Here is a 92,279-nt window from a genome sequence, read left to right on the forward strand (position 1 = left end):
CGCACCGGTGGGTGCGTCGTGGACGATAGACCCCCGGGGCCGGGTCCTCTCAGATTGCGGGGGACGAGCCCGGGGGTGATGGGCGGCGTGCTCCCAGTTCTGGGGGGAGGGGCGTCGAGGGAACCGGTTCCCTGCTGCGTGCGCGGGTGATAGTTTCTCGATAGCGGACGAGTCGATACCCGTCGGCATCGGACGACATCGATGGGCCCGCGGAGTCGGGTCGGTCAGGCCTTGAGGGGGGCGCATGGTTGCGAGGACGACGGTCACGGCCGCGGAGTCGACGGAGATCGTCCGACTGCGGCGCGAGATCGAGAGCGCCTGGGGCGCCTTCGACGACATCGAGCTGATGGAGTGGGACCACCGCGTGCTGGTCGTGCGGAGCATCGTCGGGTCGCTGCCCGACGCCGCGAGCGCTGCCGCCCGGGCCGGGCACGGCGACTTCGCGCTGCAGCTGCTGCACGACGCCGCGCTCTTCCCGCCGCCGTGGGCGAGCATCTGCAGCAAATGGGACGCCGCCCTGGCCATGTCGGTCGAGATCGTCGAAAGCCTCGCCTGCTCCGAGAGCGAACTGCTCGGCCAGCTCTGAGGCACGGACCCACCGCCGCGCCTAGCCTGAGGTCATGACGAACGCCCCCTCCCGCGAACGGCCGGGGCGACGCCGGGTCGGTCTCCGCCGGTTCGTCCGGTGCCTCGTGCTCGACTACGCCTTCGTCTGGCGGGTCCATCTCGACCCGCCGTCGAAGCGATCCGTCCCCCGGGCCTACCGCGAGGGCGATCGCGCCCCCGTGCTGCTGCTGCCGGGCGTCTACGAGACGTGGCGGTTCCTCCGGCCGATCGCCGATCGGCTGAACGCCCTGGGGCATCCGGTGGTGGTCGTGCCGGGGATGCGCCACAACCGGCGCCCGATCGCGACGACCGCCGAGGCGGCCCAGGCGGTGCTCGATGCGCACGACCTCCGCGACGTCATCGTGCTCGGACACAGCAAGGGCGGTCTCATCGGCAAGACCATGATGGTCTCGACCGACGTCGACCGGCGCATCGCCCGCATGGTGACGGTCAACAGCCCGTTCTCGGGCACGCGGTGGTCGACGGTGCTGCCGAACCCGGCGCTGCGGGCGTTCTCGCCGCGCGACGCGGCCCTCCTCCGCCTGGCCGACCAGGTCGACGCGAACGCGCGGATCACCTCGATGGCGTCGCGGTTCGACGCGCACGTCACCGAGGGCAGCGTGCTGCCCGGTGCGACCAATCTCGAGTTCCCGGTCGACGGGCACTTCCGTCCGCTCGGGAACGCGCGCTGCCAGGCGCTCCTCATCCGAGCTGTGCAGGGCGGGCCCGGAGGAGGCGCGGGGCCGGTCAGCCGATGATCTCCTCGCGCACACGGCGGAGGTCCTCGAGCAGCGACCCGACCAGCACCCAGTTGTCGGGGTCGGGGCGGAGCACCTGCACCGGCGAGGTCAGCGCCGGGGTGTCGTCGGGCGACGGCGTCGACGAGGCGGGCCGGCCCGTGTCGGCCGGGCGCGCCTCCTCGGTGGTCCGGGCCAGGAGGCGGACGTCGTGCGCCGCACGACGGAGGTCCTCGGCGATGCTCTGCACCACGGGGTCGTCCGCCAGCCCCGGGTCGTAGTTGTCGTGCACCGAGCGGACCATGCCGACCACGCGGTTCACCAGCACGGTCAGGCGGTCGAGCAGCGCCCCGTCGGCCTCGAGCACCGAGCGGTTGCGGCTGGCCCGGGGGTTCAGCTGCAGACTCTCGACACCGGCCGTGACCGCCGAGGAGGCGCGGGCCTGGGCTGCGCGCAGCGCACGGGCGTCGTCGAGTCCCGCCCGCAGCCGCGCCGCGTCGACCGGCTCGGAGAGCACGGCGGCGGTCTCGTCGAGCACCGACGCGATGTCGCGGGCGAGACGGCCCACCGCGAGATGCGCGGGCGCGAGCAGCACCGGCGGCACGATCAGGGCGTTCACCGCGAGGGCGATCGCCGCGCCGATGATCGTCTCGAGCACCCGGTCGAGCGCGTAGTCGGGGGTCTGCGCGCCGATGGCGAGCACGAGCATGGCCGAGATCGGCACCTGGTTCGCCGAGCTCGGCGTGAGCCGGAACGCCCACGCGACCAGCAGGCTGACGACGACGATCACGAGCACGATCCAGGTCGCGTCGCCGAAGACGAGACCGGCGGCGAAGGCGATCAGCACCCCCGCGATGACGCCCACGCTCCGTTCGAGACCGCGGACGAACGACTGGTTGACGCTCGGCAGCACCACGAGCAGCGCGGCGATGGCGGCGAAGATCGGCAGCGGCTGCTGCAGCAGGGCCACCGAGGCGAACCAGGCGGCGATGACCGCCGCCGAGGTCTTGACGACCTGCAGCAGGGGCGTCCGCTTCGACTGGCGGATGCGCGACGCCACTCCCATGCGCGGCAACCCCCTCGGCAGGGGTCTCACGCGACGGGACGGCACGGGCCCAGACTACCGATCGCCGTGAGCGGTCCATCACGATTCGGTCACCCCGCGGCCCTGCGCGCACGGTGCCCGTCGCGCGGGCTGGTTCACTGACGGGGTGTGGCCCAACTCGGCTGAGATCCTCCCTGCAGCGTTCGCGAACTCCGGTGTGACCGTCGTCTCGTTCCGACCGCACTCCGTCGAGCCCTCCGGCGCCGGGTTCCTCTACGGCTACGAGGTCGACACCGTCGACGCCCTCGGTGCGACGGCCACCGTGCTGACCTTCATCGACACCGACGCACGCGCCGCCGACGGCTCGTCGGTGATCGCCACCGACCCCGGCACCGGGCGGCCCCTCGCCGTCTGGGCCTACCCGGCCGACCCGATGCTGCCCGCGCTCGCCGGCGTCACGTTCCCCGACCGCGTGGTCGAGTCGCTCGCCGCCCTCGACATCGTCGTGACGTCGCCGACGCTGACGGTCGCGGCCTACCGACCGGGCAAGCGCGCCGTCATCCGGCTCGACTCCGCCGAGACGACGCTGTTCCTCAAGGTGATCCGCCCCGATCGCGTGGCCCCGATCGTCGACCTGCACACGGCGTTCCGCAGCAGCGGCGTCCCGGTGCCGGCCGTGCTCGCGTCACGCGCCGACGGGCTGCTCGTGCTCGAGCGGGTGCCCGGCGAGCCGGCGGGGCGGCACGTGCTCGCCCTCGCCGACGACCCGCGCTTCGTCGACCAGCTCGTCGAGATCGGGCGCCTGACGGCGACCGTGCCGGTGGTGGCGCCCGCGCAGTCCGACGCGCTCGACCACGGCGGGTGGCACCGCGCCACGCTGCTCGGGCAGCTGCCGCGGCGGGCGGCCGAGATCGACGCGGTCTACGCCGAGATCGACCGGCGCCGCGCCAGCTGGGTCGGCGACCCGCTGACCGTCATCCACGGCGACCTCCATCTCGAGCAGCTCTTCGTCGACCCGGCCGAGCCGTGGCGCGTCACCGGCGTGCTCGACATCGACACGGCGGGGGTGGGTCACCCGGCCCGCGACGCGGCGGCCCTCGTCGCGCATCTCGTCGTCACCGGCCAGTGGCACCGCGGCAACGGCGACGAACCCGAGGCGCGCGCCTGCGAGCGCCTGGCCGACGAGGTCGCCCGTGTCTGGAGCGACCGCGTGCCGCAGTGGGCCGAGCGCCTGGCGCCGGCCGTCGCCTCGCAGCTGCTCGCCCACGCCGGCGGACAGGCGACCCTCGGAACCGAGACCGGTCGCCGCAAGGCCGTGCAGCTGATCGCCGCCGCCGTCGGCGCTCTGCGGCTGCCGGTCGGCCAGTCGGACGCCGGCGATTGACCGTCGCGACACACGAGGAGGCGCGGGTGGCGTCGGTCGCCCGCGTGCGCGTAAACTGACCGCAGCATCACCGCCCGCGTCGTCGACCGACCCGGCCCGCCACGAGGCCCCGCCCTCGTCCGGTCCGCTCGTGCCCGTCGGTCCCGTCGGGGCGTGGTGACCCGTCTCTCTACGGACACCACAGCTGCATCCACGTCCAGCCCCACCGCGGGCACGGTCGCGCGCATCGGGCGCCGACCTGCTCGCACCGTCGTCGCCACGACGACACAGCACCGTCGACGCCCGCGTCGACCACGAGGAGGAGCCTTGGCTCGACCAGGCCAACGTCAATCGGGCGGAACACGCACCGCCACCCGTTCGAACCGTCGCCGCGAGGTCGACAACGACGGGCTGATCCCCGTCCTGGCCCGCGCCGTGCGCGAGGTCGAGGCCGCGGCCCAGCGGGGCCAGGTGAAGCCCTCGTCGCGCACCAAGTTCCAGGTCGTCGCGCTGCTCATGCGAGAGGAGCGCGCGCGTGTCAAGGTCGACAAGGCGATCAGCGACTCCGAGCGCGCCGAGCAGATGAAGCGCCTCGACGGCGTCGCGCAGATCCTCGCCAAGACCGCGGCCCGCGACACGTCGCTGATCGCGCTCCTCGCCGAGGAGGCCGTCGTCTCCGAGGCCGCGAAGGCGCTGAAGCGCGACCTGCAGATGTCGGCCGGTCTCGAGCTCGCGCCCGAAGAGCTCGTCATCGTCACCGAGAAGGCCCCGGCCCCCGTCGCCTCCGAGCGTCAGGTCGTTCCGCAGTCGGTCATCTCGCGTCAGCTGGCCAACCCGTTCCTGCCGCCCGACTTCTCGCTGGCCGAGGTGGCCCGCGAGGCGCACCCCGTGCGACTCGCCAACTGGGAGCTCTTCGGCCCCCTCTTCAAGTCGTTCGAGTACGGCGCCGGCGGCGGGCCCGCCTGCATGCCGCTGCCCGACCCCACCACCGTCGACGCCCCGGCCGGCGCCACGCTGATGCAGCACCAGGCGCAGCTCGTCGAGTCGGCCCGACAGGGTCACCGCACCTACCTGCTCGCCGACGAGCCGGGTCTCGGCAAGACCGCCCAGGCCCTCCTCGCCGCCCAGGCGGCGGACGCCTATCCGCTGCTGGTCGTCGTCCCCAACGTCGTGAAGACGAACTGGGCCCGTGAGGTCCAGCTGTGGACCCCGACGCGCAGCGCCACCGTCATCCACGGCGACGGCGAGAACCTCGACGCGTTCGCCGACGTCGTCATCGTCAACTACGAGGTGCTCGACCGCCACGTCGGCTGGCTCGGCGAGCTCGGCTTCAAGGGCATGATCGTCGACGAGGCCCACTTCATCAAGAACAAGGAGTCGCAGCGGTCCCGCCACGTGATGCAGCTGTCGCAGCGCATCCGTCAGCGCACGGCCCACCCGCTGCTGATGGCCCTCACCGGCACGCCGCTGATCAACGACATCGAAGACTTCAGAGCCATCTGGGAGTTCCTCGGCTGGATCGGCGAGAAGAAGCCGAACGCCGAGCTGCTCGAACGCCTCGAAGACGCCGGTCTCACCCCGGCCGACCCCGGCTTCTTCTCGTCGGCCCGCGAGATCGTCATCGACATGGGCATCGTCCGCCGCCGCAAGGTCGACGTCGCCGCCGACATCCCGGCCCGCCGCGTCGCCGACCTGCCCGTCGAGCTCGACGACGAGGTCGGCCGCTCGATCCGCGAGGCGGAGCGCGAGCTGGCCCGCCGCCTCGTCGAGCGGTACCGGTCCGCCCTGTCGACCCGCACCTCCGGCGTCCGCGTCGACGGCGTCGACCACGACCTCGTCCGCCAGGTCGCCCGATGGGAGCTCGAAGACAGCCGCTCGTCGTCGTCGGGCGAGAACGTCTTCAGCATGGTGCGCCGCATCGGGCAGGCGAAGGCCGGGCTCGCCGCCGACTACACCGCGCAGCTGGCACGGAACGTCGGCAAGGTCGTCTTCTTCGCCAAGCACATCGACGTCATGGACACCGCCGAGGCGACCTTCGCCAAGCGCGGGATCAAGTACGCGTCGATCCGCGGCGACCAGACGCCGGCGGTGCGCCAGCGCCAGATCGACGCCTTCGTGAACGACCCCGAGGTCGCCGTCGTGGTCTGCTCGCTGACCGCGGCCGGCGTCGGGCTCAACCTGCAGGTCGCCTCGAACGTCGTGCTCGCCGAGCTGTCGTGGACGGACGCCGAGCAGACGCAGGCCATCGACCGCGTGCACCGCATCGGCCAAGAGGAGCCGGTCACCGCGTGGCGCGTCATCGCCGCCCAGACGATCGACACCAAGATCGCGGAGCTGATCGACAGCAAGGCGGGGCTCGCCGCCCGGGCACTCGACGGCGACGACAGCGAGCTCGCGGCGTCGACCGACGTGCAGCTCGACGCCCTGATCGCGCTGCTGACCGAGGCCCTCGGCGGCTGACGCGCGGCGCGACCGGCAGCGAGCCGGCCGCTGTCCCCTGCGCGCAGTGCGGGGGTCGCCTCCCAGAGAGCGCGGGTTCAGTGGATCCTGAACCCGCACTCGACCCCTAGGAGCACACCATGCCCGAGATCCAGGGCTACGCCCACGTCGCCATCACCGTGTCCGACCTCGACGCGAGCCTGCCGTTCTACGAGAAGCTGCTCGGCGCCGAGCCCGTCGGCCGCATCCAGCTCGACGGCCTCGACCGCCACCTGTTCCCGGTGGGCAACGGGCAGATCCTCGGCGTGACCGCCTACACGCACGGGTCTGCCGACGTGTCGAACCCGACCACCCCCGGGCTCGACCACATCGGTCTCGCCGTCGCCGACCGCGACGGCGTCGTCGCCTGGCAGGAGCAGGCCACGGCGGCCGGCATCGAGTCCGACCTGCAGGACGCCGACTTCGGTCACGCCCTCATGGTGAAGGACCCGGACGGCAACCAGATCGAGTTCTTCGCCCCGCGCGCGCAGAGCTGATCCGCAGGGCCCGCACCGCGCCTCCTCGGCTCCGGTCGGGTCCGCCCGCCGAACGACGGACGGCTGCCACGCATCGATGCGAGGCAGCCGTCGGTTCGTCGGGATGGCGAAGGAGGCGCGGTTACAGTCCGAGCTTCGCCTGCACGTCGGCGAGCGACGGGTTCGTGGCCGTCGAGCCGTCGGGGTAGATGATCGTCGGCACGGTCTGGTTGCCGTCGTTGACGCTCTGGACGATCTCGGCGGTGCCGGGGACCTCCTCGATGTTCACCTCGGTGTAGGCGATGCCCTGCTTGCCGAGCTGCTGCTTGAGGCGGGCGCAGTAGCCGCACCACGAGGTGCTGAACATCGTGATCGATCCGGCGGCGGGGACGTAGGCGGTGGCGGTGTCACTCATGACCCGAGCCTAAGCCTGGTCGGCGGTGAGCGGCGGGGGAGTTGGCTGGGAGCCGCATCAGGCACACCACGAGGAGGAACCCCATGGCCGACACGGTCGCCGATCAGATCATCGCCCAGCTCGTCTCCGCCGGGGTCCGGCGCATCTACGGCATCGTCGGTGACAGCCTCAACCCGATCGTCGACGCCGTCCGGCGGACCGGGGGGTCGGCGAAGGGCGGCATCGACTGGGTGCACGTCCGCAACGAGGAGGCCGCCGCGTTCATGGCCTCCGGCGACGCGCAGATGAGCGGCGAGCTGGCCGTCTGCGCGGGGTCGTGCGGCCCCGGCAACCTGCACCTGATCAACGGCCTCTACGACGCCCATCGCAGTCGGGCGAAGGTCCTGGCGATCGCGAGTCACATCCCGAGCACGATGATCGGCTCGGGGTACTTCCAGGAGACCCACCCCGACCGGCTCTTCGTCGAGTGCTCGGGCTACAGCGAGATGATCTCGACGGCGCCGCAGTCGCCCGGCGTCGTCGCGTCGGCGATCCGCCACACCCTGGCGGGCGAGGGAGTCAGCGTCATCACGCTGCCCGGCGACATCGCCGAGCTGGACGCCGCCGGTCGCGTGCCCGCCCCCGTGACCGTCGGGGCCGCCGAGCTCGTCCCCGCCGCTGCGGACGTCGAGGCTCTGGCGGATGCCATCAACCGGGCGAAGACGGTGGCGCTGTTCGTCGGCGAGGGCGGTCGGGGCTCGCACGACGAGATCGTCGAGCTCGCCGACCTGATCGGCGCGCCGATCGGGCACAGTCTGCGCGGCAAGGACGTCATCCAGTACGACAACCCGTTCGACGTCGGCATGACCGGGCTGCTCGGCTACGGGGCGGCCCACGCGGGCATCCACGACGCCGACCTGCTCGTGCTGCTCGGCACGGACTTCCCGTACCCGCAGTTCCTGCCGGACGGCGAGAAGGTGACGATCGCGCAGGTCGACGTCAAGGCCGAGGTGATCGGTCGTCGGGCCGACGTGCACGTGCCCGTCCACGGGGCGATCGCGCCGACCCTCCGTGCGCTGATGCCCCTCGTCCGCCGCAAGAGGAACCGGAGGTTCCTCGAGAAGACCCTCAAGAAGCACGACCGGCTGATGTCGGGCGTCGTCGGCGCCTACACGAAGGACGTCGAGGGGATGCGGCCGATCCACCCCGAGTACGCGGCCTCGCTGCTCGACGAGGTCGCGGCCGACGACGCGATCTTCACCGCGGACACCGGCATGGGCAACGTCTGGGCCGCCCGGTACATCACTCCGACGCCCGAGCGACGCATCTTCGGCTCGTACCTGCACGGGTCGATGGCGAACGCGCTGCCGCATGCGCTCGGAGCGCAGATGGCGTTCCCGGAGCGGCAGGTGGTGTCGATCTCGGGCGACGGCGGGCTGTCGATGCTGATGGGCGAGCTGGTCACGGCGCAGATGTACCGGCTGCCGGTGAAGATCGTCGTGTTCAACAACAGCACGCTGGGGCTCGTCAAGCTCGAGATGCTCGTCGACGGGCTGCCCGACTTCGGCGTCGACGTGCCGTACACCGACTACGCGGCCGTCGCGAGGGCGATCGGCATCCACGCGGTGCACGTCGACGACCCGCGCGATCTCCGCACGGCGTTGGAGGCGGCGTTCGAGCACGACGGACCCGCCCTCGTCGACATCGCCACCGACCCGAAGGCGCTGTCTCTGCCGCCGACGATCAGCGGCTCTCAGGTCAAGGGGTTCTCGCTCGCCCTGTCGAAGATCGTCATGAACGGCGGCGCGGGGGAGGCCGTGGCGATGGCCCGGTCGAACCTGCGGAACATCCCCCGGCCGTAGGCGCCGCGCCGCGCCGCGCGCCGCGGAGCGTCGAGGTGACTCGAAACGACCCCTCCGGGGCGTCGAGGCGCCGTTTCGAGTCACCTCGTTTCGGGGGCGGTGGCCCGAGCGCATCGAGGTGGCTCGAACGGGCGCTCTGGCGAGCCCAGGCGCCGCGCCGCCCCGCGCCCCGCGTCCGCCCCCCATCGATGTGACTCGAAACGGCCCTTTCGGGACTCAAAGGCGCCTCTTCGCGTCACTTCGTTGCAGGGGCCGCGGCCCCCTGTGCATCGAGGTGACTCGAAGGGCCCCTTCGGGTGAGCCGAGGCGCCGCTTCGCGTCACTTCGTCGAGTGCGTCAGGAGGCGCGGTGCCGGTCCTCGAAGGCCGGCACCGCGCCTCCTCGGCTCGGCCCGGCAGGCCCGGCAGACGCGACCGTCAGCCGGCGGCGGGCGTGCTCCGCGCGGCCAGGCGGGCGACCGCGGTCAGCGGGATGCTGATCCAGTCGGGCCGGTTGCGGCTCTCGTAGATCGCCTCGTACACGGCCTTGTCGATCTCGAAGGCGTCGAGCAGTGCGCGGGCCGCGCGGATGTCGACACCCGACGATGCGATGTAGCCGTCGACGAAGGCCTTGCGGGCGTCGTGGGCCCACTCGCGGGCGTCGACCGGCGTCGACTCGTGGGCGAGCGACCCGGCGACGTAGTCGAACGAGCGCAGCATCCCGGCGATGTCGCGGATCGGCAGGTCGGGGCGCGAGCGCTCGGGCATGGGGCGCAGCGGCTCGCCCTCGAAGTCGATCAGCATCCAGCCGCGCTCGGGCGACAGCAGCGCCTGTCCGAGGTGCAGGTCGCCGTGGATGCGCTGCAGGTCCGGCCAGGCGAGATGACCGGCCGCGTCGTAGACGCGCGAGATGGCGGCTTCGTGCTCGGCGATCTCGGGCACCTCGCGGGCCGCCGTGGCGATGCGCCGGCGCATGCTGACGAGGGCGCCGTCGATCTCGTCGGGCCCCGCCGCGACGCTGCCGAGCTCGACGGCGAGGGTGGCGTGCATCTCGGCGACGGCCACGCCGAGGTCGTGCGCCTCGGCGGTGAAGTCGGTTCCGGCCGCCGCGGCCGCGAGGGCCACGCGCCAGGCGTCGTCGAGCCCGGGCAGGAACTCCTGCGAGAACGCGAGGTGCCCGGTGGCGGTCCCGCCGTCGCGGCCCGGGTCGGTCCAGGTGGCGCGCAGCGAGCCGAACGACGACGGCACGTGCGTCGAGCCGCCGCGGGTCAGCGACGCCTGGGTGGTGACGTCGGGGTTGTCACCGTGGTGCAGCACGCGGAAGACCTTGGCGATCACGTGCTCGACCGGCCCGCCCTCGACGTCGTAGATGATCGAGGTGTTCGACTGCTCGCCCGAGAGCACGCGCGAGCGCCGCACCGTGCCGGGGTCGACGATGCGGGTGCCCTCGACGGAGACGTCGGCGCCGTCGATGCGCGCCTCGTCCGTCATCGTGCGGAGCAGCTCGCGGGCGTAGGCGGGGTCGTGCGGCCCGTCGTAGAGGTAGCGGCCGTCGGCCGAGCCGATGAAGGCCGCGTCGCCGCCGGGAAGCGGGGCGTCGCGGCTCACCAGCGGCACCTGGTACAGCACGGGGGTGTCGCCGGCCTCGTCGATGATCAGCAGAGTCAGGGCGAGCGCGTCGCCGAGATCGGACTCGTACGACCCGATGACCCGCAACGCGGGCGTCCGCCCCTTCGTCGCGTACCAGCGCTGTCGCGCCATCCATCCGGCCAGACTCGGTGCCACGTCGCTCATGCGACGACCCTACGCCCGCCCGGCCGAGGAGGCGCGGCGCGAGCCCCGAGGAGGCGCGCGCGGCTCGACGCCGTCGCCGCGCCTCCCTCACGGGGCGGGCCGCTCGCCCCGCACCCGGCGACCGGCTACAACTGGAGGCATGAGCCGCACCGAGCAGACCGAGATCGAGCGCAAGTACGACGTCGACCAGACGGCCGTCGTCCCCGACCTGGGCGGGGTCGCCGGGGGAGGGCTCGTCGTCGGGCGCACCGAGCCGCGACCCGCCGTCGAGCTGGTGGCGACCTACTGGGACACCGACGACCACGCGCTCGTCGCCGCCCGGACGACCCTGAGGAGGCGAGAGGGCGGAGGCGACGAGGGCTGGCACCTCAAGCTGCCGCCGCAGGCCGGCACGACGGGCCGTCGTGAGGTGCACTGGCCGCTCGGATCCGCCGACGAGCCGGTGCCCGCTGACCTGCTGGCACTCGTCGCCGGCGTGCTCGACGGGCGCTCGGTGCGCCCCGTGCTCCGGCTGGCGACGAACCGCTCGGTGCTGATGCTGCTGGCAGACGACGACTCGGCCCTCGCCGAGGTCGCCGACGATGTGGTCACCGCGACGCGACTCGCGTCGGGCGCCGAGCGTCGCTGGCGCGAGTGGGAGGTCGAGCTCGCGCCGGGTGTCGACGGCGAGCCGGGCGAGGGTCTGCTCGACGCGGTCGAGCAGCGTGTCCTCGCCGCCGGGGCCGTCGTCTCGTCGTCGCGGTCGAAGCTGGCGAGGGGCCTCGGGGCCGAGGGCTGACCTGCCGACGGCCGCCCGCCCGGCCGACCCGCGCCTCCTCGGAGTCCGCGGGTCGGGCCGGCCCGCTCGGGTCGGCCGCCTAGGCGCGACCGAGCACGTCGAGGATCCACGCGATCTCGACGGCGCGCTCGCGCCACGACTCGTAGCGCCCGCTCACGCCACCGTGCCCGGCCGACATCTCGGTCTTCAGCAGCACGGGCGCGCCGACGTCGCGCAGCCGGGCGACCCACTTGGCGGGTTCGACGTAGAGCACGCGGGTGTCGTTGAGCGAGGTCACGGCGAGGATGCGCGGGTAGGCGACGCCCTCGCGCACGTTCTCGTAGGGGCTGTAGCCGCGCATGTACTCGTAGACCTCGGCGTCGTGCAGCGGGTCGCCCCATTCGTCCCACTCGATCACCGTGAGGGGCAGATCGGGGTCGAGGATGCTCGTGAGCGCGTCGACGAAGGGCACGGCGGCGACGATCCCCGCGAAGCGGTCGGGCGCGAGGTTGGCGACCGCGCCCATCAGCAGGCCGCCCGCGCTGCCGCCCTCAGCGACGAGCAGCTCGGGCGTGGTGCGGCCCTCGGCGATGAGGTGGTCGGCGACGTCCACGAAGTCGGTGAACGAGTTCTTCTTCGTCAGCGTCTTGCCCCCTTCGTACCAGGCGCGACCCAGCTCGCCGCCGCCGCGCACGTGCGCCACGGCGAAGACGACGCCACGGTCGAGCAGCGACAGACGGGCGACGCTGAAGCCGGGGTCGATGCTGTGCTCGTACGAGCCGTAGCCGTAGAGGTGGACGGGCGAGGGGCCCGAGGTCGGCACGGCGTCGCGGCGCCAGACCAGCGACACGGGCACGCGCGTGCCGTCGGCCGCGGTGGCCCATTCGCGCGACTGCTCGTAGTCGGCGGGGTCGTAGCCGCCGAGCACGTTCTGCCGCTTGAGCAGGCGACGCTCGCCGGTGCGCACGTCGAGGTCGTACACGGTCGACGGGGTGACGAACGAGGTGTAGCCGAATCGGACGGTGGGCTGGGCGAACTCGGGGTTGCCGCCGACGCCCGCGGCGAAGAGCGGCTCGTCGAACGCGACCTCGGTCACGTCGCCGTAGCCGTCGGCGTCGAGCGGGACGACCGCGAAGCGGGGCAGCGCGTCGCGACGGTACTCGACGACCAGGTGGCCGGCGAACGCGTCGACCGATTCGAGCCGGACGGAGGCGCGGTGCGGCATGATCACGCGGCGGTCGGTGGTCGAGGTGGGGTCGTCGGCCGGCACGTCGACCAGCTCGAAGTTCTCGGCGTCGTCGTTGTGGACGACGAGGAGGCGGTCGCTGCCCGCGACGATCGCGTGCTCGACCTCGTACTCGACGCCCTCGCGGCGCGGCCACACGACGCGGAACTCGCCCGTCGGGTCGCTCGAGTCGAGCAGCCAGGTCTCGCTGGTGATCTTGGAGCCGATGTCGATCACGAGGTACTGGCGGCTGCGGGTCAGGCCCACGCCGATCCAGTAGCGGTCGTCGGGCTCGGTGAAGACGGTGACGTCGTCGGCCGCCCGGCCGACCTCGTGACGCCAGATGGTGTCGGGGCGCCACGACTCGTCGACCGTGGGGTAGAAGACGTAGCGACCGGTGGCGTCGAAGAGGGCGCCCGGGGCGGTGTCGGGGATCTCGTCGTCCAGGTCGGAGCCGGACTCGAGGTCGCGGATCCGCAGGGTGTAGCGCTCGTCGCCCTCGGTGTCGACCGCGTAGGCCAGCAGTCGGCCGTCGGGGGAGACGTCGAAGCTGCCGAGCGAGAAGAAGTCGTGTCCGTCGGCCTCGACGTTGCCGTCGAGGAGGACCTGCTCGCCCTCGGCGGGGCGGTCGGCGCCGAAGACCGGGGGAGTCCAGTCGTCGGGGCCCGCGATGGGCGCCCGGCAGTGGATGCCGTACTGCGAGCCCTCGGCCGTCCGCGAGTAGTACCACCACGAGCCCTCACGGACGGGGACGCCGAGGTCCGTCTCTTGGACGCGGCTCCTGATCTCGTCGAACACGGTCTCGCGGAGACCCGCGAGATGCGCGGTCTCGGCGGTCGTGTGGGCGTTCTCGGCCTCGAGATGCGCGAGGACCTCCGGGTCCTCCTTCGCCCTCAGCCATTCGTAGTCGTCGACGAAGTCGTGGCCGTGGTGGCTGCGAGTGACGGGTCTCTTCGGAGCGCGGGGCGCGGGGACGGAAGCCATCCGCCAACCCTACTGAAGGCCGCGGTGGGCGCTCAGTGCGAAGCGGCGTCGATCCGGCCCATCAGCGACCACACGGCGCGCGACAGCTCGGGGTGCCAGAGCGCGACCGTCCGGAGGAACCTCAGCTCGTCGGTCGTGCCCAGCCCGCCCGCGACGGGCACCCCGTCGACGCCTCGCGCCGCGGCGCGGATCGAGATGACGACCTGCTCGTCGACGGTGGGCAGACCGGGGATGACGTCCCACGGGTCCTCGCCGTTGCGGCACCGGAGCTCGATCAGGGCCGCGAGCTCGTCGTGCGCCTCGGCCCGCAGCACCTCGAGGCTGCGACCGGCCCCACGGAACTCGGGCACGCCCCCTCGGGGCGCGTCGGGTGTCTCGGGCATGCGGACGAGCCTACGCGCGAGCGCCTCGACGGTCGCGGGGCCGCTAGCCTCGGCGCATGGTCTACCGAGTGTGCGTCGCCTACCTCCTCCGCAGGGTCGAGGGGCGGACGGAGGTGCTGCTCGGTCGCAAGAAGCGCGGTCTCGGCACGGGGCGGTACGTCGGTCTCGGCGGCAAGCTCGAGGCGGGGGAGTCGGCGCTCGACGCGATCGTCCGCGAGATCGCGGAGGAGGCGGGCGTGGTCGTGCAGCCGGGCGACCTCGACCGCCGCGGGGATCTGCTCTATCTGTTCCCGCACCGCGAGTCGTGGAGCCAGCGCTCGACGGTGTTCGTCACGACGCGCTGGTCGGGCGAGCCCGTCGAGAGCGACGAGCTCGCCCCCGCCTGGTTCGCGCTCGACGATCTGCCGCTCGACGAGATGTGGAGCGACGCGCGCGCGTGGCTCCCGGCCGTGCTCGCCGGCGGCGCCGTCTCGCACGAGTTCACCTTCGGCGAGGACCTCGCGAGCGTCGCCTCCGATCGGCCTCTGCCCGACGGCATGCCGCCCGTCGGCGCTCCGTCCGCCTGATCGGCCGGGGTCAGCGCTCGCCGCGGTGCGACCGGGAGCCGCTCGAGCGGACGAAGAAGTCGACCACGCCGACCAGCACGGCCAGCACGACCGCGCCCCACGCGTAGCCCACGAAGAGACCGGCGACGTCACGGCCGCCCGGTGCGAGCGTGACGCTCAGGACGTAGAGGGCGGCGGCGGCGACCAGCAGGACGACGACGACCGCGACGAGCAGGCGGTGCAGGGCGGATCGGTTCACGACCGGTCAGCCTACCGGCGGGGTCTCGTCGGGATCGGCCGCGTGTCGAGGGTGTCGTCTTCGAGGCCGCCGGGCGAACCGAGGAACATGTCGCCCGATGTGCCGTCGTCCAGGTCGCCGCGCTCGTCGATGTCGACGGTGTTGATCGTGCCGGTGTCGGTCGAGACGAGCCCGTGGCGTCGCAGCACCTCGTCGCGCTCGGCGACCAGGAAGTCGCGGTTCGCGTTCTGGGCGTCCGCGAACATGGTCGTGCGACCCGTCACGATGCGGCGGATCCGACGTCGCTCCCACCACTTCTTGCCGGTGACCATCAGCACGACCCCCGCGACCGCGTAGGCCAGCATCATCGTGAGTCCGCGACCGTAGCCGGGGCCGACGTCGTAGAGGGCCCGCTTCAGCATCTCGGTGATGCCGCTGCCCACCACGACGTTGTTCAGCCAGGCGAACGGCTGGGGCATGAACCACGACGGGTAGGCCCCGCCCGAGGCCGGCATCGACAGGAAGACGAAGACGATCATCGCGGGCAGGGCGACGAACCGACCGACGAAGTAGCTGATGCCGTTGACAGCGAGGCCGATCGCGATGATCCATCCCCAGCCCAGCAGGAAGAGCTCGAGGAAGTGACCCTGCACGGCGCCGACCACCGGCCCGGCCAGGACGTTCGTGATCAGCGAGATGACCGCCCCGCCGACGACGATCACGGTCGTGCGGGTGCGGTGACGCAGCGGCGCGCCCATCAGCCCGATGAACATGGCGACCATGTACCCGCCGATGCACCAGGCGAGCATCAGGTAGAGCGAGACCGTGCCGTACTCGTCGTAGGCGGGCAGCGGGGCGAGGTCGGTCACCGCGGGCGCCGCTGCCCCCTCCGCCTCGATCACCGGCGTCAGCATGGCCGGGATCAGGGCCGCGACCTGGTACTGGTGCGCGCTCGCCGTGTAGAGGGCGTCGTCGCCCGGGTCGTAGGCGACCGCCACGCGACCGCTCGTGACGGCCGACCGCGCCTCCGCCACGTCGTCGTACGAGCGCAGCTCGATCGCGCCGGGCAGCCGCTCGTCGAGGGTCGTCTGCAGCTCGGACGACGAGCCGACGATCGCCACCGGCACGTCGTGCGGATGCGGCGCATGGAACGCCGCGATGTAGCAGAGGCAGAAGCCGACGATGAAGAACAGCGGCAGCCAGAGCTGCAGCCCGATCAGCTGCAGCGACGGGTGGAGGGTCGAGTACCACCGACGGAAGCGGCCGGGCCCGGTCCGACCGGCTCGATCCGCGCCGCCCGCGCCGTCGTCCGCCGCGCCTCCCGCCGATCCGCCCGTCGTCGATCCCGCCGTCGTGTCCGTCACTGCCGCCTGCTCTCGCCTCGTCCGCCGTCCTCCAGGGTACGCCGCGGTCTCCGCCCGTCGACCCCCTCAGGACCTCGTGCTGGCGAGCGCCGAGGTGTCCATGGCGAGCTCCTCCGCGTCGAGCCCGAGCAGCACCCGCCGCATGACCTCCTCGTCGAGGTTGCCCGCGTCGCGTTCGCGGAGCACGACCTCGCGACGCTTGGCCAGCAGCTCCCGACGGATGGTGCCGATCGCGTGCGGTGCCTCGCGCCTCCTGCGGGCCTGGTCGTCCGTCGGGCCGTTCGCCTCGCGTTCGTCGGCGTCGTCGACCGCGGTGCGCTGCAGGGCCTCGTTCTGACGCAGCAGACGCGTGGTGGTCGAGCGGACGGCGCGGTCGGTGAGCTCCGCGCCCCAGCGCTCCTCCCACACGGGTCGGCGGCGTTCGACGTACGCCATCGTCTCCTCCGTGCTGGTCGCGAAGATCTCGAGCTCGGCGGCGAGGTCGCGGTCGCGCTGGGTCTCGTCGCGGACCCCGAGGGCGCGGATCACGACGGGCAGGGTCAGCCCCTGGATCAGCAGGGTCCCCACGGTCACGATGAACGCGATCAGGAACATCGTGTCGCGGGCCGGCACCGCGATGCTCGACTGGGTGACGGCGGGGATCGACACGGCCGCGGCCAGCGTCACGACGCCGCGCATGCCCGTCCACGAGATGACCGTGAGCTGCCGCCAGTCCATGCGAGGCTGCGGCCGGTAGCGGACCGCGCGGAGAGCGGGCGCAGCCCGGGCCCTCCGCAGCGCGGGCACCCTGCGGAGCCTCCGCAGCAGAGGCGACAGGAACACGTAGCGGGCGGCGCGCGCGGCGTAGTGGCTGCCGAAGACGAACACGGGGCGGACGAGCACGACGACCGCGAGCACGGCGAGCGCCACCCCGACGCTCTGCCCGAGACCCCTTTCGCTGTCGGCCACGTCGAGCACCACGGCCCGCAGCTGCAGCCCGATGAGGGCGAAGACGAAGCCCTCGAGGACGACGTCCGCCGCCGACCAGAACGGGCGCTCCTGCAGTCGGGTCGCGTAGCCCGTCCGTGGCGAGTTGAAGCCGACGTAGAGCCCGGCGGCGACGACGCCGAGCACGCCCGACCCGCCGAGCTCCTCCGCCGTGATGTAGGCGACGAACGGCAGCAGCAGTCCGATGACGTTCTCGATGACCGGGTCGTCGATGCGCATCCGCACCCGGTGCGCGACGAAGCCGAGCACGAGACCGACGGCCACCCCGACCCCGATCGCCAGCGCGAAGATGCCGAGGTCGTCCCACACCGTGAGGCTGGCCCCGCCGACGATGGCGAGGAACACCTTCACGAGCGTCAGCGACGCGGCGTCGTTGATGAGGCTCTCGCCCGACAGCACGGTCATCACCTTGCGGGGCAGACCGAGCCTCCGCCCGATGGCGGCGGCCGACACCGCGTCAGGAGGCGCGACCACGGCCCCGACGAGCAGTGCGGCCGGCAGGGTCATGTCGGGGATCATCAGGTAGGCCACGCCGCCCACGGCGAAGGCGGTGACGACGACGGCGCCGACGCCCAGCCGGGCGATCTGGGCCCGGCTCTCGCGGAAGTTGAGCAGCGAGACGTCTAGGGCGGCGGAGTAGAGCAGCGGCGGCAGCACCACGGTCAGGATCAGCTCCGAGTCGATCTCGACGTCGGGCACACCGGGGATCAACGAGACGAGCAGTGCGACGCCGACGGTCAGCAACGGGGCCGGCAGGCCGCGCCAGCGGGCGAAGGCGGTGACGATCAGAGAGCCCGTGAGGATGATCAGCAGCTCGGCGAGTTCCATGCGGAGGCGACCGTCCCGTCGTGTCGGGCAGCCGCGTCGGATGCAGCGACTGCAAGGAGATGCCTCCATCCTGTCAGCGCGCCGCTAAGAGAACGTCGGATGAACGCGGCCGAGCCGGCGCCTCCGCCCTCGTAGCATCGTCGGGTGAGCGCCCTCGCCGACGACCTCGTCCGAACGACCCCGCAGGGGTCCGTCCGCGGACTCCGCGAGCGCGGCGTCGTCGCGTGGCGCGGGATCCCCTACGCCGCGCCTCCTGTCGGGCCCCTCCGGTTCCGAGCCCCCGAGCCCGCCCCGGGCTGGGCGGGCGTCCGCGACGCGACCCGGTTCGGGCCCGCGGCCCCGCAGGACAGGGTGCAGTTCGTCGGCGTCGACGCGACGACGCCGCTCAGCGAGGACTGCCTGACGATCAACGTGATCGCGCCCGAGGGCAGCGCCGCGGGAGACGACCTGCCCGTGCTGGTCTTCGTGCACGGCGGCGCGTACAGCGTCGGTTCGTCGCGCGAGCACCCGAGGCAGGGCGAGACGCTGGTCCGCGAGGGCGGCATCGTCTACGTGAGCTTCAACTACCGGCTGGGCGCGTTCGGCTACCTCGACTTCACGCACTGGGCCACCCCCGAGCGCCCGCTCGAGTCCAATCTCGGGCTGCGCGACCAGGTGGCCGCCCTCGAGTGGATCCGCGACACGATCCGGTCGTTCGGCGGCGACCCCGATCGCGTGACGCTGTCCGGCGAGAGCTCGGGCGGCAACGCCGTCACGACCCTCATGACGGTGCCGCGCGCTCGCGGGCTGTTCGCCGGGGTGATCGCTCAGAGCTCGCCGCCGAACGCCGTCTACCCGCCCGAGGTCACCCGGCGCTGGGCGGGGGAGTTCCTCGAGATCCTCACCCACGCCCTGCGGGACGACGACCTCGAGTCGACCTCGGTCGACGACGCGGCCGAGCTGCTCGCCGTCGCGCCGACGGGGGCGATCGTCCGGGCCGCGAGTCAGCTGCAGCTGAGGATCCCCGACGAGGACCCGGGCACGATCTGCTTCAGCCCCGTCATCGACGGCGGGTTCCTGCCCGAACGCCCGCTCGACGCGTTCAAGGCGGGGCGGGCGCATCCCGTGCCGCTGATCATCGGGACGAACGACCGCGAGGGCTCGGTCTTCACGGGGCGACGCGACATCCTCGCCACGACCAAGCCGCGCATCCGGGCGATCTTCGCGGCGACGAAGAAGAAGTCGCGACGCGAGATCAAGAAGCACTACCCGGGGCTCCCGTCGCGCCCCGCCGCCCTCGACTTCGGCGGGGACTTCGCGTTCTGGTTCCCGAGCGTCAAGGTGGCCGAGCGGCACGCGGTGCACCAGCCCGTCCGCTTCTACCGGTTCGACGCGACCACGCGGATCCTGCGGGTCGCGGGTCTCGACGCGTTCCACGGGCTCGAGCTCTGGGGCGTGTACGACCGGATGCGCTCCCCGTTCGGCTGGGCGCTCAGCCTGCTCGGCGGGCGTCGTGCGTTCGTGCGGGCCTCGGCCCGGACCCGCGCACGGTGGCTCGAGTTCGTCCGCACGGGGTCGGTCGAGGGCTGGCCCACCTACGACCCGTTCCGGCGTCGGACCCTGATCATCGACGTGCGCGACCGCGTCGAGCACGATCCCCGGGGCGAGCGCCGCCGTGCCTGGCAGGAGTTCGTGCCGCACGTCTGACGACCGACGACCACCGCTCGGCAGCGCGCGCGAGACACCTCCCGGCCACCTCCGAGTTGACCGCCGTTCACCCAGCTGTGACACTCAGCCGGTGGATATCACGCTCATCGTCGTCCTGGTCATCGCGGTGGCCCTCTTCTTCGACTTCACCAACGGGTTCCACGACACCGCGAACGCGATGGCGACGCCGATCGCCACCGGGGCGATGAAGCCCCGGGTCGCGGTCACCGTGGCCGCGGTGCTGAACCTCGTCGGCGCGTTCCTCAGCACCGAGGTCGCCAAGACCGTCTCGGGCGGCATCATCCGGGAGGGCGACGGGGGAGTCCTGATCACCCCCGAGATGATCTTCGCCGGGCTGATCGGCGCCGTGGTCTGGAACATGTTCACCTGGCTGCGCGGTCTGCCGTCCAGCTCGTCGCACGCGCTCTTCGGCGGCCTGATCGGAGCCGCGCTGGTCGGCGCCGGGCTCGGCTCGGTCGACTTCGGCGTCGTCCTGTCGAAGGTCGTGCTGCCGGCGCTGCTCGCTCCGCTCATCGCCGGGGTGGTCGGGTACACGGCGACGCGCCTGGCGTACACGATCACCCGACGGCGCGACGACAAGAGCGAGCGGGGCGGGTTCCGCTACGGCCAGATCTTCACCTCGTCGCTTGTCGCTCTGGCGCACGGCACGAACGACGCGCAGAAGACGATGGGCGTCATCACCCTGACGCTGATCGCGGGCGGCCTGCTCGCCCCCGACTCCGGCCCGCCGTTCTGGGTCGTCGTGGTCTGCGCGTTCGCCATCGCGCTCGGCACCTACACCGGGGGCTGGCGCATCATCCAGACCATGGGAGGCGGTCTCACCGAGGTCAAGCCCACCCAGGGCTTCTCGGCCGAGGCGTCCACGACGGCCACCGTGCTCGCGTCGAGCCACCTCGGCTTCGCCCTGTCCACGACGCAGGTCGCCAGCGGCTCCATCATCGGCGCCGGTCTCGGCCGCCGCGGCTCGAAGATCCAGTGGGGCACGGCCGGCAAGATCGTCGTCGCCTGGTTCATCACGCTCCCGGCGTCCGCCGCCGTGGGCGCCGTCGCCGCGTTCATCGCGTCGTGGGGTCTCCCCGGCCTCGTGATCGACGCCGTCGTGGGTGCCACGGTCATCGCCGGCATCTTCGTCGTCTCGCGCCGTCGGCCGCACGACCAGGGCTCGGCCATCGAGGTCGACGTCGCCGCGACGTCCGTCCTCTCGCGGCGTCGGGCCCGCCGGGCCGACCGCCGCGGACGCGTCGACACGCCGGCGGCCGGTGTCGAGGCGCCGTTCGTCCGGATGGACGATCCACCGGCCCCCGCCGCGACGCGCAGCGGCTCCACCACCGACGACGAGGTGCGCTGATGATCGACTGGTCCGCATTCGTCGTGGTCGCGCTCGTCGCGCTCTTCTCCGCCGCCGCCCTGGTCTCGCTCTACTCTTTCGGGTTGCGCCTGCTCGCCGTCGACGACCGCGCGCGGGTGCGCACGATCGCCGGCTACGCCTGCTTCGTGGTCTGCGCGCTCGGCGTCCTGTTCGGCATCTACCTGATCGTGCCCGCCCTCCACAGCTGAACCGGCGCGGGTCGAGCCGACCCGCGCCTCCTCGGCCCGCCGCCCCGCGAGGGCCCGCGCCGGTACAGTCGTGGTCACCGCCCGATCGACGACGACCGGGCCCGACTGACGACCGGAGGCGCACCACCCGTGACGCACGAGACAGCAGCAGCCACCCGCACCGAGACCGATTCGCTGGGCAGTCGGGAGGTCCCCGCAGACGCCTACTGGGGCATCCACACATCTCGCGCGCTCGAGAACTTCCCGATCTCGCAACGGCCGATCTCGGTCTACCCCGACCTCGTCATCGCCCTCGCGCTCGTCAAGCAGGCGGCGGCCCGCGCCAACGTCGAGATCGGCGTGCTCGACCGCACCAAGGCCGAGGCCATCGAACGCGCGTGCGTCGAGATCCGCGGCGGGGCGCTGCACGACCAGTTCGCGGTCGGGGTCATCCAGGGCGGCGCCGGCACGTCGACCAACATGAACAGCAACGAGGTCATCGCGAACCGGGCGCTCGAGCTGCTCGGTCACGCGAAGGGCGACTACGCGCGGCTGCACCCGATCGACGACGTCAATCGCAGCCAGAGCACGAACGACACGTACCCGACGTCGATCAAGATCGGCATGGTGCTGACGCTCCGCCGCCTGCTCGACGAGCTCGACCTGCTGGCGACGTCGTTCGCGACGAAGGGCGCCGAGTTCCACGACGTGCTGAAGGTCGGTCGCACCCAGCTGCAGGACGCCGTGCCGATGACCCTCGGCCAGGAGTTCGTCGGCTTCGCCCACACCCTCGGCGAAGACGTGCAGCGGCTGCGCGACGTCGTGCCGCTGCTCGGCGAGATCAACCTGGGCGCGACCGCCATCGGCACCGGGATCACCGCCGACCCGCAGTACGCCGAAGCCGTCCGCCGCCACCTCGGCGAGCTGTCGGGCATGGACCTCGTCACCGCACCCGACCTCATCGAGGCGACGAGCGACACGGGCGTCTTCATGACGCTGATGGGCGCCCTCAAGCGCAGCGCCATCAAGCTCTCGAAGATCTGCAACGACCTGCGGCTGCTGTCGTCCGGGCCGCAGGCGGGCCTCGGCGAGATCACCCTGCCGCCCCGCCAGGCGGGCTCGTCGATCATGCCCGGCAAGGTCAACCCCGTGATCCCCGAGGTCGTCAACCAGGTCGCGTTCTCGGTGGCCGGGGCCGACCTCACCGTCACGATGGCGGCCGAGGCCGGTCAGCTGCAGCTGAACGCCTTCGAACCGGTCATCACGCACTCGGTGATGCAGAGCCTGCAGTGGATGACCTACGCCTGCCGCACGCTCCGGGTCAACTGCGTCGACGGCATCGAGGCCAACCGCGCGCGGCTCAGCCAGCAGGTCGACACCAACGTCGGCAGCGTCACGGCGCTCACGCCCTACATCGGCTACGCGGCCGCCGCGGCGATCGCCCACACGGCGCTGACCACGAACGGCTCCATCTCGGCGCTCGTCGTCGCCGCGGGCCTCATGAGCGAGGCGCAGGTGCAGAAGGTCCTGTCGCCCGCGCGCCTCTCGGGGCTCGAGGCCGTCACGAGCTCGATCCCGATCATCGACGTCGACGACCCCGCCGCGGCGGTGGCCCGGGCGGCCAACTCGGCCGGGGCGCGCAACCCCGCCGACGAGACCGCCGGCTGAGGCGGGCGCGGCAGGCCGGAGGCGACGGCGGCGAAGGAGGCGCGGTGCCGGTCGGACCGGCACCGCGCCTCCTGCAGGTCGCAGCCCTCCGACGGAGGCCTCGCGACCGGAGCCTCCTGATCAGGGGGTCGAGGGCGCGTGGCTGGTCGTGTCGGTCTGCTCGGAGCGCTCCGCCGCGTGCTCCCGCTCGGCGTCGGCCGCCGCCTGCTCGTGCTCGGAGCGCAGGTGCAGCCGCCGCAGCTCGTCGGGGTCGAGCACCCCGCCGTTCTCGCGCAGCGACCGTTCGCGGATGGCGCGGCCGACCCGGATGTCCCAGGCGAGGTTGCGCGCCAGGATGTGATTGCGCGCCGTGTCGCGCATCGGCAGCGGGATGACCTCCTCGGCCTTCACCCCGCGCCGCAGCTGACGCATGCGGAGGATCTCGCTGTCGAGCTCGCCCCCGATGATCAGCACGAAGTTGCTGATGTACGCGTAGAGCAGCACGACGACGACGCCGCCGACCCAGCCGTAGAAGCGGTCGTAGTTGGAGACCGTCAGCACGTAGGTCGCGAAGCCCGCGGTCGCGAGCGCCCAGCCGCCGAGCGCCACCATGGCGCCGTACGACACCCAGCGCAGGCGAGGCGGTCGGACGTTCGGCGTGAAGAAGTAGAGGACGGCCACAGACAGCACGGCGAGGGCGACCAGCACCGGCCACTTGAGCACGTTGTAGAGGTCCGTCCAGGGGCGGCCGATGCCGAGACGACCGGCGACCGCGTCGCTGAGGGTCGGGGTCACCAGCAGGATCACCGCGATCAGCGCGAGCGAGACCATCAGCACGAGCGTCACGATCATCATGTGGCCGCGGAACTTCCAGATGCGTCGCCCCTCCTCGACCTCGTAGGCGGTGTTCATCGCCCGACCGAACGCCGTGGCGTAGGCCGACAGCGACCAGAGGGTCAGCCACAGGCCGATGGCGAACGCGAGCCCCGGGCTCGACAGGCTCAGCATCTGCTCGAGCGGGCTGCGCAGCGACTCGACCGCGTTCGGCGTGAGGATGTACCTCGCGACCACGAGGATCTCCTCGACCGCGTCACGCCCGTCGTCGACGAACAGGGCGACGCCCGACACGAGCGCCAGGGCCGTGGGCACCAGGGCGAGCAGGGCGAAGAACGTCAGCGAGGCCGCCGCATCGATCGTGCGATGCCGGAGGAAGTCGTGCCAGACCCGCATGACGACGTAGCGGAGCATCGTCGGGTCCTCGGGCAGGGACCGGGTCGACGACATCCCCCGAGGATACCGCCGGCCCGTCGCCCGCCCCGGCCGCTCGGCCGATCCCGGCTGCCCCTAAGGTCGAGGCATGACCTGGAACGATCCCCGCGGCCACGACCACCCCAGGTCGTCGACCGTCACGCCGAACCCGCAGCCGGTGTGGTACCCGGTGCAGCCGGTGTTCAGCCGACCCGCGCCTCCTCGGCCCCGCGTCGCGAGCACGGTGGCGCTCGCGGTCGGGTTCACCGTCATCGGGGTGTTCGCGCTCGCCGTGGTCGTGTACTTCCTGATCTTCCTCCGCCCGTCGCTGATCGCGGCCGGCGCGCTGCTCGCCTTCGTGCCGCTCGCGATCGTGCTGGTCGGCATCTGGCTCGTCGACCGATGGGAGCCCGAGCCCCGGGTCGCGCTGCTGTTCGCGTTCCTCTGGGGTGCAGCCGTCGCCGTGAGCACCGCGCTCGTGGTCGACATCGTCGTCGGCAACGTCCGGGCCGTCTTCGGTCTCGCCGACGGCGACTCCGCCGATCTCTTCGGGGCGGTCGTGCAGGCGCCCGTCGTCGAGGAGGCCGCCAAGGGCTTCGGGGTGCTGCTGGTGCTCTGGATCTTCCGCCGCCACTTCGACGGCCCGGTCGACGGCATCGTCTACGCCGCCACGGTCGCGGCCGGCTTCGCCTTCGTCGAGAACATCCAGTACTTCGCCGTGCAGGTCGCCGACGACCTCGCGACCGGCAGCCAGGGGCTCGTGTTCACGTTCCTGGTGCGGGCGATCATGTCGCCCTTCGCCCACGTCATGTACACGGCCTGCACCGGCGTCGCCCTCGGCTACGCCGTCCGTCGCACGGGCCCGTTCGGCGCCATCGGCTTCTTCTTCGCGGGTCTCGTCCCGGCCATCGCGCTGCACGCCCTCTGGAACGGCGCGCTCGTCGTCGTCGGCGGGGCGTTCTTCGCCTACTACCTGCTGGTGCAGGTGCCGATCTTCGCGGCGATGGTGGGGCTCGTCATCTTCCTGCGCCGCAGCGAGCGCCGCACCACGCACGCCCGCCTCGCCGAGTACGCCGCCGTCGGCTGGTTCAGCGCCGACGAGGTCGCCATGCTCTCGACCTCCGCCGGGCGTCGCCGAGCACGCCGCTGGGCCGCGGCGAACGGCCTCGGCCCCGCCATGAAGCGCTTCGTGTCGGACGCCACCCGGCTGGCGTCGACCCGGCAGCGGATGCTCAAGGGGCGCCGAGAGCTCGACGCGGTCGCCGGCCGCGACGAGGCCGAGCTGCTGCAGGCGCTCGGCGCCAGCCGGGCCGCGTTGCAGGCGCCCGCCACCGCGTTCGCCGATCACGCGCCGCGGCCCGACGGCACGCCCTGGGTCGACGGATCGGGGCGCCCGATGGGCAGCGGCTACGACGGCGCGGACCGGGGGCGGCAGCCGGTGTACTACGACCAGTGGGGGCGTCCGCTGCCTCCGCAGTGGTGACGGCCGCGCACCTCCCTCGCCGACCGCGCCCGTCGTCCCTCCGGGCGTCCTGCCCGTCGTCCGGCCGGGCGCGCGATCAGGGCGTCGGCGCGGTCGCGTCGTAACGGCGGAACGACGGCGTCAGCCGGGCCACCACCCCGAGCAGGACGACGACGAGCGCTCCGCCGAGCAGCGGCGGCCAGGCGACGCCGACCGCGGCGACGAGTCCGACGAACAGGTCGCCGAGGCGGGGCCCGCCGGTGACGACGACGATGAAGATCCCCTGCAGGCGTCCGTGCATCGAGTCGGGCGCCGCGGCCTGCAGGATCGTCGAGCGGAAGATCGAGCTGACGTTGTCGGCCGCACCCGCCCCGGCCAAGGCGATCGCGGCCGCGACGAGGGCGACCGGTCGGGCGTCGGCCAGACCGTCGCCGAGAGCGCCGCCCGCTCGCATCGGCGTCAGCGCCAGGACGACCCCGAAGGCCGCTATGAAAGCGCCGTAGACCGCGATGGAGCGGTTGACCGCCCGGCCCTGCAGCCGCACCTGCCCCAGACGGCCGGAGAACACGCTGCTGAGCAGCGAGCCGACGGCGTAGGAGGCGGTGAGGGCTCCGACGGTCACCGCGCCTCCTCCGATCACCAGGGTGCCGACGACCGGGTACAGCACCCGCGGCTGTCCGAAGGTCATGGCGATCAGGTCGACGACGAACGTGGTGCGGATGTTCGGCGAGCTCCGCAGGAACCGCAGGCCCTGGGCGAGCGACGACAGGCCGGGTCGGCTGGTCTCGCCCTCGGGTCGGATGGGCGGCAGCGTGAGGATGCCGACGAATGCGAAGGAGAAGAGCACGACGTCGACGCTGTACGTGAGCGGGAACCCCACCCCCGCGACCAGCACCCCGGCCAGAGCGGGGCCGACGGTCAGCATCAGGCCGGTGCCGATGCCGCCGAGGGCCACGGCGAAGGTCGAGCGGGTGATGTCGTAGACCTCGAGGCCGACGGCGACGACGGTGAGCTGCGTGCCGATGCCGCTGACGGTGTTGCCGACGAAGAGCCGGGCGAAGGCGGGGCTCGCGCGGAGGGCGTCAGGTCGACGAAGAGCGGTCGTCGCGGTGCGCCGGGAGGAGTGGACAAGACTCCATCATCGTCGATTTTGCGCGGCCCGGGAGCGGAGGTATCGTCCATTCGTTCGCATCGATGAGCAGATCTCGGTGCGAACGGACGGTGGGTCGACCACTCGAGCCTCGCAGGGAGGACACGAGCGGTCGACCCTCCTTCGTCTGGTCGGGTCCGTCGGTGGTTGGATGGTCGGTATGACTCACGACCCCAGCATCAAGCCCGAGATCGACGCCCCCGAGGGCCCCGCCCCCACCGAGCTGCAGATCGTCGACATCACCGTCGGCGACGGCGACGAGGCGACGGCCGGTTCGACCGTCAACGTGCACTACCTCGGCGTCGAGTACGACTCCGGCGAGGAGTTCGACTCGTCGTGGAGCCGCGGCGAGCCGATCAACTTCCCGCTCGCGGCGCTCGTGCTCGGCTGGCAGGAGGGCATCCCCGGCATGAAGGTCGGCGGACGTCGCAAGCTCGTCCTCCCCCCGCACCTCGCCTACGGCCCCGCCGGCGGCGGTCACTCGCTCTCGGGCAAGACCCTCATCTTCGTGATCGACCTGCTCGGCGTCAGCTGATGACGGCGGCCTCGGCACCCTCCGTCGGGTTGAACGACGGTCGCACCCTCCCGAGCATCGGGCTCGGCACGTACGGGATGAACGGCGCCGAGGGTGCCGGGCAGATCGCCACGGCCATCGAGTCGGGCTACCGCCTGATCGACACGGCGCTGAACTACGGCAACGAAGACGCCGTGGCCGAGGCCGTCCGACGGGTCGACGTGCCCCGCGACGAGCTCGTGATCACGACCAAGCTGCCCGGTCGGCACCACGGTTACGACGAGACCATCTCGAGCTTCCACGAGAGCCTGGGCACCCTCGGTCTCGAGCGGGTCGATCTCTACCTGATCCACTGGCCGCTGCCGCGGGTGGACAAGTACGTCGACTCGTTCCGTGCGTTCGTGAAGCTGCAGGAGGACGGCCTCGTCTCGTCCGTCGGCGTCTCGAACTTCACCGAGGCTCACCTCCAGCGGCTGGCCGACGAGACCGGCGTCGTGCCGGCGGTCAACCAGATCGAGCTGCACCCGTACTTCCCGCAGGCCGGCCTCCGGGCCGTCCACGAGCGCATGGGCATCGTGACCGAGAGCTGGAGCCCCCTCGCGAAGCAGAGCGAGCTGCTCAGCGAGACGGTGATCACGGACATCGCGGCCGCGCACGGGAAGACCCCGACGCAGGTCGTGCTCCGCTGGCACGTCCAGCTCGGCGCCGTCCCGGTGCCGAAGTCGGCCGATCCCGGTCGCCAGCGCGAGAACCTCGACGTCTTCGACTTCGAGCTGTCGGCGGCCGAGGTCGAGGCCATCAGCGGCCTCGAGCGCGGTCGGCTGTGGGACGGCGACCCCGAGACCCACGAGGAGTTCTGACCGGCACAACGCCGCGTCGACCGAGCGCCCCCAGCCACCCGGCGGGGGCGTTCGGTCGTCCGGCGGCAGGTAGACTGACACGCCGACTTTCCCGAAGGGTTGAGTGACTGTTGTCTTCTGAGCTGGACCGCGAACGCGCCTACGTGGGCACGCTCTACTCGCGACTCGACGAGTTGAAAGCCGACGCCCGAGGGCGTCTCGAGACCGTACGGCGCGAGGCCGTCGGGGGCAATCACCAGAGCCGCAGCGAGCGCGACTCGTACGCGCGGCTCTACGAGGACACGATCGCGCAGCTCGGCGCCGTGGACGAGCGGCTCGCCTTCGGGCGCCTCGAATTGGAGGAGCCCGACGAGCTCGGTCAGAGCGGCGACGTCGACGCCCCGGCCGAAGCCGGCGAAGGCGGTCGGTACCGCTACATCGGCCGCATCGGCCTCCGCGACCGGTCGCACCACCCGATCCTGCTCGACTGGCGCGTGCCGGGTGCGGCCGCCTTCTACCAGGCGACCGCGGCGACTCCGCAGGGCGTGCGGGCCCGGCGTCACCTGACCCTCGACGGGCGCACCGTCACCCGGCTCGAGGACGAGGTCTTCGACCCCGACCTGCTCGACCGCGACGACGTGCAGCTGCAGGGCGAGGGCGCGCTCATGGCCGCCCTCACCGCGCAGCGCACCGGGCGCATGACCGACATCGTGGCGACCATCCAGGCCGAGCAGGACCGCATCATCCGCGCACCGCTCGACGGCGTGCTCGTCGTCCAGGGCGGACCGGGCACGGGCAAGACCGCCGTCGCGCTGCACCGCGCCGCGTACCTCCTCTACTCGCACCGCGAGCGGCTCCGCGGCTCGGGTGTGCTCGTGGTCGGCCCGTCGCGGTCGTTCCTCCGGTACATCGAGCAGGTGCTGCCGTCGCTCGGCGAGAGCGGCGTCGTGCTGTCGAGCCTCGGCGGTCTCTACCCGGGCCTCGAGACCCAGCTCGACGACGCGCCCGAGACGGCGGCCGTCAAGGGTCGCGCCGAGATGGCCGACCTGATCCGCCGTGCGGTCCGGTCGCGGCAGGTGCGCCCGACCGAGTCGACGACGATCGACATCAACGGGGAGCGCCTCGTCGTCCAGCCCGACCTCGTGGGCGACGCGATGCGTCGTGCCCAAGAACGGGGCAAGCCGCACAACGAGGCTCGCGTCACGTTCAACAAGGGCGCCCTGTCGGCCCTCACCCGGTTGCTCGTCGCTCAGATGCGCGAGCACGGCACGACCGTCGACGAATCGGACGAGGCGGTGCTCCGCGAGGACATCCGCCAGTCGTACGACGTGCGGGTGCTGTTGAACACGGCGTGGATGCCGCTCTCGGCCGAGAAGCTCGTCGAAGACCTCTACGCCCGGCCGAACTGGCTGGCGTCGTTGACCCCGCGCTGGAGCCCCGCCGAGCGCGCCCTGCTGCAGCGCCCCCGGGGTTCGGAGTTCACGATCTCCGACGTCCCCCTCCTCGACGAGGCGGCCGAGCTGCTCGGCGAGTTCCAGGCCGGCGTGGACCCCGACAAGCTGGCGCGCAAGCAGCAGCGCAAGCGCGACATCGAGAACGCCGAGCGCGCGATCGAGAACATGGGCGTCGAGGGCATGGTGTCGGCCGAGCAGATCGCGGGCGGGTTCGCCGAACGGGCCGCCTCGATGACCACGGCCGAGCGTGCGGCCGGCGACCGCACCTGGGCTTTCGGCCACGTGGTGGTCGACGAGGCGCAGGAGCTCTCGCCGATGCAGTGGCGTCTGCTGTCGCGTCGGTGCCCGCTGCGGTCGTTCACCGTCGTCGGCGACATCGCGCAGGCGTCGAGCCCGGCGTCGGCCGACTCGTGGGACCGCGCCCTGCAGAGCCTCCTGGGTCGTCGTCGTCGCGGTACCGAGGCCCCGACCAGCGCCCCATGGACTCTCGAAGAGCTGACGGTCAACTACCGGACCCCGACGCAGATCGTGCAGTACGCCGAGGACGTCGCGAAGGCGACCGGTCTGCGCATCACCCCGAGCAGGTCGGTGCGCTCGAGCGAGTGGCCGGTGCTCGAGGTGACCGGCGCCTCCTCGAGAGACGACTTCGTCCGCGCCACGGTCGACGCCGTCCGGGCCGACCGTGAGATCGACGGCGACGGGACCCTCGCGGTCGTCGCCCCCGCGCAGGCCGTCGCGACGCTCGTCGACGCGTTGTCGGCGGCGCTGCCCGGCCTGGTCGCCGCGGGCACGGCCTCGCTGACCAAGCCGGTGTCGGTGCTCAGCCCAGCGACCGCGAAGGGCCTCGAGTTCGACTCCGTCGTCGTCGTCGACCCCGAGCGCATCCGGACCGGTGCCGAGCGGGGCAACGCCAGCCTGTACGTGGCGATGACGCGCCCCACCCAGCGTCTGACCGTCGTCAGCTGACGAGGCGCGCCTCGTCGGTCGACGGGCGCGACCCTCGTCAGCCGACGAGCGCGCGCCTCGTCAGCCGACGAGCGCTCGCCTCGTCAGCCGACGAGCGCGAACTCGCTGTCGAGCGCGGCGATGTCGCGCTCGAAGTCCGCGCGCAGCGTCTTCTTCTCGGCGGCGGGCAGCCAGCTCGCGTCGACCCCGGCGAGGGCCATGGCCCGCACCTGGTCGGCGGTGGCGCCGATCTGCTCGTGCACGATGCGGTACTCGGCGGCGAGGGTCGTCGGGAACATCCCCGGGTCGTCCGACGCGGGCACGACGTTCAGGCCCGCGGCGAGCATCGCCTCGATCGAGGCGCGTCGCCACGGTCGCCACGAGCGACGTGACGTGGTCGAGACGACGGTGAAGGCCACCTGCTCGTCGCGCATGCGGGCCACGACGTCGTCGTCCTCGAGCACGTAGTACCCGTGGTCGATGCGGTCGCAGCCGAGCAGATCGAGGCAGGTGACGGTGTTGACGGCCGTGGGGGAGTGCTCCGACGAGTGGGCCGTCCGACCGAGCCCGGCCTCGCCCGCGAGCCGGTAGGCGTCGACGAACCGCTCGGGCGGGCCCGAGGTCTCGAGGTTGTCGAGACCGATGCCCGCGACGTACTCGTGCGGGTTGTCGACCACCTGCCGCACGAGGGCGAGCGCGTGCTCGCCGCTCCGGCTGCGATCGATGCCCTGGATCATCCGGCCGGTCATGCCGAAGTCGCGCTCGGCCATCCGGATGCCCTCGGCGTACGCCTCGACCGAGCCCGCGTACCCGAGCGACTCCAGGTGCGGTGGCACCGCGTCGAAGAACAGCTCGAGGTGACGCGTCGAGCTGCTGCGGTGGGCGTCCTCGAAGGCCTCGTAGACGATGCGCGTCAGGTCGTCGGCATCGCGCAGCACCTCGACGACCCAGTTCGACGCCTGGAACAGCGAGTACGACACCTCGGGCTCGTCGGCGCTCCGCCCCTGCGGCACCGGGATGCGGGTGTCGCGGTACAGGGCGGGGTCGGGCGGCAGCGAGTTGATGTCGGCGAAGATGCGCTCGGGCTCGGCCGGCAGGGCGAGCCCCTCGCGACGGGCGAGCTCGGCGAACGTGCCGGCCCGTACCGTGCCGATCAGGTGGCAGTGCAGATCGGTCTTCGGCAGTCGGTCGAGGTAGGCCCCGGGCAGGTCGCGTCCGGGCAGTGCCGCCCCGGGCAGGTCGCGTCCGGGCAGTGCGGTCTCACCCATCAGCGCGACGTCACCTCGCGCGCGAAGCGGTCGACCCACTCCGAGCGGGTCGGCACCAGCTCGGTGGGGTCGAGGGTCGAGTAGCCGGCGGCGACGGGGTCGGCGGCGATGTCGCCCACGACGGCCTCGATCGAGTCGGGCACCGTGGCCGACGGGTTGACGGGCAGGTCGCCGACGATCTCGGCGGACGCGGTCTGCGCCTCCTCCGACAGCAGGTAGTCGATGAAGCGGTTCGCGCCGTCCACGTTCTCGGCGCCGGTGGGGATCATCGCGCGGTTGGTCGCCATGTAGCGCCCTGTGTCGGGGGCGGTCCAGGCGACGGGCTCGCCCGAGGCGACGAGGTCGGTCGCGAACCCGCTCAGCGAGTCGGCCGCGACGATCTCGCCCTGGGTCAGCAGGTTCGTGACCTCGGTCGACGAGCTGTAGAACTGCAGCACGCCGGGGGCCCACTCGCCGAGCTGCTCGAGGGCGGCGTCGATGTCGTAGGGTCCGTCGCCGTACTCGTCGGCGACGCCCGAGACCATCAGCTGGCCCGCGGTGACCGAGATGTCGGGCAGAGCGACCCGGCCCGACAGGTCGTCGTCGCCGTAGAGGCTCCACGAGGCGGCCTCGTCGGCGGTCAGCTCGTCGGTCGAGTACATCGTGCCGTTCAGCTGGTAGCTGTAGGCCGGCCCGACGTACTCCTCCTCCGTCGCGAAGTCGGCGATCTCGTCGAGCGACGGGACGGCCGAGGCGTCGACCTGCTGGAAGAGTTCGTCCTCCTGCCCGAGCGCCGCGTAGTAGTCGGAGATGAGCATCACGTCGACCTCGGGCTCGCCGCCGGCGAGCTGCAGCTGCGACAGGCGGTCGGAGTTCGATCCGGTGTCGACGACGACCTCGATGCCGGTCTCCTCCGTGAACGGGTCGATCACCGCCTCCTGGAACTCCTCCACCCCGAACGGAAAGGTGCTGACGGTGATGCTGTTCGCGTCGGGCTCGTCGCCGCTCGACGAGCAGCCGGCGAGCACGAGGGTGGTCACGGCGACGCCGGCGACGAGCGCCAGGCGGGTGCGGATGGTGGTGGTCATGGTCGTGTCCTTTCGGGGCGGTCTCGGTGAGACCGGTCGGGAGGGGAACGCTGAAGAGCAGAGGGAGGGGGAGCCGAGGAGGCGCGGGTCGGCGCCGCAGCCCCCGGGTGTCAGTCGGCGACCGCGACGAGTCGCCCGACCGGCGCCGAGACGGTCACCGGGTCGCCGATCGCGATCGTCTCCACGCCGGTGCTGCGGACGTCGGAGACGAGTCGGACGTCCGCTCCGGCGGCGTCGACGGCCTGCACGGTCACCAGGAGGTCCACCCCGCGGTACGCGACGTCGGTGACGCGGCCGGCGAGCTGCAGACCGTCGTGTGCCGCGCCTCCTGCGGGGCCGCCGGGGGTGACCGCGAGGTGCTCGGGTCGGACGGCCAGCGAGGTGCCGTCGGCGGCCGTGACGAAGTTCTCGTAGCCGAGGAACTCGGCGACGAAGCGGTTCGCGGGGTTCGGGAACACCTGCTGCGGGGCGCCCTGCTGCATGATGCGACCGGCGCGCATCAGCACCATGTCGTCGCTCATCTCGAGCGCTTCGTCCTGATCGTGGGTGACGAGCACGACGGTGAGACCGGTCTCGCCCTGGATGCGGCGGATCTCGGCCCGCATCTGCACCCGCAGCCGGGCGTCGAGGTTCGACAGGGGCTCGTCGAGCAGCAGCAGCTTCGGGCGGATCGCGATGGCCCGGGCCAGCGCCACGCGCTGCTGCTGACCGCCGGACAGCTTCTTCGGCTTGCTGCCCGCGAGGTGCGCGAGACCGACGAGGTCGAGGGTCTCCATCACGCGCCGACGGCGTTCGGCGGTGTCGACGCCGCGCAGCTTGAGGCCGTACCCGACGTTCTCGGCGACCGACAGGTGGGGGAACAGCGCGTATGACTGGAACACCATGCCGAGGTCGCGCTTCTCGGGCGGGGTGCGGGTGCTGTCGACCCCGCCGATCCGGATCGTGCCCGACGTCGGGGCCGAGTAGCCGGCGAGCATGCGGAGGCTCGTGGTCTTGCCGCAGCCGCTCGGGCCGAGCAGCGTGGTGAGCCTGCCCTCGGAGATGGCGAGGTCGATCGAGTCGACGGCGGTGAAGTCGCCGAAGACCTGGCTCACGGCGACGAATTCTGCTGCGGTGCTCATCTGTTGATGCCTCCGAAGATCTTGGCGAAGCCGACGGTGCGTTCGGCGATGACGGCGATGACGACGGTGCCCGCGAGGATCAGCGTGGCCATCGCCGCGACCATGGGGTCGTAGCTCTGCTGCACGTAGTCGAGCATCGTGACGGGAAGGGTGCGGAAGTCGCGGCTCTGCAGCAGCAGCGACAGCGGCACGTTGTTGAACGACGTGACGAAGCTGAGCAGCGCGGCGGAGAAGATGCCGGGTCGCAGCAGGGGCAGCGTCACGGTGAAGAAGGCGCGGAGGGGCGAGGCGCCGAGACCGCGGGCGGCCTCCTCGAGCGCCGGGTCGGCGAGGGCGAGCGAGGCCCCGGTCACCCGCACGGCGTAGGGCAGCATCAGCACGGTGTGCCCGATCAGCAGCACCGGGAAGTTGTCGAGCCGGAACCCGATCACGAGCTGCTGGTAGAGCGCGAGCCCGACGACGAGCTCGGGCACGATCAGCGGCGACAGGAACAGCCCCTCGACCAGCCCCTTGCCGGGCAGTCGGCCGCGGTGGATCGCCAGCGTGGCGGGCACCCCGACGGCGAGCGCGAGCACGGTGGCGACGAGGGCGAGCTGCAGGCTCGACAGCAGCGCTGAGACGAACGGGTCGTAGCCGAGCGCGGCCTCGAACCAGCGCAGCGAGAAGCCCTGCGGCGGGAACCTCAGCGTGCTGCCCGAGGTGAAGGCGGTGGCGACGACGAACAGGATCGGAACGATCATGACGACGTAGCCGGCGACGGCGAGCGAACCGGCGACGGGGCGGCGGGTCTTCACGAGGTGGCTCCCTTCCGGGCGACGAGGGTGGACAGCCCCGAGACGGCGAAGACGAGCACGGTCATGATCAGGGCGGTGGCGGAGGCGCCGGCCCAGTCGATCGTGACGCTCGAGTACGAGAACAGCTGGGTGGCGAGCATCCGCTGACCGGAGCCCCCGAGCAGGTAGGGCGTCGTGTACGCCGTCACCGAGCCGGCGAAGACGAGGGTCGCGGCGACGACGACCCCCGGCAGCGACAACGGCACGACGATGCTCCAGAAGGTGCGGATGCGGCTCGCGCCGAGACCGCGCGCGGCGTCGTCGAGACCGGGGTCGACCTGGGCCACCGCCGAGTAGCACGAGATGATCGCGAGCGGCAGGAAGAGCTGCGTCAGACCGAGCACGATGGCGAGCTCGGTGTAGAGCAGCTGCGGGGCCTCGTCGACGAGTCCGAGGGTGGTCAGCAGCTGCCCGATGGCGCCGTTCTTGCCGAGCAGCACGAGCCAGCCGAAGGTGCGGACGACGTTGCTCAGCAGCAGGGGGAAGATCGCGAGGGCCAGCAGCACGCCCGACCAGCGCGACGTCGAGCGGGCGAGCAGGTAAGCGATCGGGAACCCGAGCGACACGCAGATCACCGTGACGATCAGGCCGAGCCCGACCGTCCGACCGATGATGCGGAGATCGTAGGGGTCGGTGAGCATCCCGCCGAGGCGACCGACGATCTCGACGGCGGTGACCCCGGGAGGCGCGAACAGCATCGCGAGGGACGGCACGGCGAACCCCACGACGAGCAGGAGGAGACCCGGCAGCAGCAGGAGCAGCGCGGGTTTGCGGGACGTCACGGGGGTGCCTCCGATCGGTGTGGCGGGTGCGGCCGGTGTCGGGATCGCCGCTCAGGGTCCGAGCGATGCAACCGGTTACATCGACCCTAGGGGCGTGCAGCGCCCGAACCGTCCCGTCCGTGTAAACAACGTGTAAAACCCGCGACGCACCCTGCGAGACCGGTTTCAGCCGACGCCCTAGGCTGACGGCATGACGACGGGGTGGCGCGCGAGCGGCGGGGGCGGGCGATGAGCGGCCCGGGGCGACTGGCGACGCTCGCCGACGTCGCGACGCTCGCCGGGGTCTCGAAGGCGACCGCCTCGCGGGTGCTGAGCCGCCCCGAGCTCGTGGCCCCCGAGACCGCGACCAGGGTGCTGTCGGCGGCCCAGAAGCTCGGGTTCGTGCCCAACCGCGCGGCCCGCCAGCTCGCCCGCGGTCGCACGGGCGTCGTCGCGGTCGTCGTGCCCACGCTCGACAACGCGTTCTTCACCCCCATCATCGCCGGGGCTCAGGCCGAGGCGGGCGAGGCCGACCTGCAGCTCACGGTGGCCGTGCACCCCCTCGCCGGGGTCGCCGAGCTCACGGCGTTCGAGCGCCTGTCGCACCAGGTCGACGGATTCATCGTCGTGGCGCCCCGCGGGCCCGACGACGTCGTGCGGGCGGCGATCGCCCACAAGCCCACCGTGCTGGTCGATCGGGAGGTGACCGGCGCCTCCTCGGTGGTCGCCGACACGGCCACGGCCTTCGGGTCGCTCGTCTCGCGGTTCGCCGACGAGGGCCGCCGGCGCATCGTCTACCTCGGCGGCCCCGACGGCTCGTGGCAGAACCTGCAGCGGACGGCCGCGGTCGTCGAGGCCGCCCGGGGCCGGGCCGAGCTGACCGTGCTCGGTCCGTACCCGGCGACGTTCGAGGCCGGCGTGCGGGCGGCGGCCGACGTCGTGGCCTCGGGCGCCGATGCCGTCGTGCCCTACGCCACGGCCATCGGCCTCGGCGTGATGTTCGTCCTCCGCGGCGGAGGGGCAGGCGTCGCCGCGGCGCCCGTCGTCAGCTCCGAGCGGATGGTCGTCGACGCCCTCGGTCTGCAGGGCGTCCCCGCGATCGACGTCGACGGCGAGCACCTCGGCCGTGTCGCCGCCTCACGACTCATCGCGGCGATCGCCTCCGGTGCACCCGCCGAGGCGACGCCGCTCCGTCTCCCCGTCCCGGTCCGCTGGCCCGCCGTTCCCGGCCCCGGGTGAGGTCGGGCGGCGGCGGGCGTCAGCGGTACTCGTCGGGCCAGTCGAAGGCGGGAGGCGCGGTGACGGTCTCGCCCGTCGGCGCGAGCACCAGCGCGATGTCGTCGAAGTCGCCGAGGGGGATGCCCGCCGGGTCGCCCGGGTAGCGGGATCCGCCGACGAACGTCGTCAGCGCGTACCCGTCGTCCGCGCCCAGTGAGCCGATGCTCGTCGCGTCGAGGTCGACGTCCCACTCGGTGAAGAGCTGCCCGAGCACGAGGGTCTCGCGCCGGGGCGACTCGACGTGGACGATGCCCGTCGTGTCGTGGGTGTGCAGCGGCGCCGCGAACTTCGAATCGGCGTCGTGGCCGATGTCGCCGGGCAGGGTGACGGGCTCGCCGTCGACCGTGATCGACAGGTGGCTGTGCACGTGCATCGCGAGGTCCTCGCCCCAGACGTTCGTCAGACCGGCCGCCGCCGCGCGGGCGGGTCGATCGGCCACGGCGGGAACCGGCCAGGGAGGCGCGGTGTCCGCACCCGAGACCCGGTTCGGCAGGCCGGACTGGACGACGCCGATCGCGACGCCGCCGGCGATGACGACGGCGGCGGCGACGAGGCCCAGCAGGCGGGGGGACTGTCCCACATTCATGGCGCGATGCTACGCCCGGTACATTCGTGTGAATGTCCACCACCGACGTCTCCGCCCTCCTCGACGACCTGATCGCCGTCGTCCCCGACTTCCCGAAACCGGGCATCCTCTTCCGCGACGTGACCCCGCTCTTCTCCCACGCCGACGCCTTCGCGACCGTCACCACGGCCCTCAGCGAACCGTTCGACGGGTCGTTCCAGGCGGTCGCCGGCATCGAGGCCCGCGGCTTCGCACTCGCCGGCGGCATCGCGATCGAGCAGCACGTCGGCGTCCTCACCGTCCGCAAGGCGGGCAAGCTGCCCGGCGAGGTGCTGAGCGAGAGCTACGCCCTCGAGTACGGCGAGGCGACCCTCGAGCTGCGCCCCAGTCAGCTGCCGAAGGGCACGCGGGTGCTGGTCGTCGACGACGTCCTGGCCACCGGCGGCACCGCCGAGGCGACCGTCACGCTGCTCGAGCGCGCCGGGTACGAGGTCGTCGGGCTGGCCGTGCTGCTCGAGCTGGACGGTCTCGGCGGGCGCGACCGCCTGGCGCCGCGCCTCCCCGTCCACGCGCTCGGCTCCGCCCCGGCCTGATCCGCGCCGGCCCGGCCCGGCCCGACCCGCCCGGCCTGACCCGAGCGGCCGAGACCCGACTCAGCCGCCGGAGACCCGGCTCAGCCGAGCGAGCGCGCCAGCTCGATCGTCTGGGGGAAGATCAGCCCGGCCGAGCCGGCCAGGCAGACCAGGGCGACGATCACGAACACGCCGACCCAGACGACCCCGGGTACGCGGGTCAGGGCGGCCAGCTGGTCCGCGTCCGACCCCGTCGTGCGCGAGCGGCGGCGACTCCGCTGCAGCTCGAGCGAGGTCCGCAGGGCGCCGAAGCCGAGCACGGCCGTCAGGGCGACGCCGAAGGCGCTCTGCCAGGGCGCCGAGGCGAAGAAGGTGACGGCGACGACGATGGCCGCCCCGACGAGCACCACCCAGAGTCCGAACCAGTTGCGGATCTGCACGAGCATCAGCGCCAGCAGCAGCAGGAGCGCCCAGAGCAGCCCGGCGGCGTAGCCGGCCGACAGCAGCCAGGCCGCGCCGAGCGACGCGATCGCCGGCGCGGTGTAGCCCGCGAGCAGCGTCAGCACCATGCCGGGGCCGGTGCGCGGCCCGCGCGACACGGTCAGCCCGGAGGTGTCCGAGTGCAGGCGGATCCCCGACAGCCGCCGCCCCGTGAGCACCGCGGCGAGTCCGTGGCCGCCCTCGTGCACGACGGTCACGGCGTGCCGCACGGTGTGCCAGGCGCCCGGCACGAGCACGGCCGCGAGGCCGGCGGCGACGGCGGCGAGCAGCCAGGGGAGGGGGAGCGGCTGCGCCACGAGGCTGACGCGGCTCCAGAGTTCGGCGACGAGGTCCACGCGACGAGCCTAGGAGGCGCGGTGCGCGCCTCCCTGGCACCGCGCCTCCTCGGGTCGCCGGCCCCGCACCCGCCCGCCCGGCGTCGTCCTGGAGGATGAACTCCGCCGGCGCGGCCTCGATCCCCAGGTCGCGTCCGTCACCATGGAGTCATGCGTCGTGCCGTCCTCCTCCTGCTCACCCTCGTCTATCTGGCGGGTGTCGCGTGGATGACGCTGCGCCCCAGCGTCTACGGGCCCGGCACGACCGAGCTGCTCTGGCGCGCCCTCGACCTCTTCGCCCGGCACGACGAGACGTCGTGGATCACCTTCGCCCGGGTCGAGGCCGCGGCGAACGTCGCCATGTTCGTGCCGATGGGCATGTTCCCGGCGCTGCTGCTGCCCAGGCGGTTCTGGTGGGTCGGCATCGTGGTCGGCTTCGCGGCGACCGTGGGCATCGAGTGGTACCAGGCGGCCTATCTGTCGGCCACCCGGTTCTCCGACCCGCAAGACCTGGTCATGAACACGCTGGGCGCGGTCATCGGCGCGGTGTTCGTGGGTCTGGCCCTGCCCCGTCGCCGCCGGCGTCGACCCGCGGGCGCCCGGTCCGCCGCCCCTGTCTGGTAGGCTCCTCAGGTTGCCGTCTGAACGGCCGCGGAAGAAGAGAGCTCGCACATCCGGTGACGGGCACCGCGCAACGAACTGAAAGGGGATCCACCTATGGCACTCGCACCTGACGTCAAGACCCGGATCATCGAAGAATACGCGACTCACCCCGGCGACACCGGATCCCCCGAGGTCCAGGTCGCCATGATGACGCAGCGCATCCTCGACCTCACCGAGCACCTCAAAGAGCACAAGCACGACCACCACTCGCGTCGTGGTCTGCTGCTCCTCGTGGGTCAGCGCCGCCGACTCCTGGGCTACCTGTCCCGGGTCGACATCGAGCGCTACCGTACGCTCATCGGTCGTCTCGGCCTGCGCCGCTAGTCTTCGCGCTCCGAACGTCTCGACNCCGCTCCGGCTCCGTGAGGCGGTCACACCCGGGTGCTAGGATCGCGCTCGGAGCAGGCCGGTACGGCTGCTGGTCACCGGTGGTGGCAGGCGGAATGCCCCGATCGACGCATCGAGTCGCGATCGGAGGCGGGGTCCGACCGTCTTCACTGTTGGCCAGACGTGCCACCGCCTCCGTCGCGTTGCTGCACGTGCATGTCCTCATGCCGTCCACGCCGCCCGCTCCCGGTACGACATCGAGGCCCACACGGGGCATCGATTCAAAACAAAGAGGAGAAACCCCCACATGGAGGGTCCAGAGATCAAGTTCGGCGAAGCCGTGCTCGACAACGGCAAGTTCGGCAAGCGCACCATCCGATTCGAGACCGGTCGTCTCGCCCAGCAGGCCCAGGGAGCCGTCGCCGCCTACCTCGACGACGACACCATGCTGCTGTCCGCCACCAGCGCCAGCAAGAAGCCGAAGGACAACTTCGACTTCTTCCCGCTGACCATCGACGTCGAAGAGCGCTCGTACGCCGCGGGCAAGATCCCCGGCTCGTTCTTCCGTCGCGAGGGCCGCCCCTCGACCGAGGCCATCCTCGTCTGCCGTCTCATCGACCGGCCCCTGCGCCCCTCGTTCGTCGAGGGTCTCCGCAACGAGGTCCAGGTCGTCATCACGGTGCTCAGCATCGCTCCCGACGAGTTCTACGACGCTCTCGCGATCAACGCGGCCAGCGCCTCCACCCAGATCTCCGGTCTGCCGTTCTCCGGCCCCATCGCCGGTGTGCGCCTCGCGCTGATCGGCGACCAGTGGGTCGCCTTCCCGAAGGCCTCGCAGCTGGCCGACGCCGTCTTCGACCTCACGGTCGCGGGTCGCGTCGTCACCGACGCCGCCGGCAACGACGACGTCGCGATCATGATGGTCGAGGCCGAGGCCACCGAGCACGCCTGGGGTCTCATCCAGGGCGGCGCGACGAAGCCCGACGAGGCCGTCGTCGCCCAGGGTCTCGAAGCCGCCAAGCCGTTCCTCAAGCAGCTCGTCGAGGCCCAGGCCACGATGGCCGCGCAGGCCGCCAAGGAGATCGCCGACTACCCGGTCTTCCTGCCCTACACCGACGAGGTGCTCGAGGCTGTCACGGCCGCCGCGGGCACCGAGCTCGCCGAGGTCTACAAGATCGCCGGCAAGATCGAGCGCCAGGACGCCGACGACGCCCTCAAGGCGACCGTCAAGGACGCCATCGCGGCCAAGGTCGCCGCGGGCGAGCTGCCCGAGACGGCCAACGGCCAGGTGGGCGCCGCCTACAAGTCGGCGACGAAGAAGGTCGTCCGCGACCGCATCCTCACCGAGCAGATCCGCATGGACGGGCGCGGCCTGGCCGACATCCGCCCGCTCGACGCCGAGGTCCAGGTCATCCCGCGCGTGCACGGCTCGGCCATCTTCCAGCGCGGCGAGACCCAGATCATGGGCGTCACCACGCTGAACATGCTCAAGATGGAGCAGCAGATCGACTCGCTGAGCCCGGTCACCAAGAAGCGCTACCTGCACCACTACAACTTCCCGCCCTACTCGACCGGTGAGACCGGCCGCGTCGGTTCGCCGAAGCGTCGCGAGATCGGGCACGGCTTCCTGGCCGAGCGCGCCCTCGTGCCGGTGCTGCCGAGCCGCGAGGAGTTCCCCTACGCCATCCGTCAGGTGTCCGAGGCCCTCGGCTCCAACGGCTCGACGTCGATGGGCTCCGTCTGCGCCTCGACCCTGTCGCTGCTGAACGCCGGTGTGCCCCTCAAGGCCCCCGTCGCCGGCATCGCCATGGGCCTCGTCTCCGACGAGGTCGACGGCCAGACGCGCTACGCGGCGCTGACCGACATCCTCGGCGCCGAAGACGCCCTGGGCGACATGGACTTCAAGGTCGCCGGCACGTCCGAGTTCGTCACGGCCATCCAGCTCGACACGAAGCTCGACGGTCTGCCGACCGCCGTCCTCGACGCCGCGCTGAAGCAGGCCAAGGAGGCGCGCACCGCCATCCTCGGCGTCCTGAACTCCGCGATCGACGCTCCCGACGAGATGGCCCCGACCGCGCCCCGCGTGATCTCGGTCCAGATCCCGCAGGACAAGATCGGCGAGCTGATCGGCCCGAAGGGCAAGACGATCAACTCCATCCAGGACACCACCGGCGCCGACATCAGCATCGAAGAAGACGGAACCGTCTACATCGGTGCCGTCGACGGCCCGTCGGCCGAGGCCGCTCGTGCCCAGGTCAACGCGATCGCGAACCCCACCAACCCCGAGGTCGGCGAGCAGTTCCTCGGAACCGTCGTCAAGATCGCGTCGTTCGGTGCCTTCGTCTCGCTCCTCCCCGGCAAGGACGGCCTGCTGCACATCAGCGAGGTCCGCAAGCTCGCCGGTGGCAAGCGCGTCGAGAACGTCGAGGACGTGCTCGGAGTCGGCCAGAAGATCCTGGTCGAGATCACGAAGACGGACGACCGCGGCAAGCTCTCGCTCGCTCCGGTCGTCGCCGAGTCGGCCGACACCGACTCGAGCGGCGCCACCGAGACGTCGACCGACGAGTCGGTCGACGCGTAGCACCCGCCTGAACCGACGAGCCCGTCGCGACCTCGTGTCGCGGCGGGCTCGTCGGCGTTCCGGGCCCATGAGCGGGTCGTCTCAGGCTCGAGTGGAAATAGGACGATTCTTCACGTAACGATTCGGTGCGGCGGCGCGCGCGACGAGGGCCGGGGTCGTATTCTGACGATGAGGCGCAGACCCTGGCATCCGTCCAGCTCAGACGGGTGAGGGTGCGCCAGCGGAGGAGGACTGTCGGTGACCGACTCGACGGCCACGACCGCACAGGCGGCCGCCGCCGAGCCCGACGCGGCCGTCCGCTCCGAAGCCGTCCCCTCCGGTGCCGTCCGCCCCCGGTGGCAGCATGCTGCCGCGGTTGACCAGGCCACCGTTCCGGTCGATCTGGGCATCATCCAGCCGCGCCGTCGACTCGGCACGTCCGATCTCCGGGTGTTCCCCCTCGCGCTCGGCGGGAACGTCTTCGGCTGGACGGCCGACCAGACCGAGACGCGCGCGGTCCTCGACACCTACTTCGATCTCGGCGGCAACTTCGTCGACACCGCCGACTCGTACGCCGGGGGGCGCAGCGAGATCATGATCGGCTCCTGGATGCGCGATCGTCGATCGCGTGACGACATGGTCGTCTCGACGAAGGTCGGCAAGAGCGCCGACAACCCGGGTCTCACGCCGAAGGCGATCGAGCGCGCCGTCGAGGCCTCGCTCGAGCGCCTCGGCACCGACCGCATCGATCTGCTGTACCTCCACGTCGACGACACCGAGGTGGCGTTCGAGCGCACCCTCCTCGCCGTCGACCACCTGATCCGCGCCGGCAAGGTCCGGTACTTCGGCGGTTCCCATCATTCGGGCAACCGGCTCTACGAGGCCCGGATCGCCGCGGGAATGCTCGGGGTCGCGCCGATGGTCGCGCTCCAGAACCAGTACAACCTGCTCAACCGCGGCGAGTACGAGAAGGGTCTCGCCCGAGTGGCCGGTCAGCTGGGTCTCGGTGTGATGCCGCGCTTCGCCCTGGCGAGCGGATTCCTCTCCGGCAAGTACCGCACCCGTGCCGACTTCGCCGGGTCGCAGCGTCGTCCTGATCTCGCGAAACAGCTGACCAAACGCGGGCTGCGCATCCTGCACGAGCTCGACCGGATCGCCTCGGTGCACGAGGTGTCGACCGCCGCGATCTCGTTGGCCTGGCTGCTCACGAAGCCCAACGTCGTGGCCCCGGTCGCGAGCGCGACGAATGCGAAGCAGGTGTACGAGCTGGCGCAGGCCGTCCGCGTGCAGTTGACGCGCCTCCAGGTGCTCGACCTCGATCGGGTCTCCGCGTAAGACGACCGCCCACCTCGGGCACCGTCCGATCCCGGGGTGCACCGGCGGTTCCGGCGTCGGCTCACAGAGGCGACCGGCGCGAGGCGCTTCGGCGTGCCGAACCCGACCGGCGCGGCTCGCTCCGGCGTGCCGAACCCGACCGATCGTGCCGAAAACACCGACCAGCAGCGCCCTGAGCCCCCTCGCGAGACGAAACGGTCGCGATCTGCACACCCTTCCGGTCAGGCGCGGGATCGCGTGCGTGACGTGAGCGGGGGAGAGGTCCGGGGAGGGCCGAGGAGGCGCGGCGCGCGTCAGGCGTCGAGCAGGCGGTCCGCGGTGCGGCGCAACGACGCGGAGGCGGCGATGGCGTCGCCGGCGTAGGCGCCGACCTCGGCGCCGTCGAGTGCGAGCTGGAAGTCGTCGGCGGCATCGCCCGGCATCGGGTGGCCGGCGTTCTTGAAGAGCTCGACGAGCGCGTCGGTGAGCCATTCGCGGTGCTCGCTGATGGCGACGCGGACGGGGTGGGTCGGGTCGCTGAACTCGGCCGCCGCGTTGGCGTAGGCGGAGCCTCTGAAGCCGGGCTCCTGGAGTCGGGTCGCGAAGGCGTCGACGAAGCTGCGGACGGCGGCGACGCCGTCGGGAGCGGACGACACGGTCTCGGCGAGAGCGGCCACGTCGCGATCGTGCCGCACGGCGAGGAACTGGAGCACGAGGGTGTCCTTCGCGCCGAAGTGCTTGTAGAAGGTCGCCTTCGTGACCGACGACTCGGCGATGAGGCGGTCGACGCCCACGACGCGGATGCCCTCGTCGTAGAAGAGGCGATCGGCGGTCGTGAGGACGCGGGCGCGGGCGCCGGGCGTCTTCTGGTCGGCGCGGGGTCGGCCAGGGAGACGCTGGACGGCCGGTTGGGGGGAATCGACCGTCACAGCGTGGCTCCTTGGAACATATCGGCTTAGAGCCGCGTGGGGGACGCGCGCTCCGGACCTTGCGATGATGTCCGACCAGCCGCCGCAGCCGTCTCTCGTGGGGGGACGGGTCGACTGCGGTGTGACGACTGTAACACCGATGAGGACAGACCAACCCGTCTGTTTGTCCGCATTCCGTCCCCCAATTCGGGTGTCAGGGGCGGGCGGTAGGCTCACCACGATGAACGGACCGGTCGCACTGCCCCTCGACGAGGTCGAGCTCTCCTTCGAGGCGACGGGCGGCTCGCTCGTGCGGCGGACGGTGCTCCCCACGGGGGTGCGCATCCTCAGCGAGAGCATGCCCGGGGCCCGCAGCGCCACGGTCGGCTTCTGGGTCGCCGTCGGCAGCCGCGACGAGGGCGACGGCGACCGGGGGTCGACCCACTTCCTCGAGCATCTGCTCTTCAAGGGCACACCCACCCGGTCGGCCCTCGACATCGCCGTGGCCTTCGAGTCCGTCGGGGGCGAGCACAACGCCGCCACCGGCAAAGAGAGCACCTGCTATTACGCCAGGGTCCGCGACGTCGACCTCGACGACGCGGTCGACTCCCTCGCCGACATGGTGACCTCGTCGGTCCTCGATCCCCTCGAGTTCGAGACCGAGCGCGGCGTCATCCTCGACGAGCTCGCGATGGCCGACGACGACCCGAGCGACGTCGGCGGCGAGCGCCTGTTCGAGTCGGTCTTCGGCGACCACTCGCTCGGTCGACCGATCGGCGGGTCGCCCGACAGCATCCGGAGGGCCTCACGAGACGAGGTCCACCGGCACTACCTCCGCACGTACCGCCCGCGCGACCTCGTCGTGACGGTCGCGGGCGCCGTCGACCACGATCACCTCGTCCAGCGTCTCCAGGCCGCGATCGGGCGGTCCGACTGGTCCACCGACACCGCGCCTCCCGTGCCCCGTCGTCCGGCGACCGGCGCCGAGACGGCGCCGCAGCAGGGCGAGCCCCTCGTCGTCGTGCGCCGACCCCTCGAGCAGACGACGCTCCTCCTCGGCTTCCCGGGCCTCCCGGTGACCGACGACCGCCGCTCGGCCATGGCCGTGCTGAACTCCGTGCTCGGCGGCGGCATGTCCTCGAGGCTCTTCCAAGAGGTGCGAGAGCGCCGCGGTCTGGCCTACTCGGTGTATTCGTTCGCCCCGAGCTACTCCGACGCCGGTCTGTTCGGCCTCTACGCGGGGTGCGCGCCGGCCAACGCGGGCGACGTGGCCCGCCTGATGCTCGAGCAGCTCGACGAGGTCGCGACCGACGGCATCACGGCCGACGAGCACCGCCGTGCGCTCGGTCAGCTGGGCGGCGCCGCGGCTCTCGCTCTCGAAGACAGCGACACCCGGATGAACCGCCTCGGTCGCGCCGAGCTGTCGATGGGCGAGTTCGTCGATCTCGACGCCTCGCTGGCCCGACTCGCGGCCGTGCCGACCGACGACGTCCGCGACCTGGCCGCCGCCCTGCGCTCGGGCCCGCTGTCGACCGTGGTCGTCGGCGAGGTCGACGAGACGACGCTCCCCACCCGAGCGGCGACGGTCCCGACGTCGTCCGCCATCCGATGAACCAGGAGACGACGGTGTCCCACTACCTCTATCTCGTTCGCCACGGCGAACAGCAGGACGCCGAGCACGGGCTGCCCGACGGTCCGCTCTCCGAGCGCGGCAAGCGTCAGGCGCGACTCATCGCCGAGCGCCTCGGCGGCGTGCCGTTCGACGCGGCCTGGCATTCGCCCCTCGAGCGGGCGGCCGAGACCGCGCGCATCATGACCGAGCGACTGCCCGCCCTCGAATCCCAGCCGTCGACGCTGCTCTTCGACTGCGTGCCGTCGGGGCCGACCCCCGACATGCCGGCGGCGTACAAGCCGTTCTTCGGCGGAGTCACCGAAGACGAGATCGAAGCCGGTCAGGCGCAGATGGCCGACGCCGTCTCCGAGTGGCTGACGCCCGCGCGCGACGACCGGCACGATCTGCTGATCACCCACAACTTCGTCATCGGCTGGTTCGTCCGCGAGGTCTTCGGGGCGCCGGCCTGGCGCTGGATGGGCGTCAACCAGGCCAATGCCGGTCTGACGATCATCCGCGTGCGCTCGGCGAAGCCGCCCGAGCTGGTCACCCACAACGACCTCGGGCACCTGCCCGTCGAGCTGCGGACGGGCCTGCCCGTCGACCAGTCGATCTGACCGGCCGATCCGACCGCTCGGTCAGAGCCCTCGGTCCGATCGCTCGACCGACCGGTCAGCGGGCGGTCTTGCCGTACCAGGCGGTCGCGTTCGGGTTGTCGTTGTAGGGCTCGATCAGCGAGTAGCCCGCTGCGCGGTAGAGGCCGCCGGCCGCCTCCAGGCTGTCGTTCGTGTCGAGCACGAGCTGCTCGGCGCCGAGGTCGATCGCGCGGCGCTCGAGCTCGGCGAGCACGAGACGACCGAGACCCCGACCGCGGGCGACGGGTCGCACGAAGAGGTGCTTGACCTCGTAGCGGACCCGACCGTCGGCGCCCGGCTCGAGTCGGCGGACACCGCCGCAGGCCAGCGCGTCGTCGCCGTCGGGTGTGACGTCGCCGACGCCTCCCGCGTCGCGGACGCTCTCGTCGGTCGCCCCGTCGGCGACGGCGACGACGAACACGCCGGCCGGGGGAGTGAAGGTCGCGTCGACGGGCGTGGCCGTGTGATAGCTGCCCTGCGCGACCGGGAACGTCGCGGCCCGCTCGTCGAAGTACTCCGACAGCAACGAGGAGGCGGGGGTCGAGCTCACGGGCATCTCGCGGAATCGAGGCATCCCCCGATCGTATTCGACGGTCCGTCGCCCGGTAGGTTTGACCAATGACTTCCCGCATCGCCGTCGTCGGGGCCACGGGCACGCTCGGGGGCTTCATCGTCGATCTCATCGAGCGCACGCCCGACCTCGAGCTCCACGCCGGGCTCTCGTCCCGAGACGATCTCGACCGCGTCGTCGGGGCCGATCTCGTCGTCGACGTCACGCACCCGGCCGTGAGCCCCGGGATCGTCGAGCACGTCGTGCGGGCGGGCATCCCCGTGCTCGTCGGCACGTCGGGCTGGAGCGCCGAGCGCATCGCCCGCCTCTCGACGATCGTCGCCGACGTCGACGGCCCCGGTGTCCTGGTCGTCCCCAACTTCTCACTCGGGTCGGTGCTCGCGACCCGGTTCGCCACGATGGCCGCCCGGTTCTACGAGTCGGTCGAGATCGTCGAGACCCACCACCAGGGCAAGGTCGACTCCCCGTCGGGCACGGCGGTGCGCACCGCCGAGCTGATCGCCGAGGCGCGTCGCGATCTCGGGCCGGTCTCGGCCCCCTCGTCCGACCAGAGGGCCCGCGGGCAGCAGGTGGCGAGCGTGCCGGTGCACAGCCTCCGCCTCCGCGGGGTCGTCGCCAAGCAGGAGGTCATCTTCGGCGGCGAGGGCGAGACCCTCACCCTCACGCACGACACGCTGTCCCAGCGCGCCTACGAGCAGGGGCTGCTCGTCGCGATGTCGGCCGCGCCGACCGTCAGCGGTGTCGTCGTGGGGCTCGACAGCGTCCTGCCCCTCGACTGATGCGCGCCCGCCGACCCCTGCGCGCCCGCCGACCCCTGCGCGCCCGCCGACCGATGCGCGCCTGCCCGTGAAGGGCCGTGTCGCGGCCCTCGTGATGGCCGCCCTGCTCGTGCTCTACATCGTGCTCGTCGGTCAGCGTGCCGTCGCCCTCTTCGCCACGGGCGAGGCGGTCGCCGTTGGTCTCGGCGTGGGTCTCGTGGTCCTGCCGCTCCTCGGGGTCTTCGCCCTCGTGGCCGAGATCCGCTTCGGTCTGGCGACCCAGGCGATCGTGCGCGAGCTGGGCGCCGCCGACCAGCTGCCCGTCGACGACGTGCCGCGCAGGCCCTCGGGCCGGTACGACCGCGCCGCCGCCGACGAGGCCTTCCCGGCCTACCGCGAGGCGGTCGAGCAGGCCCCCGACGACTACCGCGCCTGGTTCCGGCTGGGTCTCGCCTACGATGCCTGCGGTGATCGACGTCGGGCGCGACAGGCGATCCGCTGGGCCATCACGCTGCGTCGGCGCGGCAGGGCCTGACCCGCGCCTCCTCGGCTCTCCGGTCTGCGCCTCGTCGTCGACCCGTCAGAGACCGGCGGCGAGCGCGTCGACGGCCTCGTCGACCGTCCGGTGACGGAACACGAAGCCGTCGGCGAGCAGCTTCTCGGGCACGACCTGCTGGCTGGGCAGCAGCAGTTCGCGACCGGCCTCCTGCATCGCGGTCGAGATGACGAACTCGGGCACGGTGAGGGCGTACGGCTTCGACAGGTCGTGCGCGAGTCGACGCGTCAGGGCGTCGCTCGTCGCGGGAGTGGGCCCGGCCAGGTTGATCGGGCCGTCGAGGTCGGAGGCCATCACATGGACGAACGCGGCCGCCTCGTCGTGCAGGCTGATCCACGGCCAGAACTGGTCGCCGGTGCCGAGCCGCGAGCCGAGACCGAAGCGGGTGAGGGGGAGAAGGGGCGCGAGCGCGCCGCCGGGGCCCACGACGAGCCCGGTGCGCATCAGCGCGACCCGCACGCCGTCGGGTGCGGTCAGCGCGGTCCGCTCCCATTCGGCGACGACATCGCTGAGGAACCCGGTGCCGCGTGGGCTCGACTCGGTCAGCCGGTCGCCGGGGCGGTCGCCGTAGATCCCGACGGCCGAGCCGCTGAGGAGCACCGTGGGCGGCGTCGACGCGGCGCGCATACCCGCGACGAGAGTCCGGGTGGCGTCGACCCTCGAGCCGACGATCTCGCGCTTGTAGCCGCGGGTCCAGGGCAGACGGCCCAGGGAGGCGCCCGACAGGTTCACGACGACGTCCGCTCGATCGAACAGGGTCGTGTCGACGACTCCGGCCGAGGGGATCCAGGTGAACTGCGTGTCGTCGCGCGGCTCGCCGCGGACGAGCGAGAGCACGGTGTGACCGGCGGCGCGCAGCTGGGTCGAGAGCTCGGTGCCGATCAGGCCGGATGCTCCGGCGATCAGGACCGTCCGGGGGGCGTCGTTCATGGGTCCTGCTCTCGATCGGCGGCGAGGCGCGACCGCGCCCTCCTCGAGAGCCTAGGCGCGCCTCCTCGGTGTCGACCGGGTGCCGAGGAGGCGCGGTGCGGGTCCGTCGGTCGCCCTCGGAGCACCCCGTCACCGGTTGTAGAGTCGACGCCGTGACCGATGCCGAACCCCTCGCCCCGTCCACCCCCGAATCCGCCGTCGAGTTCCGCTCCGACGTGACCGTCGAGCTGGTCCGGTCGAGCGCCCACGACTCCGACGTCCTCTTCGCCGCCCGCGTCTCGACCATGGGCGAGCTGACCCTCGACGGCGCGCAGGCGTCCGCCGACGGCGCCCAGGCGACCAAGGGCGCCGGGCTCATCAACTACCTGATGCGCGACCGCCACGGTTCGCCGTTCGAGCACAACTCGATGACCTTCTACGTCCAGGCGCCTATCTTCGTGTTCCGCGAGTTCATGCGGCACCGCATGGCGAGCTACAACGAGGAGAGCGGCCGCTACCGCGAGTTGAACCCGGTCTTCTACGTCCCCTCCGCGCAGCGCAACCTGCAGCAGGTCGGCAAGCCCGGCGCCTACGACTTCCTGCCCGGCACGCCCGAGCAGAGCGAGCTCGTGCGCGCCGAGACCGAGCGCACCTCGCGCGAGGCGTACGCCTCGTACAAGCGCATGCTCGACGCCGGGGTCGCCCGCGAGGTCGCCCGCATCGTCCTGCCGCTGAACATCTACTCGTCGATGTACGTCACGGTCAACGCGCGGTCGCTGATGAACTTCCTCAGCCTGCGGACCAAGCGCGAGGGCACGCACTTCCCGTCGTTCCCTCAGCGCGAGATCGAGATGTGCGCCGAGAAGATGGAAGACATCTGGGCGGAGCTCATGCCGCTCACGTACGCCGCGTTCGGCACGAACGGTCGCGTCGCGCCCTGACCGCCGAGAGGCGGGGACGGCGCTCCGGCCCGTCCCCGCCTCGCCGCCGACGAGAGCAAGTACGCTGGTTCCGTGTCGAACATCATCAACCCCTTCGGTCAGGTCCTCGTGGCCCTCGTCACCCCCTTCACCGCAGACGGGGAGGTCGACTGGCCGGCCGTCGAGAAGCACATCGACGACTGCATCACCGCCGGGGCGGACGGCATCGTGGTCACCGGCACCACTGGCGAGACCAGCACCCTGACCGACCCCGAGAAGCTCCGTCTCGTCGAGGTCGGCAAGTCCGTCTCGGCTGGGCGCGCCAAGATCATCACGGGCGGCGGGTCGAACGAGACCGCCCACGCGATCCAGCTCTACAAGGCCAGCGAGAAGGCCGGCGCCGACGGCGTCATGATCGTCACCCCGTACTACAACAAGCCGACGCAGGCCGGTGTGCTCACGCACTTCCGCATGATCGCCGACGCGACCGATCTGCCCGTCATCCTCTACGACATCCCCGGTCGCACCGGCATCCCGATCAAGTACGAGACGATCCTCCGCGCGGCCAAGCACCCGAACATCGTCGCGGTCAAAGACGCGAAGGGCGACTTCTCCGAGGTCAGCCGGGTGCTGAACCAGACCGACCTGCTCTACTTCTCGGGCGACGACGCCAACGTGCTGCCTCACCTCGCCATCGGCGCCTCGGGCCTCATCGGCGTCACGGCGAACATCGCCGCGGCCCCGTACCGCACGATCGTCGACGCGGTCAACGCTGGCGACCTGCACACGGCGACCCAGGCCCACCAGATGCTCGAACCGCTCGTCCGCGCGGTCATGACGCACGTGCCCGGCACGGTCGCGGCCAAGTACATCCTGCACGGGCTGGGTCGCATCTCGAGCCCGCGCGTCCGACTGCCTCTCGTCGGCCCCGAAGACAGCGAGGCCGCCCTCATCGAAGACGAGCTCGCGCACGTCGGCGCCATCCCGGGGCTCGACCTCAGCCGGTTCCGACCCGATCGCAACGCCGCGGCGGGTGGCGCCCTGCCCAAGGTGCACGGCACGACCCGCTGAGCCGCGCCTCCTCGGTCGCCGCGACATCCCGGGGCTCGAGCCCCACCACTCCCGAAGGACCTCATGCCCGTCACGATCCAGACCCCGCCGCCGCTCGAAGACGGCACGCTCCGCGTCATCCCGGTGGGCGGTCTGGGCGAGATCGGTCGCAACATGACCGTCTACGAGATCGACGGCAAGCTGCTCGTGGTCGACTGCGGGGTGCTCTTCCCCGAAGAGCACCAGCCGGGCGTCGATCTGATCCTCCCCGACTTCGCGCCGATCCGCGACCGGCTCGACGACATCCTGGCCGTGGTGCTGACGCATGGTCACGAAGACCACATCGGCGCCGTGCCGTATCTTCTGCGGCTGCGGGCCGACATCCCGCTGATCGGCTCGCAGCTGACGCTCGCGTTGATCGAGGCGAAGCTCAAGGAGCATCGCATCAGCCCGTACACCCTCACGGTCGCCGAGGGCGGACGCGAGACGCTCGGGCCGTTCGAGCTCGAGTTCGTGGCGGTCAACCACTCGATCCCCGACGCCCTCGCCGTCGCCATCCGCACCTCCGCCGGTCTGGTGCTGCACACCGGCGACTTCAAGATGGACCAGCTGCCCCTCGACGGGCGGATCACCGACCTGCGCGCCTTCGCCCGGCTCGGCGAAGAGGGGGTCGATCTCTTCCTCCCCGACTCGACGAACGCCGACGTGCCCGGTTTCACCGCTCTCGAGCGCGACATCGGACCGGTGCTCGACGACGTCATCCGGCGGGCTCCCCGGCGCGTGGTCGTGGCGAGCTTCTCCAGTCACGTGCACCGCGTGCAGCAGGTGCTCGACGCGGCCCACGCCAACGGTCGCCGGGTCGCGTTCATGGGTCGGTCGATGGTCCGCAACATGGGCATCGCGGCCGACCTCGGGTACCTGACGGTGCCCGACGGGGTGCTGATCGACGCGAAGAAGGCGCGAGACCTGCCCGACGACCGCATCGTCTACATGAGCACGGGATCGCAGGGCGAGCCGATGGCCGTGCTGGCCCGCATGGCCAACCTCGAGCACCAGATCGAGATCGGCGCCGACGACACGATCATCCTCGCGTCGAGCCTCATCCCGGGCAACGAGAACGCGGTGTACCGCGTGATCGACGGGCTGACGAAGCTCGGGGCGAAGGTCGTCCACAAGGGCAACGCGAAGGTGCACGTGTCAGGGCACGCCTCGGCGGGCGAGCTGCTGTACTGCTACAACGTGCTCCGGCCGAAGAACGTCCTGCCCGTGCACGGGGAGCACCGCCACCTGTACGCCAACGCCGCCCTGGCTCAACGAACGGGTGTGGCGCCCGGCAACACGATCCTCGGCCAGGACGGCGTCGTCGTCGACCTCCGCGACGGGATCGCCCGAGTCGTCGGGCAGCTCGACCTGGGCTTCGTCTACGTCGACGGCTCGACCGTGGGCGAGATAACCGACGCCGATCTGAAAGACCGACGCATCCTGTCCGAAGAGGGCTTCATCTCGGTCTTCGTCGCCATCGACGCGTCCACCGGCCGGGTCGTCGTCGGCCCCGAGATCCAGTCGCGAGGGTTCGCCGAAGACGACCGGGTCTTCGACGACGTCGCCCCGAAGATCGTCGCGGCCCTCGCCGAGGCGGCTGAGAACGGCGTGCGCGACACCCACGCCTTCAGTCAGGTCGTGCGACGGACGGTGGGTCGCTGGGTCAACACGAAGCACCGGCGCCGACCGATGATCGTGCCGGTCGTCATCGCCGTCTGAGGTCGCCTCCCGGTCGGGCACCCGGACACACGCGACCGGATCCGACCGGCGTCGGTGGTGGGCGGTACCGTGGAGCCCATGGCCACGCCCACGAAGTCGACCCCGCGCTCCCGCTCGGGCTCGCGTGCGTCCTCGGCGCGTGACGCGACCAAGGCCACCAAGAAGCTGCCCACCACGCCGGCGCCCGCGCCCGCCCGAGAGGGGCCGAACCCGCTCGCGGCGGCCTGGATGGGGCTGGCGCACATGACCGGCGCCGCATTCCGGCTGCTGGGCCGCGAGACGCTCGACAAGAGCGAGCGTCGAGACGGCGTGCCGTTCTTCCTCGTGCTCCTGGCGATCGCCGGGGGTGTCGTCGAGTGGCTGAACCCGACCAGCCCCCTCGCGATCGGCTTCGACGCGTACACGTTCGGCGGTCTCTTCGGCCGGGTGGCCTACGCCCTGCCGGTCATCATGATCCTCTTCGCGGGGTGGCTCTTCCGGCATCCCTCCTCGGTCCACGACAACACGCGCATCGGCATCGGGCTGGGTCTGTCGCTCGTGTCGATCAGCGCCCTCTGCCACATCTTCGGCGGTCAGCCCGAGGCCTCCGACGGCATGCCGGCCCTCGCCACCGGGGGAGGGGTCCTCGGCTGGGTCGTCGCATCCTGGCTCGTCGCCCTGGCCACCGAGTGGGTGGCGGTCCCGCTGGTCGTCGTCCTGCTCGCCTTCTCGATCCTGATCATCACCAAGACGCCGCCGAACCGCATCGGTCGTCGACTCGGCGAGCTCTACTCGTACCTCTTCGGCGAGACCGTCGACGACCGGGCGGCTGCGGCGGNGCAACCCCGGGCAGCGCGAAGACGACCCGGCGTACGACACCCCGCTCGTCCGGCCCGCCGCCGCGACCGCTCCGACCGAGGTGATCGGCCGCCGCAAGAAGCGCCGACCGGCGTTCGAAGAGCTCGACACGACCCCGGCCGCACCGCCCGTTCCCCAGGCGTCTCCCGCCACGGCCGAGACCGACGTCTTCTCCTCCGACCTCCTGGCCGATCTCGACCGGGCCGAAGACGCCGTCCGCGCCCAGGGCATCGACATCCCCCTGCACCCCGAGCCCACCGCGGCGACGACCGTGCTCCCCGTCCCCGTCCCCGAGGCCATCCCCGCCGAGGGCGAGAGCGACGCCGCCTCCGCGTTCCTCGCCCCCGACCTCGACGAGCCGGCGCCTCCGTCGCTCGAGTCCGTCGACCCGTCCGCCGACGACGTGCCCTATCGTCTACCGGCCGTGACGACCCTCGCCGTCGGCGAGCCCGCGAAGGCCCGCAGCGAGGCCAACGACGCCATCGTCGCCTCGATCACCTCTGTGCTCGACCAGTTCAACGTCGACGCCAAGGTGACCGGTCTCAAGCGCGGCCCCACGGTCACCCGCTACGAGATCGAACTCGGTCCCGGCGTCAAGGTCGAGCGAGTGACAGCGCTCACCAAGAACCTCGCGTACGCCGTCGCCTCGAACGAGGTGCGCATCCTGTCGCCCATCCCGGGCAAGAGCGCCATCGGGGTGGAGATCCCGAACACCGACAAGGAGATCGTCGCCCTCGGCGACGTGCTCCGGTCGTCGGCCGCCGCCAAGAGCACCCACCCCATGACCATCGGCGTGGGCAAGGACGTCGAGGGCGGTTACGTCGTCGCGAACCTCGCGAAGATGCCGCACCTCCTGGTCGCGGGTGCCACCGGCTCGGGCAAGTCGAGCTTCGTCAACTCGATGATCACCTCGCTGCTGATGCGCGCCAAGCCGGCCGACGTCCGCATGGTGCTCATCGACCCGAAGCGCGTCGAGCTCTCGATCTACGCCGGCGTGCCGCACCTCATCACCCCCATCATCACGAACCCGAAGAAGGCGGCCGAGGCGCTGCAGTGGGTCGTCAAAGAGATGGACATGCGTTACGACGACCTGGCCAGCTTCGGGTTCCGGCACATCGACGACTTCAACCGCGCCGTGGTCAACGACGAGATCGTGCTGCCTGCGGGCAGCGCTCGCACGCTGAAGCCCTACCCCTATCTCCTCGTCGTCGTCGACGAGCTGGCCGACCTCATGATGGTCGCGCCGCGTGACGTCGAAGACAGCATCGTGCGCATCACCCAGCTGGCCCGCGCCTCCGGCATCCACCTGGTGCTCGCGACCCAGCGTCCGTCGGTCGACGTCGTGACGGGCCTGATCAAGGCCAACGTCCCCTCGCGGTTCGCGTTCGCCGTCTCGAGCGTCACCGACTCCCGCGTCATCCTCGACCAGCCCGGCGCCGACAAGCTCATCGGCCAGGGTGACGGGCTGTTCCTCCCGATGGGTGCGTCCAAGGCGATGCGTGTGCAGGGCGCCTGGGTGCAAGAGAGCGAGATCGCCCAGGTCGTCGCGCACGTGACCCGTCAGGCCCGTCCCGACTACCGGCCTGACGTCGCGGCCGTCGTCGAGAAGAAGGAGATCGACGGAGACATCGGCGACGACCTCGAGCTGCTGCTCGCAGCCGTCGAGCTCGTGGTCAGCACGCAGTTCGGGTCGACCTCGATGCTGCAGCGGAAGCTGCGGGTGGGCTTCGCCAAGGCGGGGCGCCTGATGGACCTCATGGAGTCCCGCGACATCGTGGGTCCTTCCGAGGGGTCGAAGGCCCGCGACGTCCTCGTGACGACCGAGCAGCTGTCGGGTGTCCTGACGAAGATCCGCGGCGGCGGCGATGCCGGTCCGGCGCAGCCCGGTCGAGGCGGAGCCGGGGCGGCCATCGACGACGACCCCGTCGAGGCGATGACGCGGGGTTACGCCGAGGTCGACGACGACGAGGGGTCGGAAGACGCCTGGAACCTCACCGGGAGAGACTGACGTGACCGACAGCGACCGCAGCGACGGCGCCCCCCGCGGCGCGACCTTCCCCTTCCGAGGCCGGGTGGCCCGCCGAGGCCCCGGCCCGGCGAGCACAGCCAACATCGCCAACATCATCACCGTGGTGCGCATCCTCATGGCGCCGCTGTTCATGGCGTGGCTCCTCATCGACGACGGCGCCGACGGCTCGTTGCGCATCGCCGCGGCCGCGCTGTTCGTGGTCGCCATCCTCACCGACAGCCTCGACGGCATGCTCGCCCGGGGTCTCGACCTCGTCACCGACTTCGGCAAGATCGTCGACCCGATCGCCGACAAGGTCCTCATCGGCGGGGCCCTCGTCTCCCTCTCGATCCTCGGCGAGCTCCCGTGGTGGGTGACGGCTCTCATCCTCGTCCGCGAGATCGGCATCACCGTGTTCCGATTCGCCGTCATCCGTGATCGGGTCATCCCCGCGTCCCGGGGCGGCAAGCTCAAGACCGTCCTGCAGGCCGTCGCCGTGACCCTCGCGCTCTTCCCGCTCTGGAACCTCCTCGGGTCGGGCATGCACTGGGTCAACGGAGTCCTCATGACGGCCGCGGTCGTGGCGACCCTGGTCTCCGGGCTCGACTACCTGAGGGTGGCGGCGAAGCACGGTCGACCGTCATGACGCTCGCCGGCGACGTCGTCGCCGAGCTCACCCGTCGACGGCTCACGATCGGCGTGGCCGAGTCGCTCACCGGCGGCCTGCTGATCGCCGAGCTGATCGCCGTGCCCGGAGCATCCGCGGTCGTCCTCGGCGGTGTCGTCGCCTACCAGACGGAGTTGAAGCACACCCTGCTCGGCGTCGACGCCCGACTGCTCGCCGACCGCGGGCCCGTCGACCCCGACGTGGCCGAGGCCATGGCCGCGGGAGTCCGCGGGGTGGTCGAGACCGGCGGCACCCCCACCGACATCGGCCTCGCGACCACCGGTGTCGCCGGCCCCGGTCCGCAGGGCGGCCACGATCCCGGTGTCGTCTTCGTCGGTGTCGCCTGGGGAGACGAGACGCGGGTGGTGGCCCTCGACCTGACGGGAGACCGCGAGGCCATCCGACGGGGCACCGTCTCCGAATCACTCACGGCTCTGCACTCGTGGTTGGTCGACGCGAGGGAATAGACCGCGTTTCGGTCTCGTTACATCTGGCAGGTTCACAAGGGTCGCACAGTCCCCGCTGGTTACAGTTACAGCCAACTGCGCTTTAGTATCACCATCCCACCCCCCGACAGTCCGTCAGGGTGGGCGTCCGTTCGGAGGAGGGTCCCATGGTTCTGGTTCGTCAAGAAATCGGAGACGTCCTGCGCGACTTCCGGCTGCAGAAGGGCCGCACCCTTCGCCAGGTCGCGAGCAAGGCGAGCGTGGCCCTCGGGTACCTCAGCGAGGTCGAGCGCGGTCAGAAAGAGGCCAGCTCCGAGATCCTCGCCTCCGTCGCCGATGCGCTCGAGACTCCCATCTCGGTCATCATGCGCGAGGTCGGCGACCGCATGGCCGTCATCGAGGGTCTCAATCCCATCCCCGACACGCTCCCCGACGAGCTCGTCGCCGAGTTCGACACCGATCTCGCGGTGCGCTGAGTCCCCACCCCGTCACGAACGCCCCCGGTCCTCCGACGGGGGCGTTCGTCGTCTCCTGAGCCCCTCCGGAGGCGCGGCGCAGCTGAGCACGCCGCCCCGTCGACAGAGAGGTACCCTCCACTGATGCGCAAGAGCGAGTTCCACCGAGCCGTCGTCGACCAGTTCGGCGAGGCGTACGGGCGCATCCTGATGCGCGATCTCGTGATGTCGGCCGTGGGCGAGCTCACCGCCGAGCAGGCTCTCGTGCAGGGCTTCCCGCCGAGAGACGTCTGGCTCGCGCTCTGCGACGCCGAGGGCGTACCGGAGTCGAGACGGCATGGTGTCGGTCTACCCGCGCCTCGTCGTTGAGGCTCGACGTCGCACCTCCGCCCGCTTGCCCGTGATCGTGCGGATGTTCGACACGCCGCGCCATGGAAGTCGAACATGTGTTCGTACCGGTGATAGCGTCCTCCCCAGGACCTGATCGGTCCGAGAACTCCACTTCGGTGGCCGGCGTCGACTCCGATGTCGGTGGTCGTCCGTAGCGTTCTCGTATCGACGTTCCCGCCGCCGGAGTGACCGGCGGCACCAGCCTTGTCGTAGCGACGAAGACCTTGTCCCACCGGTCGGCGGCGACGCGACAGCCTACAGGCGCACGGACGACCACCACGAAGGAGAACATCATGCCCTCAGCAGAGAACCGCGAGAAGGCCCTCGAGACCGCACTCGCCCAGATCGACCGCCAGTTCGGCAAGGGCGCCGTCATGCGTCTCGGCAGCGACGAGCGTGCTCCCGTGGCCGTCATCCCCACCGGCTCGATCGCGCTCGACGTCGCGCTCGGAATCGGGGGCATCCCCCGTGGCCGCATCGTCGAGATCTACGGCCCCGAGTCGTCCGGTAAGACCACGCTGACCCTGCACGCGATCGCCAACGCGCAGCGCAACGGCGGCATCGCGGCCTTCATCGACGCCGAGCACGCACTCGACCCCGAATACGCGAGAAAGCTCGGCGTCGACATCGACGCGCTCCTCGTCTCGCAGCCCGACACGGGTGAGCAGGCCCTCGAGATCGCCGACATGCTCGTCCGGTCCGGCTCCATCGACCTCATCGTCATCGACTCCGTGGCGGCTCTGGTGCCGCGGGCCGAGATCGAGGGCGAGATGGGCGATTCGCACGTCGGGCTCCAGGCGCGACTCATGTCTCAGGCGCTCCGCAAGCTGACGGGTGGTCTGAGCCAGACCGGTACCACGATGATCTTCATCAACCAGCTGCGCGAGAAGATCGGCGTGTTCTTCGGCAGCCCCGAGACGACAGCCGGTGGTAAGGCCCTCAAGTTCTACGCCTCGGTGCGTCTCGACATCCGCCGCATCGAGACCCTCAAAGACGGCACCGACGCAGTCGGCAACCGCACAAGGGTCAAGGTCGTCAAGAACAAGATGGCGCCGCCCTTCAAGCAGGCCGAGTTCGACATCCTCTACGGTGTCGGCATCTCCCGAGAGGGCAGCCTGATCGACTTCGGCGTCGAGCACGGCATCGTCCGCAAGTCCGGCGCCTGGTACACCTACGAGGGCGACCAGCTCGGCCAGGGCAAAGAGAACTCGCGCAACTTCCTCCTCAACAACAAGGCCATCGCCGACGAGATCGAGCACAAGATCCTCGCCAAGCTCGGTGTCGGTGGTGCCAAGGCCGTCGAAGAACCCGTCGCATCGATCGAGACCAAGATCGCCGCACGGAAGGGCGCATGACCACGTCCGGCGACGGCGACTCGACGGTCGACTTGGCTCCGGTCACCCCGCTGTTCGGTCGCCGAGGGGCGTCGAAGCCCGCTGCCGGCGGCAGTGCTCCTCAAGACGAGTGGGCCGATGCGGCGCCGAGTGACGACGAGGTCGGCCATGAGTCGACCGCAGATGATGTCGCCGCCGAGTCGACGAGTCACGGCGTAGACGACGTCTCCCGATTCGCAAGCGCCCGTTCGGAGTCGGAGCCGGAGCCCCAGTCGGGCCACGAGTCGGCCTCGGCTCGAGCTTCGAAGCGCAAGCCGGCTTCGGTCCCGGCCGAGTCTGACGCTGTCCGGTCGACTGCGGCCGCCCTGGCCGCGATCACCGATCACTGGTCCGGGCCGAGAGCGGTCGACACGCTCGACCCGGTCGACGAAGACGACGAGCCCGAACCAGAGCCCGAGGGGCTCGACGCGCAGCGGAGCCGAGCCGAGAACATCAGCATGCATGCCCTCGCGCGCCGAGGGGTCTCCTCCGCTGAGATGGCCTCTCTTCTGGCAGCCCGTGACCTCGACGAGCAGGTCGTCAGCGACGAGGTCGAACGACTCGAGGGTGTCGGTCTGCTCAACGACCGGGAGCTCGCGGAGAACCTGGTGCGCAGCAAGCATGAGCGCAAGGGCCTCGGTCGCGGCGCTGTCACGAGCGAGCTCCGCAGTCGCGGCATCGCGCCCGAGCTCATCGAGCAGGCGATGTCCGAGATCGACGACGACGACGAGCAGTCACGCGCCGACGAGTGGGCGCTGAAGCGCGCCACGTCGTTGCAGGGGCTCGATCAGGCGACCGCGGAGCGGCGTCTGAACGGGTACCTGATGCGCCGCGGCTATCGGTCCGAGACGATCCGTCGGGCGGTGGAGAAGGCTCTTCCTCGCGGTCGGGGCGGCGTCCGCTTCCGATGATCGGTCGACCGGGGCCGCGGCCGTAGACTCTCCGACTATGTCGACGGTTCTCCCCGCCCCGGTCTCCGAAGCCCGAGCAGACGGCCTCGCGGCTCCCGCGCGTCGCACCTACGAGGTGCGGACGTTCGGGTGCCAGATGAACGTGCACGACAGCGAGCGTCTGAGCGGATCCCTCGAGGCCGCCGGCTACGAGCCGGCCGTCGACGGTGAAGCGGATGTCGTCGTCATCAACACCTGCGCCGTCCGAGAGAACGCCGACAACAAGCTCTACGGCACATTGGGGCGGCTGGCGGGCGTCAAGCGGCGGCGGGAGGGCATGCAGATCGCCGTGGGCGGATGCCTCGCGCAGAAAGACAAAGAGGCCGTCCTCGAGCGCGCGCCCTGGGTCGACGTCGTCTTCGGCACCCACAACGTCGGGGCGCTGCCGACGCTCCTCGAGCGTTCTCGTCATAACGACGAGGCGCAGGTCGAGATCCTCGAATCGCTCGACGTGTTCCCCTCGACCCTGCCGGCCAAGCGCGACTCGGTCAGCTCCGGCTGGGTCGCCATCTCGGTCGGCTGCAACAACACCTGCACCTTCTGCATCGTGCCGACGCTGCGCGGCAAAGAGCGCGATCGGCGCCCGGGCGACATCCTCGCCGAGGTCCGCTCCCTCGTCGACGACGGCGCCATCGAGGTGACCCTGCTCGGTCAGAACGTCAACTCCTACGGGGTCGAGTTCGGCGACCGCCTCGCTTTCGGCAAGCTCCTCCGTGCCGTCGGCGCCATCGACGGCCTCGAGCGCGTCCGTTTCACCAGCCCGCACCCGGCCGCCTTCACCGACGACGTCATCGACGCCATGGCCGAGACCCCTGCGGTGATGCCGCAGCTGCACATGCCCCTCCAGTCGGGGTCCGATGCGATCCTCCGATCGATGCGACGCAGCTATCGCAGCGCGAAGTTCCTGGGCATCATCGACCGGGTCCGGGCCGCGATGCCCGACGCGGCGATCTCGACCGACATCATCGTGGGCTTCCCGGGTGAGACCGAAGCCGACTTCGTCGACACGCTCCGAGTGGTCGAGGAGGCGCGTTTCGCCTCGGCTTTCACCTTCCAGTACTCCGTCCGACCCGGCACGCCCGCGGGGGAGATGGCCGATCAGATCCCCAAAGAGATCGTCCAAGAACGCTACGAGCGGCTGACGGCCCTCCAAGACCGGATCTCCTTCGACGAGAACCGCGCTCTCGTCGGCCGAAGGGTCGAAGTGCTCATCTCGGCGACCGAGGGTCGGAAGGACGCCGAGACCCACCGGCTGTCCGGTCGGGCCGAAGACAGCCGTCTCGTCCACCTCGACGTCCCCGACGGAGTCGAGGCGCCTCGACCGGGCGATGTCGTGACGGTCGACGTGACCGGGGCGGCTCCCTTCCATCTCCTCGCCGAGTCGTCGATCGGCTCCGTCTTCGACGTGCGACGCACGCGGGCAGGCGACGCCTACGACCGCGCCCAGGCCGACTCGTGCGGGGTGCCGGCGTCCGCGACCGGCTCGACCGGCGCCTCCGGGGCACCGAGGGTGTCGTTGGGTCTGCCGACCCTGCGCGTGTCGACGACGCCCATCTACGACGCCGCCGACGGTCTCCGCTGAGTCCGCGGGGTCGACGAGAGATGCTGATCGCCCTGGTCGGTGCCACGGGCACCGGCAAGTCCGCGCTGTCCCTCGACCTGGCCGAGCGGCTCCGGTCGAGCGGTCGCCCGGCGGAGATCGTCAACGCCGACGCGATGCAGCTCTACCGGGGCATGGACATCGGAACCGCGAAGCTGCCGGTCTCCGAGAGGCGCGGCATACCGCACCACCTCCTGGACGAGCTCGATGTGACCGACGAGGCGAGCGTCGAGTGGTACCAGCGGCGCGCCCGGACGGTCATCGACGAGGTCCACGGGCGGGGTGCGGTGGCGGTGCTCGTGGGCGGCTCGGGGCTCTACGTGTCGAGTGTGCTGTTCGACCTCCGGTTCCCGGGCACCGACCCGGCCATCCGTGCGCGCTACGAGGCCGTCGGCGAGGCCCAGGGGCCGGGTGCGCTCTTCCGCCTGCTGCGCGACCGGGATCCGCTGGCCGCCGAGAAGATCGGCTCGACGAACATCCGCCGTCTCGTCCGTGCCCTCGAGGTCGGCGAGCTGACCGGCGAGCCGTTCTCGGCCCGCCTGCCCGACGAGGCGGCCCGCTGGCGCCCCTCGGCCATCGTCGGCGTGCGCGACGATCGAGAGGCCCTCGTCGAGCGACTCGACGCCCGGGTCGAGCGGATGTGGCGCGACGGCCTCGTCGACGAGGTCCGCGGTCTCCTCGCGCACGGTCTCGAGCGCGGCGTCACGGCGGGTCGAGCGATCGGCTACGCGCAGGCTGCCGCCCAGCTGCGCGGCGAACTGACGGAGTCCGACGCCATCGAGACCAGTGCGGCTCTGACCCGCCGTTACGCGCGTCGTCAGGTGAGCTGGTTCCGTCGGTACCCCGACGTCCGCTGGGTGCCGTCCGGCGACCCCGGGGGCGTCGAGGCGGCCCTCGATACACTCGACGCGTGACCACCACTCTCCAGTTCACCAAGGGCCAGGGCACGGGCAACGACTTCGTGCTGTTCTCCGACCCCGATGGCGAGTTCCCCCTCGACCCCGTGGCGATCCGGGCGTTGACCGATCGCCACTTCGGCGTGGGCGGCGACGGCGTGATCCGTGCGGTCCGGTCCGAGCACCTCCCCGACGGCCAGAACGCCCTGGCCGAAGACCCGGCGGCCGAGTGGTTCATGGATTACCACAACGCCGACGGCAGCGCGGCCGAGATGTGCGGCAACGGCATCCGGGTCTTCGTCCGCTACCTGACCGACCGCGGCCTCGCGACGCTCGAGCCGGGCGGCACCCTGGCGATCGGCACGCGGGCGGGGGTGCGCCACGTCCAGCGCAGTCTGACGGGCTTCCAGGTCGATCTCGGCCTCTGGTCGCTCTCCGACGAGTCGCCGACGGTGCGGGCTCGAGAGCTGCATGCGGCCCGCCCCGGTCTTTCGCTGTCCGTCGGCAATCCGCACGTCGTGGTTGCGCTGGCGACCGACGACGAGCTCGACGCGCTCGACCTCTCGTACCTCCCCGTCCTCGACCCCGCACCCGTCGAGGGCGCGAACGTCGAGTTCGTCGTCCCGGCCGACCCCCTGGTGGTCGACGGCATCGGCCACATCCGCATGCGCGTGCACGAGCGCGGCAGCGGCGAGACCCTCTCGTGCGGCACGGGAGCGGCGGCGGCGGCCCTCGCGACGCGGCACTGGGCCGGTGCCGGGGCGCCCGATCAGTGGCGCGTCGAGGTCCCGGGTGGCACGGTCGGCGTCCTGGTCGTCCCGACGGACGACGGCGAGCACGTCTCGCTCAGCGGTCCGGCCGAACTGGTCTTCAACGGGGCGCTCGAGATCTGACCGCCGTCGTCGGGCCTGCCTCGCTGATCAGCGACGGTGGGCCGTCAAGACGCGGTAGCCCTTGCTGGTGGAGGCGCGGGTCACGTCGACGACGTCGCCCAGCTCGGAGTTCATCCACTTCTGCAGCGAGTCAGCGCCGAGGTTCTTCTGGACGACGAGCCACGCGTCCGACCCGACCTCCAGTCGGGGGAGCCACCTGGTCAAGAGCCCGTGCAGCTCGTTCTTGCCGACGCGGATGGGCGGGTTCGACCAGATCGTCGAGAACCGCAGGTCGGCGGGAACATCGTCGGGCTCGACGGCGTTGACGTTCTCGAGGCCTGCGGCCCGGGCGTTCTCGCGCACGAGCTCCAGCACCCTCTTGTTCACGTCGACGGCCCAGACCGTCGCGTCGGGTGACGACAACGCGAGGCTCAGGGTGATGGGCCCCCATCCGCATCCGACATCGAGCAGATGACCCGAGGTCGGCGGCGTGGGCACGTCGGCCAGGAGGACGGCCGTCCCGGCGTCCACCCGATCGGGGCTGAAGACGCCCGCGGCCGTGGTGAGTTCGAGTTCGCGGCCCGCGAGGGTCACCGAGATGGTCCGGCGCCGCATCAGGCTCTCCGGTTCCGAAGAGAAGTAGTGCTCGCTCGCCATGGCCCACAACCTATCGACAATCCCCACGGGCGGCCGAATCGGCTCCCCGCTCACCGCCTGACGAAAGGGCTAGTATCACTCCGATGACAGACCTCCCCACGAACCCGCTCGATGCCGAGCGTTCCGAGCAGGGTGACGACGTCGTCGCCCGCGTGCTCGACCGTGCGGCGTCCCGGGCTTCCGCCTACACCGTCTTCTCGCCTGCGCAGGCGATCCAGACCCGCTCTCTGCACGACACCGGCTCGGACGGCGACCAGTTCGACCGCGACGATCGCCAGGCGCTCCGTCGTGTGGCGGGGCTCTCGACCGAGCTCCAGGATGTCACCGAGGTCGAGTACCGCCAGCTCCGGCTCGAGAACGTCGTCCTGATCGGCGTCTACTCGCAGGGCTCGCTCTCCGACGCCGAGAACTCCCTCCGCGAGCTGTCGGCCCTGGCCGAGACGGCCGGTGCCGTCGTCCTCGACGGACTGCTGCAGCGTCGGCCCAACCCCGACCCGAGCACCTACCTCGGCAGCGGCAAGGCCGAAGAGCTGCGGATGACCGTCGCGGCTCTCGGCGCCGACACGGTGATCGCCGACACCGAGCTCGCGCCGAGCCAGCGTCGTGCCCTCGAAGACGTGGTCAAGGTCAAGGTCATCGACCGCACGGCCGTCATCCTCGACATCTTCAGTCAGCACGCCAAGAGCCGGGAGGGCAAGGCGCAGGTCGAACTGGCGCAGCTCGAGTACCTGCTGCCCCGACTGCGCGGCTGGGGCGACTCGATGTCGCGGCAGGCCGGTGGCCAGGTAGGAGGCGCGGGTGCCGGAATGGGCAGCCGCGGCCCCGGAGAGACCAAGATCGAGCTCGATCGGCGACGGATCCACACGCGCATGGCTCGTCTCCGTCGGCAGATCAAGGAGATGAAGCCCGCGCGCGACGCCAAGCGGGCCAATCGCGACCGCAACGAGGTGCCCTCGGTCGCCATCGCCGGCTACACCAACGCGGGCAAGTCGAGCCTGCTGAACAGGTTGACGAGTGCCGGTGTGCTCGTCGAGAACGCTCTCTTCGCGACCCTCGATGCGACTGTGCGCAAGAGCTCGACGACAGACGGCCGGCCGTTCACGTACGCCGACACGGTGGGCTTCGTCCGCAACCTGCCCCATCAGCTGGTCGAGGCGTTCCGCTCCACCCTCGAGGAGGTCGCGGCATCGGATGTCATCGTCCACGTCGTCGACGGCTCGCATCCCGATCCGGCGGCGCAGCTCGCGACGGTCCGCGAGGTCGTCAGCGAAGTCGACGGGGGCGACATCACCGAGATCGTGGTGTTCAACAAGAGCGATCTGGTCGACCCCGACCAGCGACTCGTGCTCCAGGGCCTCGTCCCCACCGCGGTCTTCGTCTCCGCCCGGACGGGCGAGGGCATCGACGAGCTCCTCGAGCGCATCGCCTCGACCCTTCCGACCCCTGACGTCGAACTCGAGCTGCTCGTACCGTACGACAGGGGCGACGTCGTCTCTCATCTCCACGACTCCGGTCGTGTCGTCGAGACGGAGTACGAGGAGGCCGGCACGCGCGTGCACGCCCGGGTCTACCCGAGCGACGTGGCGTGGTTGTCGCCGTTCGTCGACCGCGAGGCCGTCTCGAGCTGAGCCGACCGAGTCGACCACGACGAAGCCCCCCGCCGAATGGCGGGGGGCTTCGTCGTTCGTCGAGTCGGGGTCACACCGACCGGAGCACGGCCACGACCTTGCCGACGATCTGAGCGTGGTCGCCGACGATCGGCTCGAACGCGCTGTTGCGGGGCAGCAGCCAGGTGTGGCCGTCGCGCTGACGGAAGACCTTGACCGTCGCCTCGTCGTCGAGCATGGCGGCCACGATGTCGCCGTTCTCCGCCGAGTTCTGCTGCCGGACGACGACCCAGTCGCCGTCGCAGATGGCGGCGTCGATCATCGAGTCGCCGACGACCCGCAGCATGAAGAGGTCGCCCTTGCCGACGAGCTGGCGGGGGAGGGGCATCACGTCCTCGACCTGCTGCTCGGCCGTGATCGGGATGCCGGCGGCGATGCGCCCCACCATCGGGACGTGCGCGGTGTCGCCGTCGTCGCTCGTCGTGAGGATGCTCGTCACGGGTGCGAGGGCGGGCGCCTCGGTCGAGAGGACCTCGAGGGCGCGGGGCCGGTTCGGATCGCGTCGGATGCGACCCGCGAGCTCGAGCTGGTTCAACTGGTGGGTCACGCTCGACAGCGACTTCAGACCGACGGCGTCGCCGATCTCCCGCATGCTCGGCGGGTATCCGCGCTGTCCGATGCTCTGCTGGATGGCCGTCAGGATCGACGTCTGCTTGGCCGTCAGCTCCTTGCGCGTGACCAAGCCCGTCTCGGTCGACCGGGTGCGCTGCGCGTCGCTCATGTGTCTCCTGCCGTGGATGTCGGTGGTCGCTGTTCTACTCGGACCACCGATCGAAACCGTATCCGATGCGGCGTCTTCGGCGAAACACATGTTCGAGTGTGTCGCCGATCCACGTCGAGAAAATCGAACATCGGGGTTGAAATCGACCTTGATCGAAGATATGTTCGGAACACGTCTTCGTGCCCGGTGTTCCCGGCCGATCGCCGGGCACGAACACGGACGTCTCCTCTAGCGGTGAAAGGACCACCTCATGAGCGCCATCACGACCACCACTGCCACTCCCACCCCCACCGACGACGCTGTCGCCTCCTTCTCTTCGCCCCCGCGCGTCCGGCTGCGCATCACCCGGCGGGGGCGTCGTGTCGTCAGCACCGCCGTCGGTCTGCTCGTCGCCGGTGTCGTCGGCGGCGTGCTCCTCGCCGGGCCCGGTGCAGTCGCATCGGACACCGCCGGTGCGGCGTCGTTCGACTACGTCACGGTCGACGGGGGAGACACCCTGTGGCAGGTCGCGTCCGAGATCGCACCCACCAAAGACCCTCGCGACGTCATCAGCGACATCGTGCAGTTGAACAACCTCAGCAGCACCGAGGTCGCGGCAGGGCAGTCTCTCGCCGTCCCCGCTCAGTACTCCGACTGACGGGCGGTCCACTGCGGCTCCGTCTGAAGAGACCTCGAGGGGTCGCGACCGCTGCCAGCCGAGGGCCGACGATTCGGGACTCCGTCCGGTGGAGACCTACCATGGAGCGGTGTCCTTCAGTCTCGACGACCTTCCCATCCGTGACGACCTCCGTGGCCTGACGCCGTACGGCGCACCGCAGACCAGGGTGCCGGTCGCTCTCAACGTCAACGAGAACACGCATCCGATTCCCGAGAACGTCGCACGCGACATCGTCGCATCGATCGCGCAGGCCGTCCTCGAGGTGAACCGGTATCCCGACCGCGAGTTCACGCAGTTGCGGGACTCCCTGGCCGCCTATCTGGGTCACGGCCTCACCCGAGACAACATCTGGGCGGCGAACGGCTCGAACGAGGTCATCCAGCAGATCCTCCAGGCCTTCGGCGGCCCCGGGCGGAGCGTCCTCGGCTTCCCTCCGACGTACTCGATGCACTCGATCATCGCGGCGGGCACCGGGAGCACCTGGGTCGAGGGTGCGCGAGACGTCGACTTCACCATCAGCCCCGAGACGGCGGTCGCCGAGATCCGTCGCACCGAACCGGACATCGTGTTCTTCTGCGGTCCGAACAACCCGACGGGCACGCCCCTCGACCTCGCCACGGTCGAGGCCGCCTACGACGCGACCGACGGAATCGTCTTCGTCGACGAGGCGTACGCGGAGTTCATGCCCGTCGGCCAGCCCACGGCTCTGACCCTGCTCGAAGGCCGGCCGCGTCTCATCGTCTCCCGCACCATGAGCAAGGCCTTCGCCTTCGCCGGGGCGCGAGTCGGATACCTCGCCGCCCACCCGGCCGTGACCGACGCGCTCCGTCTGGTGCGCCTCCCTTATCACCTGTCGTCGTTGACCCAGGCCGCCGCGATCGCCGCGCTCTCGCACGCCGACGAGATGCTCGCCATGGTCGGCGAGATCGCCACCCAACGCGACCGGATCGTCCGGGTGCTGACCGAGCTCGGCTACGAGCCCTGGCCGACCTGGTCGAACTTCGTGCTGTTCGGCGGGGTCGACGATCCGGCCGACGTGTTCGAGCGTCTGCTCGCCCGGGGCATCATCGTGCGGAACCTCGGCATCCCCCACCACCTCCGGGTCAGTGCGGGCACCGAGGCCGAGACCACGGCGTTCCTCGAGGCGCTGCGCGACATTAGGCTCTCCTCGTGACCGAACAGACCCCTACCCGCGTGGCCTCCCTCGAGCGTGAGACGAGCGAGTCGCGCATCGCGCTGTCGCTCGACCTCGACGGCACCGGCTCGTCGAGCATCGACTCGTCCGTCCCGTTCTTCGACCACCTGCTGACGGCGCTGTCGAAGCACTCGCTGATCGATCTGCGGGTGGCGGCGACGGGTGACACGCACATCGACGCGCACCACACGGTCGAAGACATCGGCATCGCCTTCGGCACCGCGCTCCGTCAGGCGCTCGGCGACAAGTCGGGTATTGCACGGTACGGCGACGCCCTGGTGCCGCTCGACGAGGCCCTGGTGCAGGCGGTCGTCGACATCTCCGGTCGCCCGTACCTCGTGCACGGCGGCGAGCCGGAGGGCTTCGAGCTGCACCTGATCGGCGGCCACTTCACGGGGTCCCTGGTGCGCCACGTGTTCGAGGCGATCGCCTTCCACGCCGGCATCACGGTACACATCCGCGTGCTCGGCGGGCGCGACCCGCATCACATCGCCGAGGCCGAGTTCAAGGCCTTCGCGCGAGCCCTCCGCCAGGCCGTGCAGCCCGACCCGCGGGTGGTCGGCATCCCCTCCACGAAGGGCGCGCTGTGACGGTCCGTCCCTCCGTCGTGGTCCTCGACTACGGCAGCGGCAACGTCCACTCGGCGGTCAAGGCCCTCGAGCTCGCCGGGGCCGACGTCGAGCTGACGGCCGATCGCGCCCGGGTGCAGGCGGCCGACGGTCTCTTCGTGCCGGGCGTCGGGGCCTTCGGCGCCGTTATGAGCGCGCTCGAGTCCGTCCGCGGCGGCGAGCTCATCGATCGCCGTCTGGCCGGCGGGCGACCCGTGATGGGCATCTGCGTCGGCATGCAGGTCTTCTTCGAGGGCGGTGTCGAGCGCGGTGCGACGGCGGGCGGGCTGGGTGAATGGCCCGGTGTCGTCGACGAGCTGAAGGCCGACGTGCTGCCTCACATGGGCTGGAACACCGTCGACGTCCCCGAGGGCAGCACGCTGTTCGACGGCGTCGCCGACGAGCGCTTCTACTTCGTCCACTCGTTCGCGGCGCAGTCGTGGACCCTCGACGTGATCCCGCCGTTCCCGCAGCCGCACGTCACGTGGGCCGACCACGGCGGCCGCTTCGTCGCCGCCGTCGAGAACGGACCGCTCTGGGCCACGCAGTTCCACCCCGAGAAGTCGGGGCGGCCGGGCATCCGGCTGCTCTCGAACTGGCTCGGCACACTCTGACCCTCCCGAACCCGACTCCGGTCCCGCGCTCAGCGGGGCCCCGACGCGATCCGCGCGGCGCCGCCGCGAGAGAGACGACATGAGCGACTTCTGCACGACTCCGAGCCTGACCCTGTTCCCGGCCGTCGACGTCTCCGGGGGGCAGGCCGTCCGTCTGACCCAGGGGGAGGCCGGCAGCGAGACCGGATACGGCGACCCCGTCGCGGCGGCCGACGACTGGAAGAACCAGGGCGCCGAGTGGCTGCACCTGGTCGACCTCGACGCGGCCTTCGGGCGGGGCGACAACCGGTCGGTCATCAAGAAGGTCATCAAGCAGGTCAAGGGCATCAACGTCGAGCTGAGCGGCGGCATCCGCGACGACCGCTCCCTCGAAGACGCCCTCGGCACGGGTGTCAAGCGGATCAACCTCGGTACGGCGGCCCTCGAGAACCCCGAGTGGGCGGCGCATGTCATCGCCGAGTACGGCGAGGCCGTCGCGGTCGGGCTCGACGTGCGCGGCACGACGCTGGCCGCGCGTGGCTGGACGGAGGAGGGCGGCGACCTCTGGACGGTCCTCGCCCGTCTCGAGGAGGCCGGGTGCGCCCGCTACGTCGTCACCGACGTCACCAAGGACGGCACCCTCCAGGGGCCGAACGTCGATCTGCTGCGTCAGGTGATGGATCGCACCGATCGCCCGGTGATCGCATCGGGCGGCATCTCGAGCCTCGACGACCTCGTCGCGTTGCGCGAGCTGGTCCCGCAGGGCCTCGAGGGCGCGATCGTCGGCAAGGCGCTCTACTCGGGCGCCTTCACGCTGGCCGCGGCCCTCGACGTCGCCTCCGACTGATGTCGACGCCCGGCTCGGACAGCGCCGGTCGGCCCTGGGAGGGTCGCACCTTCGATCATCACGACACGGCGTTCGCCGGTGACGACGGCTCGGCGGACCCGCGCCTCCTCGAGGCTCTCAAGCGGTTCCACCTCGGCGAGGTCGGTGAAGACACCGTCGTCGACGCGCTGCGACCCGCGCGGCTGCTCGTCCCCCTCGTGGCGGTCGCGGGCGACGAGGACCTCGACGAGCGGGGGCGACGGGTCGACAAGACTCAGGAGCTGTCCATCGTGACGGTGGCGGGCCCCGACGGGCGCGACGTGCTGCCCGCCTTCACCTCGGTGGCGGCGCTGTCCGTCTGGAGCGCCACGGCGCGTCCCGTGCCGGCCGACGCCCGGCGGATCGCCCTGGCGGCGGCGTCCGAGTCGACCGACCGGCTCGTGCTCGACCCGGGGTCGCCCACGGCGTTCGCCCTGCGCCGACCGGCCCTGTGGGCGGTCGCGCAAGACCTGCCGTGGCTGCCGAGTCACGCCGACGAGACCGTGCTGCGGGCCTTCCTCGACGCGGGGGCGGACGAGGAGGCGCTGGCCGGCCTGGTCATCGCCCCCGGCTACGAGGGCGCCCGGCTGGGCGGCCCCGAGATCGTCGTGCAGCTGGGCGTCCGTGCCGGGCTCGACCGCGAGGCGCTCACGGCTCTGCTCGGTCGACTGCAGACGGCCTGGGCCGCCGACCCGACCATCGCCGACCGGGTCGACAGCATGGCCGTCAAGGTCGTCTCCGTCTGACGGACCGCGGCTGCAGGCCCCGCCGCGGTCCGACCCGGCGGGAAGGCGGCCGGAGGCGCGGTCTAGTTGACCGGCCCCGTGAACTTCTCGCCGGGCCCCTGGCCGATGGGGTCGGGGAACGTCGACGCCTCACGGAAGGCCAGCTGCAGCGACCGCAGCCCGTCGCGGAGGGCGCGGGCGTGCTGATCGCCGATCTCGGGTGCGCTGGCCGTGATCAGGCCAGCCAACGAGGTGATGAGCTTGCGGGCCTCGTCGAGGTCGGTCTGGGCGCGCGGGTCGTCGGCGAGCCCGACCTTCACGGCGGCCGCGCTCATCAGGTGCACGGCGACGGTGTTGATCACCTCCACGGCGTTCACGTCGGCGATATCGCGTGCCTCGTCGCCGGGGGCGGAGAAGGCGAAGTCGGGGGAGTGCTCGGGGGTGTGGCTCACGTGAAGATCCTCTGCTAAGCTCGTCGAGGCTCCGAAGCATCTGCTTCGGTGCGAAAGTGGAGATTCTCCCACCCGCGCTTGACCGTTCGATTAGGTTACCGGGTTGTTGGTACCCCGCCGATCCTCCCCGAGGGTCGGCAGCCAGGGTGCAGCGATGTTCCGTCGCACTATCCGAGCACGACGTTCGGATGGCGCAGCGCGTCGCGAAACTCCTCTTTCCCTGCCGTGACCACCGGTCCGGCGGGTGACGAAGCAACGACAGAGGAGTTCCGCATCAGCGATCCCCGTACGAACGACCGTATCCGCGTCCCCGAGGTCCGCCTCGTCGGACCTGCCGGAGAACAGGTCGGTGTCGTCCCCATCGCCATGGCCCTGCGTCTCGCAGCAGAGGCCGAACTCGACCTGGTCGAGGTGGCCCCCAACTCGAAGCCTCCCGTGGCCAAGATCATGGATCACGGAAAGTTCAAGTACGAGGCTGCGCAGAAGGCGAAGGAGGCTCGTCGCAACCAGGCGAACACCATCCTCAAAGAGGTGCGTTTCCGTCTGAAGATCGACAAGCACGACTACGAGACCAAGCGCAAGCGCGCCGAGGGCTTCCTCCAGGGCGGCGACAAGGTCAAGGCCATGATCCTGTTCCGCGGTCGTGAGCAGTCGCGTCCCGACCAGGGCGTCCGTCTCCTCCAGCGCTTCGCCGAAGACGTCTCCGAGTGGGGCAGCGTCGAGTCGACCCCCACCATCGACGGCCGCAACATGGTCATGGTGATCGGGCCGCACAAGAACAAGTCCGAGGCCAAGGCCGAGGCAGAAGCTCGCAAGGTGGCCAACAAGGCGCCGAAGCACCCGACGTCCGACGAGGTTCCGGCCGACGCACCGGCGGAACCGACAGAAGAAAGTAAGTAAGACATGCCCAAGCAGAAGACCCACTCCGGCGCCAAGAAGCGCTTCAAGGTCACCGGTTCCGGCAAGATCATGAAGCAGCAGGCCGGCATGCGACACAACCTCGAGGTGAAGAGCGCCAAGCGCAAGGCTCGCCTGAACCAGGACCAGGTGCTCGCCCCCGCCGACGCCAAGGTCGCCAAGAAGCTTCTCGGTCACTGACCGCTGACACGAACGTAGAGGAACAAGAAAATGGCAAGAGTCAAGAGAGCGGTCAACGCCGCCAAGAAGCGTCGTGTGATCCTCGAGCGTGCCGAGGGTTACCGCGGTCAGCGTTCGCGCCTGTACCGCAAGGCCAAAGAGCAGGTCACCCACTCGCTCGTCTACTCGTACCGCGACCGTCGCGCCCGCAAGGGTGAGTTCCGCCGTCTGTGGATCCAGCGCATCAACGCCGCGTCGCGTCAGAACGGCCTGACCTACAACCGCCTCATCCAGGGTCTGTCCCTGGCCGGCGTCGAGGTCGACCGCCGCATCCTGGCCGAGCTGGCCGTCAACGAGCCCGCCACCTTCGCCGGCCTCGTCGCCACCGCGAAGGCCGCGCTGCCCGCCGACACCTCGGCTCCCAAGGCTGCCGCGTAGTCACCAGCGCCACTGCACCACCCCGGCCCGGACGGTCTCACCGTCCGGGCCGTCGTGCGTCCCGGCTCCCGAGGCCGGGTGAGGCATAGTGGGGGAGTGAGCACCTCCCTCCTCGACAATCCCCGATCGCCCCGCGTCCGCGCCGTGGCGAAGCTGGCCAAGCGCGACGCGCGCACCGACACCGGGTCGTTCCTGCTCGAGGGCCCCCAGGCGGTGTCCGAGGCCCTCGCGTTCCGGCCCGAACTGCTCGTCGATCTCTTCGCGACGCCGACGGCGCTCGAGCGTCATCCGCAGGTGGGTGCGGCCGCCCGCGAGGCCGAGCTCGAGATCGAGTTCGTCAGCGAGGCGGTCATCGCCGCGATGTCCGACACGGTGACCCCTCAGGGCATCATCGCCGTCTGCCGCCAGTTCCCGACCGCCGTCAAAGACGTCTTCGCCGACACGGGCGACGGCGGCCCCCGTCTGATCGCCATCCTCGAAGAGGTCCGCGATCCGGGCAACGCCGGCACGATCATCCGTGCGGCCGACTCCGCCGGCGCGGACGCGGTCATCATGACCGGTCGGAGCGTCGACCTCTACAACCCCAAGGTGGTCCGCGCGACGACGGGCTCGCTCTTCCACGTGCCGGTCGCCGTCGGCGCCGATCTCGCGTCCGTGGTGGCGCGCTGCGCCGAGGCGGGCATCCAGGTGCTGGCCGCCGACGTCAAGGGCGACGACCTGCTCGCGGTGCGCAGCGAGGGCGTCCTCTCGGCCCCGACGGCCTGGCTCTTCGGCAACGAGGCCAGAGGGCTGACCGACGACGACCTCAAGCTGGCCGACCGTGCCGTCGTCGTTCCGATCTACGGGCATGCCGAGTCGATGAACCTCTCCACCGCGGCCTCCGTCTGCCTCTACGAGAGCGCCTTCGCGCACCGGAGCTGACCTGCAGGAGGCGCGGGTCGCCTCGACAGGCGCCCGCCCATGTCGTTTCGATCGCGTTACGAATCCGCTGTGAATTTGCGCCCGTCAGACCCACCTGTTTGTGTGGTCGCATGGAACCCCTCGTCGTCGTCGACCACGTCAACAAGCACTTCGGTGAACTGCACGTCCTGAAGGACATCACGACGACGGTCTCCCGGGGCGAGGTGGTCGTGGTCATCGGGCCGAGCGGTTCGGGCAAGTCGACGCTGTGCCGGGCCATCAACCGGCTCGAGACGATCGACGACGGCACGATCTCGATCGACGGCACGCGCCTCCCCGAAGAGGGCTCCGAGCTCGCGCGTCTGCGGGCCGACGTCGGCATGGTCTTCCAGAGCTTCAACCTCTTCGCGCACAAGACGGTGCTCGAGAACGTCACGCTGGGCCAGATCAAGGTCCGCAAGCGCAGCAAGGCCGAGGCCGAGAAGCGGGCGATGGAGCTCCTCGAGCGCGTCGGCGTGGCGAACCAGGCTCAGAAGATGCCCTCGCAGCTCTCGGGCGGTCAGCAGCAGCGGGTGGCGATCGCCCGCGCCCTCGCGATGGATCCGAAGGTGATGCTCCTCGACGAGCCGACCAGCGCGCTCGACCCCGAGATGATCACCGAGGTCCTCGACGTCATGGTGCAGCTGGCCAAAGACGGCATGACGATGATCGTCGTCACCCACGAGATGGGCTTCGCCCGCAAGGCGGCCGATCGGGTCGTCTTCATGGCCGACGGCGAGATCGTCGAAGAGAGCACCCCCGAGCAGTTCTTCACCGCGCCGACGTCAGATCGGGCGCGCGACTTCCTGTCGAAGATCCTCACCCACTGATCGACAGACCCCGTCGTCGCCGCGCGTCCGTCCTGCGGCCCGACCCCGGAGCCCCCGTCCGCCGATCGGCGTCCGGGTCACACAGCAAGGAGAACAGAATGCGACTCAGTAGAGGTTTCGTAGCCGTAGCCGCAGCAGCCGTCACGGTGCTCGGCCTGTCGGCCTGCACCGACTCGGCCGCCCCCGACAGCGCCGTCGAGGTCGAAGAGGTCTCCGACTTCGAAGACGGCACGACGATGGCCCGCCTCGCCGAGGCCGGCGAGATCACCATCGGCACCAAGTTCGACCAGCCCCTGTTCGGCCTCGACGACGGCTCCGGCAACCCGCAGGGCTTCGACGCCGAGATCGGCAAGCTCGTCGCAGCCAAGCTGGGCATCCCCGCCGACGGCATCACCTGGGTCGAGACGGTGTCCGCCAACCGCGAGCCCTTCATCCAGAACGGCGACGTCGACCTCGTCATCGCGACCTACACGATCAACGACGAGCGCAAGAAGGTCGTCTCGTTCGCCGGTCCCTACTACCAGGCCGGCCAGGACCTGCTGGTGCTCGAGGGCAACCCCGACGGCATCGAGGGCGCCGAAGACCTCGAGGGCAAGGCCGTCTGCACGGTCAGCGGCTCGACCAGCGAGGCCAACATCGCCGAGTACACGGACGACATCATCGCGACCGACACGTACTCGAACTGCCTCGAGCCCCTCCGCACCGGCGCGGTCGCGGCCGTGACGACCGACAACGTGATCCTGGCCGGTCTCGCCGACCAGAACGAGGGCGAGTTCGAGGTCGTCGGCGAGCCCTTCACCGAGGAGCCCTACGGCATCGGTCTGGCGCTCGACGACACCGACTTCCGCATGTTCATCAACGACACCCTCGAAGAGGCCGAAGACGACGGCACCTGGGACGAGCTCTGGGAGTCCACGGCGGGCGCGGTGCTCGAGACGCCCGAGCCCCCGGCGATCGACCGCTACTAGTCACCACCCCGGTGGGCACCGCGGCGCGATCCGCCCGCGGTGCCCACCACCGCCTCCTGCCCTCTCGGCAGCCCTCTGACCTGGAGTCCCGGTGAACCCCTTGGACGTCATCCCCGGCTTCGACGCCGTGACCGAGAACTGGCCCCGCTTCTGGGGCGGGTTCGTCACGACGCTGCAGCTGCTGGCACTGTCCGCCGTCGGCGCGATCGTGATCGGCTTCGTCGTCGCGGCCCTGCGCATCTCGCCGGTCGCCTCGTTCCGGGTCTTCGCGACGGTCTACACCGAGGCGATCCGCAACATCCCCCTGACTCTCGTGCTGTTCTTCTGCGCGTTCGTCCTGCCCTACCTCGGCGTCGGCATCGGCTACTTCCCGCTCGCGGTGGTGGGTCTCACGCTCTACACGTCGCCGTTCGTCGCCGAAGCGGTCCGCTCCGGCGTGAACGGCGTGCCGGTCGGGCAGGCCGAGGCGGCCCGCAGCATCGGCCTCGGCTTCGGCCAGACGCTCAGCCTCGTGATCATGCCGCAGGCGATCCGCATGGTCATCCCGCCGCTGATCAACGTGCTCATCGCCCTCACGAAGAACACCTCGGTCGCCGGCGGCTTCTTCGTCGCAGAGCTGTTCGCGGCCGGCCGGTTCATCGCCAACGACCGGGGCGACGCGGTCATCACGACGCTCGTGTCCGTCGCCGTGTTCTATCTGGTGGTCACCATCACGCTGGGCCGCGTCGCGGCCCTCGTCGAGAAGAAGGTCGCGGTCCTGCGATGAGCACGAACGTCCTCTACGACGCCCCCGGTCCCAAGGCCCGCCGCACGTCGCGCATCATCTCGGTGGTCGGCGTCGTCCTGGTGCTGGCCCTGGTCGCGTACCTCGTCTACCTGCTCGGGCGCCCGCGCATCAGCGCGAACGGCGCCGTCACGGCGAGCGTGCTCGACCCGTCGCGCTGGGACATCATCCTCGACCGCAACCTGTGGCGGAACATCGCGGGCGGCTGGCTCGCGACCGTGCGGGCCGCGGCGGTGGCGTCCGTCCTGGCCGTCGCCATCGGCGTCCTGTTCTCGTTCCTCCGCACGGCACGCACCGCCTGGGTGCGGGTTCCGACGACGATCGTCCTCGAATTCTTCCGCGGCATGCCCGTGCTGCTGATGATGCTGTTCATCCTCCTCGTCTTCTCGACGGGAGCCTTCTGGGCGGTCGTCGCCGCACTCGCCGTCTACAACGGCGCCCTCATCGGCGAGGCGCTCCGCTCGGGCATCGCCGCCCTGCCGAAGGGGCAGCGCGAGGCGGGTCTCGCCATCGGCCTCTCGCCCGTGCGCACCCGCTTCGCGATCGAGTTCCCGCAGGCGTTCCGCCAGATGCTGCCGATCATCCTGGCGCAGCTGGTGGTGCTCCTGAAAGACACGTCGCTCGGCTACATCGTCGGCTACGTCGAGCTGACGCGTCGGGGTCTGAACCGTCTCGGCACCTCGTACGGCAGCAACTACACCTTCACCCTCTTCGCCGTGGTGCTCGTCGTGTACCTGCTGACGAACCTCGCGTTCTCCTACGTCGTCCGGATCGTCGACCGGCGGACGGGTCGCCGCGGCGTGATGAAGAAGCCCCGCGGCGGCGGGCTCGGCGGTCCCGGCCTGCTGGCGCGCGCCGGGCGTCCGTCCGTCGACGCGACGACGGGCGGCTCGCAGACCACATCGACCTGACCCGGTCCTCCCTGCACCCCCTCTCGCCTCCCCGGAGCGCCGAGGAGGTGCGGGTCGCCTCCCGACGATCGCTAAGCTTGGTTCTCGTGTCAGACACCGTCCCCATCTCCGAAGACGCCGTCGCGTCGGCGGTCGACTCCGCCCTGGTAGCCATCTCGACTGCGGCGTCCGTCGCCGAGCTCAAGACCGCACGCTCGCAGCACACGGGTGAGGCGTCTGTCCTGGCGCGGATGAACGCCGGGATGCGCGATCTGCCGAACGACCAGAAGGCCGCGGCGGGCAAGCTCGTCGGCCAGGCCAGGGGCCGGGTCAACCAGGCCGTGGCCACCCGCGAGGCCGAGCTGGTCGAGCTCGAAGAGACTGCACGGCTGGCCGACGAGACCGTCGACGTCTCCGCCCTGCCGTCTCGTCGCCGGGTGGGGTCGCGTCACCCGCTGGCCCTCCTGCAAGAGACCATGGTCGACCTCTTCGTCGCCATGGGGTGGGAGGTCTCCGAGGGCCCCGAGCTCGAGCACGAGTGGTTCAACTTCGACGCGCTGAACTTCGACGCCGACCACCCGGCGCGCGCCATGCAAGACACCTTCTTCGTCGATCCCGTCGACGAGCACCTGCTGCTCCGTACGCACACGTCGCCGGTGCAGATCCGCACGCTGCTCTCCAAGCAGCTGCCGGTCTACAACGTCGCGACCGGCCGGGTGTTCCGCACCGACGAGCTCGATGCGACGCACACGCCGGTCTTCACGCAGATCGAGGGCATCGCCATCGACCGGGGGCTCACCATGGCGAACCTCCGCGGCACCCTCGAGCACCTCGCGCGCTCGATGTTCGGCGACGAGGCGCAGATCCGCCTCCGTCCGAACTACTTCCCCTTCACCGAGCCGAGCGCCGAGATGGACGTCTGGCAGCCGAACGCCAAGGGCGGGGCGCGCTGGGTCGAGTGGGGCGGCTGCGGCATGGTCAACCCGAACGTGCTGCGGGCCGCGGGCATCGACCCCGACGTCTACCAGGGCTTCGCCTTCGGGATGGGCATCGAGCGCACCCTGCAGTTCCGCAACGACCTCAACGACATGCGCGACATGGTCGAGGGCGACGTCCGTTTCAGCGAGCAGTTCGGGATGGTGGTCTGATGCGGGTACCGATCAGTTGGCTGGGCGAATGGGTCGACCTGCCGAGCGACGTCAGCCTCGAGCACGTCCACGCGGCGCTCGTGTCCGTCGGCTTCGAAGAGGAAGACGTGCACGTCGGCGACGTGACGGGTCCGCTCGTCGTCGGCCAGGTGCTCGAGCTCGTGCCCGAGCCGCAGAAGAACGGCAAGACGATCAACTGGTGCCAGGTCGCCGTCGGTCCCGACGACGCCCGCGGCATCGTCTGCGGGGCGCACAACTTCGTCGCCGGCGACAAGGTCGTCGTGTCGTTGCCCGGTGCCGTGCTGCCCGGTCCGTTCCCGATCGCCGCCCGAAAGACCTACGGTCACGTGTCCGACGGCATGATCGCCTCGACGCGTGAGCTCGGTCTGGGCGACGAGCACGACGGCATCCTCCTGCTCTCGTCGCTCGGCCTCGACCCCGAGGTCGGCACGGACGCCATCGCGCTCCTCGGGCTCGACGAGGCCGCAGTCGAGATCAACGTCACCCCCGACCGCGGCTACGCGTTCAGCATCCGCGGCGTCGCCCGCGAGTACTCGCACGCCACGGGCGCGACGTTCCGCGACCCCGCCGCGGCCGTCTCGGTCGCACCGGGCGACGGCTTCTCCGTCGAGGTCCGCGACGAGGCTCCCGTCCGAGGCGCCGCCGCCGTCTCGACCTTCGTCACGCGGGTCGTCCGAGGCGTCGACGCCTCGCGCGCCACCCCGCCGTGGATGTCCGCTCGGCTCCGTCTCGCCGGCGTCCGCAGCGTCTCGCTCCCGGTCGACGTCACGAACTACGTGATGCTCGAACTCGGTCAGCCGATCCACGGGTACGACCTCGCGACCCTCGACGGCGGGCTGACCGTCCGTCGTGCCGAGACCGGCGAGCAGCTCGAGACCCTCGACGGCAAGACTCGTGCGCTGCACCCCGAAGATCTCGTCATCGCCGACTCGACCGGGGCCGTCGGGCTCGCCGGCGTCATGGGCGGCGCCCGCACCGAGATCACGACCGCGACGACCGACGTCCTCATCGAGGCCGCCACGTTCGACCCGATCTCGATCGCCCGGTCGGCCCGCCGGCACAAGCTGCCGAGCGAGGCGTCTCGCCGCTTCGAGCGGGGCGTCGACCCCCGGGTCTCGGCTCCCGCCGCACAGCGCGTCGTCGACCTCCTCGTCGAATGGGGCGGCGGCACCGCCGACGCTCTGGGCTCCTCGCTCGACGCGACCGCTCCGCGATCGGCCATCTCCCTGGGGGCCGAGCGCGCCTCCCGCCTGATCGGGGTCGACTACACGTCGACCGAGATCGTCGACGCGCTGACGTCGATCGGCGCCGAGGTCGTCCCGGCGGCCGACGGCTGGTCGGTCGCACCGCCGTCCTGGCGTCCCGACCTGGTCGACGCCGCGTCGCTGGTCGAAGAGGTCGCGCGCATCACCGGCTACGACCGCATCCCGTCCGTGCTGCCCGTCGCCCCTCCCGGGCGGGGTCTCACGCGTGAGCAGAAGCTGCGCCGTCAGGTGTCGTCGTCGCTCGCCGCCGCGGGGTCCACCGAGGTCGCGGCCTACCCGTTCGTCAGCTCCGCGCAGAACGCCGCCTTCGGCGGTCTCGACGGTGCGGGCGGCCCCGGTGTCCGGCTCGCCAATCCGCTCGACGTCGCCGCACCCGAGCTGCGTCGCTCGCTCGTCCCGGGTCTGCTCGAGATCGCCCGACGCAACTCGTCACGCGGGCTCGTCGACCTGTCGCTGTTCGAGACCGGCACCGTCTTCCTGCCGGAGGCCGACCGGGCCTACGGCACCGAGAGCGTGCCGCTCGGCGCCGAACGACCCTCCGTCGAGGTGCTCGCGTCGCTCGAGGCGAGCATCCCGCGTCAGCCCCGGCACCTGGCCGTGCTCGCGCTCGGCCAGGCGATCGACCGCCAGCCCGGTCAGGCCGCCCTCCCGGCGTCCCTCGCCGACGTGCTCGACGATCTCCGCGTCGCCGTCCGTGCAGCGGGTGCCGAGGCCGTCTTCCGTCAGGGTTCGCACCCGTCGCTGCACCCCGGTCGCACGGCCGAGGTCGTCGTGGCCGGCGAGGTCGTCGGTCACGCCGGCGAGCTGCTGCCCCAGCGTGCGGCGGACCTCGATCTGCCCCGGGTCGTCGCGGTCGGCGAGATCGACCTCGACCGGGTCATCGCCCTCGCCGACGTCGAGCTGCAGCCGACCCCGATCTCGTCGTTCCCCGCCGCCACGCAAGACCTCTCCCTCGTCGTCGCCGAAGACGTCTCGGCGGGCGAGGTCCTCTCCGCCGTCCGCGAGGGCGCCGGTGCGCTGCTCGAGACGGTCCGTCTCGTCGACGACTACCGCGGCGCGGGGCTGCCAGACGCCTCGAAGTCGTTGACCTTCGCCCTGCGATTCCGGTCCGACGACCGCACCCTGACGGCCGCCGAGGCGACCGAGGCCAAGCAGGGCGCCGTCCGTCTGGCCGGCGAGCGATTCGGGGCGGCGCTCCGCGACTGACACTCGCCAGGCGTCGCCGCCCCCGATCCTCGACCGAATCGAACATTAGGGTGGACCCATGCCTCATTCCGTTGCCGTCGCCGGCGCCAGCGGCTACGCCGGCGGCGAGCTGCTCCGGCTCCTCGCCGCGCATCCCGACTTCGAGGTGCGCACCGTCACGGCGTTCCAGAACGCCGGGCAGCCGCTCATCGCGCTGCAACCCCAGCTGCGCTCGCTCGCGCACCTGACCCTCGTCGAGACGACGGCCGAGAACCTCGCCGGTCACGACGTCGTGTTCCTCGCCCTGCCTCACGGCAAGTCCGGGGCCATCACGGCCGAGCTGCCCGCCGAGACGCTCGTCATCGACTGCGGTGCCGACCATCGCCTCACCGACGAGGCCGACTGGGCCCGGTTCTACGGCACCGAGTTCTACGGGGCGTGGGCCTACGGTCTCCCCGAGCTCGTCCACGCCGACGGCACGCGGCAGCGCGAGGCGCTCGTCGGCGAGCGTCGCATCGCGGCGCCCGGCTGCAACGTGACCGCGATCACCCTGGCTCTCGCTCCGGCGGTCCGTGCCGGTCTCGTCGAGAGCACCGACATCGTCTCCGTGCTCGCCGTCGCGCCCTCGGGCGCGGGCAAGGCTCTGAAGCCGCACCTCCTCGCCGGCGAGATCCTCGGTTCGGCGTCGGCCTACGGGGTGGGCGGCACCCACCGCCATGTGCCCGAGATCCAGCAGAACCTCCGCGTCGCCGGCGCCACCGAGGTGAGCATCTCGTTCACCCCCGTCCTCGTGCCGATGTCGCGGGGCATCCTGGCGACCTCGACGGCCACGCTGGCTCCCGGCGTGAGCGAGAGCGACGTGCGCGCCGCGTACGAGATCGCCTACGCCGACGAGCCGTTCGTGCACCTCCTGCCCGCGGGCGAGTTCCCGCGCACGGCCGACACCGTCGGCGCCAACACCGCCCTCATCGGACTCGCGGTCGACGTCGACGCCGACCGGCTGGTCGTGGTCAGCGCCATCGACAACCTGGCGAAGGGCACCGCGGGCGCCGCGGTGCAGTCCGCCAACATCGCCCTCGGTCTCCCCGAGACCGCGGGCCTCACCGTGAACGGAGTGGCACCGTGAGCGTCACCGCAGCCCAGGGATTCGTCGCCGCCGGTGTCACGGCGGGCCTCAAGACGAGCGGTCGACCCGATGTCGCCCTCGTCGTCAACCGCGGTCGCCGCAAGAGCGCGGCGGCGGTCTTCACCAGCAACCGGGCGAAGGCCCACCCCGTGCTCTGGTCGCAGCAGGTGGTCGGCGACGGCGTCGCCGAGGCCGTCGTGCTGAATTCAGGAGGCGCGAACTGCTTCACGGGTCCGTTCGGCTTCCAGACGACGCACGCCACCGCAGAGACGGTCGCCGAGGCGCTCGGCGTGTCGGCCGGTGACGTGGTGGTGTGCTCGACGGGTCTCATCGGCGTCGGCGACCAGGTCTTCCGCGACAAGGTCCTCTCCGGCTCGATCGCCGCGGCGTCGGCGCTGACGGCCGACGGCGGCCTTGACGCGGCGACGGCGATCATGACGACCGACACGAAGCCGAAGCAGGCCGTCGTCGCGGGTGACGGCTGGGTGGTCGGCGGCATGGCGAAGGGCGCCGGCATGCTGGCACCGGGTCTGGCGACCATGCTCGTCGTGCTCACGACCGACGCCGACGTCGACCACGGCGGGCTGGACGACGCGCTCCGCTCCGCGACGCGGGTCACCTTCGACCGGCTCGACTCCGACGGCTGCATGTCGACCAACGACACCGTGCTGCTCCTCGCCAGCGGCGAGTCGGGCGTCGTCCCCGATGCAGAGGAGTTCCGGGCTGCGGTGACGGAGCTCTGCGCCGACCTCGCCGAGCAGCTGCAGGCCGACGCCGAGGGCGCCTCGCACGACATCCGCATCGAGATCGTCGGGGCCGCGAGCGACGACGACGCCGTCGAGGTCGGGCGCTCGATCGCCCGCAACAACCTCTTCAAGGCCGCGGTCTTCGGCAACGACCCGAACTGGGGCCGCGTCCTGGCGGCTATCGGGACGACCTCGGCCGAGTTCGATCCCTACGACGTCGACGTCTCCATGAACGGCGTCCGGGTCTGCCACGCGGGGGCGCCCGATCGACCGAGCGACGCCGTCGACCTGACGGCGCGCGCCGTCCACGTGCTCGTGGACCTCCGGTCGGGCGACCACGAGGCGACGATCCTCACGAACGACCTCACGCACGATTACGTGCACGAGAACAGCGCGTACTCCAGCTGATGGCCGTCTCCGACGTGGTGCACAGCGACGAGCAGGAGCTCGCGGCCGTCAAGGCCGCCACCCTCATCGAGTCGCTGCCCTGGCTGAAGCGATTCTCCGGCACGGTGGTCGTCGTCAAGTTCGGCGGCAACGCCATGGTCGACGACGCCCTCAAGCGGGCCTTCGCCGAAGACATGGTCTACCTCCGCTACGCGGGGCTCTTCCCGGTGGTCGTGCACGGCGGGGGTCCGCAGATCTCGGCCGCGCTGGCGGCCGCCGGCATCCCGAGCGAGTTCCGCGGGGGGTACCGGTACACGAGCACCGAGGCGATCTCGGTCGTCCGCGACGTCCTCGCCGGCGAGGTCAACCGTGAGATCGTCGACCTGATCAACGAGCACGGCGACCTCGCCCGAGGGGTGTCCGGCGAAGACAGCACGCTCTTCGAGGGGCGGCGCCGCGGTGTCGTCATCGACGGCGAGACGTTCGACCTCGGTCACGTCGGCGACATCACCGAGGTCGACCCGCGGGCGGTGCTGGACGAGATCGCGGCGGGTCGCATCCCGGTGGTGTCGTCGATCGCGACGAACGAGGCCCACCCCGACTCGGCGCTCAACGTCAACGCCGACGCGGCGGCGGGCGCCCTCGCCATCGCGCTCGGCGCCACGAAGCTCGTCATGCTGACGGACGTGCCGGGGCTGTACAGCGACTGGCCGAACCGGGAGTCGCTCGTGGCGGCGATCACCGTCTCGGCGCTCACCGATCTGCTGCCGTCGCTCGAGTCGGGCATGATCCCGAAGATGACGGCGTGCCTCGAGTCGGTCGTCGGCGGCGTCGGGGGAGCGACCATCATCGACGGGCGCATCCCGCACTCCATCCTCCTCGAGGTCTTCACCCAGCGCGGGTCCGGCACCGAAGTCATCCCCGACGACCGGGCGGCGTCGTACGGCGCGCCCGTCGTCACTTCCACCAACACCCCCGCCGTCGACGACGGCACCGAGAAGAAAGGACAGTCGTGACCATGATCCAGACCCAAGGCGGTACCTGGCAGCGCCGATTCGGCGACTCGTTGATGGGCTCGCTGTCCACCCCGAAGGTGATGCTGTCGCACGGCGAGGGCTGCTCGGTGTTCGACGTCGAGGGCAAGCGCTATCTCGACTTCCTGGCCGGCATCGCCGTCAACGCGCTCGGTCATGCGCATCCGGCCTTGATCGAGGCCCTGTCGACCCAGGCCGCGTCGATCATCCACGTGTCGAACTACTTCGCGACCGAGCCGCAGCTCGAGCTGGCCGAGCGCCTGAAGCGGATCACGGGCGCCGGGGACGCCGGTCGCGTGTTCTTCGGCAACAGCGGGGCCGAGGCCAACGAGGCGGCCTTCAAGCTGGCCCGTCTCAATCGCGGCGACGGGTCGAAGACGCGCATCCTCGCTCTGCAGAACTCCTTCCACGGACGCACCATGGGGTCCCTCGCACTGACCGGCAAGCCGGCGCTCCGCGAGCCCTTCGAGCCGATGGTCGCCGGCGTCGAGCACATCGACAGCACCGTCGAGGCGCTCGAGGCGGCGTTCGACGATCACGTGGCCGCCCTCTTCGTCGAACCGATCAAGGGCGAGGCGGGTGTCCTCGACCTGCCCGAGGGATTCCTCGAGAAGGCCCGCGAGCTCTCCACGCGGCACGGCGCCCTGCTCGTCCTCGACGAGATCCAGACAGGTGTCGGTCGGACAGGCTCCTGGTTCGCCTTCCAGCAGTTCGACGTCGTCCCCGACGCGATCACGGTCGCCAAGGGGATCGCCGGCGGCGTGCCCATCGGTGCCCTCGTCACCTTCGGCGAGGCCTCCGCGCTCTTCGAGGCCGGGCAGCACGGCACGACATTCGGCGGCAACCCGCTCGCCACCGCGGCCGCCAACGCGGTCCTCCGCGAGATCGAAGACTCTGGTCTCATCGTCAACGCGGTCGTCCAGGGCGAGCGCCTCCGGGCCGCGCTGACGGCACTCGACTCGCCGCTCATCGGCGAGATCCGGGGGCGCGGTCTGCTCGTGGGCATCGGCCTGACGCAGCCCGTCGCGGCCGAGCTCGCCGCGGCCGCGCTCGACGCCGGCCTCATCATCAACGCTCCGAACGACTCGAGCATCCGACTCGCGCCGCCGCTCATCGTGGGCGACGCCGAGATCGACGAGTTTATCGCCCTGTTCGCCCCCGTCCTGAAAGGTCTCGCATGACCCGCCACTTCCTCCGCGACGACGACCTCAGCCCGAGCGAGCTGCTCGAGGTCCTCGACCTCGCCGACGAGCTCAAAGCCGACCGGTGGTCGCGTCGCCCCCTCGAGGGCCCGCAGACGGTCGCCGTCATCTTCGACAAGTCGTCGACCCGCACCCGGGTCTCGTTCGCGGTGGGCATCGCCGACCTCGGCGGGAGCCCGCTGATCATCGCGACGGCCAACAGTCAGCTCGGCGGTAAAGAGACCCCGTCCGACACCGCGCGTGTGCTCGAGCGGATGGTCTCCGCGATCGTCTGGCGCACCTACGCGCAGTCCGGTCTGGAGGAGATGGCGGAGGGGGCGACCGTCCCCGTCGTCAACGCGCTGAGCGACGACTTCCACCCCTGCCAGCTGCTCGCCGATCTGCAGACGATCCGCGAGAAGAAGGGCGCGCTGGCCGGTCTGACGGTCGCCTTCGTGGGCGACGGCCGCTGCAACATGGGCCAGTCGTACCTCCTGGCCGGCGCGACGGCGGGCATGCACGTGCGGATCGGGGCCCCCGAGGGCTTCCAGCCCGACGAGGCCGTCGTCCGTGACGCCGAGCGCATCGCCGCCGGCACCGGCGGGTCCGTGCAGGTCACCTCCGACGTGCACGCGGCGGTCGCCGGGGCCGACGTCGTCGTCACCGACACCTGGGTGTCGATGGGCAAGGAGGACGAGAAGGAGGCGCGGGTCGCCGTCTTCGGCGGCTTCAAGGTCGATCGGGCCCTGATGGCCGAGGCCGACGACGACGCGATCTTCCTGCACTGCCTCCCCGCCGACCGCGGCTACGAGGTCGAGACGGAGGTCATCGACGGCCCGACCAGCGTCATCTGGGACGAAGCGGAGAACCGCGTCCACGCCCAGAAGGCACTGCTCACCTGGCTGCTCGAGCACTGACGCACAGGCTCCGAGCAGTCGCGGTCGCCCTGCGACCGCACCCCGAACATCCGGTGGCCCGGCACAGTCCGGGCCACCGGCCCCGCACCCCGCATACGAACCAAGGAGAACCATGACGGAACGCGTCGTCCTCGCATACTCAGGAGGCCTCGACACCTCGGTCGGCATCGGCTGGCTCGCCGACGCCACCGGCAAGGAGGTGGTGGCTCTGGCCGTCGACGTCGGACAGGGCGGTGAGGACATGAACGACATCCGTCAGCGCGCCCTCGACTGCGGCGCCGTCGAGTCGGTCGTCGTCGACGCCAAGGAGGAGTTCGGGCGCGACTACCTGATGCCCGCCCTCAAGGCGAACGCCATGTACCAGAAGACCTACCCGCTGGTGAGCGCCCTCAGCCGTCCGCTGATCGCCCGCCACCTGGCGCGCGTCGCGAAGGAGCTCGGCGCGGACAGCGTCGCCCACGGCTGCACCGGAAAGGGCAACGACCAGGTGCGCTTCGAGGCTGCGGTCGCCGCCCTCGCACCCGACCTGACGAGCATCGCGCCCGTCCGCGACCTCGCGCTGACCCGCGACAAGGCGATCGTCTACGCCGAGCAGCACAACCTGCCGATCCGTCAGAGCGCCGCGAACCCCTACTCGATCGACAAGAACGTCTGGGGACGCGCGGTCGAGACCGGGTTCCTCGAAGACCCGTGGAACCCGCCGATCGAAGACCTGTACGAGTACACGCAAGATCCGTCGGTCATCAAGCCCGCCGACGAGGTCGTCGTGACCTTCGAGGCCGGCATCCCGGTCGCCATCGACGGCGTCGCGTACACGCCGCTCGGCATCGTCGAGAAGATGAATGAGCTCGCCGGGGCCCACGGCGTCGGCCGCATCGACGTCGTGGAGGACCGCCTGGTCGGCATCAAGAGCCGTGAGGTCTACGAGGCTCCGGGGGCCGTCGCGCTCATCCAGGCGCACGAGGCCCTCGAGGCCCTCACCATCGAGCGCGATCTCGGCCGCTACAAGCGCGGCGTCGAGGCCGAGTGGTCGAACCTCGTCTACGACGGTCTGTGGTTCTCCGGCCTGAAGCGCTCGCTCGACGTCTTCATCGACGACACGCAGAAGTACGTGTCGGGCGACATCCGTCTCAAGCTGCAGGGCGGTCGTGCCGTCGTCACCGGTCAGAAGAGCGATTCGAGCCTCTACGACTTCGACCTCGCCACCTACGACACCGGCGACACGTTCGACCAGTCGCTCTCGAAGGGCTTCATCGAGATCTGGTCGCTGCCCAGCAAGATCTCGGCCCGCCGCGACCTGGCCCAGCAGTAGTGGCCGACGAGACGACGCCGAACCAGCGCGCAGGCGAGGCGGGCGCCCTCTGGGGCGGCCGCTTCGCCTCCGGGCCCTCCGCCGAGCTCGCGGCGCTGAGCAGGTCGACGCAGTTCGACTGGCAGCTGGCGCCCTACGACATCGCCGGGTCACGGGCCCACGCTCGCGCCCTGGCCTCCGCGGGCTACCTGGGTGACGACGAGCTGACCGCCATGCTCGACGCGCTCGACCGGCTCGAGTCCGACGTCGCCGATCAGACGTTCGTCGCCGCGGACTCCGACGAAGACGTCCACTCGGCCCTCGAACGCGGTCTCATCGGCATCGCCGGGGTCGAGCTCGGCGGCCGTCTGCGGGCCGGTCGGAGCCGCAACGACCAGATCGCCACTCTCGTGCGGTTGTACCTGCGCGACCATGCCGCCACCATCTCGCGACTCGTTGTCGACCTGGTCGACGCCATCGCAGCTCAGGCGTCGGCCCACCCCACGGCGGTCATGCCCGGGCGCACGCATCTGCAGCACGCGCAGCCCGTCCTGCTCGCGCATCACCTCCTGGCCCACGCGTGGCCTCTCGTGCGCGATCTCGAGCGTCTCCGCGACTGGTCGCACCGTGCTTCGGCTTCGCCCTACGGGGCCGGCGCCCTGGCCGGCAGCTCGCTCGGTCTCGACCCTGATCAGGTCGCCCGCGATCTCGGCTTCGACCGCACGACCGAGAACTCGATCGACGCGACCGCCAGTCGTGACGTCGTCGCCGAGTTCGCCTTCGTCGCCGCGTCGATCGGCATCGACCTGTCTCGGTTGTCGGAGGAGATCATCCTCTGGTCGACGCGCGAGTTCGGCTTCGTCCGACTGCACGACGCGTTCTCGACCGGATCGTCGATCATGCCGCAGAAGAAGAATCCGGACATCGCCGAGCTCGCGCGCGGCAAGTCGGGTCGTCTGATCGGCAACCTGACGGGTCTCCTCGCGACGCTGAAGGGCCTGCCTCTCGCGTACAACCGCGATCTGCAAGAGGACAAAGAGCCGGTCTTCGACTCGGTCACCCAGCTCGAGGTGCTGCTCCCCGCGTTCACCGGTCTGGTCGCGACGCTGCAGTTCGACGAGCAGCGGATGGCCGAGCTGGCGCCGCAGGGCTTCTCGCTCGCCACCGACGTGGCCGAATGGCTGGTCCGTCAGGGCGTGGCCTTCCGTGACGCCCACGAGATCAGCGGCGAGCTGGTGCGCTTCTGCGAGCAGCACGGGCTCGAGCTGGACGAGCCGACCGACGAGCAGTACGCGTCGGTGTCCCCGCATCTCACCCCCGAGATCCGCCCGGTGCTGACCGTCGAGGGCTCCATCGCGAGTCGTCGCGGCACCGGAGGCACGGCACCTGAGCGCGTCGCCGAGCAGCTCGAGGCACTCACCGCGCGAGTCGCCGGGCTGGCCCGCGATCTCGACCCGAGGGCGTTGTGACCGATCGACGCCCGTCCGAGCCGCGACGAGGGCGGGCCTGGTTGCTGCCCGTCGTGGTCGCGGTCAGCGTGGTGGTCCTCGTCGCCGTCGTCGTCATCGTGGTGACGACGGGTCAGGACTTCTTCTAGGCCCATGGAGTCGACCCCGGCGGACGACGCGACCCGTCTGCTGTCGGGGGCGGCCCTCGAGGTGGCGCCGCAACTCCTCGGGGCCGTCGTCCGACTCGGCGACGTGGCCGTCCGGCTGACCGAGGTCGAGGCCTACCTGGGGGTCGGCGACGACCCGGGTTCGCACGCCCACCGGGGGAGGACGGCCCGGAACTCGAGCATGTTCGGTCCGGCCGGCACGGTCTACGTGTACCTGTCGTACGGGATCCATCGATGCGTCAACCTCGTCTGCGGCCCGGTCGGCGAGGCATCGGGTCTCCTCCTGCGGTCGGGGGAGGTCGTGGAGGGCGTCGACACGGCCCGGTCGAGACGGACGACGTCGCGCGGCGCGGTCGATCTCGCGAGGGGGCCGGGGAGGTTCGGGTCGGCTCTCGGAGTTGACCTCGCCGACGACGGCACCCGCCTCGGCGGAGGCCGGCTGTCGCTCGAGCTCCCATCCGGTCCGTCACCCGTCGTCGAGACCGGGCCGCGTGTCGGGGTCGCGGGGGAGGGCGGGCACGAGAGCCGCCCCTGGCGGTTCTGGATCGCGGGGGATCCGACGGTGTCCGTCTACCGATCGGCCGCCAGGCGCACCGGGCGGCGGGGCTGACGCTGGTACCGTTCTCGGGTGACCAGTGAATCGACGGCAGACGTCCTGGCGGGCCAGCGAAACGACCCGACGTTCGACGACGTGTGGAGCGAGCTCGTCTGGCGGGGCCTCGTGCACGTCTCGACCGACGCCGACTCCCTCAAGACCCTGCTCGCCGGCCCGCCGATCACGTTCTACTGCGGTTTCGATCCGACCGCGCCGAGTCTCCACCTCGGGAACCTCGTGCAGCTCCTGACCATGCGCCGCCTCCAGCTGGCCGGTCACCGACCGCTGGGTCTGGTCGGCGGCTCGACCGGTCTGATCGGCGACCCGCGTCCGACGGCCGAGCGCGTGCTGAAGACACCCGAGCAGACGGCCGAGTGGGTCGAGTCCATCCGCGCCCACGTGGTGAAGTTCCTCGAAGCCTCCGGTGACAACGGCCTGCGCGTGGTCAACAACCTCGACTGGACGGCGCCGCTCAGCGCCATCGAGTTCCTCCGCGACATCGGCAAGAACTTCCGGGTGAACACCATGCTGAAGAAGGATGCGGTGAGCGCCCGTCTGAACAGCGACGCCGGCATCAGCTACACCGAGTTCAGCTACCAGATCCTGCAGGGGCTGGATTTCCGCGAGCTGTACCGCGAGTACGACTGCGTGCTGCAGACCGGCGGCAGCGACCAGTGGGGCAACCTGACCAGCGGCACCGAGCTGATCCGTCGCACCGAGGGCGTCGCGGTGCACGCCATCGGCACGCCGTTGATCACCAACAGCGACGGCACGAAGTTCGGCAAGAGCGAAGGCAACGCCGTGTGGCTCGACCCCGAGCTCACCAGCCCCTACGCGATGTACCAGTTCTGGCTCAACACCGACGACTCCGACGTGGTGTCCCGACTCAAGGTCTTCACGTTCCTCGACCGGGCCGAGATCGAACGGCTCGAGACGGTCGTCGCCGAGCGTCCGTTCACCAGGGAGGCGCAGCGCACCCTGGCATGGGAGGTCACCCGGCTGGTCCACGGCGAATCCGCCGCGCAGTCGGCCATCGACGCGGCGGCCGCCTTGTTCGGCAACGGCGACCTCGGCGCCCTCGACGAGTCGACCCTTGTCAGCGCGATGGCCGAGCTGCCGTCCGCGGAGGTGGACGCCGACACGACAGTGGCGCGCGCTCTCGTCGAGACCGGTCTGGTCTCATCACTGGGTGCAGCCCGACGGGCTGCGACGGAGGGCGGTGTCTACCTGAACAACGAGCGGGTCACGGATGGCGACGCCCTGGTGGGCGAGACGCTGCTCGTCGGTCGACGAGCCATCCTGCGTCGCGGCAAGAAGACGCTCGCGGGTGTGAGCGTCCGCAGCTGACCGCATCGCCCCACCGACAGAGGCCCGCATCCCTTCCAGGGGATGCGGGCCTCTCGTGTTCTCCGCCGAGCCCCCTGAACGGGCCCGAGGGAGGGGTCTGTCGCTGATCACGGTCGCCTCTGCGCGGCCGTGTGCGGCGTTCTGGGGCGGGATCGTGATGTTTTCGGGGTTTTCGGCGGCGACACGCCCGGGATGCGTGGAGGTTTGGACGTGTGGCGGGTTGTCCGTGTAAGGTTCTTTCTTGTCACCCCAAAGGTTCGGCGGAGCGAAGCTCACCGGAACTCAAGTGTGACCGGCTTCCAAGTCCTCGAGTTGCCATTACGGCCTCGGACCAAGCAAGTTGCAACACTGGAAAACATGATGTAGGTTAGTGCCTCGTTCCCATGGGAACGGATTGCTTCTTCGGGAGTGATTGTCACTGGTTTTATGGAATGTAATCTGGTGCTAAGGTTTCACAGCTGCCTCGGACGATGGCCTTCATAAGGTCGGG

The 92,279-nt window shown here is 71.0% G+C and carries 89 protein-coding genes and 1 pseudogene; 67 read left to right on the forward strand and 23 right to left on the reverse strand.

What is annotated here, in order from left to right; translation table 11 throughout:
• Positions 1 to 244: 244 nt before the first annotated feature.
• Together IFT51_RS05735 and IFT51_RS05740 are read left to right on the forward strand one after the other, a co-directional pair.
• Positions 245 to 586 carry a hypothetical protein gene (locus IFT51_RS05735; protein WP_192060067.1) on the forward strand — a complete coding sequence of 114 codons (342 nt, stop codon included), beginning with the start codon at positions 245 to 247 and terminating at the stop codon, positions 584 to 586.
• A gap of 34 nt (positions 587 to 620) precedes the next feature.
• Entirely contained in the window at positions 621 to 1,364 is a 744-nt protein-coding gene (locus IFT51_RS05740; protein ID WP_192060069.1) for a triacylglycerol lipase, read from the forward strand.
• Here the strand turns inward: IFT51_RS05740 and IFT51_RS05745 are convergent.
• A complete protein-coding gene (locus IFT51_RS05745; RefSeq protein WP_371740704.1) occupies positions 1,354 to 2,454 on the reverse strand; it encodes an aromatic acid exporter family protein in 1,101 nt (366 codons plus the stop codon). The two genes, IFT51_RS05740 and IFT51_RS05745, sit on opposite strands and share 11 nt — an antisense overlap.
• A gap of 100 nt (positions 2,455 to 2,554) precedes the next feature.
• Between IFT51_RS05745 and IFT51_RS05750 the strand changes: the two genes are divergently transcribed.
• The 3 genes from IFT51_RS05750 to IFT51_RS05760 all read left to right on the forward strand — a co-directional run bounded on the left by IFT51_RS05750 (position 2,555) and on the right by IFT51_RS05760 (position 6,726).
• The gene (locus IFT51_RS05750) at positions 2,555 to 3,772 is read left to right on the forward strand and encodes an aminoglycoside phosphotransferase family protein (protein ID WP_192060071.1); all 1,218 of its coding nucleotides are present in this window, start codon (positions 2,555 to 2,557) and stop codon (positions 3,770 to 3,772) included.
• A 306-nt stretch (positions 3,773 to 4,078) separates the two neighbouring features.
• Positions 4,079 to 6,211, forward strand: a complete 2,133-nt coding sequence (locus IFT51_RS05755; RefSeq protein ID WP_192060073.1) for a DEAD/DEAH box helicase — start codon at positions 4,079 to 4,081, stop codon at positions 6,209 to 6,211.
• Between the two features lie 119 nt (positions 6,212 to 6,330).
• A complete protein-coding gene (locus IFT51_RS05760) occupies positions 6,331 to 6,726 on the forward strand; it encodes a VOC family protein (RefSeq protein WP_192060075.1) in 396 nt (131 codons plus the stop codon).
• Between the two features lie 121 nt (positions 6,727 to 6,847).
• Here IFT51_RS05760 and IFT51_RS05765 read toward each other — a convergent pair whose 3' ends face one another.
• Positions 6,848 to 7,120: a mycoredoxin gene (locus IFT51_RS05765; protein WP_055794805.1), complete on the reverse strand. Its 273-nt coding sequence runs from the start codon at positions 7,118 to 7,120 to the stop codon at positions 6,848 to 6,850.
• An 83-nt stretch (positions 7,121 to 7,203) separates the two neighbouring features.
• On the opposite strand from IFT51_RS05765, the gene IFT51_RS05770 reads away from it, so the two are divergent.
• On the forward strand, positions 7,204 to 8,961 hold the full coding sequence (locus tag IFT51_RS05770; protein ID WP_192060077.1) for a pyruvate dehydrogenase: 1,758 nt from the start codon (positions 7,204 to 7,206) through the stop codon (positions 8,959 to 8,961).
• A gap of 416 nt (positions 8,962 to 9,377) precedes the next feature.
• Here the strand turns inward: IFT51_RS05770 and IFT51_RS05775 are convergent, their stop codons facing one another.
• Positions 9,378 to 10,733, reverse strand: coding sequence for a phosphotransferase (locus tag IFT51_RS05775; RefSeq protein WP_192060080.1), 1,356 nt, complete (start codon positions 10,731 to 10,733; stop codon positions 9,378 to 9,380).
• A 139-nt stretch (positions 10,734 to 10,872) separates the two neighbouring features.
• Here IFT51_RS05775 and IFT51_RS05780 point away from each other — a divergent pair, with 139 nt between their 5' ends.
• Complete coding sequence (locus IFT51_RS05780) at positions 10,873 to 11,511, forward strand: CYTH domain-containing protein (protein WP_192060082.1); 639 nt, start codon at positions 10,873 to 10,875, stop codon at positions 11,509 to 11,511.
• Positions 11,512 to 11,590: 79 nt separating this feature from the next.
• Here IFT51_RS05780 and IFT51_RS05785 read toward each other — a convergent pair whose 3' ends face one another.
• Complete coding sequence (locus IFT51_RS05785; protein WP_192060084.1) at positions 11,591 to 13,699, reverse strand: S9 family peptidase; 2,109 nt, start codon at positions 13,697 to 13,699, stop codon at positions 11,591 to 11,593.
• 32 nt (positions 13,700 to 13,731) lie between these two features.
• Positions 13,732 to 14,082 (reverse strand): hypothetical protein, encoded by a 351-nt coding sequence (locus tag IFT51_RS05790; RefSeq protein ID WP_192060087.1) that lies wholly within the window; start codon positions 14,080 to 14,082, stop codon positions 13,732 to 13,734.
• Positions 14,083 to 14,138: 56 nt separating this feature from the next.
• On the opposite strand from IFT51_RS05790, the gene IFT51_RS05795 reads away from it, so the two are divergent.
• A complete protein-coding gene (locus tag IFT51_RS05795; RefSeq protein ID WP_192060089.1) occupies positions 14,139 to 14,648 on the forward strand; it encodes an 8-oxo-dGTP diphosphatase in 510 nt (169 codons plus the stop codon).
• Positions 14,649 to 14,658: 10 nt separating this feature from the next.
• On the opposite strand, the gene IFT51_RS05800 is transcribed toward IFT51_RS05795, so the two are convergent.
• The 3 genes from IFT51_RS05800 to IFT51_RS05810 form a co-directional block, all read right to left on the reverse strand.
• Positions 14,659 to 14,886, reverse strand: coding sequence for a hypothetical protein (locus tag IFT51_RS05800; protein WP_192060091.1), 228 nt, complete (start codon positions 14,884 to 14,886; stop codon positions 14,659 to 14,661).
• An 11-nt stretch (positions 14,887 to 14,897) separates the two neighbouring features.
• Positions 14,898 to 16,229: an ABC transporter permease gene (locus tag IFT51_RS05805; RefSeq protein WP_192060093.1), complete on the reverse strand. Its 1,332-nt coding sequence runs from the start codon at positions 16,227 to 16,229 to the stop codon at positions 14,898 to 14,900.
• Between the two features lie 66 nt (positions 16,230 to 16,295).
• Positions 16,296 to 18,044: a sodium:proton antiporter gene (locus IFT51_RS05810; RefSeq protein ID WP_192060095.1), complete on the reverse strand. Its 1,749-nt coding sequence runs from the start codon at positions 18,042 to 18,044 to the stop codon at positions 16,296 to 16,298.
• A 144-nt stretch (positions 18,045 to 18,188) separates the two neighbouring features.
• Between IFT51_RS05810 and IFT51_RS05815 the strand changes: the two genes are divergently transcribed.
• From IFT51_RS05815 to IFT51_RS05830, 4 genes are all read left to right on the forward strand, one after another.
• A complete protein-coding gene (locus IFT51_RS05815; protein ID WP_192060097.1) occupies positions 18,189 to 19,730 on the forward strand; it encodes a carboxylesterase family protein in 1,542 nt (513 codons plus the stop codon).
• A 91-nt stretch (positions 19,731 to 19,821) separates the two neighbouring features.
• Positions 19,822 to 21,099: an inorganic phosphate transporter gene (locus IFT51_RS05820; RefSeq protein ID WP_192060099.1), complete on the forward strand. Its 1,278-nt coding sequence runs from the start codon at positions 19,822 to 19,824 to the stop codon at positions 21,097 to 21,099.
• Positions 21,099 to 21,308 carry a hypothetical protein gene (locus IFT51_RS05825; protein WP_192060101.1) on the forward strand — a complete coding sequence of 70 codons (210 nt, stop codon included), beginning with the start codon at positions 21,099 to 21,101 and terminating at the stop codon, positions 21,306 to 21,308. The genes IFT51_RS05820 and IFT51_RS05825 overlap by 1 nt, the downstream gene beginning before the upstream one ends.
• Before the next feature lie 129 nt (positions 21,309 to 21,437).
• Positions 21,438 to 22,955, forward strand: coding sequence for an aspartate ammonia-lyase (locus tag IFT51_RS05830; RefSeq protein WP_192060104.1), 1,518 nt, complete (start codon positions 21,438 to 21,440; stop codon positions 22,953 to 22,955).
• A 120-nt stretch (positions 22,956 to 23,075) separates the two neighbouring features.
• Here IFT51_RS05830 and IFT51_RS05835 read toward each other — a convergent pair whose 3' ends face one another.
• A complete protein-coding gene (locus IFT51_RS05835) occupies positions 23,076 to 24,218 on the reverse strand; it encodes a YihY/virulence factor BrkB family protein (protein ID WP_192060106.1) in 1,143 nt (380 codons plus the stop codon).
• 73 nt (positions 24,219 to 24,291) lie between these two features.
• Between IFT51_RS05835 and IFT51_RS05840 the strand changes: the two genes are divergently transcribed.
• Positions 24,292 to 25,665: a PrsW family intramembrane metalloprotease gene (locus IFT51_RS05840; RefSeq protein WP_192060108.1), complete on the forward strand. Its 1,374-nt coding sequence runs from the start codon at positions 24,292 to 24,294 to the stop codon at positions 25,663 to 25,665.
• 76 nt (positions 25,666 to 25,741) lie between these two features.
• Here IFT51_RS05840 and IFT51_RS05845 read toward each other — a convergent pair whose 3' ends face one another.
• Complete coding sequence (locus IFT51_RS05845) at positions 25,742 to 26,668, reverse strand: MFS transporter (RefSeq protein ID WP_192060209.1); 927 nt, start codon at positions 26,666 to 26,668, stop codon at positions 25,742 to 25,744.
• A 286-nt stretch (positions 26,669 to 26,954) separates the two neighbouring features.
• Between IFT51_RS05845 and IFT51_RS05850 the strand changes: the two genes are divergently transcribed.
• The 3 genes from IFT51_RS05850 (at position 26,955) to IFT51_RS05860 (ending at position 30,567) form a co-directional block, all read left to right on the forward strand.
• Positions 26,955 to 27,329, forward strand: a complete 375-nt coding sequence (locus IFT51_RS05850) for an FKBP-type peptidyl-prolyl cis-trans isomerase (RefSeq protein WP_192060110.1) — start codon at positions 26,955 to 26,957, stop codon at positions 27,327 to 27,329.
• Entirely contained in the window at positions 27,329 to 28,168 is an 840-nt protein-coding gene (locus IFT51_RS05855) for an aldo/keto reductase (protein ID WP_192060112.1), read from the forward strand. The genes IFT51_RS05850 and IFT51_RS05855 overlap by 1 nt, the downstream gene beginning before the upstream one ends.
• A 107-nt stretch (positions 28,169 to 28,275) precedes the next feature.
• A complete protein-coding gene (locus IFT51_RS05860; protein ID WP_192060210.1) occupies positions 28,276 to 30,567 on the forward strand; it encodes a UvrD-helicase domain-containing protein in 2,292 nt (763 codons plus the stop codon).
• Between the two features lie 83 nt (positions 30,568 to 30,650).
• Here the strand turns inward: IFT51_RS05860 and IFT51_RS05865 are convergent, their stop codons facing one another.
• The 5 genes from IFT51_RS05865 to IFT51_RS05885 all read right to left on the reverse strand — a co-directional run bounded on the left by IFT51_RS05865 (position 30,651) and on the right by IFT51_RS05885 (position 35,617).
• Entirely contained in the window at positions 30,651 to 31,814 is a 1,164-nt protein-coding gene (locus IFT51_RS05865) for a hypothetical protein (RefSeq protein WP_244636934.1), read from the reverse strand.
• A complete protein-coding gene (locus IFT51_RS05870) occupies positions 31,814 to 32,881 on the reverse strand; it encodes an extracellular solute-binding protein (protein ID WP_192060114.1) in 1,068 nt (355 codons plus the stop codon). The genes IFT51_RS05865 and IFT51_RS05870 overlap by 1 nt, the downstream gene beginning before the upstream one ends.
• 110 nt (positions 32,882 to 32,991) lie before the next feature.
• On the reverse strand, positions 32,992 to 34,002 hold the full coding sequence (locus tag IFT51_RS05875; RefSeq protein WP_192060116.1) for an ABC transporter ATP-binding protein: 1,011 nt from the start codon (positions 34,000 to 34,002) through the stop codon (positions 32,992 to 32,994).
• A complete protein-coding gene (locus IFT51_RS05880; protein WP_320478015.1) occupies positions 33,999 to 34,796 on the reverse strand; it encodes an ABC transporter permease in 798 nt (265 codons plus the stop codon). The genes IFT51_RS05875 and IFT51_RS05880 overlap by 4 nt, the downstream gene beginning before the upstream one ends.
• Complete coding sequence (locus IFT51_RS05885; protein ID WP_243213791.1) at positions 34,793 to 35,617, reverse strand: ABC transporter permease; 825 nt, start codon at positions 35,615 to 35,617, stop codon at positions 34,793 to 34,795. The genes IFT51_RS05880 and IFT51_RS05885 overlap by 4 nt, the downstream gene beginning before the upstream one ends.
• Before the next feature lie 228 nt (positions 35,618 to 35,845).
• Here IFT51_RS05885 and IFT51_RS05890 point away from each other — a divergent pair, with 228 nt between their 5' ends.
• Positions 35,846 to 36,835, forward strand: a complete 990-nt coding sequence (locus tag IFT51_RS05890) for a LacI family DNA-binding transcriptional regulator (RefSeq protein ID WP_244636935.1) — start codon at positions 35,846 to 35,848, stop codon at positions 36,833 to 36,835.
• Positions 36,836 to 36,854: 19 nt separating this feature from the next.
• Here the strand turns inward: IFT51_RS05890 and IFT51_RS05895 are convergent, their stop codons facing one another.
• On the reverse strand, positions 36,855 to 37,460 hold the full coding sequence (locus IFT51_RS05895; protein WP_192060118.1) for a hypothetical protein: 606 nt from the start codon (positions 37,458 to 37,460) through the stop codon (positions 36,855 to 36,857).
• A 32-nt stretch (positions 37,461 to 37,492) separates the two neighbouring features.
• Here IFT51_RS05895 and IFT51_RS05900 point away from each other — a divergent pair, with 32 nt between their 5' ends.
• Complete coding sequence (locus tag IFT51_RS05900) at positions 37,493 to 38,032, forward strand: adenine phosphoribosyltransferase (protein WP_192060119.1); 540 nt, start codon at positions 37,493 to 37,495, stop codon at positions 38,030 to 38,032.
• An 80-nt stretch (positions 38,033 to 38,112) separates the two neighbouring features.
• Here the strand turns inward: IFT51_RS05900 and IFT51_RS05905 are convergent, their stop codons facing one another.
• On the reverse strand, positions 38,113 to 38,847 hold the full coding sequence (locus tag IFT51_RS05905; RefSeq protein ID WP_192060120.1) for a M50 family metallopeptidase: 735 nt from the start codon (positions 38,845 to 38,847) through the stop codon (positions 38,113 to 38,115).
• Positions 38,848 to 38,997: 150 nt separating this feature from the next.
• On the opposite strand from IFT51_RS05905, the gene IFT51_RS05910 reads away from it, so the two are divergent.
• The 4 genes from IFT51_RS05910 to IFT51_RS05925 all read left to right on the forward strand — a co-directional run bounded on the left by IFT51_RS05910 (position 38,998) and on the right by IFT51_RS05925 (position 43,711).
• A complete protein-coding gene (locus tag IFT51_RS05910) occupies positions 38,998 to 39,450 on the forward strand; it encodes a VanZ family protein (RefSeq protein WP_192060121.1) in 453 nt (150 codons plus the stop codon).
• Between the two features lie 93 nt (positions 39,451 to 39,543).
• A complete protein-coding gene (gene rpsO, locus IFT51_RS05915; RefSeq protein WP_192060122.1) occupies positions 39,544 to 39,813 on the forward strand; it encodes a 30S ribosomal protein S15 in 270 nt (89 codons plus the stop codon).
• Positions 39,814 to 40,123: 310 nt separating this feature from the next.
• On the forward strand, positions 40,124 to 42,397 hold the full coding sequence (locus IFT51_RS05920) for a polyribonucleotide nucleotidyltransferase (RefSeq protein WP_192060123.1): 2,274 nt from the start codon (positions 40,124 to 40,126) through the stop codon (positions 42,395 to 42,397).
• 237 nt (positions 42,398 to 42,634) lie between these two features.
• Positions 42,635 to 43,711 (forward strand): aldo/keto reductase, encoded by a 1,077-nt coding sequence (locus IFT51_RS05925; RefSeq protein ID WP_371740705.1) that lies wholly within the window; start codon positions 42,635 to 42,637, stop codon positions 43,709 to 43,711.
• A gap of 293 nt (positions 43,712 to 44,004) precedes the next feature.
• On the opposite strand, the gene IFT51_RS05930 is transcribed toward IFT51_RS05925, so the two are convergent.
• Complete coding sequence (locus tag IFT51_RS05930; protein ID WP_320478023.1) at positions 44,005 to 44,619, reverse strand: TetR/AcrR family transcriptional regulator; 615 nt, start codon at positions 44,617 to 44,619, stop codon at positions 44,005 to 44,007.
• A gap of 220 nt (positions 44,620 to 44,839) precedes the next feature.
• Between IFT51_RS05930 and IFT51_RS05935 the strand changes: the two genes are divergently transcribed.
• Positions 44,840 to 46,210 (forward strand): pitrilysin family protein, encoded by a 1,371-nt coding sequence (locus IFT51_RS05935; RefSeq protein WP_192060125.1) that lies wholly within the window; start codon positions 44,840 to 44,842, stop codon positions 46,208 to 46,210.
• Positions 46,211 to 46,224: 14 nt separating this feature from the next.
• Complete coding sequence (locus tag IFT51_RS05940) at positions 46,225 to 46,827, forward strand: histidine phosphatase family protein (RefSeq protein WP_192060126.1); 603 nt, start codon at positions 46,225 to 46,227, stop codon at positions 46,825 to 46,827.
• 55 nt (positions 46,828 to 46,882) lie between these two features.
• Here IFT51_RS05940 and IFT51_RS05945 read toward each other — a convergent pair whose 3' ends face one another.
• Positions 46,883 to 47,419 carry a GNAT family N-acetyltransferase gene (locus IFT51_RS05945; protein WP_192060127.1) on the reverse strand — a complete coding sequence of 179 codons (537 nt, stop codon included), beginning with the start codon at positions 47,417 to 47,419 and terminating at the stop codon, positions 46,883 to 46,885.
• Positions 47,420 to 47,463: 44 nt separating this feature from the next.
• Here IFT51_RS05945 and dapB point away from each other — a divergent pair, with 44 nt between their 5' ends.
• Both dapB and IFT51_RS05955 read left to right on the forward strand, forming a co-directional pair.
• Positions 47,464 to 48,195, forward strand: a complete 732-nt coding sequence (gene dapB / locus IFT51_RS05950; protein ID WP_192060128.1) for a 4-hydroxy-tetrahydrodipicolinate reductase — start codon at positions 47,464 to 47,466, stop codon at positions 48,193 to 48,195.
• Between the two features lie 67 nt (positions 48,196 to 48,262).
• Positions 48,263 to 48,709 carry a tetratricopeptide repeat protein gene (locus IFT51_RS05955; protein WP_371740706.1) on the forward strand — a complete coding sequence of 149 codons (447 nt, stop codon included), beginning with the start codon at positions 48,263 to 48,265 and terminating at the stop codon, positions 48,707 to 48,709.
• Between the two features lie 45 nt (positions 48,710 to 48,754).
• Here the strand turns inward: IFT51_RS05955 and IFT51_RS05960 are convergent, their stop codons facing one another.
• The gene (locus IFT51_RS05960; protein ID WP_192060129.1) at positions 48,755 to 49,660 is read right to left on the reverse strand and encodes a TIGR01777 family oxidoreductase; all 906 of its coding nucleotides are present in this window, start codon (positions 49,658 to 49,660) and stop codon (positions 48,755 to 48,757) included.
• A gap of 152 nt (positions 49,661 to 49,812) precedes the next feature.
• On the opposite strand from IFT51_RS05960, the gene thyX reads away from it, so the two are divergent.
• The 14 genes and pseudogenes from thyX (at position 49,813) to dapF (ending at position 63,885) form a co-directional block, all read left to right on the forward strand.
• Positions 49,813 to 50,580: an FAD-dependent thymidylate synthase gene (thyX, locus tag IFT51_RS05965; protein WP_192060130.1), complete on the forward strand. Its 768-nt coding sequence runs from the start codon at positions 49,813 to 49,815 to the stop codon at positions 50,578 to 50,580.
• 72 nt (positions 50,581 to 50,652) lie between these two features.
• On the forward strand, positions 50,653 to 51,630 hold the full coding sequence (gene dapA / locus IFT51_RS05970) for a 4-hydroxy-tetrahydrodipicolinate synthase (protein WP_192060131.1): 978 nt from the start codon (positions 50,653 to 50,655) through the stop codon (positions 51,628 to 51,630).
• 63 nt (positions 51,631 to 51,693) lie between these two features.
• Complete coding sequence (locus IFT51_RS05975; RefSeq protein ID WP_192060132.1) at positions 51,694 to 53,370, forward strand: ribonuclease J; 1,677 nt, start codon at positions 51,694 to 51,696, stop codon at positions 53,368 to 53,370.
• 450 nt (positions 53,371 to 53,820) lie between these two features.
• Positions 53,821 to 54,187, forward strand: a pseudogene (locus tag IFT51_RS15540) (cell division protein FtsK); the annotation flags it as partial.
• Positions 54,188 to 54,631: 444 nt separating this feature from the next.
• Positions 54,632 to 56,215 carry a DNA translocase FtsK gene (locus IFT51_RS05980; protein ID WP_371740713.1) on the forward strand — a complete coding sequence of 528 codons (1,584 nt, stop codon included), beginning with the start codon at positions 54,632 to 54,634 and terminating at the stop codon, positions 56,213 to 56,215.
• A gap of 1 nt (position 56,216) precedes the next feature.
• Complete coding sequence (gene pgsA / locus IFT51_RS05985; RefSeq protein ID WP_192060133.1) at positions 56,217 to 56,861, forward strand: CDP-diacylglycerol--glycerol-3-phosphate 3-phosphatidyltransferase; 645 nt, start codon at positions 56,217 to 56,219, stop codon at positions 56,859 to 56,861.
• A complete protein-coding gene (locus IFT51_RS05990; RefSeq protein WP_192060134.1) occupies positions 56,858 to 57,349 on the forward strand; it encodes a CinA family protein in 492 nt (163 codons plus the stop codon). Before pgsA ends, IFT51_RS05990 begins: the two co-directional genes overlap by 4 nt.
• Positions 57,350 to 57,495: 146 nt before the next feature.
• Entirely contained in the window at positions 57,496 to 57,804 is a 309-nt protein-coding gene (locus IFT51_RS05995) for a helix-turn-helix domain-containing protein (protein ID WP_192060135.1), read from the forward strand.
• A gap of 123 nt (positions 57,805 to 57,927) precedes the next feature.
• Positions 57,928 to 58,152, forward strand: a complete 225-nt coding sequence (locus tag IFT51_RS06000; protein WP_192060136.1) for a DUF3046 domain-containing protein — start codon at positions 57,928 to 57,930, stop codon at positions 58,150 to 58,152.
• A gap of 314 nt (positions 58,153 to 58,466) precedes the next feature.
• Positions 58,467 to 59,528, forward strand: coding sequence for a recombinase RecA (gene recA / locus IFT51_RS06005; RefSeq protein ID WP_192060137.1), 1,062 nt, complete (start codon positions 58,467 to 58,469; stop codon positions 59,526 to 59,528).
• Entirely contained in the window at positions 59,525 to 60,457 is a 933-nt protein-coding gene (locus IFT51_RS06010) for a regulatory protein RecX (protein ID WP_192060138.1), read from the forward strand. The genes recA and IFT51_RS06010 overlap by 4 nt, the downstream gene beginning before the upstream one ends.
• Positions 60,458 to 60,494: 37 nt before the next feature.
• Positions 60,495 to 62,078, forward strand: a complete 1,584-nt coding sequence (miaB, locus tag IFT51_RS06015) for a tRNA (N6-isopentenyl adenosine(37)-C2)-methylthiotransferase MiaB (RefSeq protein WP_192060139.1) — start codon at positions 60,495 to 60,497, stop codon at positions 62,076 to 62,078.
• A 20-nt stretch (positions 62,079 to 62,098) separates the two neighbouring features.
• Positions 62,099 to 63,010 carry a tRNA (adenosine(37)-N6)-dimethylallyltransferase MiaA gene (gene miaA / locus IFT51_RS06020; protein WP_192060140.1) on the forward strand — a complete coding sequence of 304 codons (912 nt, stop codon included), beginning with the start codon at positions 62,099 to 62,101 and terminating at the stop codon, positions 63,008 to 63,010.
• Positions 63,007 to 63,885 (forward strand): diaminopimelate epimerase, encoded by an 879-nt coding sequence (gene dapF / locus IFT51_RS06025; protein WP_192060141.1) that lies wholly within the window; start codon positions 63,007 to 63,009, stop codon positions 63,883 to 63,885. The genes miaA and dapF overlap by 4 nt, the downstream gene beginning before the upstream one ends.
• Positions 63,886 to 63,912: 27 nt before the next feature.
• Here the strand turns inward: dapF and IFT51_RS06030 are convergent, their stop codons facing one another.
• A complete protein-coding gene (locus IFT51_RS06030; protein WP_192060142.1) occupies positions 63,913 to 64,521 on the reverse strand; it encodes a class I SAM-dependent methyltransferase in 609 nt (202 codons plus the stop codon).
• Positions 64,522 to 64,604: 83 nt separating this feature from the next.
• Here IFT51_RS06030 and hflX point away from each other — a divergent pair, with 83 nt between their 5' ends.
• A complete protein-coding gene (gene hflX, locus IFT51_RS06035) occupies positions 64,605 to 66,149 on the forward strand; it encodes a GTPase HflX (protein ID WP_192060143.1) in 1,545 nt (514 codons plus the stop codon).
• Between the two features lie 70 nt (positions 66,150 to 66,219).
• On the opposite strand, the gene lexA is transcribed toward hflX, so the two are convergent.
• On the reverse strand, positions 66,220 to 66,909 hold the full coding sequence (gene lexA / locus IFT51_RS06040) for a transcriptional repressor LexA (protein ID WP_192060144.1): 690 nt from the start codon (positions 66,907 to 66,909) through the stop codon (positions 66,220 to 66,222).
• 250 nt (positions 66,910 to 67,159) lie between these two features.
• Here lexA and IFT51_RS06045 point away from each other — a divergent pair, with 250 nt between their 5' ends.
• The 6 genes from IFT51_RS06045 to IFT51_RS06070 all read left to right on the forward strand — a co-directional run bounded on the left by IFT51_RS06045 (position 67,160) and on the right by IFT51_RS06070 (position 71,574).
• Positions 67,160 to 67,546 carry a LysM peptidoglycan-binding domain-containing protein gene (locus tag IFT51_RS06045; protein ID WP_192060145.1) on the forward strand — a complete coding sequence of 129 codons (387 nt, stop codon included), beginning with the start codon at positions 67,160 to 67,162 and terminating at the stop codon, positions 67,544 to 67,546.
• A 109-nt stretch (positions 67,547 to 67,655) separates the two neighbouring features.
• Positions 67,656 to 68,741, forward strand: coding sequence for a histidinol-phosphate transaminase (locus IFT51_RS06050; protein WP_192060146.1), 1,086 nt, complete (start codon positions 67,656 to 67,658; stop codon positions 68,739 to 68,741).
• Positions 68,738 to 69,352: an imidazoleglycerol-phosphate dehydratase HisB gene (gene hisB, locus IFT51_RS06055; RefSeq protein WP_192060147.1), complete on the forward strand. Its 615-nt coding sequence runs from the start codon at positions 68,738 to 68,740 to the stop codon at positions 69,350 to 69,352. Before IFT51_RS06050 ends, hisB begins: the two co-directional genes overlap by 4 nt.
• Positions 69,349 to 69,984: an imidazole glycerol phosphate synthase subunit HisH gene (gene hisH, locus IFT51_RS06060; RefSeq protein ID WP_192060148.1), complete on the forward strand. Its 636-nt coding sequence runs from the start codon at positions 69,349 to 69,351 to the stop codon at positions 69,982 to 69,984. Before hisB ends, hisH begins: the two co-directional genes overlap by 4 nt.
• Positions 69,985 to 70,063: 79 nt before the next feature.
• The gene (gene priA / locus IFT51_RS06065; protein ID WP_192060149.1) at positions 70,064 to 70,810 is read left to right on the forward strand and encodes a bifunctional 1-(5-phosphoribosyl)-5-((5-phosphoribosylamino)methylideneamino)imidazole-4-carboxamide isomerase/phosphoribosylanthranilate isomerase PriA; all 747 of its coding nucleotides are present in this window, start codon (positions 70,064 to 70,066) and stop codon (positions 70,808 to 70,810) included.
• Positions 70,810 to 71,574, forward strand: coding sequence for an SseB family protein (locus tag IFT51_RS06070; RefSeq protein ID WP_192060150.1), 765 nt, complete (start codon positions 70,810 to 70,812; stop codon positions 71,572 to 71,574). Before priA ends, IFT51_RS06070 begins: the two co-directional genes overlap by 1 nt.
• A 62-nt stretch (positions 71,575 to 71,636) precedes the next feature.
• Here the strand turns inward: IFT51_RS06070 and IFT51_RS06075 are convergent, their stop codons facing one another.
• Positions 71,637 to 72,005, reverse strand: coding sequence for a DUF1844 domain-containing protein (locus IFT51_RS06075; protein WP_192060151.1), 369 nt, complete (start codon positions 72,003 to 72,005; stop codon positions 71,637 to 71,639).
• Positions 72,006 to 72,230: 225 nt separating this feature from the next.
• On the opposite strand from IFT51_RS06075, the gene infC reads away from it, so the two are divergent.
• The 20 genes from infC (at position 72,231) to tyrS (ending at position 91,789) form a co-directional block, all read left to right on the forward strand.
• A complete protein-coding gene (gene infC / locus IFT51_RS06080) occupies positions 72,231 to 72,905 on the forward strand; it encodes a translation initiation factor IF-3 (RefSeq protein ID WP_243213760.1) in 675 nt (224 codons plus the stop codon).
• 3 nt (positions 72,906 to 72,908) lie between these two features.
• On the forward strand, positions 72,909 to 73,103 hold the full coding sequence (gene rpmI / locus IFT51_RS06085; protein ID WP_043596704.1) for a 50S ribosomal protein L35: 195 nt from the start codon (positions 72,909 to 72,911) through the stop codon (positions 73,101 to 73,103).
• Between the two features lie 30 nt (positions 73,104 to 73,133).
• Positions 73,134 to 73,520, forward strand: a complete 387-nt coding sequence (gene rplT / locus IFT51_RS06090) for a 50S ribosomal protein L20 (RefSeq protein WP_192060152.1) — start codon at positions 73,134 to 73,136, stop codon at positions 73,518 to 73,520.
• A gap of 96 nt (positions 73,521 to 73,616) precedes the next feature.
• Positions 73,617 to 74,441: an RNA methyltransferase gene (locus IFT51_RS06095; RefSeq protein ID WP_243213758.1), complete on the forward strand. Its 825-nt coding sequence runs from the start codon at positions 73,617 to 73,619 to the stop codon at positions 74,439 to 74,441.
• Between the two features lie 110 nt (positions 74,442 to 74,551).
• Positions 74,552 to 75,289: an amino acid ABC transporter ATP-binding protein gene (locus tag IFT51_RS06100; protein ID WP_192060153.1), complete on the forward strand. Its 738-nt coding sequence runs from the start codon at positions 74,552 to 74,554 to the stop codon at positions 75,287 to 75,289.
• 98 nt (positions 75,290 to 75,387) lie between these two features.
• Positions 75,388 to 76,257 carry a glutamate ABC transporter substrate-binding protein gene (locus IFT51_RS06105; RefSeq protein ID WP_192060154.1) on the forward strand — a complete coding sequence of 290 codons (870 nt, stop codon included), beginning with the start codon at positions 75,388 to 75,390 and terminating at the stop codon, positions 76,255 to 76,257.
• Between the two features lie 100 nt (positions 76,258 to 76,357).
• Positions 76,358 to 77,023 carry an amino acid ABC transporter permease gene (locus tag IFT51_RS06110; protein ID WP_192060218.1) on the forward strand — a complete coding sequence of 222 codons (666 nt, stop codon included), beginning with the start codon at positions 76,358 to 76,360 and terminating at the stop codon, positions 77,021 to 77,023.
• Positions 77,020 to 77,952 carry an amino acid ABC transporter permease gene (locus tag IFT51_RS06115; RefSeq protein WP_192060155.1) on the forward strand — a complete coding sequence of 311 codons (933 nt, stop codon included), beginning with the start codon at positions 77,020 to 77,022 and terminating at the stop codon, positions 77,950 to 77,952. Before IFT51_RS06110 ends, IFT51_RS06115 begins: the two co-directional genes overlap by 4 nt.
• Before the next feature lie 86 nt (positions 77,953 to 78,038).
• Positions 78,039 to 79,079 carry a phenylalanine--tRNA ligase subunit alpha gene (gene pheS / locus IFT51_RS06120; protein ID WP_192060156.1) on the forward strand — a complete coding sequence of 347 codons (1,041 nt, stop codon included), beginning with the start codon at positions 78,039 to 78,041 and terminating at the stop codon, positions 79,077 to 79,079.
• Entirely contained in the window at positions 79,079 to 81,571 is a 2,493-nt protein-coding gene (gene pheT, locus IFT51_RS06125; protein ID WP_192060157.1) for a phenylalanine--tRNA ligase subunit beta, read from the forward strand. The genes pheS and pheT overlap by 1 nt, the downstream gene beginning before the upstream one ends.
• 58 nt (positions 81,572 to 81,629) lie before the next feature.
• Entirely contained in the window at positions 81,630 to 82,676 is a 1,047-nt protein-coding gene (argC, locus tag IFT51_RS06130) for an N-acetyl-gamma-glutamyl-phosphate reductase (RefSeq protein ID WP_192060158.1), read from the forward strand.
• Positions 82,673 to 83,830 carry a bifunctional glutamate N-acetyltransferase/amino-acid acetyltransferase ArgJ gene (gene argJ, locus IFT51_RS06135; RefSeq protein WP_192060159.1) on the forward strand — a complete coding sequence of 386 codons (1,158 nt, stop codon included), beginning with the start codon at positions 82,673 to 82,675 and terminating at the stop codon, positions 83,828 to 83,830. Before argC ends, argJ begins: the two co-directional genes overlap by 4 nt.
• On the forward strand, positions 83,830 to 84,825 hold the full coding sequence (argB, locus tag IFT51_RS06140; RefSeq protein ID WP_192060160.1) for an acetylglutamate kinase: 996 nt from the start codon (positions 83,830 to 83,832) through the stop codon (positions 84,823 to 84,825). Before argJ ends, argB begins: the two co-directional genes overlap by 1 nt.
• 2 nt (positions 84,826 to 84,827) lie before the next feature.
• On the forward strand, positions 84,828 to 86,024 hold the full coding sequence (locus IFT51_RS06145; protein WP_192060161.1) for an acetylornithine transaminase: 1,197 nt from the start codon (positions 84,828 to 84,830) through the stop codon (positions 86,022 to 86,024).
• Positions 86,021 to 86,941 (forward strand): ornithine carbamoyltransferase, encoded by a 921-nt coding sequence (gene argF, locus IFT51_RS06150; RefSeq protein WP_192060162.1) that lies wholly within the window; start codon positions 86,021 to 86,023, stop codon positions 86,939 to 86,941. Before IFT51_RS06145 ends, argF begins: the two co-directional genes overlap by 4 nt.
• Positions 86,942 to 87,053: 112 nt before the next feature.
• Positions 87,054 to 88,253 carry an argininosuccinate synthase gene (locus IFT51_RS06155; protein ID WP_192060163.1) on the forward strand — a complete coding sequence of 400 codons (1,200 nt, stop codon included), beginning with the start codon at positions 87,054 to 87,056 and terminating at the stop codon, positions 88,251 to 88,253.
• Complete coding sequence (gene argH, locus IFT51_RS06160; RefSeq protein WP_192060164.1) at positions 88,253 to 89,701, forward strand: argininosuccinate lyase; 1,449 nt, start codon at positions 88,253 to 88,255, stop codon at positions 89,699 to 89,701. The genes IFT51_RS06155 and argH overlap by 1 nt, the downstream gene beginning before the upstream one ends.
• Positions 89,698 to 89,829 (forward strand): hypothetical protein, encoded by a 132-nt coding sequence (locus tag IFT51_RS15330; RefSeq protein ID WP_256415615.1) that lies wholly within the window; start codon positions 89,698 to 89,700, stop codon positions 89,827 to 89,829. Before argH ends, IFT51_RS15330 begins: the two co-directional genes overlap by 4 nt.
• A 4-nt stretch (positions 89,830 to 89,833) precedes the next feature.
• Positions 89,834 to 90,457, forward strand: a complete 624-nt coding sequence (locus tag IFT51_RS06165) for a DNA-3-methyladenine glycosylase (protein WP_192060165.1) — start codon at positions 89,834 to 89,836, stop codon at positions 90,455 to 90,457.
• An 18-nt stretch (positions 90,458 to 90,475) separates the two neighbouring features.
• Complete coding sequence (gene tyrS / locus IFT51_RS06170; RefSeq protein ID WP_320478783.1) at positions 90,476 to 91,789, forward strand: tyrosine--tRNA ligase; 1,314 nt, start codon at positions 90,476 to 90,478, stop codon at positions 91,787 to 91,789.
• Positions 91,790 to 92,279: the final 490 nt, after the last annotated feature.

It is taken from the genome of Frigoribacterium sp. CFBP 13712, from assembly GCF_014842255.1.
In the GTDB taxonomy this organism is placed as follows: domain Bacteria; phylum Actinomycetota; class Actinomycetes; order Actinomycetales; family Microbacteriaceae; genus Frigoribacterium.

Excerpts from the sequence above, each read along its gene's own strand:
- IFT51_RS05735 (WP_192060067.1), top strand. The coding sequence starts at position 245 with ATGGTTGCGAGGACGACGGTCACGGCCGCGGAGTCGACGGAGATCGTC.
- IFT51_RS05740 (WP_192060069.1), top strand. The coding sequence starts at position 621 with ATGACGAACGCCCCCTCCCGCGAACGGCCGGGGCGACGCCGGGTCGGT.
- IFT51_RS05760 (WP_192060075.1), top strand. The coding sequence starts at position 6,331 with ATGCCCGAGATCCAGGGCTACGCCCACGTCGCCATCACCGTGTCCGAC.
- IFT51_RS05765 (WP_055794805.1), bottom strand. The coding sequence starts at position 7,120 with ATGAGTGACACCGCCACCGCCTACGTCCCCGCCGCCGGATCGATCACG.
- IFT51_RS05770 (WP_192060077.1), top strand. The coding sequence starts at position 7,204 with ATGGCCGACACGGTCGCCGATCAGATCATCGCCCAGCTCGTCTCCGCC.
- IFT51_RS05775 (WP_192060080.1), bottom strand. The coding sequence starts at position 10,733 with ATGAGCGACGTGGCACCGAGTCTGGCCGGATGGATGGCGCGACAGCGC.
- IFT51_RS05780 (WP_192060082.1), top strand. The coding sequence starts at position 10,873 with ATGAGCCGCACCGAGCAGACCGAGATCGAGCGCAAGTACGACGTCGAC.
- IFT51_RS05785 (WP_192060084.1), bottom strand. The coding sequence starts at position 13,699 with ATGGCTTCCGTCCCCGCGCCCCGCGCTCCGAAGAGACCCGTCACTCGC.
- IFT51_RS05790 (WP_192060087.1), bottom strand. The coding sequence starts at position 14,082 with ATGCCCGAGACACCCGACGCGCCCCGAGGGGGCGTGCCCGAGTTCCGT.
- IFT51_RS05795 (WP_192060089.1), top strand. The coding sequence starts at position 14,139 with ATGGTCTACCGAGTGTGCGTCGCCTACCTCCTCCGCAGGGTCGAGGGG.
- IFT51_RS05810 (WP_192060095.1), bottom strand. The coding sequence starts at position 18,044 with ATGGAACTCGCCGAGCTGCTGATCATCCTCACGGGCTCTCTGATCGTC.
- IFT51_RS05825 (WP_192060101.1), top strand. The coding sequence starts at position 21,099 with ATGATCGACTGGTCCGCATTCGTCGTGGTCGCGCTCGTCGCGCTCTTC.
- IFT51_RS05835 (WP_192060106.1), bottom strand. The coding sequence starts at position 24,218 with ATGTCGTCGACCCGGTCCCTGCCCGAGGACCCGACGATGCTCCGCTAC.
- IFT51_RS05840 (WP_192060108.1), top strand. The coding sequence starts at position 24,292 with ATGACCTGGAACGATCCCCGCGGCCACGACCACCCCAGGTCGTCGACC.
- IFT51_RS05850 (WP_192060110.1), top strand. The coding sequence starts at position 26,955 with ATGACTCACGACCCCAGCATCAAGCCCGAGATCGACGCCCCCGAGGGC.
- IFT51_RS05855 (WP_192060112.1), top strand. The coding sequence starts at position 27,329 with ATGACGGCGGCCTCGGCACCCTCCGTCGGGTTGAACGACGGTCGCACC.
- IFT51_RS05865 (WP_244636934.1), bottom strand. The coding sequence starts at position 31,814 with ATGGGTGAGACCGCACTGCCCGGACGCGACCTGCCCGGGGCGGCACTG.
- IFT51_RS05870 (WP_192060114.1), bottom strand. The coding sequence starts at position 32,881 with ATGACCACCACCATCCGCACCCGCCTGGCGCTCGTCGCCGGCGTCGCC.
- IFT51_RS05875 (WP_192060116.1), bottom strand. The coding sequence starts at position 34,002 with ATGAGCACCGCAGCAGAATTCGTCGCCGTGAGCCAGGTCTTCGGCGAC.
- IFT51_RS05890 (WP_244636935.1), top strand. The coding sequence starts at position 35,846 with ATGAGCGGCCCGGGGCGACTGGCGACGCTCGCCGACGTCGCGACGCTC.
- IFT51_RS05895 (WP_192060118.1), bottom strand. The coding sequence starts at position 37,460 with ATGAATGTGGGACAGTCCCCCCGCCTGCTGGGCCTCGTCGCCGCCGCC.
- IFT51_RS05900 (WP_192060119.1), top strand. The coding sequence starts at position 37,493 with ATGTCCACCACCGACGTCTCCGCCCTCCTCGACGACCTGATCGCCGTC.
- IFT51_RS05910 (WP_192060121.1), top strand. The coding sequence starts at position 38,998 with ATGCGTCGTGCCGTCCTCCTCCTGCTCACCCTCGTCTATCTGGCGGGT.
- rpsO (WP_192060122.1), top strand. The coding sequence starts at position 39,544 with ATGGCACTCGCACCTGACGTCAAGACCCGGATCATCGAAGAATACGCG.
- IFT51_RS05920 (WP_192060123.1), top strand. The coding sequence starts at position 40,124 with ATGGAGGGTCCAGAGATCAAGTTCGGCGAAGCCGTGCTCGACAACGGC.
- IFT51_RS05935 (WP_192060125.1), top strand. The coding sequence starts at position 44,840 with ATGAACGGACCGGTCGCACTGCCCCTCGACGAGGTCGAGCTCTCCTTC.
- IFT51_RS05945 (WP_192060127.1), bottom strand. The coding sequence starts at position 47,419 with ATGCCTCGATTCCGCGAGATGCCCGTGAGCTCGACCCCCGCCTCCTCG.
- dapB (WP_192060128.1), top strand. The coding sequence starts at position 47,464 with ATGACTTCCCGCATCGCCGTCGTCGGGGCCACGGGCACGCTCGGGGGC.
- IFT51_RS05960 (WP_192060129.1), bottom strand. The coding sequence starts at position 49,660 with ATGAACGACGCCCCCCGGACGGTCCTGATCGCCGGAGCATCCGGCCTG.
- IFT51_RS05975 (WP_192060132.1), top strand. The coding sequence starts at position 51,694 with ATGCCCGTCACGATCCAGACCCCGCCGCCGCTCGAAGACGGCACGCTC.
- IFT51_RS05990 (WP_192060134.1), top strand. The coding sequence starts at position 56,858 with ATGACGCTCGCCGGCGACGTCGTCGCCGAGCTCACCCGTCGACGGCTC.
- IFT51_RS05995 (WP_192060135.1), top strand. The coding sequence starts at position 57,496 with ATGGTTCTGGTTCGTCAAGAAATCGGAGACGTCCTGCGCGACTTCCGG.
- IFT51_RS06000 (WP_192060136.1), top strand. The coding sequence starts at position 57,928 with ATGCGCAAGAGCGAGTTCCACCGAGCCGTCGTCGACCAGTTCGGCGAG.
- recA (WP_192060137.1), top strand. The coding sequence starts at position 58,467 with ATGCCCTCAGCAGAGAACCGCGAGAAGGCCCTCGAGACCGCACTCGCC.
- IFT51_RS06010 (WP_192060138.1), top strand. The coding sequence starts at position 59,525 with ATGACCACGTCCGGCGACGGCGACTCGACGGTCGACTTGGCTCCGGTC.
- miaB (WP_192060139.1), top strand. The coding sequence starts at position 60,495 with ATGTCGACGGTTCTCCCCGCCCCGGTCTCCGAAGCCCGAGCAGACGGC.
- miaA (WP_192060140.1), top strand. The coding sequence starts at position 62,099 with ATGCTGATCGCCCTGGTCGGTGCCACGGGCACCGGCAAGTCCGCGCTG.
- IFT51_RS06030 (WP_192060142.1), bottom strand. The coding sequence starts at position 64,521 with ATGGCGAGCGAGCACTACTTCTCTTCGGAACCGGAGAGCCTGATGCGG.
- hflX (WP_192060143.1), top strand. The coding sequence starts at position 64,605 with ATGACAGACCTCCCCACGAACCCGCTCGATGCCGAGCGTTCCGAGCAG.
- lexA (WP_192060144.1), bottom strand. The coding sequence starts at position 66,909 with ATGAGCGACGCGCAGCGCACCCGGTCGACCGAGACGGGCTTGGTCACG.
- IFT51_RS06045 (WP_192060145.1), top strand. The coding sequence starts at position 67,160 with ATGAGCGCCATCACGACCACCACTGCCACTCCCACCCCCACCGACGAC.
- priA (WP_192060149.1), top strand. The coding sequence starts at position 70,064 with ATGAGCGACTTCTGCACGACTCCGAGCCTGACCCTGTTCCCGGCCGTC.
- IFT51_RS06070 (WP_192060150.1), top strand. The coding sequence starts at position 70,810 with ATGTCGACGCCCGGCTCGGACAGCGCCGGTCGGCCCTGGGAGGGTCGC.
- rpmI (WP_043596704.1), top strand. The coding sequence starts at position 72,909 with ATGCCCAAGCAGAAGACCCACTCCGGCGCCAAGAAGCGCTTCAAGGTC.
- rplT (WP_192060152.1), top strand. The coding sequence starts at position 73,134 with ATGGCAAGAGTCAAGAGAGCGGTCAACGCCGCCAAGAAGCGTCGTGTG.
- IFT51_RS06100 (WP_192060153.1), top strand. The coding sequence starts at position 74,552 with ATGGAACCCCTCGTCGTCGTCGACCACGTCAACAAGCACTTCGGTGAA.
- IFT51_RS06105 (WP_192060154.1), top strand. The coding sequence starts at position 75,388 with ATGCGACTCAGTAGAGGTTTCGTAGCCGTAGCCGCAGCAGCCGTCACG.
- IFT51_RS06115 (WP_192060155.1), top strand. The coding sequence starts at position 77,020 with ATGAGCACGAACGTCCTCTACGACGCCCCCGGTCCCAAGGCCCGCCGC.
- pheT (WP_192060157.1), top strand. The coding sequence starts at position 79,079 with ATGCGGGTACCGATCAGTTGGCTGGGCGAATGGGTCGACCTGCCGAGC.
- argC (WP_192060158.1), top strand. The coding sequence starts at position 81,630 with ATGCCTCATTCCGTTGCCGTCGCCGGCGCCAGCGGCTACGCCGGCGGC.
- argB (WP_192060160.1), top strand. The coding sequence starts at position 83,830 with ATGGCCGTCTCCGACGTGGTGCACAGCGACGAGCAGGAGCTCGCGGCC.
- IFT51_RS06145 (WP_192060161.1), top strand. The coding sequence starts at position 84,828 with ATGATCCAGACCCAAGGCGGTACCTGGCAGCGCCGATTCGGCGACTCG.
- argF (WP_192060162.1), top strand. The coding sequence starts at position 86,021 with ATGACCCGCCACTTCCTCCGCGACGACGACCTCAGCCCGAGCGAGCTG.
- IFT51_RS06155 (WP_192060163.1), top strand. The coding sequence starts at position 87,054 with ATGACGGAACGCGTCGTCCTCGCATACTCAGGAGGCCTCGACACCTCG.
- IFT51_RS06165 (WP_192060165.1), top strand. The coding sequence starts at position 89,834 with ATGGAGTCGACCCCGGCGGACGACGCGACCCGTCTGCTGTCGGGGGCG.